Source organism: Pseudomonas brassicacearum (genome assembly GCF_918698105.1).
In the GTDB taxonomy this organism is placed as follows: domain Bacteria; phylum Pseudomonadota; class Gammaproteobacteria; order Pseudomonadales; family Pseudomonadaceae; genus Aquipseudomonas; species Aquipseudomonas brassicacearum_F.
Map to the genome: position 1 here is coordinate 171,885 of NZ_CAKKMI010000001.1, position 94,281 is coordinate 266,165.

At 60.7% G+C, this 94,281-nt stretch carries 65 protein-coding genes (1 of these 65 cut by a window edge); 32 read left to right on the top strand and 33 right to left on the bottom strand.

The window, feature by feature from the left end; all coding sequences use genetic code 11:
• Positions 1-2,010, bottom strand: partial view of an autotransporter outer membrane beta-barrel domain-containing protein gene (locus LQ215_RS00770; protein WP_230146959.1) — the 5' portion only. 126 nt of this gene lie to the left of the window's left edge; 2,010 of the gene's 2,136 nt are visible here — the first part of the coding sequence; the start codon lies at positions 2,008-2,010; its stop codon lies beyond the left edge, outside the window.
• Positions 2,011-2,685: 675 nt separating this feature from the next.
• Between LQ215_RS00770 and LQ215_RS00775 the strand changes: the two genes are divergently transcribed.
• The gene (locus tag LQ215_RS00775) at positions 2,686-3,006 is read left to right on the top strand and encodes a hypothetical protein (RefSeq protein ID WP_230146960.1); all 321 of its coding nucleotides are present in this window, start codon (positions 2,686-2,688) and stop codon (positions 3,004-3,006) included.
• Between the two features lie 771 nt (positions 3,007-3,777).
• Here LQ215_RS00775 and LQ215_RS00780 read toward each other — a convergent pair.
• The 3 genes from LQ215_RS00780 to LQ215_RS00790 all read right to left on the bottom strand — a co-directional run bounded on the left by LQ215_RS00780 (position 3,778) and on the right by LQ215_RS00790 (position 5,745).
• Positions 3,778-3,966: a nucleoid-structuring protein H-NS gene (locus tag LQ215_RS00780; protein ID WP_230147020.1), complete on the bottom strand. Its 189-nt coding sequence runs from the start codon at positions 3,964-3,966 to the stop codon at positions 3,778-3,780.
• Positions 3,967-4,093: 127 nt separating this feature from the next.
• Positions 4,094-4,927 carry an amino acid ABC transporter permease gene (locus LQ215_RS00785; RefSeq protein WP_230146961.1) on the bottom strand — a complete coding sequence of 278 codons (834 nt, stop codon included), beginning with the start codon at positions 4,925-4,927 and terminating at the stop codon, positions 4,094-4,096.
• Complete coding sequence (locus LQ215_RS00790) at positions 4,924-5,745, bottom strand: ABC transporter substrate-binding protein (RefSeq protein ID WP_230146962.1); 822 nt, start codon at positions 5,743-5,745, stop codon at positions 4,924-4,926. The genes LQ215_RS00785 and LQ215_RS00790 overlap by 4 nt, the downstream gene beginning before the upstream one ends.
• A 113-nt stretch (positions 5,746-5,858) precedes the next feature.
• Here LQ215_RS00790 and LQ215_RS00795 point away from each other — a divergent pair, with 113 nt between their 5' ends.
• Positions 5,859-6,758: a homocysteine S-methyltransferase family protein gene (locus LQ215_RS00795; protein ID WP_230146963.1), complete on the top strand. Its 900-nt coding sequence runs from the start codon at positions 5,859-5,861 to the stop codon at positions 6,756-6,758.
• Between the two features lie 177 nt (positions 6,759-6,935).
• Complete coding sequence (locus LQ215_RS00800; RefSeq protein WP_230146964.1) at positions 6,936-12,011, top strand: OTU domain-containing protein; 5,076 nt, start codon at positions 6,936-6,938, stop codon at positions 12,009-12,011.
• Between the two features lie 156 nt (positions 12,012-12,167).
• Here the strand turns inward: LQ215_RS00800 and LQ215_RS00805 are convergent, their stop codons facing one another.
• The 3 genes from LQ215_RS00805 to LQ215_RS00815 are packed head-to-tail and all read right to left on the bottom strand — an operon-like array spanning position 12,168 to position 13,940.
• Positions 12,168-12,839 (bottom strand): GNAT family N-acetyltransferase, encoded by a 672-nt coding sequence (locus tag LQ215_RS00805; protein ID WP_230146965.1) that lies wholly within the window; start codon positions 12,837-12,839, stop codon positions 12,168-12,170.
• A 10-nt stretch (positions 12,840-12,849) separates the two neighbouring features.
• Positions 12,850-13,296: a GNAT family N-acetyltransferase gene (locus LQ215_RS00810; RefSeq protein ID WP_230146966.1), complete on the bottom strand. Its 447-nt coding sequence runs from the start codon at positions 13,294-13,296 to the stop codon at positions 12,850-12,852.
• A gap of 2 nt (positions 13,297-13,298) precedes the next feature.
• Positions 13,299-13,940, bottom strand: coding sequence for an FMN-binding negative transcriptional regulator (locus LQ215_RS00815; RefSeq protein ID WP_230146967.1), 642 nt, complete (start codon positions 13,938-13,940; stop codon positions 13,299-13,301).
• A 100-nt stretch (positions 13,941-14,040) separates the two neighbouring features.
• Between LQ215_RS00815 and LQ215_RS00820 the strand changes: the two genes are divergently transcribed.
• Positions 14,041-15,585, top strand: a complete 1,545-nt coding sequence (locus LQ215_RS00820; RefSeq protein ID WP_230146968.1) for a PLP-dependent aminotransferase family protein — start codon at positions 14,041-14,043, stop codon at positions 15,583-15,585.
• Positions 15,586-15,612: 27 nt separating this feature from the next.
• On the opposite strand, the gene LQ215_RS00825 is transcribed toward LQ215_RS00820, so the two are convergent.
• The 8 genes from LQ215_RS00825 to LQ215_RS00860 form a co-directional block, all read right to left on the bottom strand.
• Positions 15,613-20,214 (bottom strand): dermonecrotic toxin domain-containing protein, encoded by a 4,602-nt coding sequence (locus tag LQ215_RS00825; protein ID WP_230146969.1) that lies wholly within the window; start codon positions 20,212-20,214, stop codon positions 15,613-15,615.
• A gap of 216 nt (positions 20,215-20,430) precedes the next feature.
• A complete protein-coding gene (locus LQ215_RS00830) occupies positions 20,431-21,531 on the bottom strand; it encodes a polyamine ABC transporter substrate-binding protein (RefSeq protein WP_230146970.1) in 1,101 nt (366 codons plus the stop codon).
• Positions 21,532-21,542: 11 nt separating this feature from the next.
• Positions 21,543-22,574, bottom strand: a complete 1,032-nt coding sequence (locus LQ215_RS00835) for a histone deacetylase family protein (protein ID WP_230146971.1) — start codon at positions 22,572-22,574, stop codon at positions 21,543-21,545.
• Positions 22,575-23,075: 501 nt separating this feature from the next.
• Entirely contained in the window at positions 23,076-25,256 is a 2,181-nt protein-coding gene (locus tag LQ215_RS00840; protein ID WP_230146972.1) for a lipase family protein, read from the bottom strand.
• 12 nt (positions 25,257-25,268) lie between these two features.
• A complete protein-coding gene (locus tag LQ215_RS00845; protein ID WP_230146973.1) occupies positions 25,269-26,003 on the bottom strand; it encodes a hypothetical protein in 735 nt (244 codons plus the stop codon).
• Between the two features lie 70 nt (positions 26,004-26,073).
• Positions 26,074-26,844: a hypothetical protein gene (locus tag LQ215_RS00850; RefSeq protein WP_230146974.1), complete on the bottom strand. Its 771-nt coding sequence runs from the start codon at positions 26,842-26,844 to the stop codon at positions 26,074-26,076.
• A complete protein-coding gene (locus LQ215_RS00855) occupies positions 26,841-27,695 on the bottom strand; it encodes a DUF4123 domain-containing protein (RefSeq protein WP_230146975.1) in 855 nt (284 codons plus the stop codon). The genes LQ215_RS00850 and LQ215_RS00855 overlap by 4 nt, the downstream gene beginning before the upstream one ends.
• On the bottom strand, positions 27,692-29,755 hold the full coding sequence (locus LQ215_RS00860) for a type VI secretion system tip protein VgrG (protein WP_230146976.1): 2,064 nt from the start codon (positions 29,753-29,755) through the stop codon (positions 27,692-27,694). The genes LQ215_RS00855 and LQ215_RS00860 overlap by 4 nt, the downstream gene beginning before the upstream one ends.
• Before the next feature lie 427 nt (positions 29,756-30,182).
• Here LQ215_RS00860 and tssA (LQ215_RS00865) point away from each other — a divergent pair, with 427 nt between their 5' ends.
• The 16 genes from tssA (LQ215_RS00865) to LQ215_RS00940 are packed head-to-tail and all read left to right on the top strand — an operon-like array spanning position 30,183 to position 49,956.
• Complete coding sequence (gene tssA / locus LQ215_RS00865) at positions 30,183-31,739, top strand: type VI secretion system protein TssA (protein WP_230146977.1); 1,557 nt, start codon at positions 30,183-30,185, stop codon at positions 31,737-31,739.
• A gap of 32 nt (positions 31,740-31,771) precedes the next feature.
• Positions 31,772-32,275: a type VI secretion system contractile sheath small subunit gene (gene tssB / locus LQ215_RS00870; RefSeq protein ID WP_230146978.1), complete on the top strand. Its 504-nt coding sequence runs from the start codon at positions 31,772-31,774 to the stop codon at positions 32,273-32,275.
• A 25-nt stretch (positions 32,276-32,300) separates the two neighbouring features.
• Complete coding sequence (tssC, locus tag LQ215_RS00875; RefSeq protein WP_230146979.1) at positions 32,301-33,776, top strand: type VI secretion system contractile sheath large subunit; 1,476 nt, start codon at positions 32,301-32,303, stop codon at positions 33,774-33,776.
• An 8-nt stretch (positions 33,777-33,784) separates the two neighbouring features.
• The gene (gene tssE, locus LQ215_RS00880) at positions 33,785-34,195 is read left to right on the top strand and encodes a type VI secretion system baseplate subunit TssE (RefSeq protein ID WP_230146980.1); all 411 of its coding nucleotides are present in this window, start codon (positions 33,785-33,787) and stop codon (positions 34,193-34,195) included.
• 6 nt (positions 34,196-34,201) lie between these two features.
• Positions 34,202-35,989 carry a type VI secretion system baseplate subunit TssF gene (gene tssF, locus LQ215_RS00885; protein ID WP_230146981.1) on the top strand — a complete coding sequence of 596 codons (1,788 nt, stop codon included), beginning with the start codon at positions 34,202-34,204 and terminating at the stop codon, positions 35,987-35,989.
• Positions 35,953-36,957 (top strand): type VI secretion system baseplate subunit TssG, encoded by a 1,005-nt coding sequence (tssG, locus tag LQ215_RS00890; RefSeq protein ID WP_230146982.1) that lies wholly within the window; start codon positions 35,953-35,955, stop codon positions 36,955-36,957. Before tssF (LQ215_RS00885) ends, tssG (LQ215_RS00890) begins: the two co-directional genes overlap by 37 nt.
• Positions 36,958-36,968: 11 nt before the next feature.
• Entirely contained in the window at positions 36,969-39,554 is a 2,586-nt protein-coding gene (tssH, locus tag LQ215_RS00895) for a type VI secretion system ATPase TssH (RefSeq protein ID WP_230146983.1), read from the top strand.
• Between the two features lie 10 nt (positions 39,555-39,564).
• Entirely contained in the window at positions 39,565-41,082 is a 1,518-nt protein-coding gene (locus LQ215_RS00900) for a sigma-54 interaction domain-containing protein (RefSeq protein ID WP_230146984.1), read from the top strand.
• A gap of 57 nt (positions 41,083-41,139) precedes the next feature.
• Positions 41,140-41,280 carry a type VI secretion protein gene (locus LQ215_RS00905; RefSeq protein ID WP_230146985.1) on the top strand — a complete coding sequence of 47 codons (141 nt, stop codon included), beginning with the start codon at positions 41,140-41,142 and terminating at the stop codon, positions 41,278-41,280.
• 19 nt (positions 41,281-41,299) lie between these two features.
• Positions 41,300-42,145, top strand: coding sequence for a type VI secretion system-associated FHA domain protein TagH (gene tagH, locus LQ215_RS00910; RefSeq protein ID WP_230146986.1), 846 nt, complete (start codon positions 41,300-41,302; stop codon positions 42,143-42,145).
• A 5-nt stretch (positions 42,146-42,150) separates the two neighbouring features.
• Positions 42,151-42,654: a type VI secretion system lipoprotein TssJ gene (gene tssJ, locus LQ215_RS00915; protein ID WP_230146987.1), complete on the top strand. Its 504-nt coding sequence runs from the start codon at positions 42,151-42,153 to the stop codon at positions 42,652-42,654.
• Positions 42,651-43,982 carry a type VI secretion system baseplate subunit TssK gene (tssK, locus tag LQ215_RS00920; protein ID WP_230146988.1) on the top strand — a complete coding sequence of 444 codons (1,332 nt, stop codon included), beginning with the start codon at positions 42,651-42,653 and terminating at the stop codon, positions 43,980-43,982. Before tssJ (LQ215_RS00915) ends, tssK (LQ215_RS00920) begins: the two co-directional genes overlap by 4 nt.
• A 5-nt stretch (positions 43,983-43,987) precedes the next feature.
• Positions 43,988-44,848 (top strand): type IVB secretion system protein IcmH/DotU, encoded by an 861-nt coding sequence (gene icmH / locus LQ215_RS00925; RefSeq protein WP_230146989.1) that lies wholly within the window; start codon positions 43,988-43,990, stop codon positions 44,846-44,848.
• 13 nt (positions 44,849-44,861) lie between these two features.
• Positions 44,862-48,305 (top strand): type VI secretion system membrane subunit TssM, encoded by a 3,444-nt coding sequence (tssM, locus tag LQ215_RS00930; RefSeq protein ID WP_230146990.1) that lies wholly within the window; start codon positions 44,862-44,864, stop codon positions 48,303-48,305.
• Positions 48,302-49,027 carry a PP2C family protein-serine/threonine phosphatase gene (locus LQ215_RS00935; RefSeq protein WP_230146991.1) on the top strand — a complete coding sequence of 242 codons (726 nt, stop codon included), beginning with the start codon at positions 48,302-48,304 and terminating at the stop codon, positions 49,025-49,027. The genes tssM (LQ215_RS00930) and LQ215_RS00935 overlap by 4 nt, the downstream gene beginning before the upstream one ends.
• 29 nt (positions 49,028-49,056) lie before the next feature.
• A complete protein-coding gene (locus tag LQ215_RS00940; protein ID WP_230147018.1) occupies positions 49,057-49,956 on the top strand; it encodes a serine/threonine-protein kinase in 900 nt (299 codons plus the stop codon).
• Between the two features lie 234 nt (positions 49,957-50,190).
• On the opposite strand, the gene LQ215_RS00945 is transcribed toward LQ215_RS00940, so the two are convergent.
• The 18 genes from LQ215_RS00945 to tssA (LQ215_RS01030) all read right to left on the bottom strand — a co-directional run bounded on the left by LQ215_RS00945 (position 50,191) and on the right by tssA (LQ215_RS01030) (position 76,388).
• On the bottom strand, positions 50,191-50,550 hold the full coding sequence (locus LQ215_RS00945; protein ID WP_230146992.1) for a DUF6124 family protein: 360 nt from the start codon (positions 50,548-50,550) through the stop codon (positions 50,191-50,193).
• A gap of 695 nt (positions 50,551-51,245) precedes the next feature.
• Complete coding sequence (locus LQ215_RS00950; protein WP_230146993.1) at positions 51,246-52,451, bottom strand: hypothetical protein; 1,206 nt, start codon at positions 52,449-52,451, stop codon at positions 51,246-51,248.
• Positions 52,452-52,726: 275 nt separating this feature from the next.
• Entirely contained in the window at positions 52,727-53,737 is a 1,011-nt protein-coding gene (locus LQ215_RS00955) for a hypothetical protein (RefSeq protein ID WP_230146994.1), read from the bottom strand.
• Between the two features lie 6 nt (positions 53,738-53,743).
• Entirely contained in the window at positions 53,744-58,138 is a 4,395-nt protein-coding gene (locus tag LQ215_RS00960; protein WP_230146995.1) for an RHS repeat-associated core domain-containing protein, read from the bottom strand.
• An 84-nt stretch (positions 58,139-58,222) separates the two neighbouring features.
• The gene (locus tag LQ215_RS00965; protein WP_003206947.1) at positions 58,223-58,501 is read right to left on the bottom strand and encodes a hypothetical protein; all 279 of its coding nucleotides are present in this window, start codon (positions 58,499-58,501) and stop codon (positions 58,223-58,225) included.
• A 1-nt stretch (position 58,502) separates the two neighbouring features.
• Complete coding sequence (locus tag LQ215_RS00970; RefSeq protein ID WP_230146996.1) at positions 58,503-62,942, bottom strand: RHS repeat-associated core domain-containing protein; 4,440 nt, start codon at positions 62,940-62,942, stop codon at positions 58,503-58,505.
• A gap of 12 nt (positions 62,943-62,954) precedes the next feature.
• Entirely contained in the window at positions 62,955-63,389 is a 435-nt protein-coding gene (locus tag LQ215_RS00975) for a DcrB-related protein (RefSeq protein ID WP_003206943.1), read from the bottom strand.
• Between the two features lie 18 nt (positions 63,390-63,407).
• Positions 63,408-65,345 carry a type VI secretion system Vgr family protein gene (locus tag LQ215_RS00980; protein ID WP_230146997.1) on the bottom strand — a complete coding sequence of 646 codons (1,938 nt, stop codon included), beginning with the start codon at positions 65,343-65,345 and terminating at the stop codon, positions 63,408-63,410.
• A 158-nt stretch (positions 65,346-65,503) separates the two neighbouring features.
• Positions 65,504-68,194 (bottom strand): type VI secretion system ATPase TssH, encoded by a 2,691-nt coding sequence (gene tssH / locus LQ215_RS00985; protein WP_230146998.1) that lies wholly within the window; start codon positions 68,192-68,194, stop codon positions 65,504-65,506.
• Entirely contained in the window at positions 68,187-69,239 is a 1,053-nt protein-coding gene (gene tssG / locus LQ215_RS00990) for a type VI secretion system baseplate subunit TssG (protein WP_230146999.1), read from the bottom strand. Before tssG (LQ215_RS00990) ends, tssH (LQ215_RS00985) begins: the two co-directional genes overlap by 8 nt.
• On the bottom strand, positions 69,203-71,062 hold the full coding sequence (tssF, locus tag LQ215_RS00995) for a type VI secretion system baseplate subunit TssF (RefSeq protein WP_230147000.1): 1,860 nt from the start codon (positions 71,060-71,062) through the stop codon (positions 69,203-69,205). The genes tssG (LQ215_RS00990) and tssF (LQ215_RS00995) overlap by 37 nt, the downstream gene beginning before the upstream one ends.
• Entirely contained in the window at positions 71,059-71,571 is a 513-nt protein-coding gene (tssE, locus tag LQ215_RS01000; protein WP_003206934.1) for a type VI secretion system baseplate subunit TssE, read from the bottom strand. Before tssE (LQ215_RS01000) ends, tssF (LQ215_RS00995) begins: the two co-directional genes overlap by 4 nt.
• Positions 71,565-72,014, bottom strand: coding sequence for a hypothetical protein (locus LQ215_RS01005; protein WP_003206930.1), 450 nt, complete (start codon positions 72,012-72,014; stop codon positions 71,565-71,567). Before LQ215_RS01005 ends, tssE (LQ215_RS01000) begins: the two co-directional genes overlap by 7 nt.
• On the bottom strand, positions 72,011-72,466 hold the full coding sequence (locus tag LQ215_RS01010) for a type VI secretion system amidase effector protein Tae4 (protein WP_230147001.1): 456 nt from the start codon (positions 72,464-72,466) through the stop codon (positions 72,011-72,013). The genes LQ215_RS01005 and LQ215_RS01010 overlap by 4 nt, the downstream gene beginning before the upstream one ends.
• Positions 72,467-72,547: 81 nt before the next feature.
• Positions 72,548-73,036: an Hcp family type VI secretion system effector gene (locus LQ215_RS01015; RefSeq protein WP_003206927.1), complete on the bottom strand. Its 489-nt coding sequence runs from the start codon at positions 73,034-73,036 to the stop codon at positions 72,548-72,550.
• 221 nt (positions 73,037-73,257) lie between these two features.
• A complete protein-coding gene (gene tssC / locus LQ215_RS01020) occupies positions 73,258-74,754 on the bottom strand; it encodes a type VI secretion system contractile sheath large subunit (RefSeq protein WP_003206925.1) in 1,497 nt (498 codons plus the stop codon).
• 2 nt (positions 74,755-74,756) lie between these two features.
• The gene (gene tssB / locus LQ215_RS01025) at positions 74,757-75,263 is read right to left on the bottom strand and encodes a type VI secretion system contractile sheath small subunit (protein ID WP_003206923.1); all 507 of its coding nucleotides are present in this window, start codon (positions 75,261-75,263) and stop codon (positions 74,757-74,759) included.
• Between the two features lie 81 nt (positions 75,264-75,344).
• Positions 75,345-76,388 (bottom strand): type VI secretion system protein TssA, encoded by a 1,044-nt coding sequence (gene tssA, locus LQ215_RS01030; protein ID WP_230147002.1) that lies wholly within the window; start codon positions 76,386-76,388, stop codon positions 75,345-75,347.
• A gap of 415 nt (positions 76,389-76,803) precedes the next feature.
• On the opposite strand from tssA (LQ215_RS01030), the gene tagH (LQ215_RS01035) reads away from it, so the two are divergent.
• The 12 genes from tagH (LQ215_RS01035) (at position 76,804) to tagQ (ending at position 94,161) form a co-directional block, all read left to right on the top strand.
• On the top strand, positions 76,804-78,300 hold the full coding sequence (tagH, locus tag LQ215_RS01035) for a type VI secretion system-associated FHA domain protein TagH (protein ID WP_230147003.1): 1,497 nt from the start codon (positions 76,804-76,806) through the stop codon (positions 78,298-78,300).
• A gap of 66 nt (positions 78,301-78,366) precedes the next feature.
• The gene (gene tssJ, locus LQ215_RS01040; protein ID WP_230147004.1) at positions 78,367-78,873 is read left to right on the top strand and encodes a type VI secretion system lipoprotein TssJ; all 507 of its coding nucleotides are present in this window, start codon (positions 78,367-78,369) and stop codon (positions 78,871-78,873) included.
• A gap of 15 nt (positions 78,874-78,888) precedes the next feature.
• Entirely contained in the window at positions 78,889-80,223 is a 1,335-nt protein-coding gene (gene tssK / locus LQ215_RS01045; protein ID WP_230147005.1) for a type VI secretion system baseplate subunit TssK, read from the top strand.
• A gap of 6 nt (positions 80,224-80,229) precedes the next feature.
• Positions 80,230-81,540 (top strand): DotU family type VI secretion system protein, encoded by a 1,311-nt coding sequence (locus tag LQ215_RS01050; RefSeq protein WP_013694571.1) that lies wholly within the window; start codon positions 80,230-80,232, stop codon positions 81,538-81,540.
• Positions 81,537-85,037 carry a type VI secretion system membrane subunit TssM gene (gene tssM, locus LQ215_RS01055; protein ID WP_230147006.1) on the top strand — a complete coding sequence of 1,167 codons (3,501 nt, stop codon included), beginning with the start codon at positions 81,537-81,539 and terminating at the stop codon, positions 85,035-85,037. The genes LQ215_RS01050 and tssM (LQ215_RS01055) overlap by 4 nt, the downstream gene beginning before the upstream one ends.
• Positions 85,034-85,687, top strand: a complete 654-nt coding sequence (gene tagF / locus LQ215_RS01060) for a type VI secretion system-associated protein TagF (RefSeq protein WP_230147007.1) — start codon at positions 85,034-85,036, stop codon at positions 85,685-85,687. The genes tssM (LQ215_RS01055) and tagF overlap by 4 nt, the downstream gene beginning before the upstream one ends.
• A complete protein-coding gene (locus LQ215_RS01065) occupies positions 85,688-86,419 on the top strand; it encodes a PP2C family protein-serine/threonine phosphatase (protein WP_046064486.1) in 732 nt (243 codons plus the stop codon).
• Positions 86,416-89,505, top strand: coding sequence for a serine/threonine-protein kinase (locus LQ215_RS01070; protein WP_290369060.1), 3,090 nt, complete (start codon positions 86,416-86,418; stop codon positions 89,503-89,505). Before LQ215_RS01065 ends, LQ215_RS01070 begins: the two co-directional genes overlap by 4 nt.
• A complete protein-coding gene (locus LQ215_RS01075; RefSeq protein WP_053189197.1) occupies positions 89,505-90,221 on the top strand; it encodes an ABC transporter ATP-binding protein in 717 nt (238 codons plus the stop codon). The genes LQ215_RS01070 and LQ215_RS01075 overlap by 1 nt, the downstream gene beginning before the upstream one ends.
• Positions 90,221-91,417 (top strand): ABC transporter permease, encoded by a 1,197-nt coding sequence (locus tag LQ215_RS01080; protein ID WP_230147008.1) that lies wholly within the window; start codon positions 90,221-90,223, stop codon positions 91,415-91,417. The genes LQ215_RS01075 and LQ215_RS01080 overlap by 1 nt, the downstream gene beginning before the upstream one ends.
• Complete coding sequence (locus LQ215_RS01085; RefSeq protein WP_230147009.1) at positions 91,410-93,137, top strand: formylglycine-generating enzyme family protein; 1,728 nt, start codon at positions 91,410-91,412, stop codon at positions 93,135-93,137. The genes LQ215_RS01080 and LQ215_RS01085 overlap by 8 nt, the downstream gene beginning before the upstream one ends.
• 85 nt (positions 93,138-93,222) lie before the next feature.
• The gene (tagQ, locus tag LQ215_RS01090) at positions 93,223-94,161 is read left to right on the top strand and encodes a type VI secretion system-associated lipoprotein TagQ (RefSeq protein WP_230147010.1); all 939 of its coding nucleotides are present in this window, start codon (positions 93,223-93,225) and stop codon (positions 94,159-94,161) included.
• The last annotated feature ends 120 nt before the right edge of the window (positions 94,162-94,281 follow it).

The following is a 94,281-nucleotide window of genomic DNA, read 5'->3' on the forward strand; positions in this document are numbered from 1 at the left end:
CAGGCTGTCACGGTCCAGCTCGACCCCTTCGATGATATAGGTATTGCCCCCGCGGACCAGACGTTGATGGGAACTGCCCCTGACGTTGCCATACAAGTGCTTCCAGCCGACATCCAGGCGCGGCGTCAAGCGCACGCCTTGGTCAAGCGCGAAGGTACGGGCGAGGCGCAGGCCGAGGTCGCTGCTGTAGTGTTCCTGTGCCTGGCCGTCGTACTGCAACGCGGCGTCCCCGCCTTTTTCTGTATAGGCATCGCGTTGGTAGCGTTGGTAGCCCACTTGGACGTAGGGCTCGATATCGAAATGAGCGATTTCCAGGTTGTAGCCGACCTGCCCGAAGACCTGCTGTGTCGTGGCATCGTAACGACCCTTGAGGCGATCCCTGAACCCGTTGAAGGCGACGTGGCGTTTGGTGCTGCCGTCATGATTGCCATGAACGACACCCAGGCGCAGCGCTAGCGGACCGTCCTGGCGCAAGGCGTAGGCGCCGACGAGCCAACTGTCGAGCGCTCCGTCGAATTGATAGCTGTCCAGCCGGGTCTGGGTCTTGCTGCCGATAATGCCCAGCCGCCAATTTGGGCTGACGGCCCAGTCGGTACCCAGCATCAAACCCTTTGTCGAGTGCTTGAGAGCAAAGTTTCCCAATTGCTTGGCGAGGCTGCCGCTGTTGCCGATGGCCTGGACCCAGACTTGGCCGTTGTCATTTTTACCGGTCGGGTGATTGCGGCTCATCGCTGAAAGCATTCCCGTGCTGATCGGTGCGACGCTGCTCAGGGTGGCGTTGCCGAGGTCGGCGGTGTCGTATCCGCCCAGTTGGTCGATGGCGTCGGCGGCGGTGGTCAGGTTGGTGCCGAGCAGGGCATTGATGGCGGCGTTGGGTTTGGGGACTGGTTGGGTGGCCGAGGATTGAGCCGCAGGTGTTGGTGCGACGCTGGCAATTTTGGGTGATTCGGTGAGTTTTGACGCTGGGCGAGTGGCTAGCGGCTCAACGGCCGGGGAAGGTGCTGGCGCTGAGGTGCTGCTAGGTTCTGGCGTCGATGGATCGGCTGACTGTGACTTCGGGAGAGCTCCTACAAATTCTTGGCCGTTGGGATTTACCGTGATTTTCTCAAGGGGCACCTGGTTGCGAGCGAGGACCAGTCCCACTTGTTTCTCCGTGTAGTCCGGTGTAGCCGTCATGAAAGCGAGTTCATTGATGACTTTCCCAAACTTGCCATCGATCTTGGCCGCTTTGATCACGACGTGCGTGCCGGCTTCAGTGGATTCGCCCGATACAGCGATGATTTTTAACGTCGCCTTACCCAAGGTGGCTGTGCCGCCAACCTCGATCGGAGCGCTGCCTTTCTTTGCGTCGATTCCATAAACCAACGTCGCGCTCTTGAGTAGCTTGAAATCATGTGTAACCGAAGGGGCGCCAACGTCTGGACCGACTTTCATCAAGCCCGTCACATCCAGCGCATCGACCGTTCCGTTGCCGCTGAACGTGGCGTTTCTCCCAACGAACACGGGCCCGGCCACTGTACCTTGGTTATCGAATATTCCGAGAACGTGCACCGCACCCGCAATCTGGCCGGTGTTGGTCAGCTTGGCCTTCGAGTCGACCAGGCTCGCACCGTTGAAAGCGACGCCGTTGGACCATTCGCCTTGCTTGAGATGCAGATCATTGACGTTACCTATTTGATTGATGACGCCTCCCTTGGCGACGTCCAATTGCAGGACATTAGTCCCGCCGCCGCCGTCAGTAAGCCCGAAAAGTTCACCTTGCTTGCTGACAATCACCAGGTCGTTGCTGTCGCCCATCGACAGGGGGGCTTCCTGAACTTCGGTGACCCTCTCGACCTTTGTATCCGGCGTCGCCGCGAACGCCTTGAGCCTCGCCTGCATCTTGGCGGTTGTTTCAACGGGGCGGGCTTCCCCGGCAACTGACTGAGCCATTGAAACCTCGGCACAGCCAAGCGCCAAGGTTATTGCCAGCGCGAGGTGTTGGGGCAGGAATACGTGTTGGGTAGGCATCGAATGTGACCTCTGATGAAAGAGGTTGCACTTTAAAAATTTCACCCTGTGGGGCGATGCCAGCCATCTCCTCGCCGTGGGAAAGATTCGGCGGATCAAATATGTAGGCTGGTCGTGCTGCGATCAGCGTGTTGGTTCGTTGGCTTTCATGGTTCGAGGCTTCGCCTTACAGCCCGCACGGATCTTTCTTTTTATCCAGCATTTGACGGGGCAATCACTGCCGGCGGATGTCTTGTTTAAACCGTTGGGATGAAGGCTTGAGGTTATCCGGCAGCGCTCAATCGCAAGCGCAACTGATCAACTGCTCGATACAGATTGGGCTCGCAATGGTAGGCTTCCGGCCGATCAAAATTGAGCTCTGTAAACCCGTTCTGTGTTTCGCGTAGGATGGTTCCGAGATACGAAAAAATCAGCGTTGTATCGTCAGGGCCTCGCCTATAGTTCTCTCGTCACCGACCAATCGGTGATCGATCTTAGCCGGTCGAACAAGAGTGCACGAGCGCCCCCAATGGCGGCGCTTTTTGCTGCCTGTGTTTTTACATTTATGGCGGCTGTGCGGGGGACATCTTCGGGTGTGCCGGATTCTCTTGTCCGGTCGGCTAACCCGCGTACAGCTGCCACCCACATTCGTTTAGCCGCGGACGGTGGTAGCTCCTAACTCAAGAGAGCAACCCGATGATCAAGTACCATCCCCTTCAAGCCAATACCAGCGTTGGCGCCACACTGTTTATCGACACGGAAGCCGGTGCCTCCGATCTTTTGGAAACTGCTTCGCATCGCATCAAAGCCGCTCGAGACTTGCTCAACAGCGTGTCCTGTCTATGCCTGAAAAACGCTGAGGGTTATGACCTGGAGCACTTCGCCAACGCCGCGCATCTGTTGTTGCAGGATGGTTGCGATGCGCTTGAAGTGTTGGGGTGGAGCATCGGTGGTTGTGATATCCAAGCTTCATCTGCTAGTGATTCGGCTGCGCCTCAGACAGATTTTCCTGCGTAGCCGTTGAGCTGGAGTGGGATTTTAAGGTTGTGTGTATATCCGTTGCTGCGGTAACGGCGGCTTATGGTTCCGCTCTTACAGCGGGTCACTTTTGAAAAGCGCAAAAGTAAGCAAAACGCTTTTGCCCCACCACTCGGTGCCTCGCCTAGGCTCGGCATGCCTGAACGAAGGCATTGCTCCGTGGGCCGCCGCGAAGGGCCATCCATGGCCCAGCGCGGCTAACCCGGCATCCATGCCGGGTTGCCCACTGCGCAACACCTTCGTTCAGCCATCGTGGTTAATGGGGCGCCCGAGATCAACGTCCACCGCGAGGCGGCCTTATAGCCGACCTGGTTCTTGATGAGACCGCGTGTCTCCTGTGGGAGCGAGCTTGCTCGCGAAGGCGGTGTCACAGTCGATGAAGATGTTGGATGCGCCGGCCTCTTCGCGAGCAGGCTCGCTCCCACAGGAGGTCTGTGTTGGATATGAATTTTGTGTCCGCTGAAGATTTGAATGTGGGAGCGAGCCTGCTCGCGAAGGCGGTGGTTCAGTCTCATGGATGTTGGGCTTGCCGGCCTCATCGCGAGCGAGCTCGCTCCCACAGTGGTTCTGTGTTGGATATGAATGTTGTGTCCGCTGAAGATTGAATGTGGGAGCGAGCTTGCTCGCGATGGCGGTGGTTCAGTCACATGGATGTTGGGCTTACTGGCCTCATCGCGAGCAGGCTTTGCTCCCACAGGACCTGCTCAAACAGATCTGATGGATGTACGGCCGGGAGAGCCAGGTCGGCTACTAGGCCGCCTCGCGGTGGACGTTGATCTCGGGCGCCCCGTTAACCACGCTGGCCGAACGCAGGCATTGCGCAGTGGGCATCCCGGCATGGATGCCGGGATAGCCGCGCTGGGCCATGGATGGCCCTTCGCGGCGGGCCCACGGAGCAATGCCGGAGTGAGGGCACACCGAGCCTAGGCGAGGTGCCAAGTGGTGGGGCAGAAGCGTTTTGCTTACTTTTGCGCTTCTCAAAAGTGAGCCGCCGTAAGGGCGGAACCCTAAGCCGCCGTTACCGCAGCAACGGATATACACACCAACCTTAAAACCCCACCCCAACTCAGCGGCTATTCAGATAAGCCTTCCCATAATGCCGCTCCATCCGCGCCTGAATCAGCTCCAGCGCAATGGACATCAACCAGTAAATAATCGCCGCCGTCGTCAGCATCTCAATATAGCGATAGCTGGAACGCCCATAAGACTGCGCCAGAAACATCACCTCCCAAACCCCCATCACCGAGATCAGCGAAGAATCCTTGAGCATGGAGATGAACTGGTTGGTGGTCGGCGGGATGATGGTGCGCATGGCCTGGGGCAGGGTGACGCGCCAGAAGATCACGGTTTCGCCCAGGCCCAGGGCGAGGGAAGCTTCGCGTTGACCGTTGGGCACGCCGAGGATGCCGGCGCGGAAGATCTCGCTCAGGTAGGCACCGTAGTTCAGCGACAGGGCGATGATCCCGGCGGCGACGGCGCCTGGGACCACGCCCAGTTGGGGCAGGCCCAGGTAGATCAACAGGATCTGGATCAGCAACGGCGTGCCGCGAAAAAATGACGCATAGAAGCTGGCGATACCGAACGCCACCGCGCTGCTGGACAGCCGCGCCAAGGCGGTGATGAAGCCCAGCAAGGACGAAGCGACGATCGAGCACAGGCACAGGAACAACGTCAGCACCGCCCCTTGCAAAAAGCCATTGGGCGCCAGATGCACACCCAGCAGGTTCGGCAGTTTGTCGAGGATGATGGAGAACTTCAGGTCGAAGCTCAGGAAGAAACTCGCGAACAGCACCAGCATGGCCGCCCAGGTCAGGTACAACCGGGTGCGAAAACCGAAGATTTTCTGCAGGCGTGACTCAGCCACCGGTGGCGGTGGCTGAGAGGGTGGAAAAGAAGTCATTGGGTAATGTCGGCGCCGATCCATTTTTGCGAGAGTTTGCTCAAGGTGCCGTCTTGTTTCAACTGGGCAAAGACTTCACGCACCTTGCTGTCCCACTGGGCGTCGCCCTTTTCGATGGCCACCGAGTTCGGCTCGGAGTAGAGCGCCTCGCCGGCCAGCTTGAAGCGCTTGTCTTCGGTCAGGCGCGGCTGTGCGGTCACCAGGTTGGTCAGCACCGCGTCCAGTCGCACCCCGGCGCCCAGGCCCAGGTCCTGGAACGCCACGTTGTCGGTGTCGTACGGGGCAATTTGCACGTCCTCGAATGGATAGCTCAGTTGAGTATCCTCGGCGCCTTCGATCACCAGGTTCTTGTTCAGGTAACTCTCATAGCTGGAGGCGCTGGTCAGCCCGACCTTCTTGCCGCTCAGGTCCTTGGCGCCGTGGATACGGTCGTCCTTGGCGTTGACCACGATCACCGCGGGCGAAGCGTAGTACTGCACGGGGAAATCGAACACTTCGGCGCGGGCCTTGCTCGGCGTCATGGAGCAGATGCAGATGTCATAGCGCCCGCTCCAGTGACCGGCCGCGATCACGTCCCAGGAAGGGGTTTCCAGGCGCAGCTTCACGCCCAATTTCTGCGCCACGGCTTTGGCGACGTCCACGTCAAAACCGTCGAGCTGGTTCTGATCATTCAGGAACGAGAAGGGTGGATAGCTTTCCATCAGCACGCCGACCAGTTCTTTTTTCTGTTCGATGCGATCCAGCGTGGCGCCGGCGAACGCTTGCGATGAGGCAGCCAGCAGAGTCAGGCCCAGGGCCAGCAGTGGTTGTAATTTCATGTGAGGGCCCTGATAGAAAAATAAGTTGTAGTTCACCGAATGGTGCGTATTAAATAGTTATAAGAACAACTCCGGTAGTGAGTATTTTTCATAAGCTTATGAGTGAATCGCATATGGGCTCAGCAACGACAGTCATTCTCGATGGCGGCATGGGCCGCGAACTGCAACGCCGGGGCGCGCCGTTCCGACAGCCTGAGTGGTCGGCCTTGGCCCTGAGCGAAGCGCCCCAAGCGGTAGAAGCCGTGCACGCGGCCTACATTGCCAGCGGCGCCAACGTGATCACCAGCAACAGCTATGCGGTGGTGCCGTTTCATATTGGCGAGGCGCGTTTCGCCGAAGAAGGCCAGGCCCTGGCGGCGCTGGCGGGCGAGTTGGCGCAGCGGGCAGTGCACGCTTCGGGTAAAGCGGTGCGGGTGGCCGGGTCGCTGCCACCCTTGTTCGGTTCCTATCGGCCGGATCTGTTCGATGCGTCCCGTGCCAGTGAGTTGCTCGCCCCCCTGGTGAACGGTCTGGCGCCCCATGTCGACTTGTGGCTGGCCGAAACCCAAAGCTCTACGGTCGAAGCGCGGGCGATTCACGCCGGATTGCCGAAGGATGGCAAGCCGTTCTGGCTGTCGTTCACCCTCAAAGACGAAGACACCGATGAAGTGCCACGCCTGCGTTCCGGCGAACCGGTGGCGGACGCCGCTGCGGTGGCGGCTGAGCTGGGCGTCGAGGTGCTGTTGTTCAACTGCAGCCAGCCAGAAGTGATCGGCGCGGCCATCGATGCCGCACGGGACACCTTCGCGCGCCTGGGCGTGAAGATCCACATCGGTGCCTACGCCAACGCCTTCCCGCCGCAACCGAAGGAAGCGACGGCCAACGATGGGCTCGATCCGCTGCGCGAAGACCTTGATCCGCCGGGCTATCTCCAGTGGGCGGCGGACTGGCAAAAACGCGGGGCCAGCCACCTGGGCGGCTGCTGCGGGATCGGGCCGGAGCATATCGCGGTGTTGGCACAACAGCTGGTCTGAACCTGAGGAAATCACCGTGGCCGGGGAGCAATTCCCTCGCCACCGGTCCCTGGGATTGGCTGACATTGCGGCTTACGCTTTTCTGCCAATCCTGTGGCCGCTGCAATACATATGTATGTCATTTGCGCTGGAAAGGCGCGATAGGGTCTGTGTCCTACTCACAACCGGACACCTGAAATGACTGTCTCTTCTGCAAATGAACCTGACGCCAAGTCCCATGTCGCCAATGTTTCTCTGAAACCCACCCGCCTGTTATTCAATGGGATCGAGTTTGAACATGAATTCGCCGATCAGGAATCAGGTCAATGGACCGCTATCGATGATGGGCAGATTCAGGTCGCTTATCCTGGAATGGATAGCCAGGGCGTTCAGCTCGGCGCCCATGAAAAAGAACAAATCAGACAACTGAGGCTTCTGGATACCAATCAGATGCAATTGGCGCGTCTGTTTGCCGGTCATCCGACGTTCGACACGGCGCTCAAGAATCTGCTGGTCAGCCGAATGAAGGTAAAGATTCCCGAGCGGGAATTTCGCACCTCACCGTTACCCGATATCGATCCTGATCATTGCTACGTAAACCATTTTGCCGTGGACGCGTTGGGTGGTCGTTCATTGACGTCGTCTCAGAGCTTTACTGAGGTTATGTTGGGTTGTTTGGCGACAGATGCGCCTGCCAATTACAAATCCGGGGACGTGGGTTTCTTCAGTCGTCCGGACTCGGTGGAGGAAGACGACAGTCTGTTCGTCAGCCCATTGGCTGCGAAAATTCCAGCCATCATGGAGTCGGTGTTCTATCTCGCCGAACCTACTACCAATGACCATTTGAAGCGTCAGCTGCGTGACGATCTGGTTGCCTTTGGCAATAGTAAAAACAGCGATGTGCTCGAGACACCCACACCCTCGACAAATGAAAAGGCCCTTGCCTATCTGTTGTCCCGGCGATACCTGCATTTCATGGATCTAAACAAGGCCGATCGCAATCCGGCGATCCCGCTGAGCCAAGATGCTCGAACCCAGCAGAATGAAGAAGACCGACTGCTGGATCTAATTACGACACATCCGTCGAAGGCGGACAGAAGCCGTTTGATGCGGGCGCCCATCCCCCATGTCTATTGCGTCATGCTCGACATGGGCACTGCGCCGCCACAGAAATGGCCTGCTGCAATGGTCATCAAACGAACGGATCGAAACTCATTGTTCTTGTATTCCCTGGAAGGGGGATTCCAACGCTTCCAATCTTTCCAGGACTTGGTCAATCAAGTAAGCCCAACCTTCGCGGGGCAAAAACGTGGGATCCGGGATATTTCTTCTGAAGTGTCCGGGTCAGTTTTTGACGTGGCGGCGGATGATCTGCTGCAGAGCCAACGTTCCGCCCTGGACACGGTGCTGAATGCACCGGGAAACGAGAAACTTACTTTGGCGGCTTTCGCGCTGAAGGTTGAAGATGCGCAGGCTTTGCCCAACTTGGCACTCGCCGGGCCGCTGGCCGTGCGCCAGGAAACCCTGGTGGAAAACAACCGCCCTGATTTCTACAAAACCGCAACCCGTTCGGAAAAAGCCAATTGTCGGCGCCTGGAGAAGCAGGTACTGGAGGCCGTCTATAAACTCAGCAGTCTTGATATCCAGACGTTGCGGCAGTTCACCCGCCAGAAGGTCAAACAATACCTGCAGCTCACCGTTCACCCCGGCATAAACCCCGATTCGGACACGACCCTGGTTACGCTTTCCTACGGCAAGAACGCCAACCCAAGGCAGTCCCGTACTCGCAGCCTGACCGAGCTGATGCTTGAAAATCTGCGCCCGCTTCAATATCCGAACGCCATGAGAGAAGTGACGGCCGTCTACCTTGCCGATTCAGATGGTCATCGTATTCGGCACCCGGCCAGTGGCTTCATGATCCTGTTGACGGGGGGGGAGATCGCCAAGATGGCGCGGGGCATCGACGCCGGTGGCAGTTATGAAGCTTACCTGCGGGAAAAAATGAATAAGCCTGAATACAAGACAGCCTGGCAGGCGGCGTATTTGGCCAACCTGAAACTCAAAGCGTACGAGGCTGAACTGGGGGGGCATAAGGTATTCAAGACCACTGTATTTGACAGCACTTTCAAACCGCCCATGTCCAGGAAGTTGCTTAGGCTCTGGCTGGACGCGATCATACAATCGCCTCTCCCACAGACACGTGCCCTCGTCCAGGGGCGACGGGTTTATGCGTATGGTCTATTGCTGGGGGGAAGCCTGGGAGCTGGCGGGCAGCATGGGACGATGGGCAATGCGTTCAGTGTCGATGGCGTCCTGATTTTTTCAGATCAGGACGGGCCGGATATCAAGGGAACCGTGGGTGCTTATTTTCCGGACAGCCCCGATGGGCAGGACCTGTATGAGTTCTCCAGCCTGAGCAATGGTATCGCCGGGCTTTTGCAGCAAGAACAGTGGCAGGGGTACTTCCGATCACGCATCAGTGCCACCGATCCTGAAGAAGTAAAGCGTGTATTGGGGCAACGGCGTGGTCAGCCCTTGATCCGGTGCATGTTGATCCCCAGCGATCTGCTTGAGTTCTTCCACAAAGCGCACCTCAACTTCCATAGGGCTTACGCCGATCACCGCTCCAACAGCAACCAGGATGTACAGCGCCAGGCATCGGCCAGGATTTTGATGGTGGCGATGGAAATATTCATGGACCTGGCCGGCATGCTCTTGGTGCCCGGTTTCCAGCTGCTCAGGAGTGCGCTCAAGACAGGCCTGTTGATCGTCAAGACCGGCGCGGTTCCAATGAACCTGACAACCCTGGTTTTCTTGCACAGGGTGGCAAATTATGGCGGACGGGGAATGGCGGGTGTGACGGTTCCGGTGCGCGGACAATCCTCCTTCCTGGCGGTGACCGCTCGACAAAGCCAGGACGAAGTGATCGCCGGGCTGCCCCTGGAGGAGGCGCTCTATCGACGTTACGCCGTGACGGATACCTCGGTGATAAAAGGCGTGACCGCAGATCCCCAGGGGTTTTATCGACCCAAGGTGAGTAATCATGTTTCGGGTGGCGTCGATCGACCGGTGTTCGTGCAACAACCCGATGGGACCGTGTTCCGCGTGCACGACCACACAAAGTTGAAGGCCACCGAGGCGACCCTTGTCGACCCGGCTACAGGACTGAGCATCCGTAGCAGCGGCGTAATGAGAAGTACCGTGGCGCGGATGCCCAATGGCGAGTGGCGCGCCGTAGGTTTTGGGCGAGGGGGTGGTGAGCGTCCTGCGAAACAACCTTCCGAGACAGACCCCTCGAAACCCAATGTCCCGGCCCCCTCGTCATCGGCTATTTCCGACTTGATTCGTACGTCCGGCGTTTGGAACACCCAGGTCATGGAACTGGTCCCGGGGTTCATCACTCGTCTTCCGATTTGGCCGCAGAATCGCGGCTTGCTGATTGTCGATGAGATAACCGCACACCAGAGTTGGTCGGTACGCTTTACACCGGGCCAGACTGAACGCATTTATCCCACGGCCCATCACCCGGATCAGGTGCGCACCGACATCGTCCTGAGGCGCTCGGCCCAGAACCATTACAACCTGGTTCTAGGAAATCGTGTCGTGCGAATTCCTGCCGACGGTGATTGTTTTTTCAATGCCATTGCCCGTGGACTGAATGAAGGTCAGTCGCAAGCGACTTTCTCGATGCAGGGGCTGCGCAACGCAGCGGCCGACTTTTTCGATCAGAATCCGGAGTTGAATCAATACCTGGTAGCCGAACCTACCCCTGTCCAACAAGCGCTCTTTGAAAATGGCCCCTGGCTGGACCACTTGTTGGACACGGGGACAATGGCCGATCTCACCCGGATCATCTATGGGGGGCCGAACCCGCATGGCTTGTTTGAACCGATGCGCAATTTTCTGGCGCTACAGTTAAACGTCTTCGGTCGCAGGACACTCCGTGCGGCGCGGGGAGGCGACCTGCCAATTGAGATCCTGCACGAAATCTCTCGTCATTTATCGCCCAGACCTCCACAACAACTGATGCCTAGCAGCACGCCGTATTACGATGTGGATGAGCAAACCCTACGGTATTTTTTTGCCGATACCCTGCTGGCGCCCATTGATGACTTCCATCTCGCCAGACTGCTGCGTGATGAATTCCTTCGTCTTTCTCAAGGGGTGATGCACATCATGCTCGAGTACGGGGTCAAGGCCGTGGACCTGGCAAATAATCATCCGAAGAACAAATTGGGCTACGTAATGTTCGATCAGGACACTCATGCTCATCTCTCCGCGAATGAGCTCGACACGGAGCTTGAGGGAGCCTACATGGTGGATCGCGATGATCTGGACAAGGTACAGCAGAGATACCAACGCGAAACGGGCCAGTTTGTCGATGACGATGACGAACTGATGGACCAGTTTATCTACTACCAAAGGGCTGAAAGCGTCCGCGATCTGCTGCTTGTATCCCTGCAGCGCTTTCCTGATTTGTTGAGGCGGGCACAGATTCTTATGCAATCCTCGGTGGTTTCATCCAACCTCGATGGCATGCTGCCGGTGAGTGTCGTGGCGAGGTGGTTGCGTGATCCGGCGCTTTCGGACAACCGACTGCGGATTATCGCTGAATATGCCGACACCCGTTATGCGGAAGTGGTGAGGCGATCCGATATCTATACCAATTGGATGCACCTGTTCGATGACACTAACCTGCAAAATATTCTTACGCATCAAGAGGCGCTGACACAGCTTTGGAAGTTCATGGGCCACGCGCAGCCCACCGCTGAGGAAGGTGATCACTCTGTTTGGGTGAAGTTATTCAGTGCCTCGGGGCAAACGCCTTCTAATTCCAGGATGAGCATCCTGTTCGATACCCCGGATCTATGGCGCTCGCTTCAAGCCTGGCCAAGCATTCACGTGGTGCAAATCTGGGACGATCTGGTCGGGCCGCATTTTAGCGATTCGGCTATTCAACTTACCCTCAGCCGCCCCGGCGTACTGCGTTCTGCGCTGGATTTTGTGGTGGCATTAAGAAGCAACCTCACAAGGGAAGAGGAGCAGGCAAATCGTATTGTCATGGAGGTGCTCACCCTCTCCCAAAGCCAAGCCCAACAGTATTTGTACCGCTTCGATTTTCCAACTGATCGGTTGGGGCATAGCCGTTCTGACTTCGTGTTGTATTTGGAAGATCATATGGCCGTGCCGGACTGGGCATGGCAGTACCTGAGGGAGGGAGTCACGCGCCAATCGCTCACATCGTTAGGCGAGATGAAACCGAAATCAGAGTAATCGGTGGGTGCAGGCAATGAGTTCATGGCCTGATTAATCGCCATCGCGAGCACGCTCGCTCCCCCAGTCAAATCTGTGATGACCACTTGACCAGGTCCACAACAGATCCCTGTGGGAGCGGGCGTGCTCGCGATGGCGGAGCGTCAGGTGCGATACCTATGCCCGACACTCCACCAACCCGCGCACTTGCCCACCCTCGCGCTGATTGTCCTCACTCAACCAGCGCTCGAAGCCCGCGGCGATCGCCGGCCACTCCGAGTCCAGTATCGAGTACCACGCGGTGTCGCGGTTCTGGCCCTTGACCACCATGTGCTGGCGAAACACCCCTTCGAACGTGAACCCCAGCCGCTCGGCTGCGTATTTGGAGCGGGCATTGCCGTTGTTGCACTTCCACTCCAGGCGGCGATAGCCCAGGGCGAAGGACTCCTTGGCCAGCAGATAGACCGCCTCGGTGCTTTTTGGCGAACGCTGCATCGGCGCGCCGAAGGTCACGTGGCCGATCTCGATGCGGCCCTGGGCCGGGACGATGGACATCAGGCTGAGAATCCCCTGCACCTCGCCGCTGGCGCGGTCGATCACGCTGAAGAAATACGGGTCGGTGTTGGCCGCATGGTTGTTCAGCCAGGCATCGAAAGCACCGCGATCCGAGAACGGACCATAGGGCAAGTAATCCCAGAGTTTTGGATCGGCACCGGGGCCTTCGAGGGCTTGCCAGAGGCCATCGGCATGGCGCGCCGGATCGAGTTTTTCCAGGCGGATGAAACGCCCTTCGAGCACCTGTGCAGAGGGCGCCGGGACACCTTTCCAATCGGCGAGTGAAGTCGACATGCTGCGCTCCTTAAAGGGCTTTGCGAAATTGAATGAAGCCTGGGCGTTCGGCGATGCGCTCGTAGAGCTGGATCGCCGTGGCGTTGGTTTCGTGGGTCAGCCAGTGCACCTTGCAGCAACCATCGGCCTTGGCCGTGGCGTAGACGAATTCGATGAGCTGGCGACCCACGCCAGTGCCACGGCTCTGTTCCGTTACCAGCAGGTCTTGCAGGTAGCAGGAGTTCTCGATGCTCCAGTTCGAACGGTGATAGATGAAGTGCACCAGGCCCACTGCCGTGTCGCCATCCCAGGCGAGGGCAGCATGGGTCGGTTCATGCTCATCGAGCAAGCGCTGCCAGGTGCTTTGGCTGACGGCGTCCGGCAACTCGGTCTTATAAAACCGTAGGTAGGCTTGCCACAGCGGCAGCCAGGCGGCGTGATCGTCGGCGCTGACGCGGCGGATTTCAGGTTGGCTCATGTTCACTCCTTGGACGATTGTTCAGGCATCAGGTGGGCGAGCGCCCGGTCTTGAGGGTCGGGGCTGGCGGCGAGGCCGTTGCGTACGCCGGCGGCATCCGCGGGGCTACGGTTCTGGCTGAGCTTGCGCTTGCCTTCCAGGCGCTGGATGGGCAGGGCGAAGCCAACGATGGCCTTGAGCATGCTGTCGATGTACTCGGGCGGTGCATCATCGATCTTCCACGGCTGTTCGCGAGCGTTTTCGTGACGGTCGGTGAGGGCGCCCACCAGGTTGCGCAGCCGATGAGCGTCGCTGAACACCTCGGCCCTGCCATAGGCGTGTACGGCCACGTAGTTCCAGGTCGGCACGACTTTGCCGTGTTCGGCCTTGCTCGGGTACAAGCCTGGGCTGACATAGGCATCGGCCCCGGCGAAGATCACCAGGGCTTCGGCACCGGCTTCCAGGTCGCGCCATTGTGGATTGGCCCGGGCCATGTGGCCGTAGAGGCTTCCGTTCGGCCCTTGTTGCGTGTCCAGCAACAGCGGCAAGTGACTGGCCTGCAAACCGTGTTCACCTTGGGTGACCAAGACGGCCAGGCGGCACTCGCCGATCATCTGGTGCAGTTCGGGCAGGTCTTGGACGGCAAAGGCTTTGGGGTTGTACATGATGATTTTCCTTGGCGAATGCGAGCATCCTAGGCAGGCTATTGGTCTGTTGTAAGAGCCACTTCCGGCCAATTCGATAGGTCCATTCGCGAGGGCTGTCATGCATCACGCCGCGCCGCCATTGTCGTTCAACCCCGCAGGCATCGAGCTGGATCGCCGCCAGGGGCTCAGCCGCCAGCTGTACCAGGCGTTGCGTGCCCGGGTGCTCGATGGGCGCCTGGCCAGCGGCACGCGCCTGCCGGCCAGCCGAGACCTGGCGGCGGCCTTGTCGATCTCGCGCAATAGCGTGGTGCGGGCCTACGACCAGCTCTACGCCGAGGGTTTCATCGAAGGGCGGGTCGGTGACGGCACCTATGTGGCGAAACTGTCCTCGACGACGTTGCCGCTGAAAAACATATCCACAAAAGTATCCACAGGGTTTTCAACAGGCTTACCCACAGCTTTATCCACAGATTGGCTCGATTTACCTGTGGTTCCATCCAGTAAAGTTATCCACAGCAGCGGGCTAAACCGCGTCGAAAAACACCATTTGGCCCAGCCGCCCAGTGGCCCGCCGCGGGCGTTCAGGGTGGGTGTACCGGCTTTCGATCTGTTCCCGTTTGACGTCTGGGCCAAGCTGAATGCGGCTTTCTGGCGCAAGCCGGATCTGCAGCAGTTGTGTTATGGCGATTCCCAAGGGGATGCGCGTTTGCGCGGGCTGATCGCAGCGTACTTGCGCAGCTCCCGGGGGCTGCACTGCACGGCTGAACAAATTGTGATCACCAGCGGCGCACAGCAGGGGATTAGCCTTTGTGCACAGCTGTTGGTGGACCCGGGCGATGTCGTGGCGGTGGAAAACCCCGGCTATCGCGCCGCCGGGCATGCGTTCGCCGTTGCCGGTGCCGACGTCAGAGGCGTGCCGGTCGATGGCGATGGCTTGGATTGCGCCGCGCTGGGTACGTTGAGCCACTGTCGGCTGGCCTATGTCACCCCGTCCCATCAATACCCGACCGGGGTGGTCATGAGCCTGCCACGACGGCTGGAGTTGTTGGCCTGGGCCGAGCGCAACGACGGTTGGATCGTCGAGGATGACTACGATGGCGAGTACCGCTACAGCGGCGCGCCGCTGGCGCCCTTGGCGGCGCTGGATCGCCAGGGGCGGGTGCTTTATGTCGGCACGTTCGGCAAAGTGGCGTTCCCGGCCCTGCGCCTGGGTTACCTGGTATTGCCGCCCGGCCTGGTCAACGCCTTCGCCCGACGGCGCGCCGTGGACGTACGCCACTCGGAAGTCAGCACCCAGGCCGTAATGGCCGAGTTCATGGCCGCGGGGCATTTCCAGCGGCATATCCGGCGTATGCGCAGGGCCGCCCTGGTTCGGCGTGATGCGTTGCTGGCGGGGTGGCCCAAGGCCGTTGTGGGGGTGGGGGCCATGCCCACGGTGGTAGCCGGGCTGCATGTCACGGTGCCTGTGGCGAGTATCGAGCGTGAGCATGAACTGATTGCTCAGGCGACGAGCGTCGGGGTCGAGATCAACGGCCTGAGCGGCTACTGGCTGCCCACCACACCATCGCAAGTGCGTGCCGGTCTGGTGTTGGGTTTTGCGGCGGTTGCGCCAGCGGCGATTGGCACCGCGCTGGCGAACCTGTCCAAGGCCTGGAAAGTCTGAGGGCTCGCAGCCGTATTTCAGTCCGTTTCAAGACCGTTCTTTTGAAAAAAACAGCTGCTGGGCCTGATCCACGGCGATTTCGCTGCGGTAATGATCGATCAACTGACGTTGGCTCAAGCCCCGGGTAGAAGGCTCGGTCATTCCAGCATTGATTTGCTCGACCGTTTTCAGGCGTGCCGAAAGGAACGTTCGGGCGGGCACCCAGTTGGTGGAGTAAAGAAAATCCGCGAACCAGAGCGGTTTGTCGGTCTTTTTGTCGGTGATCTCATAACGATCAAGATAACCCTGTATTGGCGTCTTGATCCGCTGTCGATTTATCCGCTTGGCGATGGAGATGCGATTTCGGTCTTTTAGCCAGGTCACGCCACTCATGGTAGGCGGGCTCTGCTTGATGATGTTCAGTACGGTCTCGAACTCCTGCGCGTACAGTGCCATCGATTCTTTCTTGAGCTGCAATCGCAGGGCATCGACCGAACGCTGTTCTTGCGGCGACAGTTCGATCGTTTCGTTTGTGGCAACGCTCTGTGCCTGATCGAGGGCTGCTTTGAGCGCGATGCCGACTTTCGCCATCCTGCTGGCATGTGCGTTCATGATCATGGCAATACCGGCAGGCGTTCGGTTGGGCTGCTTCAGGTCGCGTTCGATTTGCGCCTTGAATTCACCCAGGCCATCGATCAGGGCCTGGCCTTTGCGAATGCTCGTTTGCAGCGCAGGTATCGGCAACGGTGCGGTGTTGGGTGGTTCATGGGGGGCCCATTCGCCAGTTTCCTTGCGGTGGAACGTGATGATGATTTCGTCCGAGAACGGATTCTTCACATCCACCCAGTCCGTTTCTTCGCGCAGCCCGGATAACCGAGGCTCACCGCTGACGAAGCCCCAGAAGCGGGCCCTGATGAATTTTTTCCTGGTTCGTGGGCGTTGCTCATAGGGGGTGTCGGCCCTACGTCGGCCGCTTCGCTCATCGAGTGCCTGTGCCAGATGCCGCAATGCCCGTTTTTTACAGCTTTTGACCAGCTTGACCATGCGCTGGACTTGCTCAGGGTTGGCGCTGTCCTTGTATTCGCTGCCCATGTAATTGAGATGTTCTTCAATGGCGGCGAACTGTTCCGTCAGGCTGCCAATCGCGTCGATTTGCTCGTCCAGCCGGATTACGCTTCGCTCATCGATGGCGTCTCGCAGGCTTTGGAAAGCCACCGTGGCGTTGTCGACCAACTGGTTAATTTCCAACCAGCCCTCAGGCATCGTGTTGACGCTTTCCAGGGACAGGCAAAGATGGCGATACATCTCTAGCTGGATAAGCTGCAGATCGTCGCTTTTGTAGACAGGCATTTTTCCGCGGTGCTGCCGGACAAACTCAAAGCCTTCGCGCCCGAGCTCCTTGAGCTTGGAAAAACGCGTCTCCATATAGTCCAGGCGCTCGATCATGTCCCCAGCGGCGCTGATCATGTTGTTGGCCGCATCAACATGCTGCTGCTCAGATGTCTTGACCTTGGCTGTGATCATGCGCATGGCCTCGCTCAGGGCCGGGCTGAAGCGCTCTCGAAGTGCGTCCATTTCTGCGAAGGTGAAGTTGACTTGCGCGTTCAGGTAGCCAAGGCCGATCCGAGGATAGTCGGGTCTTGACTGGAAAACCGGCCATTCAAGCAGGGTCTTGAGTGCTTGCTCGTAGTTTTCCCGCTGTGACTCCAAGGTCGCTAAATAGGTCTCGCGCTTGATGTCCTTGGTTGAGCCCGAAGCCTGCTCCATTTCCTGCGCTTGCATGGTCAACAACTTCTGCGTCTGCGGTTTCTTTTCCTCGAACTGGTTGAGTTGGGCAAGCAGTTCAATGTTGCGGCGTTGTGCATGGGCGATAACCCTGCGCCTGACACCTTTTGATCCGCCACCGCGTAAACGCAAGCGGTTATCGACTACCCATTGGTCATGGACGTCATGGACCAGAGGTGGGCCGGTGCGCGTGCCACGGACAATGGAGACTTGGTCACCTTCTACGGACACCTCGAACCATTCTCCGGCCATCTTCGCGTACCAGTTTCCGTCTTTCTCATAGAGCCCCTTGAGTGCGCCCTCGGTTTCGGGCTCTGCGAGGTCGCTGGGCGTGTCGATGCGGAAGCTATCGAGGAGCTTGACGTCTTTGCTCGATTTGCCCATCAGGGCGCCGCTGGTATGGATGACCCCGTAATGCTCTTGCGCCAATGCGGGTTCGGTGAGTGGAACGAGGGTCTCGATAGTCAGTTTAGGCTTGGGCAGGGGCAGGCTTGGCTCAGGGGCAATTTCCGGGGCTTCTGTCGCCAGTTTGCGTTGGCCTGCCCTGCTGCGCCCGGCGGTGTAATTGATGATGCCTAACGACACGTTCAGCAGCAGATCAACGAAAGCTTCCCATTTGGTGTTCTGGTCTGAGGCCTCGTCGCTTTGCGTCAATTGTTCGAGGTCGTTGAAAATTTGCCAGAGCCAAGTGGCGGTGTTCGCCGTGGTGCCGAGGTAGGGCAGCGCCAAGTTGAGAATCAGCCAACCCGCTTGTTTGAACGTCGCCCACCGGCTTTCGCTATTGGAGACCGACTGATGGTCGGCAAGCGTGACCAAGGCGTTGGCATTGGCTTTGTATAACAGCGGCAGGAAATCGTTGCCCAGGGTTTCCTCGCTGAGACGGATGGGGCCACTGTTGACCATCGATGAGAGTGGGTCTACAAGGAATTCCACGACGGTCCAAGGGGACGGGAGCGCGCCGGGGAATACGTCACGGCTGTAGGTTTCCCGGACGCCGTCAGGCAGCCAGGCGAGTACTGACTGGCGCAAGGCGTCGGTTTGCCGGATCGCATACAACAAGTTGCTGAAAGAGGGGAACTGCCACAGCTGTGGTTCCAACAACGGACGATAAAGCAGGCAAGGACCGTCACCCAGCGTCTGTGGGCCGATCACGAACATATTGGCAACGATATCCTGCGAAACCCCCAACTGCAGCTCGGGCACGAAGGCCAGTTTGCGCAGCACGACAGCTTGCCCGTCCACTTTGCGGTCGGCTTCCTCAGGTTCCATCAGTGCGGCGACATAACGACAACCCCACTCATCGATATCGCCTATCCCGCGCAGTTTTCCCTCCAGCGCGAGCAGGGGCAGTTGTATGCGTAATTGCGAGATGTACAAGGTTTCGCGGCGGGCCGATTCTGCCGGGTCGTCCAGTAGTTTGCGCTTGATCAGCCCGGGGTAGACGCGACCGATATCGACTTGGGTGATGAGATTTTCAACGTAATCGACAGTCATCCAATCGGGCAACTCGGCCCCGTCGAGGGACCTGACGGTCTTGTTGCCCGATGGAACGGCAATCAGGTTTTGCAGGGCCAGTTCGACGAGGTTGAACCGAGTGGTGTCCAACTTGAAGGGCACGACGAAAGTCCCCCAGACAACCAGGCTCTCTATGCTTATTTCGATTTTTTCCGGATCCAGCGTCGAGGCGTCGGCGTGATCGGCGCGCATCTGCGTCTTCAAGGCATGCGCCGCGTATTCCTTGATGGGTGGAATACCGTCCAGGTAGGTTTTGCCAACCTGGGAGATGCTCAGCGCCGACAGGTTCTTCATGTATTGGGCAAACAGGATCTGGTCGGGTACCGGCGCTGTCTGTAGCCACTCGGGTAACCTGTCTTGAAACCAGCCCTCGCCAGGCCCGGTGCTCAGTCCGCTGGTGGAAGGTTCGTTTTCTGTGAGGGTCAGGTATTGCTCGGTAAGGGGAGAGCCGACGATCTTCGCTTGTACGGCGATGATCCCGCAGGCTTTGCTGTCGAAAATGTTGCCGCTGGGCTCATAGAGTTGCCACCGGATTGTCGTGGCCTGGCCCAAGGCGCCCAGATGAGCGGTAAGGGATTGTTCCAATGCCTGTAGGGACTCGAACTTCTCATAGCCGTTGACCAATGAATGGGCAAGGATGACTTCCTTGTTATCGATCGAACCGATCAGCACCACCACAGAATTCTCAATGATGCGGCTTACCTGGTCGTCGTCGACCCGGTAAAGGTCGATCAGATACGCGTGGCTGTCGTATTTGTCCTTGCGGTCTCGCAGGGAGGGGTAGAGAAACAACTGCCGGGCCATGTCGCATTCCGTCGCCGTCCAGCCCTGGACTTGCTTGACGTCCCAGAGCTTGCGCAACGTGCTGGAGAACTCATGCCAACGCGGACCATAACTACCGAATGGAGCATTCCAGTAAGCCAACTGCTGCTCCTGGTTGGCCGGCAACATGGCGGGGGCCAGTTCGTTGATCAAACATCCGATCTGGTCGATACGCACCGGCAAATGCACCTCGGGCACGGTAAGCGGCAGTTGGGTCAGATAGTGCAGGCCATCAACCAGCAACGTGGGTTTGTTTCGGTCCGATTGTAGGATGAGCAAGTCGCTGAGCGATTTATAGCGCGTGGGGAGTTCGATCAATTCGCCGTCGACAATGTCCCAGTCCGGTTCGCCGACGACGGTGGTGTAGGGGTCGATATCCAGGGTGGGATAAAGCTCCTTGAGCGCGTCCCGCAGGAGCGCGGCGGCGACTTCCGGGTAGCTGGGGCCCGCGAGCAATTGGTTGAGCAGAGCGCCCTTGATGCTGGTGTCGGACGAAGGGGGCGTGTCGGTAAGGTCTGTTGTCGTCATCTGAGTGTCCCTGTCTCGAGATACGTGAAAAACCCGAAGCCAGATGCTGCGGGCTTTTCATGCTAGAGAGGCCAGGAACGGGGCAGGTGGTAACTATGTATACGCTGGTGGTAGCAAAGCTTGCTCGCGATGAAGGCGCCTCGGTCTTTGGAAAACCGTAGCGCTTTATCGCGGGCAAGCCTTGCTCCCACAATGGCCTTTATTCCACAACGGCGTTTACTGGCCGGATTTGATCCGCGTCCAGGCCCGCGTGCGCGCGCGCTCGGCATCCCGGGGCAAGGGTTGCAGGGTGTAGAGCGTGGTCATGGCCGCGGCGGTCGGGTACAGGTTGGGATTGCCGCGGATCGCCGGGTCGACCATTTCGGTGGCGTCCTTGTTCGGGTTCGGATAACCGACAAAATCGCTGACCGGCGCGATCACCTGCGGTTGCAGCAGGTAATTGATGAAGGTGTAGGCGTCCTCCGGGTTCTTCGCGCCTTTGGGGATGGCGAGCATGTCGAACCAGATCGGCGCGCCTTCCTTGGGCAGGCGCATGTCCACGGTCACGCCGTTCTTGGCGTCCTTGGCGCGGTTGGCCGCCTGGGAGAAGCTGCCGGAGTAGCCCACCGCCACGCAGATCTCACCGTTGGCGATGTCGGCCATGTACTTGGACGAGTGGAAATAGGTGATGTACGGACGGATCTTCATCATCAGCGCTTCAGCCTTGGCATAGTCCGCCGGCTTCTTGCTGTTGGGGTCCAGGCCCAAGTGCTGCAAGGCCAGCGGCAGGATCTCCGACGGCGAATCGAGCAGCGCCACGCCGCACTGCTTGAGCTTGCTGATGTTCTCTTCCTTGAAAATCAGGTCCCAGCTGTCCACCGGCGCATTGTCGCCCAGGGCGGCCTTGACCTTGTCCGGATTGAAGCCGATCAGGATGGTGCCGTACATGTAGGGCACGGCGAACTTGTTGCCCGGGTCGTTGGCTTCGATCAGCTTCATCAGCTTGGGATCGAGGTGGTTCCAGTTCGGCAGCTTGCTGCGGTCCAGGGGCTGGAACACCCCGGCTTCGATCTGCTTGGCCAGGAACACGTTGGACGGCACCACCACGTCATAGCCGGAGTTGCCCGTCAGCAGCTTGGCCTCCAGGGCCTCGTTGGTGTCGAAGATGTCGTAGACCAGCTTGACCTGGCTGTTCTGCGCCTTGAAATCCTCCAAGGCCTTGGGCGTGATGTAGTCGAACCAGTTGTAGACGCGCAAGGTGCGCTCCTCGGCCTGGACAGCGCCGCAAAGCAGCGCGGCGCACACGGCTGGAGCCATTAAACGCTTGAGTCTGTTCATGCTGTTATTCCTCATGGGGCGCTTTGGAAACCTTCAAGAACGTTCACGGCATTGATGCCGATTTCTGCCACCGCGTAGCCGCCTTCCATCACGAACAGCGTTGGTTTGCCGAGCGCCGCGATGCGCTTGCCCATCGCCAGGTAGTCCGGGCTGTCGAGCTTGAATTGCGAGATGGGGTCGTCCTTGAAGGTGTCCACGCCCAGGGACACGACGATGACATCGGCGTCGTAACCCTGGATTTGCCCACAGGCCTGTTCCAGCGCCGCGCTCCAGGTGTCCCAGCCTGAGCCTGCCGGCAAAGGGTAGTTGAAGTTGAAGCCCTCACCGGCGCCCTCGCCATGCTCATCCGCATAACCCAGGAAAAACGGAAACTCCGCCTCCGGATGGCCGTGGATCGACGCGAACAACACGTCGCTGCGCTCATAGAAAATCGATTGAGTGCCGTTGCCGTGGTGGTAATCCACATCCAGGATCGCGACCTTCTTATGGCCCTGGTCGAGAAAGGCCTGGGCGGCGATGGCCGCGTTGTTGAGGTAGCAATAACCGCCCATCAAATCGCCAGCGGCGTGGTGTCCCGGCGGACGGCACAAGGCAAAGGCACTGCGCGCACCACGCTGGATGTCCGCCTGGGCGGTTAGGGCCACTTGCGCGGCGCTGTAGGCCGCTTGCCAAGTGCCGGCAGTAATCGGCGCGCCAGCGTCGAAACTGTAATAACCCAGTTGGCCGTGCAGGCTGGTGGGGATGACCGTGCGAAAGGTCCGCGCCGGCCAGGTGAAGGGCAACAAATCGCCGTCGCGTTGGTACTTGGCCCAGCGGTCCCAGGCGCCTTTGAAAAACTCCAGGTACGCCGCGCTGTGGATACGCTGGATCGGCCCCAGGCCAAAATCCTGCGGCGCCTCCACCGGCCCCAGCCCCTGCGTCTTGACCCGCTCCAACACATGATCGGCCCGGGACGGCATCTCGAAACAGGGCATCAATTGGCCGTCCATCAACTCGCAGCGGCCGTGGTGCAGGTGGTGATCGTCTGAGTAGATCGTCAGCATTTTTTTGTTCTCCGCAAGGCTGGTCGGTTTGAACACAGTCTTGCGGTGTGGGGCGTTTCAGAGAACGGCAGGAGAGGCCAAAAGGGGATCGAAATGGCCAAAAGGTTTGACCGTAAATCGCCCCTTGTTGGCGCGGGTGTGCGCGGGGTTGGGGCATGCAAGCCCCTGTGGGAGCGAGCCTGCTCGCGAGGCGGCGGCACGTTACACACCCATCTCAAAATACACTCGGTCCCCGTGGCGAGGGAGCTTGCTCCCGCTCGACGGCGCAGCCGTCGTAAACCGGCCGACGTGGTATTTGCGAAGAAATGCGTCAGCCTATTTTGGGGCGGCTTCGCCACCCAGCGGGAGCAAGCTCCCTCGCCACAGGCTGAGCTTCGTTGACCAACCCGAGGTGATCACAGAATGAGCGCCGACAACCAACCCCTGTGGGAGCGAGCCTGCTCGCGAAGGCGGCAGCACGGTACATACCTGACCTGAAGGCGTGGATGACGGCCGCATCGATCAAATGATGGAATCAAGATCCAACGTATACGGTTCACCAATGGCATACCCGTGACCACCACGGATCAATTCACTGTCGTCATCCAGGGCCGGCGCCATCGCCAGTTGCTCGGCCACTCGGTTTTCCGGGTGTGCCTGCCAGCGGGCCAGGGTGTATGCCAGTTGCTCGGGTTGTTCCGACAAGCTTCCGTAGACGTCTTTTTCGCTGACCGACGTGTTGCGCAGCGTGGCCAGGCGCGCGCGGGTGTTGTGCATCTTGTCGACCTCACGGATGAGCGCAATGTTGACGGAGCTTTCGCTACGCCCATTGGGCGCGCCCCGTCCCTCCAGGTAGCGCTCTTCATCGCGCAACTGTTGGGTAATCCGTGCCAGTGCATTGTCGATCCATTCATGTTCGCGTTTTGTCGCCAGTGCGCTTCCGCTGATGTGCGCTTCCTGCCAGCGGCGCAAAGTCGCCCAGCAAGCGGGTATGTAGCTGGGGACCATGAAGTGATCACCGGTCTGGATGAGTTGGGCCAGCAATGCCGCACGGTTCGGCAAGCCATATTTTTGCTCGAGGGCCACCTCGCAGGCGGCGTGTTGGGTGATGGTGTCGCACTGGGGCATCCACAGGATCGAAGACCGTTCTTTGCGATCGAATTCCACCGGCAGGAAGTGCCGCAAGATGCCGTGGTGTTCGTAGGGCTCGCCCGTCAAGTTGGTGATACCCGCCACGAACACGGAAAGGCCGACCGGTACGTTGGCGAATGTCAGGGCCAACCCTGGGCCATAAACACCGCTCTTGGTGTTCATCCAACTGCCGGGCACGCTGGGTATCGGGTCGTTGTGATTGACCATTCGGTAATGCACCAGGGCCTCGGCGTTTTTTGTGAAGGTGGCGTCGGCGGCGCGGGGTGCGCCGTAGGTGTAGAGCTGGATGGTGTAGTCGAAGCCCGCTCTGCGTCGCAGTATCTCCGAGAGCAACAGCGCCACGGCTCCTCCCAGGCTGTGACCGCAAATCAGCAGTTTTTGCCCCGCATGAAACCTATCCAGATAGCTCGTCACGAAGGCCGCGGTTTTTTGGGCCGCCCCATAGAACCCTCGATGCACCCGGCCGACACCTTCTTCAAACGGCACCTGAAGCGCGTCCGCGTCCCGCAGGAAGTCGGCGGATTGCTGGGTGCCACGTACTGCGATCAGAACCAGCTCGTCGTTGTGGGTGATGTAGGCCTGGGTATCCGTGCCTTCTTCCTTGTCGGTATCGTCGAGAAAATGGACTTTGGCGGGATGCTCCTGATGTACACCCAATTCCGGATCGTTGACTGCGTAGAGGGCCGGATCGAACGGTACGATCTCCAAGCGTTTGGAGTAGGGCACGTCTTCATACAGCGGGTAGTAGGGTTTTGGTTGTTCCGGATAGAACTCCCCGAGCTCATCGAACTTGGCCAATGCGTCCGCGAACCAGTTGCCCACGCTTGGTTGCTCGGTAAAGTTCAGCGGCGTTTTTATCGGAGCCTTGTCAGGTGTCTGGCCGAAGGGGCAATAGGTCAGGGTCGACATGAGCGCCAATTGGTACAAGTTGAGCGCGCAGAATTCGGGAGCGGTGGACAGCATGGGCCGCAAGGCGCGTAACGGACGAACTTCCAGGACTGTGTGTATTTGCGGCATCAGCGTTACGCCGAGTTTGCCATGCTCGCCCATCAGCCGCGCCGGCCCAGCCGGAAGCGGGTAATGGCGGTACACCTCTGGGGGCAAATGCGCGACGTGCTTGACCAGGTGCCGTACTTCCACTTGGAAGAAGTCGTCGGCGCAGGCTTGCGCGGGATTTTCCCGGGTGCGTGTGGCGTTCGGGTTCAGGTAGCGGGTTTGCTCGGCGCGGACTTGTAGTTCGGTGATTTGGAGGGGGTAGTGTGGTCGCTCCGCAACACGAACATAAACTTTTTCATGACCGTGATATTTCTCCTCGAAAAACAGCGCAATTGGCCCCGCAAAATGATTGATGATCTTCCCGGTGCCCGTGGCATCCAGGCTGTCACGGTATGTTTGTCCTTCGGAGTCAATAGCGACATAGGTCAACGCCGCATAAGGTTCGCCGGAACCGAACTCATCGACCAGCTGAAAACTAGTCCACTTTCCCCCCACAGGGCAGCTCAGGTTGCGATGGCTCAACCGTGACTCCAGTGCGTTTTTTAATGACGTCATGCGCCAGCCTCCTTATTCGATACAGCTTGGGTAAATGGTGCATTTTTGTCCGTCCGGCATCTGGAATCCGCTGAAGTCCTTGTAGTTACCAAAGCAGTACGCATCTTGATCTTCAAAGTTTTCCCCCATGCAGCGTTTCCAACCGTTCGGCACCTTCACCCAAGTGTCTCCAATGGCGGGTTTTTCCTCGTCCGCCAACTTGATCTTCATCCTCACGGTCTTACCCGGTAGCTGATCGAGGGTGTACGCTGAGAAAGGACGCCCACGCCCAAGCTCGCCCTGTGGATTGGTTTTTTTGCAGTCGAGGATTTTTACGATGCGTCGTTTGGGCCCAGCAGTACGGAACAACCACTGGCACTGACCATAAAAGACACCTTCATCCAATTCATTGAAAGCGCCCTTGTACTGCGGCTCCAACTCATCGCGTATGGCAACGACTGCGGAATCTCCGCTTATATCTCCCCAGTCGTTTCCATACGCCGAATTGATTTCCAGCTTGACGCGGTAGATCACCAACGGGCAGCCGCTGACCGTTCTGTATAAGACTATTTCTGAATTCGGCTGGTAACTTTTCCGCCATTCCAGGTTGTACCCGACCTCTGTATTTCTGCCGCCCGGTACGGTGCAGGTCTGCCCTTTGGCGGGCACGTACACCGCAACGGCTTGGTAGGCAAAGCCTGGCGGCAAATCAGCGGTAAAGATAAAAGTATTCGCTTGTTTGTTGGCGCAACCAACGATTAACGCCATGGAGCAACCCAAGCCTGCGTTACGCAACAGCGCATGTATTTTTGAGTGGGACGTAGTCACGGGATGGGCCTTATTCCGTACAACCTGGATAAATGGTGCATTGCCGGCCGTCTGGCATTCGAAAACCGCTGAAGTCCTTGTAGTTACCAAAGCAGTACGCATCTTGATCTTCAAAGTTTTCCCCCATGCAGCGTTTCCAACCGTTCGGCACCTTGACCCAGGTGTCTCCAATGGCGGGTCTTTCCTCGTCCGCCAACTTGATCTTCATCCTCACGGTCTTACCCGGTAGCTGATCGAGGGTGTACGCCGAGAAAGGACGCCCACGCCCAAGCTCGCCCTGTGGGTTGGTTTTTTTGCAGTCGAGGATTTTTACGATGCGTCGTTTGGACCCAGCAGTACGGAACAACCACTGGCATTGGCCATAGAAGGTACTTTCACCCGCTTCGCTGAACGTGCCTTTGTATTGCGCTTCCAGCTCATCGCGAATCACGACGTTGGCTGAGTCTTGACTGATATCCCCCCAATCCTTGCCATAGGCGGAGTTGATTTCGAGCTCAATGCGATTGATCACCAACGGGCAACCCATACGGGTTCGGCGAATAACGATTTCGGAATCGGGTTTGTATGCCTTGCGCCACTCCCTGTTGAACACTGGCGCCTTGTTATATCGGGTCTCGACGGTGCAGGTTTCCCCTGGGGCGGGCACGTAGTACACCGCCGCTTGGTAGGCAAAGTCAGGCGGTAAATCTGCCGTAAAGGTAAACGTGTTCGGCTGTGTGTTGGCGCAACCTGCCGTTATCGCCAGGCCGCTCAAACTTGCGATGCGCAAAGCCTGTTTCATAGCGGCGCGTCTCCTCGCCAAACCGCTGCCATAAGGCGCACCCGTTCAAAATGCTCGTCGGGGCTTTCATCTGATCGTACTTGCCAATACGGCGCCAGCGACTGGTCGGGTGCTTGCAAGTGCTGGGTCAGTAAAAACTCCAACTGCTCGGGCGCCTGCCAGTGCCAGGCCTCGGCCTGATCGAGCGTGACGCGCAACCACGCCACCGGGTCCTGTTGCTCGGCCAGTGTGGCGAAGGCCTGGACATGCTCGGCCAACAGGAAGCGACGGGCATTGAGCAGGCGTGTCTGCATCGCTTGCTGCGGGGTCACAGGCACCTGCAGCCAAAGAGGCGGATCGGGCACCGGGTATGTCCCAGGGGCCGGGTTATAGGTGCTTGCCCAGCGAGTGCCCTGCCAATAGCAGACACTGATCGCTGGCCCGAGGTAGGCCGGATAGGCTTCAGCGGGCAGGTGCTTGAGCGCGCGGGCCAGGACACGGTTGTCATGGAAGCGGTACAACGCCTGATGGGGGCGCTCTCCGATGATCAGCCGTTTACGCCAGTGCTCCACCAGCGTAGGCAGCTCGCCTATGGGAAGGCTGGCAAGCCACCCCCAGTGGCTGTCCGGTCGATCGAGCAATTCATTGATGTGTTCGTCGTCGGGCCGATCGAAGGTGAAGACAAAGGGGCCGGCGTCAGCGAGGTCAGCAACCAGCGTTTGGCCGTACACGCTCAGGTATTGGTCGGAACGACTGTTCTTGAGCAATGCCTGGCGAGTGTGGCGTTCATTTTCTGAGTCCAGGGCGAGACACAGGGCGTGGCCGAGGCGTTGCTGTTCGATCAACCATTGATGGGGGAGTGAGCGAGTCATGCGACGGCGCCTTCCGTTGGGCAGAGACCCTCGCGGCAGGCCTCGCAGATCGGACAGAAGTCCAATCCCGCTGCTTTGCTGGCCGTTATCAGAGCGCGTTGAGTGGGGGCGAGTACTGGGGCTGGAGCCGCCAAGGGATCGGTCAAGCCTGGCGTAAATGATGAGGCGGTGGCGCCGGCCATGGGGGCGCCACCGAGCTGGATTTCACTGCTGCTGTAGATGCCACTGTGGTCGATCAAGATGTGCTGGCCCCCGGCTTTCAAACTGAGGGATGCACCTGCTTCAAGGACCACATGAGCGCCGGCCTTGATATGTATTTGCTGCCCGGCCTCGACGGTCAGTGTCTGATCGACACGGGTATGGCGGTTGGCGACGCGCAGGTAGTCATCGCCTTCGACCTGGACCGTACGGTCGGCGGCGGTGGTCCGATGTTCCTCGGCGTGCAGGACGGTGATGCTGTTGCCCTTGATGGTCTCCCGCCGCTCGTTGCCGATCTCCAGCCGGCTGTCATTTTCGATCTTTTGTTCCATGTCACGCTGGGCCCGCAGATAGATCAGCTCCTGACCGGCGCGGTCTTCCAGGTGCAGCTCATTGAAGCCTTTGCTGCCCGGCGAGCTGCAAGAACGAAACACGGTGCGGGTCTTGTGCGCAGGCAACGGGTAGGGCACAGCGTTGGCGCTGTTGGTCAGGCATCCGCTGATCAGGGGCTTGTCGGGATCGCCTTCCATGAAGCTCACCAATACCTCCATGCCCACCCGCGGGATCGTCAGGCCCCCGTAGCTGTTGCCCGCCCAATTGGAGGCGACTCGCAACCAACAGCTGCTGTCATCGTCGAAGTGCCCCGCCCGATCCCAGAAAAACCTGACCTTGACCCGGCCATACGGGTCGCAGTGGATCTCTTCACCCTTGGGCCCTGTGACGATTGCCGTCTGGCTGCCCGATACGCGTGGTTTTGGGTAAACCCGCTGCGAACGAAAGATCGCATCCCAAGGCGTGGCAACGAAGTGATTGCGATAGCCCTGATTGAAGTGCTCTTCAGCCTTGCCAGTGTCGCTGGGGGTGATTTCCTCCAGCACCTGCGGTTGTTTGCCTTCGTGATGCACTTCGGTCAGGAGCCATAGATCATTCCATTCCTGGCGAGGGTGCCCGCTCAATGTCAGGAAGTGCCCCGTCCTCAGTGCCGGCTGATCACTTTTTCCTTCCGCCTGGCAGTAGTCGGCGCGATGGCGTTCCAATGCCCGCCGGCTCAATAACCTGCCGCGTGTTTCCTGGGTAAAGTCGCCCGGATAATCGTAGGCCTCCAGGTCGGGTTGGATCTTTTCGACGTCGGGCTGACAGCTGCTTTCCAGCAGGAATGTCGCCTTCTCGAAATCGTAATCACGGCGCGTGACGCGGCTGGTCCGGGTTTCCAGTCGCAGGCCAAATCGATGGATGACCGGTTCGTCGTCAACCATGCCGCTGCCGAGTTTATAAACGGTGCGGTGCTCAAGCCGGGGAAATACGGTCTGGTCATCACCAAATACCAGATGATGTCCCGACTCACTGTGCTGGAAGTGATAGTGCAGTCCTTCTTCGTGACACAGGCGTTCGATGAAGTGCAAGTCGGATTCGTGATACTGCACGCAGTAGTCACGTGGCGAATAACTTGCACTCAACTGGAAACGATGGGCATCGGCGAGAATGCCGTGCTCCTTGAGGATCGACGTAATGATCTGCGGAACACTGACGTGCTGGAAAATGCGCTGGTTGGTGCGGTGTTCCAAGTAAGCCAAGCGTGGAACAAGTTTTATCTTGTAATGCGTCAAGCGTTGGCCGATGTCGCCATGTACAACACGATAGATCAGCCCGTGAACGCCGCCTCCCTGTTTGTTGAATGCAAGAAATGCCTGCTGGTTTAGCAAATTTTCCAAATCCATATCGCGTTGTTCGCTGACGAGCTCGATATCGAACGAATAAGGCGTGCTGATGGCTTCGCGGCCTTCGAAGGACGTCACTTGGAGGTCATGTTCGAGGTCAGGAATGATGAGATGAAAGTTGCACAAATCAGGGGCGTGGAACATTCGCGGGTCCTTGGGCGTTGGCTTTGACTCCTGATCACATTGAAGCAGTCTTGATGAGGAAACGCGCAAAGACTCGTAAAAAAAGAAAGGGATGTAGGAGTTTCCTTAGCAGCAAGTAGGAAGTGTGAATGAAATAATTTGAAGTTATTTTCAGCGGGCTCGATGGGGAGTTCGAGCTTGACAAAAAAACTCAGCTTGGAATTTTTTGTGAAGGTAAATTTTTTGAAAAAAAAAGAAAAGTCCTACTTTTTTATTTTTATAACCTTGGCATTCTTCGCTGCGTTCCGCTGGTTGGGGCGGCGTGAGTATTTGGAGGGGTTGATTGTATTTGGCGAAACTTCCTACAAGTGAAACCGAATATTTACCTTGAATAACCATGTCGTCAAAACCGCCATGTAACAAACTGAATTTCTTAACAGGGTCGTGAATGTCTTATTCCGGAAAACTGTCCGCCCATTATCTGGCTCTCGCCACAACACCCATCTCCAAAGAGGGTTTTGCGGGTGCGGACGTGCGTTTTTCGAATGAATACGAGGCGTTGGAAAGCGAGCTGGGCAAAGCCCAGTCAATGCATGAAAACGGCCACGTCGACTGGCTGAAGATCCGTGAAGGAAGTGAAGCGCTGTTGCGTAACCAGTCGAAGGACTTGCGGGTGGCGGCCTGGCTGGTTTGGGCGCTGTATCAGCGTGAGTCTTTCCAAGGGTTGCTGGCAGGTCTCTGTCTTTTGCATCACTTGTGTAAAAACCATTGGACTGACATCCATCCGGCTAAAAATCGAACCCGCGCCGCCGCCATCAATTGGTTGGTGCCGCGCCTGGAGCAGGCGTTGGGCGATGACATTGCGATCAAGGAGCAGTTGTCGCTGTTCCGCCATCTGACAGAACAACTCGAAGGACTCGATACCGTTTGCACCGCCCACTTGGGTGATGACGCGCCTCTGCTGCTCCCGCTGTGTCGGCGCCTCAACACGATGATCCAGCGTGCCGCAGACAACCTGCCGCAGGCGGGTGCTATTGGAACGGTCGTGGCCCAAGTGAAGCAAGTTGCCACCCAATTGCTCACGCCTGGCGCTCCTATCGAAAGCGAAAAAGAAGCTTACAAGGCCCTGCGCGCCCAGCAGGAAAACGCGGGGTCGTTATGCATCTGGTGGTTCAAACAAAAAGCAACCGACGTTCGGGCCCTGCGCCTGAATCGTACTTTGACCTGGCTGACCATTGACACCATGCCCGAGCGCAACGCCGAGCAGATCACGCAGTTGCGTGGACTGCCTGCGGACAAACTCAAGGCTTATCAGGACCGTCTCCACCAGGATGATTACGCGAACCTGCTGCTGGAGATCGAGACCAGTCTGGCGAAGGCACCCTTCTGGCTCGATGGCCAGAGGCTTGCCTGGGAGTGCCTCCAAGGGTTGGACGCCGAGTTGGCCATGCATGAAGTGGAGGTCCATTTCGCGCTATTCATCCAGCGCCTGCCCGGCATTATCGAATTGCGCTGGCATGACGGTACGCCGTTCGCCGATCCGGCCACGCAGGCCTGGATCGCGTCCCAGGTCATGCCTCATCTGCAAAAAACCGGTGCGGCGCCCGATATCGATACCGCCCACAACGATGCGCCTTGGGAGCTGACGCTGGAAGAGGCCCAGTCGATCCTGCCCAAGGATGGCCTCAAACCCGCCGTCCAGTTACTCAGGCAAGGCATGCAAAACGCTCTTGGGGCACGCGAGTGTTTTCTCTGGCGGTTCGCGATGGCTCGCTTGTGCTTCTCGGCGAGGAAATACGAACTCGCCAAAGTCCAGCTGGAAGCCCTCGACCAAACGCTGCGACATGCAGGCTTGAATACTTGGGAGCCCACCCTGGAGTTGCAGGTACTGCATTTGTTGCATAGCTGCTGCGAGTTATTGCCTCAGAACCACGTTGTACGCGAGTGCAAGGAAGAGACCTATCGCAGGTTGTGTCACCTCGACCTGGAACGGGTCATTGAATAGGCCTCAGGGTCCAAAATTGTAAGGAGAAAGTCATGGCCAAAGACGGCTCGATCGCCCCCAAGGAGCGCATCAACGTCACCTTCAAGCCTGCCACCGGCGGTGCCCAGGAAGAAATTGAACTGCCGTTGAAACTATTGGCGATCGGTGATTACACCCACCGCAGGGATGAACGCAAGATCGAGGACCGCAAGCCGATTGGCATCGACAAGATGACCTTCGACGAAGTGTTGGCCAAGCAAGAGCTGAACCTGACCCTGAGCGTACCGAATCGTCTCCAGCAAGAGAGCGAAACTGAAGAGTTGGCTGTACAGCTGCGCGTGAATTCGATGAAGGATTTCAACCCGGCGAGCCTGGTCGAGCAGGTGCCGGAGCTCAGCAAACTGATGGAACTGCGCGACGCCCTGGTGGCGCTCAAGGGGCCATTGGGGAACGCGCCGGCATTTCGCAAGGCCATCGAAGGCGTACTCGGCAATGACGATTCCCGCCGCCGCGTACTGGATGAGCTGGGTCTGAACACCACAGCGAAGAACACTTGATTCTTTCAGCCAAGGAAGCCGAAACATGAGTACCCCTGCCGTAAAGCAGCAAAGCCAGGACAACGCTGATTACAGCATTCTTGAGAGCATCATCGCCCAGACTCGCCTGACCCCGGACGATGACGCCTATGACATTGCCAGGCGAGGCGTGTCTGCGTTCATCGAGGAGCTGCTCAAGCCGCAAAACAGCGGCGAGCCAGTCAAGAAAGCCATGGTTGACCGCATGATCGCCGAGATCGACGCCAAGCTCAGTCGCCAGGTGGACGAAATCCTCCATCACCCGCAATTCCAGGCCTTGGAGTCGGCATGGCGCGGTTTGCAGTTGCTGGTTGACCGCACCAACTTCCGCGAAAACATCAAGATAGAAATGCTCAACGTCTCCAAGGACGATTTGCTGGACGACTTCGAGGATTCGCCAGAAGTCATGCAATCAGGCCTGTACAAGCATATCTACACCGCTGAATACGGTCAGTTCGGTGGGCAGCCGGTGGGTGCGGTCATCGCCAACTACTTCATGTCGCCAAGCTCGCCGGACGTGAAGTTGATGCAGTACGTGTCCAGTGTCGCCTGCATGTCCCATGCGCCATTCATCGCCGCGGCCGGTCCGAAGTTCTTTGGCCTGGAAAGTTTCACGGGTCTGCCGGACCTCAAGGACCTGAAAGACCACTTCGAAGGTCCGCAGTTCGCCAAGTGGCAAAGCTTCCGTCAATCGGAAGATGCTCGCTATTTTGGTTTGACCGTACCGCGCTTTCTGTTGCGTACTCCCTACGATCCGCAAGAGAACCCGGTCAAGTCATTCGTCTACAAGGAAACCGTTGCCAACAACCACGAGCACTACCTGTGGGGCAACACGGCATATGCGTTCGGCACCAGGCTGACCGACAGCTTCGCCAAATTCCGCTGGTGCCCGAACATCGTCGGTCCTCAAAGCGGTGGCGCGGTTGAAGACCTGCCGTTGCACCACTTCGAAAGCATGGGTGAGATCGAAACCAAGATCCCGACCGAAGTACTGGTGTCCGACCGACGCGAATACGAATTGGCCGAGGAAGGCTTCATCTCCCTGACCATGCGCAAAGGCAGCGACAACGCCGCGTTCTTCTCCGCCAGTTCCGTGCAGAAGCCGAAGTTCTTTGGTAACGGCGCCGAGGACAAGCATGCCGAGCTGAACTACAAGCTGGGTACCCAGTTGCCCTACATGATGATCGTCAATCGACTGGCTCACTATTTGAAGGTTCTGCAGCGCGAGCAATTGGGGTCATGGAAGGAGCGCACGGACCTTGAGCGTGAACTCAACAACTGGATCCGCCAGTACGTGGCCGACCAGGAGAACCCGAGCGCCGAAGTGCGTGGCCGCCGTCCGCTGCGAGCAGCGAAAATCGTTGTCAGCGACGTTGAAGGTGAGCCAGGTTGGTATCGCATAGGCCTGAACGTACGGCCTCACTTCAAGTACATGGGCGCCGATTTCACGCTGTCGTTGGTTGGCAAGCTGGACAAGGCGTAGGCGCGCTCATGATGTATGGCAGCCTTTTCGAGCGCCTGGCCGGTGATTCAGACAAGCGCGCGGGTTTGAGTCGTGAGATGTGTGTCGTGACATCGGTGGCTGCGCATCTGGCCAAGATGCTCAGCACCCGGGCGGGTAGCGTGCAGACGCTATCCGATTATGGGCTACCGGATCTCAACGACATGCGCTTGAGCCTGCACGACGCAGGGAGCCAGGCCCGCAAGGCGATCGAGGCGTTCATCAAGGCCTACGAGCCACGCCTCAGGAATGTCTGTGTCGTTTCAATACCCAGTCATGCCGATCCGCTTCGCCTGTCCTTCAGCATCGACGCTTTGCTGGATGTGGAGGGGGTCAGGCGGCAGGTCAGCTTTTGCGCCTGCCTGGACGCCAGCGGTCAGGTCAAGGTCAGACAAGGATAGCCATACATGTCGTTCAATCATTACTACCAGAGCGAGCTGACGGCACTGCGCCAACTGGGTCGACGTTTCGCCGAGCGCAACCCGGCGTTGGCCCCCTTTCTGGGGCAGCCCGGACGGGACCCGGATGTGGAGCGGCTGCTGGAGGGGTTTGCATTCCTGACTGGCCGGCTGCGCCAGAAGCTCGATGACCAATTGCCGGAGCTGAGCCATTCGCTGATGCAGTTGCTGTGGCCGAACTACATGCGGCCGCTGCCGGCCTTCAGCATCTTGCAGTTCGATCCGCTGCAGCGGTCCGGCCCCGCACTGCGGGTGGAACGTGATACACCAGTCGAAAGCAAACCCGTGCAGCAGGTGCGTTGCCGTTTCCTGACGTGCTACCCAACCGAGGTGCTGGCGCTTGATCTGACCAGGTTGAGTTACTCAGTAAAAGGGGAAGGGTCACTGTTGAGCCTGCGCCTGGAAATGTGTTGCGACGGACATCTGGGTGAACTGCAACTGAGCCAATTGCGTCTGCACTTGACCGGCGAGCGTTACATCAGCCAGATGCTCTATCTCAGCCTTTTGCACAATCTTGAAGGTATCGAGCTGATCCCGCTGGACGCTGCCGGCGGGGCCCTGAGGGCTGCGGATGGCAGCCCCATGATGTTCAGGATCCCAGCTGATCGTGTCCAGCCGGTAGGGTTTGCCGAAGAAGAAGCGCTGATCCCGTATCCGCTGAATACCTTTCGCGGTTATCGCTACCTGCAGGAATATTTCGCTTTCCAGGACAAGTTCCTGTTCGTCGACGTCAATGGCCTGGACGTGATAAAGACTGCGCCCCCCAGCAGCGTCGAACAGATGCGGGGCCTGGAGCTGCGCTTCGATATTGGCAAAAGCGGTATCCAGCGGATGCGGCCGACACTGGATAACATAAAGCTGTACTGCACGCCGATCGTCAATCTGTTCAAGCATGACGCCCAGCCAATCCGCCTGGACAGCAAACAGGACGAATACCTGTTGCTGCCGGCCGATCATGACCAGGAGCACTGCGGCGTGTTCTCGGTCGAAAGCGTCACTGGCTGGAACCCCGGTGGCCTGGGTTATCAGGCCTATGTGCCGTTCGAATCCTTCGAGCACGATTCAAGCTTCGATGTGCCCCACAGCCGACCCTACTACAGCGTTCGCCAGCGTCCTTCATTGCTGCACGGTGGCCTGGACACCTGCCTGAGCTTCGGGGTCCGGCACACTCATCCCCATGAAACCCTGTCGATCGAGTTGATGTGCACCAACCAGAACCTGCCGCGCCAGCTCAAGCCGGGTGACATCGACCAGCCCGGTGAAAAAAGCCCCGAGTCGCTGAGTTTCCGCAACATCGGGCCGGTCACTTCGAGCTTCGCTCCCCCGCTCAATCGCGATGTCCTCTGGAAGCTGATCAGCAACATGTCACTCAACTACCTGTCACTGGCGGACGTCAATGCGCTCAAGGTGATTCTCGAAACCTATGATTTTCCGCGCTACTACGACGAGCAGACAGAGAAGGTCAGCAAGCGTTTGCTGGATGGGCTCAAGTCGATCAGGCACCAGCATGTCGACCGCCTGCATCGAGGCTTGCCGGTTCGTGGCTTGCGCACCGAACTGACCATCGACCCCCAGGGCTACATCGGCGAGGGCGACCTGTTCGTCTTTGCTTCGGTCCTCAACGAATTCTTCGCGCTTTATGCCAGCCTCAATTCGTACCACGAACTGCGGGTGAACAGCACACAAGGAGAGGTCTATCAATGGACACCCCGCATGGGCCAGCAGCCGCTTCTATAAGCGTGCTGACGCGAGGGATACGCGAGTACTCGCTATTTCAGGCCGTGTTGTTGGTCATTGATCGGCTGCGCGAGGCTCACCCAGACCTGGATGATGAGGCGCTGTATGACCGGCTGGAGTTCCAGGCCAACCCAAGCTTGGGGTTCCCCGCCAGCGACATCGATCGTGTGGAGTTTTTCGAAGAACACGGCCAGATGCGGGCGCGCCTGGGCATGAATCTGATCAGCCTGGTTGGGGCAGGGTCGCCGCTACCGGCGTTCTATGGTGAGCAGGCCCTGGGGGAGGAGGATGGCAATCCGACGCGTGATTTCCTCGACGTCTTCCACCACCGTCTTCAGCGGCTGATGCTGCCGATCTGGCGCAAGTATCGTTACTGCGCAAGTTTTCAGAGAGGTGCACAAGACCCGTTTTCCGAGCAGTTGTTTGCGCTGATCGGCCTGGGTGGCGAGGACATTCGAAAGGCCAGTCAACTGAACTGGAAGCGTCTGCTGCCGTATCTGGGCCTACTGAGTCTTCGTGCTCATTCGGCGGCGCTGATCGAGGCCGTGCTGCGTTATTACTTCAAGCACGCCGAACTGAACCTTGAACAGTGCATCGAGCGGCGTGTGGTCATCCTTGGCGAACAACGCAATCGCCTGGGGAACGCCAATAGCCTGTTGAGCCAAGACCTGGTGCTGGGTGAACAGGTGCGCGACCGCAGCGGCAAGTTCCGGATCCATATCAGCGAACTGGACTGGCAGCGGTTTCACGAATTCCTGCCCATCGGCATCGGTTACCAGCCGTTGTGCTCGCTGGTGCGATTCACCCTGCGTGATCCCCTCGAATATGACATTCGCCTGGTCCTGCGCCGGCAGGACATTCGTGAGCTGCGCATCGGGGAACAGAACATCTGCCGCTTGGGATGGACCAGTTGGTTGGGACACGAGCGCGCCGATGGCGTGGTGACCCTCGGCAGCAAAATTCATTAGGAATGCATGACATGATCAACGTAGACCTTCAGCAACTGATTCAGGCGTTGGACGCCGAAACCAGAAGCGATCTGGAGCGCTCGGCCGAGCAATGCGTCGCCCGTGGCGCAGATAAAGTCCAGGTGGAAGACTTGATGCTGGGCTTGCTGGAACGTCCGCAGGGGCTTCTCGCGCGAGCCTTGCAAGATGCCCAGGTAAGCGCAGGCGAACTGAGCGCTGCGCTGCAACCACGGATGGAACACAGTGCTTCGCGCAACCCGGTATTCGCCCCAGAACTTGTGCAATGGTTGCAGGATGCACTGCTGGTGGCCAATCTCGAGCTGGGCTGCAGCCAGGTCGGACATGCCGCGTTGATCCTGGCGTTGCTGCGCAACCCGCTTCGCTATGCAGGGAGTGCTTACCAGGCGCTGCTCAGCCGACTGAATGTCGATCGGTTGAAAGATTTCGCCTTGTCGCAACAGACCCAATCGGTCGCCGATCACTCCGCCAAGCCGGGCGATTCCCTGCTGGCGCGCTTTACCCATGACCTGACCCGACAGGCTCGTGAGGGTCAACTCGACCCGGTGCTTTGTCGCGACGGTGAAATCAGGCAGATGATCGATATTCTCGTTCGTCGCCGCAAAAACAATCCAATCGTGGTCGGTGAAGCCGGGGTGGGCAAGACCGCCATCGTCGAGGGGCTGGCGTTGCGCATCGCCGCCGGAGAAGTACCTTCAGCGCTCGAAGGCGTCGAGCTGCTTTCTCTGGATATGGGCCTCCTGCAGGCCGGCGCCAGCATAAAAGGTGAATTCGAACGACGTCTAAAAGGGGTGATCGACGAGGTCAAGACTTCGCCAAAATCCATCATCCTGTTCATCGATGAGGCTCACACCTTGATTGGCGCGGGTGGCAACGCCGGGGGCACCGATGCGGCCAACCTGCTCAAGCCGGCCTTGGCCCGGGGCGAGCTACGTACTATCGCGGCCACCACTTGGACCGAGTACAAAAAATATTTTGAAAAAGACCCGGCACTGGCCCGTCGTTTCCAACCGGTGCAATTGCACGAGCCGACGGTCAGTGAGGCCGTGACCATCCTGCGCGGCCTGGCTCGGGTCTACGAGAACAGTCACGGTATTTACTTGCGTGACGATGCGGTGGTCGCGGCGGCCCAATTGTCGGCCCGCTACCTGGCGGGTCGTCAGTTGCCAGACAAGGCTGTGGATGTGCTGGACACCGCCTGCGCCCGTGTGCGCATCAGCCTGGCCGCTGCGCCGCAAAGCCTGGAGCGATTGCGCGGTGAGTTGGCCGAAGGCGAGCGCCAGCGCCAAGCGCTGCGTCGTGATGCGCAGGCCGGCTTATCGATTGATCTTCAGGCGCTGGAAGCGCTGGAGGTACGCCTGGAGGCCACCGAAGACGAGCGCCGAGCGCTGGAAATCCAATGGACCGAGCAACGCATTCTTGCGGAACGCCTGTTGTCGCTTCGTCAGCAATTGGCCCGCGCACGGGAAGCCGCGGTGGATCAATCCCTCAGTATCGATGCCCTGGAAGCGGCGTTGCATGAAACACACGGCACGTTGGTGGCTGCGCAAGTCCAGGAGCGCCTGGTCAGCTTCGAAGTTTGCCCGCGACTGGTAGCCGAAGTCATCAGTGCCTGGACCGGCCTGCCGCTGGCGCAACTGGCGCGAGAGCATAATTTGAAAGTCGCCAGTTTCGCGACGGACCTGCGTGCTCGTATTCGTGGTCAGGAGCCGGCTGTACAGGCGCTTGATCGCGCGATGCGTGCTGCCGCTGCGGGCCTGAACAAACCCGATGCCCCGGTGGGCGTGTTTCTTCTGGTAGGGCCCAGTGGCGTTGGCAAGACTGAAACGGCGCATGCCCTGGCCGACCTGCTCTATGGCGGCGATCGTTTTATCACCACGCTCAACATGACCGAGTTCCAGGAGAGACATACGGTATCCCGGCTGATCGGCGCACCGCCGGGCTACATCGGTTTTGGCGAAGGTGGCATGCTCACCGAAGCTGTGCGGCAAAAGCCCTATTCAGTGGTATTGCTCGATGAGGTCGAAAAAGCCGACCCGGATGTGCTGAATCTGTTCTACCAGATATTCGACAAGGGCTTGGCCAACGACGGAGAAGGGCGGGAAATTGATTTTCGCAACACCCTGATCCTGATGACGTCGAACCTGGGCAGCGAACGCATCGACGAGTTGTGCGAAAACGGCGCAAAACCAAGTGCTGAACGCCTCGAAGAATCCATTCGACCCCTACTCAGTCAACATTTCAAACCCGCGCTCTTGGCCCGCATGTGCGTGGTGCCGTACTACCCGGTCAGCGGACCGGTGTTACGTGAACTGGTGGAAGTCAAACTCGACCGCCTGGGCGAGCGGCTGCGCCGTCGGCAATTGGGCTTCAGTTATTGCGAACACCTGGTGAACCACCTGGCCGAGCGCTGCAGTCGTAATGACCGTGGCGCGCGACTGATCGACCAACTGCTTGACCGGCACCTGATGCCGCTGGTTGCCGACCGGTTGCTCGCCGCCATGGCCGGTGGCGAACAGCTACGGCATGTACACGCCGTGTTCAACGGCGACGCCAGTCTCGCGTGTGAGTTCTCCTGAGGTGGGCGCCATGTTCAAGAAACTCTCGCAACCGTTGGATTACGCCGAAGCGCTTCTGGCGCAGTTTTCCGACCTTTCGCGCTTGGCGGACGCTGCTGAGCTGATGGGTAAGTTCATCCAGGGCGTCGCGCGGCTCAGTGGCTGTGAACTGGTGCAGCTGTACCTGCTCGATGCCACTCGCACCCGCCTGGAAATGAACACCGAGTGCCTGGAAGGCCAGTTGCAATTTCGTGATCCGCAAAGCCTGCCCTCCGACTACCACGCTGAGCAATTGTTGCAATTTTCCCTGTGCCAGAACCGTGTGGTATGCCTCGGCGCGTTAAGCGACAGCGTGCACGAAACCGGTTTTCTGCCGCCGCAGGCCACACCCTGGCAGTCGCTGCTTTGCGTTCCCCTGGGCGATCCGCAGGATGGGGGCAGGGGCTTGTTGCTATGCGCCAGCAATCAGCACCTCGACCTGCATGGGATCGCTGAGTCCCTGGGACATCTTGGGACCTTCGCACTTGGCCAGATGCAGCTGTTACAGCGCCTGCGCGGTCCCGTCGACGAGTCGGCGCCTGATACCACAAACCTGCCAAGCGCCATCAGTTACGGCTTGATTGGTAAGAGCATGGCCATGCGCAAGACCTGCTCATTGCTCAGTAAAGTACTGCACAGCCCCTATACCGTCCTGCTGCGGGGTGAGACCGGTACCGGCAAGGAGGTGGTGGCCCGGGTCCTCCATGATTACGGCCCGCGTCGATCCAAGGCGTTTGTCGTGCAGAACTGTGCCGCGGTTCCCGAGAACTTGTTGGAGAGTGAACTTTTCGGCTATCGCAAGGGCGCGTTCACCGGGGCCGACCGGGACCGTGCCGGACTGTTTGACGCGGCCAACGGCGGCACGCTGTTGCTCGATGAAATTGGCGATATGCCGTTATCCCTGCAAGCCAAGTTGTTGCGAGTGTTGCAGGAAGGTGAAATCCGGCCGTTGGGATCCAACGTCACTCATCATGTCGACGTGCGCATCATTGCCGCCACTCACCGTGACCTGAAGCAACTGATGGAGGAGGGCAAGTTCCGCGAAGACCTGTATTACCGCCTCGCACAATTCCCGATCCAGTTACCGGCGTTGCGCCAGCGCGACGGCGACATCATTGAGCTGGCGCGGCATTTTGCCGACAAGGCTTGCGCACTCCTGCAGCGTGATCCGGTGCGCTGGTCAGATGCAGCGCTCGATCACCTGGCTGCCTACGACTTCCCGGGCAACGTTCGTGAACTCAAGAGCATCGTAGAAAGGGCCGTACTTTTGTGCGAGGGCGGCGAGCTGCTTGTCGAGCATTTTGCGCTACACATCCAGACCCCAGCCGAGCGGGGCCGCGTGAGCCTGCGTGAGCGGATGGAGCAGATCGAACGTGGCCTGTTGATCGATGGCCTGCGCGAGAGTTCGGGCAACAAGGCGCGTGCCGCCCGTGAACTTGGCTTGCCGCTACGCACGCTGGTCTATCGCCTTGCGCGACTGAACGTTCAGCGTAGTGATTTCAATGATTGATCCTTGCCTTTTTCGTAGCCATTCCAGCTCGACCCTTTCATTTCTGGAGACATTTCGATGCCTGTTTTCCCCTGCCGAGCCGTCCTGCTGACGCTTCTCGTGTCATTTGCCCTCGGCGGTTGTAGTGGCAACTACAAATTCAACGACAGCGGTTATCGCCCCCTGGGTGATCCACAGGCGGTCAATCGCGGTAAGTGATCCAAGGAGCCTTTAATAGATGGATCTTGTTTTCGAAATGCTGAACGCCAACCAGTTCGTCCCTGTACGGCTGTGTCACAAGACCTTCGGGCCGGCCGGCGGAGTGATTGGGCGGGGCGAGGGTTGCCACTGGATGATCCCTGACCGCGACCGCCTGCTGTCCAAGCGTCACGCGCAGGTCAGCTTCCGTGAGGGCGCGTTTTTCCTGACCGACATCAGTGGCAACGGTACGACCCACCGCGAAAGCGGTGCGCGCCTGCCCAAGGGCAAGCCGGTACGGATACAGGACGGAGACACCTACATCATGGGCGAATTCGAGGTCCTGGCACAGTTGGTCGGCGGGTCGTCGAACAGCATGGCCGAAGCCGGTCGTTCGATGCCGGTCGACAGTCTCATTCCGGACGATGCCTTTCTGGAACTCGACCCGCTGAAAGCGCTGGACCAACAGGAGCGGGTCTCGCTGGACATCGATGAGTTGATAAATCCCACTGCCGTACCGCCAGACGCCCTTGGGCGCCCGGATTATGCGCGTATCGACATGGAAAGCCTGCTGTTGCCGGAGTTGGTCGAAGAGCGCGTTGAACCAAGGCCTGCGCCCATCCCGCCCGCCGATGCTATTGATCACCCGCGCGAAAATTTTTGGGAGCGCTTCACTATTGCCTTGGGCATGGATCTCGGAAGCCTTGATAACGAGGCCCGCGAAACCCTGGCGATCAACGCCGCGCTGTTGCTCAAGCAAAGCATCCATGGCTTGCAGCAGAGCTTGCGCACTCGCCCTGAGTTGAAAGGCGAACCGCGCCTGGCCCAGACCTATGAAGAACAGGTTCGTCTGGTTGCCAGCCTGCAAATCGATCACCACGGATGACGTCCATGTCGCACTGCACGATGCACCTATTCAAGACTTTGACGGCGCTGGCCATGATCCTGCTGTTGGGCGGTTGCACCACGCTGTCGCCCTTTTCGACGATGACCAAGCTCAACCTCACCCTGACGGCCAATGATCAGCTCAACCCCGATCTCAATGGGCGGCCATCACCAGTAGTGGTGCGGTTGTTTGAACTCAGGCATCCGGTAGCCTTTGAAAACTCGGATTTCTTTAGCCTCTATGAGCGCGCGAGGGAAACACTGGCCCCCGATCTGGTTTCCAGCGAAGAGCTGGAGCTGCGCCCAGGTGAAACCGTCGAGCTCAGGCTCGGTATCACTGGGGATGGCCGTTACGTCGGCATACTCGCGGCCTACCGAGACCTGCCACACGCCCGCTGGCGCTACACACTGCCAGTGGCGGCGACGCAGTTGACCGAAGCGAACCTGACCCTCGACCAGGATGGGATCGCCAACGCGCTTGAAAGCCAGGCCAAGGTGGATGACCGATGAATCACGATAAAGTCATCTGGCAAGAAGGCATGTTGTTGCGTCCGCAACATCTGCAACACAACGATCGTTACTTCGACCACCAGTTGAAGGTTCGTACCCGGTTGCTGGGCAGTTATGCCTGGGGATTCCTGGCGCTGGAAATCGATCTGCAATTTCTCAACATGGGCCAACTGGTGGTCAGCCAGGCCAGTGGGGTCCTGCCGGACGGCAGTCTGTTCGAGCTCGGAGGCAACACCGAGCCGTTGGCACTGGAAGTACCGTCCAATACCAGCAATACGCCGATCTACCTCGCGCTGCCATTGGTGACCGGCAACCACATCGAGTCCCGTCGTCCGGAGCAATCTGACGTGCTGGCGCGATACACCATCTACGACGCGCAGGTGACCGACTCCAACGCCGGAGATTCGGGCGGGAGCCAGATCAGTTGCGGTCGACCGGACTTGCGCCTGCTGTTGGGCGAGCAGCAGAGCGACCATGCGTTTGTGAAGCTCAAGCTCTGTGAGGTGCTCGATACCACGGCCGATGGGGTGATCAGGCTCGATCCGGACTTTGTGCCGACCTTCATCCAGGCCCGCTCATCCCATTATCTGCTGTCGTGTCTCAAGGAGATCATCGGCATGCTTGCCCATCGGGGTGAAAGCCTTGCCGAGCGGATCCGTTTCAATGGCAAGGCAGGTGGTGCGCAAGTCGGCGATTTCATGATGCTGCAACTGATCAACCGTAGCGAACTGTTATTGCGTCATCATCTGGACGTGGAGCAAGTACATCCCGAAACGCTCTACCGAACGCTACTGGCCCTGTTGGGTGAACTGGCGACGTTCTCCAGTGACAGCAAGCGCCCACCACTGACCAACCGCTACCAGCACAGCGACCAGGGCGCATGTTTTCGAAGCCTGATGCAAGCGATCCGCCAGGTGCTGTCGATGGTGCTCGAGCAGCATGCTATCGAGCTGCCATTGCAGACGCGCCAATATGGAATCACCGTCTCGCCGATGCAGGACCTCACCCTGCTGGATACGGCTTCATTCGTATTGGCGGCGAGTGCCAACTGTGACAGCGAAGAGCTGCGCCATCGACTGCCTTCGAATCTCAAGGTTGGCTCGGTGGAGCGCATCCGCCAGTTGGTCAACCTGCATCTGCCCGGTATCAAGATCAGGCCTCTGCCCGTGGCTCCGCGGCAGATCGCATTCCATGCCAACAAAACCTATTTCATCCTGGAGCCCAGCTCCGAAGACCTGGCACAACTGAAGCGCTCGGCAGGCTTTGCGTTCCATGTATGCGGTGATTTCGCCGAGCTTGAACTGAACTTTTGGGCCATCAGGAATTGAACGAAATGGATAAGGAAAATTCCCAGGACGAAACAACCGTCCTGCTCGACCACCATGGACAACGTCCTGCTTCCGGGCCCTTGACCGACGCGGCTGCGCCGCCGCGTTTCGAACAGCTGCAAGAGCGAATGATCTACGCCGCGCACCTGCCGCGGTCCGAGGCCTTCAATGTCAGCCTTAATCCGCTGGTTGCGGCGGCGTCCGGGTTGTTGTCGCAAATGGTGCAACTCAAGCACGGTCGTGAACGCGAGGATCTGCAAGCCCTTAAAGGGGAACTGAGGCGAGGCCTGGAGCAGTTCGAAGCCTGTGCCTTGCAGAGCGGGGTTGAAAACAGTCAGTTGATCGCGGCGCGCTACGTGCTCTGCTCAGCAATCGACGAGGCGATCGTCACTACACCGTGGGGCCATGGAGGTGGATGGTCACAGATAAGCCTGCTCAGCACTTTCCACAACGAAACCTTCGGCGGCGAGAAGGTTTTTCAATTGATTGAGCGCTTGTCGAAAAACCCCATCAAGCACCTGTCGATGCTTGAATTGTTGTACCTGTGCCTGTCCCTGGGCTTCGAGGGCAAGTATCGGGTGCAGACCCGTGGGATGCTCGAGCTCGAAAGCCTGCGCGACGCCCTGTACCGGCTGATTTGCCAGACACGCGGCGACACCCCTCGTGAACTGTCGCCCCACTGGGAAGGCTTCGAAGGCGCGCGACGCAGCCCGGTGCGCATTGTCCCGGCCTGGACGGTGGCGTTATTTACGCTGGTCTGCCTGGGGGTGATGTACTCAAGTTTCGCCTGGGTCTTGGACGAGCAACGTCGAAGCGTATTGCAACCTTATCAATCAGAGCCGTTAGCTGCTCAGCCGCTGCCGTAGACAGGGACGTGTCATGAAATTGCTTTTCAGGAAAGCCGGCGCCTGGGTGCGCCAGACGTGGATTTGGACGCTGTTGGCGGTGCTTTGTATCGCGTTGCTGGTGTGGTTCGCCGGGCCACTCCTGGCCGTCAATGACTACAAGTTCTGGGCAAGCCCGACGGCGCGGTTGCTGACCGTCAGCGTGCTTCTGCTGGGCTGGGGCCTGGCCATGGTTTTCGTCAATGGGCGCGCCGGCTCAAGCGCGAACCTCCAGCAAAACGGCCCCGAGCAGGCTCGGGCCCTGCATCAGGCCAGGATTGATGATGAGCAGTGCGAAGTGCGCTCGCGCTTCAAGCAGGCATTATCCACGCTAAGGTCCTCGAGCCTTTATCCCGGCCGCAGCGAACGCTGGCGCAACGATCTGCCGTGGTATCTGCTGATCGGCCCGCCTGCCAGCGGCAAGACCAGTCTGCTGGATTGCTCGGGCCTGGAGTTCCCTCTCGACAGGCCTGAGCGCAGGCCAATTGGCGACACCTCGGGTACTCGTTATTGCGATTGGTATTTTGCCGAGCACGCCGTGCTGGTCGACACTGCCGGGCGCTACCTGACCCAAACGGACAGTGAGGTCGACAGCAGCGCCTGGGCCGTATTGCTTGAACGGCTGCGCAAGCGTCGCCGCAGTCGTCCGTTGAGCGGTGTACTGGTGACGGTACCGACCGAGGTCCTGTTGCTGGGCAGCGAGGACGAAGTGACCACGCTGGCCCGCCAGATTCGTGGCCGCTTGCAGGAACTGCAAAGACGACTGCACATCGATGTCCCGATTTACCTGATCCTGAGCAAAGCGGACGGCGTACCGGGTTTCAATGAGTTCTTTGATTCGTTGACTGGCGAAGAAAACGACCAGGTATTGGGTGCGAGTTTCAGTCGGGACCAGCGTGGCAGTGACGTGGCTGTGCTACGTGCCGAGTTCGAGGCGCTGCTGCATCGCCTCAACAGCCAGGTGATCATGCGCATGCATCAGGAGCGCGACCCTCTGCGTCGTAGCTGCATGCTTGATTTCCCTCACCAACTGGGACAACTCAGCACCGGCCTGTGTCTGCTGGTCGAGCAGGCGTTTACCGGCAGCGTCGGTACGTTGCGGGGTTTCTACCTGACCTGCGCATCATCGCCAGGCCGAACCAATACCGCGCCTGGTGGGCGCTCGCGGTTCATTCATCACTTGATCAGCCGGGTGATTTTTCCGGAAGCCGATCTGACCGATCTCGTGCAGCACGAGCGCCGTCGTCTCCATTGGGGACAGCGAGCCTTGTATTTCGGGGCGCTGACGGTCATTGGCGCTTGTGGGCTGTTGTGGGCGAATGGTTTTTCAGCCAACCACGAACGTCTGGACAACTTGCGTACGCTGGCGCAACGCTGGGATCAGCAGCAATCGGCCAAGGTGACAGGGGATGACTGGACCGCGATGCTCGAGTCCCTGGATGTCCGTTTCGAGGCCACCCAGGTTTTCCCACCCGACAGGGCGGTGCCTTTGCATGAACGCGTCGGCCTGTACCAGGGCGACGCGAGCAACCCTGTGGTGAACGACGCCTACGAACGTGAATTACAGGCGCAATTGCTGCCGCAGGTTGCCCAGAGACTGGAAGCGCATGTCCGCAACAATTGGCATGACCGTGAGCAACTGCTCAACAGCCTGCGCGCGTACTTGATGCTGGGCCTGCAAGAGCGCCGCGATATTGCCTGGCTCAAGGAATGGCTGGCCAACGAAGGGTCGCTTCGTTACCCCGGCAACGCGGCGCTACAGGACGGCCTGAATGCGCACTTCGCGCGCCTGTTGGAGCTGCCCTTCGTCCATGCGCTCAACGAGCCGTTGGTGGCCCAGGCCCGGGAAGCCTTGCGCCGTGAGTCCCTGGCGGCTGTCGTGTACAGAATGCTGCATGAACAGGCCAGCCATCTGCCGCAATACCGCCTCAGCCAACACCTGGGCTCGCAAGGTGGGTTGCTGGTCGGCACCGATCGTGTGATTCCCGGTTTCTATACCCGCCAGGGTTACGAACGCTACTTTTCGGTTCAAGGCACGGCCCTGGTCACCGAATTGCTGCGGGACAACTGGGTGCTGGGTGAAGGTGAGGGCCTCAGCGGCATGGACATGCGTCGCTTGATGGTCGAACTCGAACAGCTGTATTTTCGTGATTATGCCGACCACTGGAGCGAAGCAGTCGGCCAGGTTGCCCTGCAAACCATCAGCAATGCGGGTCAGGGCGCCGAGCAGCTCGCGGGGCTGACCTCGGCTCACTCGCCGATTCTGCGAATGCTGGTGCAAGTGCGCGAACACACTCGCATCCAGGCTGTTGCCGAGCAAATCGACGACCTGACGCAAGCGCCAGGGAACGGTGGACATGCCGTTACAAAACTCGCCGCGGTGGCTGGGAAAGCCGCTGTGTCCTTGACCGAAAATCTGCCGGACACCGCGCAGAAATCCTTGCGGCGGCGTTTCGAACCGCTGCATCGCCTGCTGGACCCGGACAATGGTCCGACGGCTGACCTGGTCCAGGCCTTACAGGCCCTTGATGAGGTGCAACTGCAACTGGCGAACCTGGCCCGGGCCAGTGCACCGGAACAAGCAGCGTTCGAGCTGGCCAGGCACCGAATGGGCGGTCAGCGCGATGCGTTGAGTCACCTGCGCAGTGCGTCCGCCCGTCTACCGCGTCCGGTCAATGCGTGGTTCAACGTGCTGGCCGAGGACAGCTGGCGTTTGGTGCTCAACGACTCGTACCGCTACCTCAACCAGCGTTATCAGAGCGAGCTGTACAGCTTTTACGGCAAGGCAATCAACAAGCGATATCCGTTCAGTGCCCACAGTGCCAGCGACGTCGCACTCAATGACTTCCGAGAGTTCTTCAAGGACCAGGGCATCGTCGATCGATTCTTCGACAATTACCTGCAACCCTTCGTCAGCGGTCCTGCGGGACACTACCGCCTGCGCAGCATCGACGGTCAGAGCTTGCCGATGTCCCGGGTCTATCTCGATCAGATGGCAACCGCGCACACCATTCGCCGGAGCTTTTTCGCCGAAAACCCGACCGAGCCAAAAGTGCAGTTCAAACTTGAGCCGTACACCCTGGACCCGACGGTAAGCCGGGCTGAATTCCGTTTCGGTGACCAAATGCTTGAATACCGCCACGGTCCGATCCTGCCGGTAGCGTTTACCTGGCCAAGCGACGCGCAGAATGGCCGAACCGCCCTGGTGCTGGACAAAATGGTTGGGCGAGGCGTGGGCATCGAGAAAAATACCGGTCCGTGGTCGCTGTTTCGGTTGTTCGACCTGATGCAGAGTGAATACCTGACCGGGCGCGATGTCCGCGTATTGAAGGCGGACCTGGGTGGCCTGCGCGCCAACTATCTGCTGACGAGCCAACGCACGCCGAACCCTTTCGACATGAGCGTGCTGCGCACATTTCGCCTGCCGGTGCAGCTTTGATGGAGGCTGGCCCCTGGTACAGCGCCGCGCGCACGGACCCTGGCAAGACCCGGCCACGTAATGAGGATGCTTTTCTCGACTGCCCACAACAGGGAGTGTGGGCGGTGGCCGACGGGATGGGTGGCCACTGGGGGGGTGAGATTGCCAGCCAGTTGATCGTTGCCAACCTGACGGAACTGCCGCTGTACCGGGACTTGGCTGAACGTTCGAAAGCGGTGCGCCAATGCCTGCGCTGGACCAACCGGCGACTGAGCCAGGAGCTTACTGTCACCGACGATCATCCCGGTATTATCGGCAGCACGGTAGTGGCACTGTTGTTGGAAGGAAACCGCGGGGTCTGCATCTGGGCGGGCGACAGCCGTTGTTATCTGTGGCGCGGTCGGCGACTGTACCAACTGACCAAGGACCATTCACTGCAACAGCAATTGATCGACACGCAACACATCAGTCGCGATGAAGCCTGCGCCCATCCTGCAGCCAAGGCATTGACCCGTGCGGTCGGTGCAGCCCCAGAGTTGACGCTGGAGGTGTTGGAGCTGGACGTTCACCCGGGCGATACATTCTTGCTATGCAGTGACGGCTTGTACCAAGGCCTCGGCGCGCAAGCTCTCGGCAGTGCCTTGGACCTGGCTCCGCCACGTGTGGCGTTGGAGCATCTTTTTGACGACGCTCTGCGTGGCCCTGCGCGGGATAACCTGACGGCCGTGGTGGTCCGACCGTGAATGAAGAGGGTAGCCATCCGGCGTATTCCATCTTCGCCAACGCAGTGCCTGCTGTGACATCCAGCCAGCGTTGCTTCAGCGAAACACCGCACATACTCGCAGGTCGCTATCGCCTTGAACGCTTGCTTGGGGCGGGCGGTATGGGGGTGGTCTATCGCGCGCAGGATCTGCTGCACGAACAATTCGCTGATCCCGATCCGTACCTTGCCGTGAAGATGCTCAGCGAGGCATTCGACGCGTCCCCCGATGCGAGTGCGCTGCTCTACAGCGAGTTCGCCCTGACGCGGCGATTGCACCACCCGAATATTTTGCATCCCTTCACCTTCGAAGTGGATGCAGCCCAACGACGGGCCTTCATCACCATGGAGCTGATGCGTGGCCTGACCTTGGACAAACTGCTTTGCGAACGGCCCCTCGGGTTGCCTTGGCTCGAACTCAAGGCTATCGCCGTGCCGCTGCTCGATGCCCTGGCGTACGCCCACGGTCGTGGGGTACTGCATGGCGACGTGAAGCCCAGCAACATCATGTTGAGCGAAGAAGGCCTGCGCCTGTTCGATTTCGGTTTGGGCCGGGCCGAGGAAGGGCCTTCGCAGCACCTGCCGAACCTGAACCGTGAGCGCCTCAACGCCTGGACGCCGGGTTACGCGGCGCCTGAACTGCTTGAAGGTGAGCCCCTGTCAGCGGGTGCCGATGTCTACGCTGTGGCTTGCGTGCTGTATGAACTGGCGAGCGGCCAACACCCGTTCCAACGCTTACCCGCCACCCAGGCTCGCGATGCCCGGTTGGAACGCGTGCTCAAGGCCCCGCGCAACCTACCCAGGCGTTGCTGGCCCGCGCTGCGGATGGCACTGGCGTTTGAGCCGGGGCAGCGGCGTATGGGGGCGGCTCGGTTGCGTGATGCTTTGGGGGGCGTCTCGTCCTGGTGGTGACATCCCCCTGTTGGAGCTTGCTCGCGAAGGCGGCAGTACATACACATCTAAATCCGCCTCTTTCTCGATTGAAGATGTCGGCGATCCGTGGCGAGGGAGCTTGCTCCCGCTCGGCGGCGCAGCCGTCGTAAATCGGCTGATGCGGTTTGTCTGTAGGAATGCGCCCGCCGTTTTGGGGCGGCTTCGCCACCCAGCGGGAGCAAGCTCCCTCGCCACGGGGTGGTGGTGTAGCGGCTAGCGCGGGTCGACGTTATCCAGCACACGGCTGGCCAGCATCGAACTCAGTTCGATCAGTTGCTGGATGCCGAGGGCGATGTGGCGTCGGGGGCCTTCGAGGTCGAAGGCCAGGTTGCTGATCATCGCGTCGGCCGATGCCAGGTTTTCGCTGAGGTTGGCGAGCAGGCATTCGTTGTCGGCGTTTTTTGCCACGGTGAAAAGCTGGTCCGGTTTGGATGCATCTTCGGATTTTTCCGGTTTCGGTAGCAGGTAGTGATCCAAGACGCGCTTTTCTGCTTCGTCTTGTTTTTTCGTTTTGGATTTAGTGGACGCAGAGGTGCGATCTGCTTCGGGGGGATTCGGTGTAATTTTGAACATGGTGCAGCTCCTTTCGTAAGAGGAACCATCACCGTCTGCCGCCAAGCAGATGGGGTGACGGATTACACAAGGTTGGCGGACCGGAACGAAAGGAACCCGGCATCCCCGAAGGGATCCTTGCGCAACCCGCCATAACATGGGAATGCCAATGCCAGATGCATCGCAATCCTATTGAGGGGCTGTTGCGCCTTTCGAGTATTGGGCCGCCAAGCCCGACCACTGATGGGCAGTGGCAGGGAAACGATAGAACCCACGGGCAAGGCGCACAAGCGGGCGGATTCTGGCGTAGTTGTAGGCAATGGCGCAAGGATTCGTAGCTTGGTGGAAGCGTTGCGCAGGGAGAATAAACAAGCCTTTGTAATGCTCTGGATTGGAGGCGAGGGAGCTTGCTCTCTCTCGATGGTGTAGCGGTTTTTCTGTAGGAATGCGCCGGCCTTTTTGGGGCTGCTGCGCAGCCCAGCGGGGCGGTGCGACGTTTCGCTAAATCCCCTCGTCACAGGTTGGTGGTGTAGCGGTTAGCGCGGGTCGACGTTATCCGGCACTCGGTTCGCCAGCTGTGAACTCCCATTTTCTGAATAGCTAAGCGTAATCAATAAATAAGCGTCAAGAGAGTTCGGTCTCCGACGCCTCATTTTTGTGCCCTGTCTTTTGTCTATCCATGTGCACCGGTAAATATCGAAAGGTGCGCAATTTTTTTATTCCGTTATCAACTCTATCTTTTTGCTATATATCGTTGTGCCGGCCTCAATGCTGTCAATCCTTTTCAGCTGGGTCTCAGCTTGTTTTGCTGCTTCTTCCTTTTTTTTCGCACTGGCTCCGCTTTGTAAAACTGCCTGTGCTTGTTCCAGCTTTGATTTTGCATCGCTCAGCAAAAACTCTCGGGCTTTTGCTTTGGTATTCAATACCTCGATGCACCAAGCCGAGAATTTTATCTGGCCTTCATTCGGATCCGGCAACAAAAGAGCCGACATGCACAGTTGCTGTTCATCATCGGCAAGCACAATTTTGTTAACAATCCCTTCGACCGTTGTTGCTACTTGTTGAAGGTGAGCATCTGATCGTTGGCTGCCCATGCCCGTGGTCTCTATTCTTACCTTGGTTTCGCCATCCACCAGCACGCCTTTTGTTTCGGCTATTGCGCTGTCGATAACGGTTCTATCGTCTTTCAGGTTTTTAATTTTTTCCGCCAAGCCCGATGCGGTTTGATCCATTTCCGACGTATCAGCATTGGCATCCGCTTTTTTTGCATCACTGATTTTTTTGTCTACGGCCGTCTTCTCTGCTTCTAGCGCAGAAATTCTATCGCTGACCTTCTCTCTTTCGGCTCTTTGCTCGGAAAGTGATTTTGTCGCTTCAGCCCGGCCACTTGTCGTGAGGGCTATCGGAGGGGCTTTGACTGTTCCGGTCAGTTGTTCAATTGCCAAGAGGGCGACGGTGTTTTTTTGGAAGCGTCTCATGAGGAGGTCGTATTGAGGGGCGCTTATCGAGCCAGACATGTAGCTTTCACACAAGCGGTAGCCGAAATCACGTAGCAACTGAATGCTTTGCGTGCGTATGCCGGTGAATGCCGCCCCGTCCTGCATGGCGAAAGCCAATTCACCGCTTGCCTTACCTGGATACCCCCCTTTTGCCGCCAACTCATAAGCAAGGGAGGCCATTGCGTCGGGGCTTGGTTCTGCACACACAACCGTCTCTTTCTTTATCTGCTCTTCCCGCACGTACTTTCCGGTCGGGTCGTATTTTTTGGTTATGGTCTCATTGGGGGCGACCAGTATGGCTCTCTGTCGAATATCAACCATGGGGCTTTCCCCACGAGAAATATCAAATGTCCGATAGATACTGTTCAGGTTGGCGCAGCCGGCGATAAACATAATGATGAAAGCTAATAAGGTCCCCTTCATGGCGCATGGCTCCCTTTGCTCGGCGATGATGGCACTTTGGTATAGCTCATGGAATCAATGTTCGCGACCGAGCTGAGCAAAGAATTTTTGGGAGGCCCATCCGTGACGTCTTTTTCTAACAAGCGGGGCCGCTGCGCAGCCCAGCGGGAGCAAGCTCCCTCGCCACGGGATTTGCGCTTAACTTGCGCCTGGTCATTTGTTCGCATGCGTCAGGTCGGACTGCTTGCTTACAGATATTGATTTAGTCGCGGGAGCGCAGATGCATCGTTAGGTATCTACTGGCTGTACAAGATGTTGTAGAACGAGGCTTGCTCATCCTCGATCAAGGACAGATCGTGCCCCGTGGGGACTTTTTCGAACATCGCTTTGTTAACCGCCATCCGACGCATGATGATCACCTCCAGCAATTGACCGAACAGCGCTTCATCACGGACGTAATTTTTCAGCTTTAGAATTTCGCGAGGCTTGTCTTTCAGGACGTGAAAGGCGTAATTCATCACAACCATGTTGGAGACGAACAGGTTCTCCGTTGACTGAAGCGGATTGACCGCATCGATCAAAGCATCAAATATTTTTGGCCTGTCCTGAGCATAGGTGGGCAAAAAAACGTCGGGGTACATAAGCTCGCTGTGACGATCATTGATCGCGAAGCGGTAACGGGTATCGTCGGGCTCGGTGAGTAACATGACTGTGCTTGTTTGAAACGTTTTCAGCGTACTGAGCAGTTCATGCTCTTTCCTGCTGTCGGCTTTGATCGCTTTGTAGACCAGATCAATCACATCCAGAAAAGCCACGGTCCCCAGCCCATCGGTCGCCATCATCAACTGATTGCCCTCGATGCTGAACCGACGATACGCCTCGTCATCAATGCTCAATTCGAAGAGGAGGAACCTGAGCATGTAGTTCCGAAGGCGCGCATCCGCATCCAGGGCGCTGTTCTTCAAGCTGATCAGCTGGATCAGGTAGAAGAAAATGAAGTATTCCTTGTTGGTTCGTTGACGATTGTCGATTTCAAGCAGGTAGCCAAAGCGCGACAGGACCAGGAGGAGGCAGTAGCAGTCTGGCTCTGTGAAACCGTTTTTCAACATGGCTTTTTCGAAAGCGCTGGCGGAAAACAAATCCCGCCAGCGGCTAACGCTGAAGGGAGCGCCATTGTGTTTTCTCGCGACGACGGACAGCAGGGCAGGCTCGTCTTCTTCGTAAAAAACAGCACCCAACGCCTTCGGATACGGCCGGACGTTCAGGAAATTTTCAAGCTTGTATGAGAGAAGATCGAATATGTCCATCTGGCTTTATCCGCAGGTCTTCCATTTTCCGTTCGGGCCTTTCTTCTCGACACGAAAGGACGTAATGGTTTTATTGAATTTATCCAATAATCGGAAACCGATGCCTCTGGCCTTGGGCTCATTCGTCTTGGACAGCACGCCATCTTTCAGGCCCGTCTCTTTATAGTCAACGGTAGAGATGTCCTTGTGGTTATTGAGCATGCTGACCCCTTCGTTATTGACGGTGGCCACTACCCGATACTTTTCATTGCCTGGGTTGAATCCAGGGTTACTGTCCTGGTTGACCCAGACCGCTTTCTCTCCTCGGATATTCGGAACCAAGCCGCCTTTGCCTCCATTGGCAGCCTTGGATGAGACCGTTTCGCTCTCGCCCATGTAGCGGATAATCTCATTCTCTTTGAGCCCCAGCGGGTCGATCCAGGTAAATGGATTCGGTGCGTAGCGATAAAGATTCAGGCTTGCGGCCAGGCCCAACGGGTCGGGCGTGGTGAAGCGGCCTATGTCGGGATCATAGAAGCGGAAGGTGTTGTAGTGCAGGCCTGTTTCCCGGTCCAGGTATTGCCCTTGAAAGCGCAGGTTCTGTTCTTCGATGTAGTACGGCTCACGGACTTCATCGGTGGTGTTGCCCCATACCTGGTAGTGAGCGTGCCATAGCGGATGGCCGTCACTTTCCGTCAAGGTTTGTGGCAGACCATTGGGGTCGTTGTGGTAATAGCGGATGCGTTGATGCTCACCGATGCCGTCGACCCGGGCCAAAGGCTCGTGACTGTCGCCAATGTAGAGGTACAGGCTGGTCAGGCTATTTTTATGTTCCTTGAGTAATTGCAGGCCATCCCAGTCGAAACGCGTGCGGGCGATGAGACGGCCGTTGTTGTCATGTTCGGTTTTCTCGATCCTTCGGCCCAACGGGTCGTAGCGCATCCTGACGATGTTTTCACCGTCGGGTTTTTGCGTTCGAACTTCAACCAGCCGATGATCCGAGTCGTAACTGAAACGCTGCAGGCCATGGCGCCCACTGCGCTTTTCAATCATTCGGCCAAAACCATCGTAGCGATAGTGTTTATCCTGATAGCGCTTGAGTTGGTTGTGCGTAACCCGTCCACCTGTACCGGGTGAACTGTCGAGGAGATTGGCGGCGGCATCGAAGGAAAATGTTTCATTCTGGCCTTGTCGAGTGCCTTGGCTTGCCAGGATCCGACCCGTCACATCGTAGTGCAGCAATTGGCGTTGTTGACCTTTTGGCTGCCGTTCAAGGCGCCCCACCAGGTGGTCGCCAGGATCAAACTCAAAATGGGTTTGATCTGCGGCAGGCATCAACGACGACTGGGTGTGCCGACGTTGGCGGCTGCGTAAGCGCCCGCTACGGTCATACTCACTCCGTGTGCTGATTTGGCCTTGGGTGCGCAGCACCTCTCGATGCAGCCGGTCGCGTTCGAAGTCGCTGATGACGTGGCCGTCGAGGTTGATTTGGTGCAGATGACCACTGCCGTAGTACAGGCGATTGACCCAACGGCCGTCGGGTAGGTGGCTCTGGATCAGGTTGCCGAGTTCGTCGTAATGATGCTTCAGAACGCCTGCTGAACTCTGCTCCTCAGTCAGATAACCCAGCGCGTCATAAGCAAAGCCCAGTCGTTGTTCGTTGCCGTCGTTATCGATGACGGTGGCTTCGATTAACTGATTCAACGGGCTATAGCTGTACCGGGACTGTCCATCAGGTGTAATTCGGGTGGTCAGCCGGCCAATGGCATCACGTTCCAGATGATGAACAATGGTCTTTTCGCTGGGCTGATGATCACCTCGCGGCGCTGCGACGGTTTCGACTCGTTTTACGTTGTTGAGGGCGTCGTATGTGTAGCCTTTGGCGCTGCCGTCCAGGTCCTGCTGCTCGATCAACCGATCCCCGATATCCCAGGCAAACCGGTAGCTCTCGCCATTCTCGTTGGTCAGCGCTTGCAGCCGGCCGAAGCTGTCATACGCAAACTGCACCTGCCGGCCTTGGGCGTCGGTGCGTTGGCGGACCTGGCCGCGGCGGTTGTGTTGGTAGAGCGTGGTGTGCCCGGCCGGGTCGGTGTAGCCGGTGAGTTGGCCGGCGGTGTCGCGCTGGTAGTGTTCGGTGCGGCCGTCCGGCAACTGGCTGCTGAGCAAGCGCCCTTGGGCGTCGTAGCTGAATTGGGTGCGCTCGCCGAGGGCGTCGGTGATGGTTTGCAGGTAACCGCGCGCGTCGTAGCTGAAGCGCGTCGGGTAACCCGAGCAATCGACGTGTTCCACCAATTGGCCGAACGGGTTCCAGCGCAGCTTTTTGCTTTTGCCGGTGGCGTCGATGATTTCCACGACCTGGCCGTGGGCGTCGTGGCGGTAGCGGGTGACATGGCCCAGCGGGTCGGTTTCCGCGGTGCAGTTGCCGCGTTGATCGTAGCGGTATTTCCAGCTGTGGCCGGCGGCGTTGGTGTCCACCAGCGGCAGGGCCCAGTGTTCGAGCCAGACGGTGGATTCGCTGCGGCCCAACGGGTCGGTTTCGCTGATCAGGTTGCCGGCGTCGTCATAGCTGAATGTGTACTGGCCGCCCTGTGGATCGGTGGCGCTGAGCAACTGGCGCTCGTCGTTCCATTCGAACAGCCACGTCTGGCCGAGGTTGTCGCTGAACTGGGTGATCTGGTGCTGGCTGTTCCAGTGTCGGATGCTGACGCGTTGCAGGCTGTCGCTGATGCGGGTGATGCCGGCCTTGAGGTCATAGTCGAACTGGTAGGCGTCGCCTTCGTCGGTCCAGTGCCGGACCACGCGCCATTCCTGGTCGTCGATCAGGGCCCATTCGTAGAAGCAGTGCAGGCCGGTCGGCAACTGGTGCTCGACCATTCGTTGCCCGGCGTCGTAGCGAAAGTGCCGTTGCACCTGGCCGGTGGCGTCGCGCACTTCGGCGAGGGTGTTGGCCGCGTCGTAGGCATAGCTGACCAGCACCTCCCGCGTTTGGTCGGGGTAGAGGCGTTCGATGTGGGTGACGCGTTCGCCTGCGCGGATCAGTTCGACTTGCACCAGGTCGAAGGTGTCGCGCAGTCGCACCAGGCGTCCGGCGTCGTCGTAGTCGAGGTGGATGCGGTTGTCGTTGCGGTCGCCCAGTTGGCTCAGGCGCAAGTGGGATGGGTTGGCTGGCGAAGGTTCGAACAAACGGTACAGGCCGTCTTCGCTTTCGATCAGCAATTGCCCGTTCACATGGCGGCGCACGGCCAGGCCTTCGCCGGCGCTGAACACCGCGCCGCCCAACGGGATGGAACCCATGTCGATGGGGCGGCCCTGTTCGTCGGTGTAGACCAGGGTGTCGCCGCCGTCGGGGTGGGGCTGGATTTGCACCTGGACTTCGTAGGCGACGCTCCAGCCGGTGCCGAACAAACTGTTTTGGCGTTCGTCACGGCTGTTGTACACGCGCTGCCAGTCGATGGGTAGGATGCCGGGCAGGACGAAATCCAGATCCTCGTCACCGCCCAATACTTTGGCCCCGGTGGCGGCATGCACCGGGTTCGACGAGCCCATGGCGGCGTTGGCGGCCGCGTTCGCCGCGCTGCTGGCGGCCATGGACACCGCGCCGCCCACCAGCATGCACGGCAGTTTGCTGAAGAATTTGCCCTTGCCGCCCTTGAGCATCAGCAGCGCGGTGACCGCCAGGCCCACGCCCGGGGTCTTGCCGCTGCGGATCTCGCGCACCACCACCGAGCCGCCGCCAATGGTCACGTCAGGGGAAATCAGCCCGGCCGACACCACCGTCGCGTCGCAGGTGCTGCGGTCGCCGCTGCGCACGGCGGGCTGGCCGTTGATGGTGACCTTGTCCGAACCTTCGGCCATGAACTGCGGTGGCATGGGTGGGTGCTTGGTGCAGATCACCAGGTCTTCCGGCCGGGTCTCGGTACCGGGGGCGGGCGAGGCGACCGTGGGGCGCCACATCTGCGAGAAGAAATTCCCGGCCATGTCCAGGTAGCTGGGTTCTTCTTCAGGCTCCGGGGCTTCAAGCTCGGTGCCGGCGGGCGCGACATGGGAAACAACAGCGCCGGCGGCGCGGGCCGAGGGGATGTTGTTGGTGAAGGTGTCCTTGGAGCCGGTGAGGATGTTGGCCTGCACCGTGGGCGGAAAGAGGGCGTTGCCGATGCCCTCGCATAAATTGCTCAGGCCTTTGTCGGCCCCGGTCTTGCTCATGGCCAGGCCGACGATGGTACCCACCACCAGGCCGAGGACGAAGCAGCCCAGGCCGCCAGTGACGACGGTGATGCCCGTGGCCGCGACCACGGCGGCGGTCGCCAGGGCGGTGATCGCGATGTTGGCCGCCACCTCCAATACGCCGCCAAGGATGTCGGCCATCATCGAGGTGTGGTTGAGTGCATCGCCCAGGCGGGCGGCCCAGAGCGCGTCAGACATGCAGGTTGCTCAGGCGGGTAGGGGGGCTGGGGAATGTGGGTTCAAGCAATTTGATGCCTTCCATTGCATCTGTGTCCTTGTGGGTTATGGCATGCTCATCAGGGCCATTCTCAGGCGCTTGATCAGTTTCGGGGTCTTGAGGCAATCGGCCGGGCGTTTGTTGCCCAGGGCGGGCACGGTCTGTTCCAGCCACCAGAACCCTTCCTTGAGCCCTCTTTTTCCGTAGAGCACGACGGCCATGTCGAGGTTGTCATCCATGGCCTTGGCCAGCGCGCGTGCGTTGTCGTCGAGGTAGTCCTCTTCGTACAACCGCACGAAATGCTGCCAATCGGCATCGCCGACGTATTCGTCTTCCAGTCCCATTTTAAAAACCTGCAAAGGAAATCAAGTTGCTGCCGGTCGGGTTTCGCGCCGACGGCGCCAGGATCCCATCATAACCATTAGCCTTGGCCCAGGCGCCGATTTGATGGGTCTGGGTGTACTTGTCGCCGGTAATGCTCTTGAGGGAGACCCCCAATTGTTTGCGCACATCGGCCCGGGTCAGGTCCAAGACGTTGTTGAGCTGCACTTTCTTGCTGACCAGCACCCGTGTGGACAGGTCCACGCCCCAGTGATTGACTTCGCCCATGGCTGTCTTGCGTGAGTTGGCGCCATAGACACCGCCCAGGCCGGGGGCGGTGTAACGGTGCCTGGAGGCGACGTTCCACTTGTGCGCCGTCCAAGTCGTGCTGATCCGCCCCGGCTCTTCAAAGCGATACACCGTTCGGTTGACCTTGCGACCCTTGGGCGGCGTCGAGCATTTCATCAGCCCGAAGGGGTCGATCCAACTCACCGGGTTCGGCGCGTACTGGTAGAGGTTCAGCCCACCGGCTAAGCCGATCGGGTCCGGTGTGGTGAAGCGGCCGATGTCCGGGTCGTAGAAACGCAGGGTGTTGTAGTGCAGCCCGGTTTCGCGGTCCAGGTATTGGCCCTGGAAGCGCAGGTTCTGCTCTTCGATGTAATACGGTTCGCGCAGCTCTTCGGCGGTGTTGCCCCACACTTGGTAACGGGCTCGCCAGAGTGTGTGGCCGTCGGCTTCCGAGAGCTGTTCGGGCAGGCCGTTGAGGTCGTTGTGGTAATAACGGACCTTCTGTTGCTCGCCCAGGCCGTCGACCCTCGCCAGGGGGTCGTGGCTGTCGTCGGCGTAGATGTAGAGGCTGGTCTGGCTGTCGCGGTGTTCCTGCAAAAGTTGCAGCGCATCCCAGGTGAAACGGGTGCGGTTGAGCAGCGTGGCGTGGCGGTCGTACTCGGCTTTTTCGATACGTCGACCCAACGGGTCATAGGTCATTTTTACGACGGAGCCGTTATCGTTGCGCACTTCCACCAGGCGTTGTTCAGCATCGTAGCGAAAACGCTGGACGCCACGGCGGGCGCTGCGTTTTTCCACCATGCGACCGAAACCGTCATAGCGGTAGCGCTTGTCCTTGTAGGTCAACAAGCGGTTATGCGCGACCTGGCCTGTGCCCAGACCGTCCAGCAGGTTGGCGGCCGGGTCATAGGCGAAGCTTTCACGCTGGCCTTGAAGGTTGTCCTGGCTGGCGAGAATGCGGCCGGTGGCGTCATAGTGCAGCAATTGGCGATGGGACGCTTCGGGCTGGCTGTCGAAGCGCTCCACCCGCTGATCGCTGGCGTCATAACCAAACAGTGATTGCGCCACGGGCGGCAGCAGCGTGGACTGACCCTGTTGCCGCCGCTGACGGGCCCGCAGGCGGCCACTGCGGTCGTATTCGCTGCGGGTGCTCTGGCGCCCCTGGGTGCGCAGCACTTCGCGGTGCAGGCGGTCGCGTTCGAAATCACTGATGACCTGGCCGTCGAGGTTGATCTGGTGCAGGTGACCGCTGCCGTAGTGCAGGCGGTTCAGCCAACGACCGTCGGGAAGCAGCGTCTGGGTCAGGTTGCCCAGTTCGTCATAGCGATGTTCGAGGTTCCCCGCCCAGCCTTGCTCGGTAATCAATTGCCCCAGGGCGTCGTAACGCAAGCCCAGGCTTTGTACTTCACCGGTCTGGCTGGTGAAGGTGATCGCGTTGACCTGGTCGAGCGCGTCATAGCGGTACTCGGTGCGCCCGTCTGCGGTGACTTTCGCCACCAGTCGCCCCATCGCATCGCGCTCCAGCTCATGAATGATGGGGGCTTGGGGCGAGAGGTCCAGGTCGGTGCTGCCGGGCACCGCGAGCGCTTCCACGCGGGTGACGTTGTCCAGCGGGTCGTAGGCGTAGCGCTTGAGGCTGCCGTCCAGGCTGTGTTGGGCGGTCAAGCGGTCGGCGGCGTCCCAGGCAAACCGGTAGCGCTCACCGTTTTCGTTGGTCAGGGCCAGCAGGCGCCCGTAGTTGTCGTAGCTCAGCTCAACCCGGCGGCCATGGGCGTCGGTGCGCACCCGCAGTTGACCGCTTAGGGTGTGTTGGAAATTTGTCGTGTGTCCAGCCGGGTCGCTATAGCCGATCAACTGTCCGCTTGCGTCACGCTGATAGTGCTCGGTACGCCCGTCCGGCAGTTGCTTGCTCAGCAGCCGACCCTGGTCGTCGTAGCTGAAAAGCGTCCGCTCTCCCAGTGCGTCGGTGCTGCTGAGCAACAGCCCGCGCTCGCAATAGCTCAACCGTGTGGTGTAACCGGAACAATCGGTGTGTTCGCTCAGTTGCCCAAGGGCCGTCCAGCGCATGGTCTTGCTTTTGCCGGTGGCGTCGATGACCTCCACCACTTGGCCGTGGGCGTCGTGGCGATAGCGGGTGACGTGGCCCAGCGGGTCGGTTTCGCGAATGCGGTTGCCCCGCGCGTCATAGCGGTACTGCCAGGTATTTCCCGCGGCATCGGTTTCAGCCAGGGGCAGGGCCCAGTGTTCGAGCCACAGGGTTGACTCGCTGCGCCCCAGCGGGTCGCGGGTTTCGCAGAGGTTCCCGGCTTCGTCATAGCTGAACTGATGTTGTCCGCCGTTGGGATCGGTCGCCCCCAGCAACTGGCTTTCGTCGTTCCACTGGAAGGTCCAGGTGCGATCCAACGGGTCGGTGGTTTCGGTGATCTGATAGCGGGTATCCCAGCGACGGGTGCTGATGCGCTGCAAGCCGTCGGTGATGCGCGTGGTCCCGGCGGCCAGGTCGTAATCGAAGGTGTAGGCGTCGCCCGCGTCGGTCCAGTGGCGAACCACGCGCCATTCCAGGTTTTCAACCAACGCCCATTCATAGAAACAGCGAAGCCCGGTAGGCAGTTGGTGTTCCACCATTCGCCGCCCGGCGTCGTAGGCGTAGCGACGTTTTACCTGGTCGTTGGACTGACGGACCTGCGCTAGATCGCCCTGGCCGTCGTAGCCATAGTGCATCAGCACTTCCCGGCGTTGATCGGCATAGAGGCGGTCGATCCGGCTGACCCGTTGTGGCCAGCGCTCGTCATACGCCAGTGCGATGCGGGTCAGGTCGAAGGTGTCACGCAGTTGCGCCAGGCGTCCGTTGTCGTCGTAGTCCAGGTAGATACGGTTGTCGTTGCGGTCACCCAGTTGGTTCAGGCGTAGCAGCGCTGCATTGGCTGGCGTGGGTTCGAACAAGCGGTACAGTCCGTCCGCGCTCTCTACCAGCAGCTCGCCGTTGGCATGCCGTCGCACGCTGAGGCCTTCACCGGCACTGAACACGGCGCCGCCCAACGGGATGGAACCCATGTCGATGCGTCGGCCCTGTTCGTCGCTATAAACCAGGGTTTCGCCGCCGTCTGGATGGGGCAGGATTTCGACGCGCACCTCATAGGGCACGCTCCAACCGGCACCGAACAACCCGTCGCGGCGTTCGTCGCGGCTGTTGTAGAAGCGTTGCCAGTCGATCGGCAAGATGCCGGGCAGGACGAAGTCCATCTCCTCGACATCGCCCAACACTTTGGCCCCGGTGGCGGCGTGCACGGGGTTCGAGGAGCCCATCGCGGCGTTGGCCGCGGCGCCCATCGCGCTACTGACCGCCATCGACGCCGCACCGCCGACCAACATGCACGGCAGGTTACTGAGGAATTTACCCTTGCCGCCCTTTAGCATCAGCAGCGCCGTGACCGCCAGCCCGACGCCCGGGGTCTTGCCGCTGCGGATCTCGCGCACCACCACCGAACCGCCGCCAATGGTCACGTCAGGGGAAATCAGTCCGGCCGACACCACGGTCGCATCGCAGGTGCTGCGGTCGCCGCTGCGCACCGCGGGCTGACCGTTGATGGTGACTTTGTCCGAGCCTTCGGCCAGGAATTGCGGCGGCATCGGCGGGTGTTTCATGCAGATGATCATGTCCAGCGGCTTGGGCACGGCACCGGGCGCGGGCACGGCGACGGTGGGACGCCACATCTGTGAGAAGAAATTCTCGGCCATGTCCAGGTAGCTGGGTTCGGCTTCGGGTGCTTCAAGTTCGGTGCCGGCCGGCGCGACATGGGACTCGATCGCTCCGGCGGCGCGGGCGGCAGGGATGTTGTTGGTCAAGGTGTCGGTGGAGCCGGTGAGGATGTTGGCCTGCACCGTGGGCGGGAAGAGGGCGTTGCCGATGCCCTCGCATATGTCGCTTAGCCCCTTGTCGGCCCCGGTCTTGCTCATGGCGAGGCCGACCACGGCGCCCACCACCGCGCCGAGTAGGAAGCAACCCAAGCCGCCAGTGGCAACGGTAATGCCCGTGGCCGCCACCACGGCAGCCGTCGCTACCGCGGTGATCGCAATGTTCGCGGCTACTTCCAGGACGCCGCCGAGGATATCGGCCATCATCGAGGTGTGGTTCAGCGCGTCGCCTAGCCGAGCGGCCCAGAGTGCGTCAGACATGCAAGGTGCTCATCAAGCCAGAACGTCGAACAGCAGCGAACCCTTGATCGTTGCCCAATGTGCCGCTTCGGCATCGCCCAGTTTCTCGGCTTTCACGTAGCTCAGGGCAAGCATTTTGCGGGTGCCGGGCAGTACCAGGGCCAACTGGAACTGGAAGACCTTTTCATTGCCCTTGTTGAACTGGCTGCGCAATTCGATGGCTTCGACTTCCTGGTTGGCGCCCACGCGCACGGTGGCGCCCGGTTGGCAGCGCAGGTCCTGGACCTGTTTTTCCAGGCGCTTGAGCTGGTCGTCGAGGTTGCTTTGCAGGGTCTCGCCCTCGGTCAGCAAACTGCGGCTGACGATCAAGGACGTGCCCAGCTCGGGGAACTTGAGGATGTTGATTGTCGCGTCCAGCAATTCGCTGGGCGGCAGCTGGAACTGGAATTCATTGAGGCGGTAAGTCATGGCGCAAAAATCTCGAGGTTAGCCCTTGGGTGCAGGGAACGCGGCTTGGATGTTGGCATCGATGCTGCCCTTGACGCCCTGGCCGTCCGGCGTGGCTCCGGGGCCGCCGCCGTTGTTCAGGTGCAGCACGCCGCCGGTGTTGAACTCGGCATCGCCGCTGGCGTAGAAGCTGATCTGTACGCCGGTCAGGTTGATCTGGCCGCTGGCGTTGAGCTCCAGGATGCTTTCACCGCACACCAGGCGCAGGTTTTCGCCCACTTCAATCACGTAGCTCTGGCTGATGCTGTCGGTCTTGCGCTGGCCGACGGAGAGGATGTCCTCCTGCTTGACGATGCGCAGGCGGTTGTTGCCGATGGTCACCGTCTCGTTGTGGCCGATGCTCTTGTTGCGGTCATGGCCCACCGAGTGGCTTTCATCCACCTCGACCACGATGTCCTGGTTACGCTCGGCGTGGATGTACAGTTGCTCGGCGCCTTTCTTGTCTTCCATGCGGATTTCGTTGAAATTCGCCGGCGTGCCGCCCTTGCTCGAACGGCTTTTCATCCCGCTCTGGGTGGCATTGGCGGGCAAGTCATAGGGCACGGTCTGTTCGGCATTGTAGACGCGACCGGTGATGATCGGCCGATCCGGGTCGCCTTCGAGGAAACTGACGATCACTTCCTGGCCAATGCGCGGGATCTGCATCGAGCCCCAGTTTTTCCCGGCCCATGCCTGCGACACGCGAATCCAGCACGAGCTGTTTTCGTTGGACTGGTCGTGCCGATCCCAATAGAAGTGCACCTTCACTCGGCCGAACTGATCGGTCCAGATTTCCTCGCCCTTGGGACCCACCACTAAGGCAGTCTGCGGGCCCTTGACGATAGGGCGATGGGTGATGGGCAGCGGCCGATAGCTTTGCTGGGCGTCGATGCAGGTCAGGCTGCTTTCGAACTGTGCTGTCGGCGCGCCGCCGCCGGTTTCGCCGCTTTCCTGGGAGAGGTAGTAGCGGGCGCCGACGATCAGGTATTCGCGGTTCTGGTCCTGGCGGCTGAAGCCGGTGAGGCTGAACAGGTGCCCCGAACCCAAGCCGCGGGCGTTGCCGGCCAGTTCGACCTGTTCGTGCTGGGTCTGCAAGGCTTCGATGCGGGTGCGGGCGTAGTGTTCGCCGTCCTGGCTCTGCACGTAGGTGCCAGGGTAGTCGTACAGGGGATAGTCGCCGGCAGTGTGTGGGCGGGGCATGGCCGAGCGTACGTCGATGCGTGCGCTGGGGCGTTGGAAGTCGTAGTCGTTGAGCTCCAGCGAGCCGGGCTGGACTTCCTGGGCCAGGTGCCAGTCGTGTATGTGGTCACGCTCGCGCTGCTGCTCGTTCTTGGGATAGTAGGGCACCGAGCCGTAGCCGGGCGCCGTGGTGTGGGCTCCATAAGCGTCGGCCAGCACCAGCACATGTCGACCTTGCTCATGGCGGAAGAAGTAGTAGATCCCTTCCTGCTCCATCAGGCGGCTGACGAAGTCGAAACTGGTCTCGCGATACTGCACGCAGTATTCCCACTCGCGATAAGGCCGGCTCAGGGCGTCTTCGAAATCGGAAAAGCCCAAGTCGCGGAACACCTGCTTGATGATCTGCGGAATGGTCAGGTTCTGGAAAATCCGGCAATCGGAGGTGCGGGTCAGCAGCCATAGCCACGGGCGCAAGGTGGCCTGGTAGCTGGCGAACTGGCCTTGGTCGACGTTCTGGCTGAAACGGGCGACGATGCCATGGAAGTAGCGCTCACCACCGCCATCGAGTTGCAGGCTCACGCACATGGGCTTGCCGAGCAGCTGATTCAAGTCGATGGCGTTGTCCAGCGAATGCAGCTGCAACTCGTAGTTGAACAGCCGCCCCAGTTCTTCGCCGCCGCCCATGTCCTTGAGCAGCAGTACCTCAGGTCCCAGGGGGCTGGTGATCTTGGCCAGGCGTGAGGCTTGGTTGAATAACATCGAAGGTCTCGTGCAGGTTGTAGTAACTGGCGGAACCGAATACCACTGTGGGAGCGAGCTTGCTCGCGAAGGCGGTGTGTCAGGTGACATCAATGGCACTGACAAATTGCATTCGCGAGCAAGCTCGCTCCCACAGGGTTGTGCGGTGTTCCTTCGGGTCAGGCCGCGTCGCTGAAATCGTACTGCAATTCGTTATCCACGGCGCTGATCCGCACCCCGGCCAAGGCCTTGCCTTCGAGCATGCGGGTCAGGAACTCGCGGCTCATGTCCGGCAGCAGGCTGTTGGTCAGGATGGTGTCGATCATGCGCCCGCCGCTTTCGGTTTCGGTGCAACGCGAGACGATCAAATCGATCACCGCGTCGTCGTAGTCGAAGGCGACTTTGTGGGTGCTTTCCACGCGCTTCTTGATGCGGTTGAGTTGCAGGCGGGTGATGGCCTTGAGCATCTCGTCGCTGAGCGGGTAGTACGGGATCGTCACCAGGCGGCCCAGCAAGGCCGGTGGGAAAATCTCCAGCAGCGGTTGGCGCAGGGCCTTGGCGATTTCTTCCGGCTCGGGCACGTTCTGCGGGTCCTTGCAGACCTGGGCGATCAACTCGGTGCCGGCGTTGGTGGTCAGCAGGATCAAGGTGTTCTTGAAGTCGATCACCCGGCCTTCGCCGTCCTCCATCACGCCTTTGTCGAACACCTGGAAGAAGATCTCATGCACGTCCGGGTGGGCCTTTTCCACCTCGTCCAGCAGCACCACGCTGTACGGTTTGCGCCGCACGGCTTCGGTCAGCACGCCGCCTTCGCCATAGCCGATGTAGCCCGGTGGCGCGCCCTTGAGGGTCGACACGGTGTGGGCTTCCTGGAACTCGCTCATGTTGATGGTGATGACGTTCTGCTCGCCGCCGTACATGGCTTCGGCCAGGGCCAGGGCGGTTTCGGTCTTGCCTACGCCGGAGGTGCCGGCGAGCATGAACACACCAATGGGCTTGCTCGGGTTGTCGAGGCCGGCGCGGGAGGTCTGGATGCGCTTGGCGATCATTTGCAAGGCATGGTCCTGGCCGATGATGCGTTTCTTCAAGTGCTGGTCGAGGTTGAGCACGGTCTCGAGTTCGTTGCGGGCCATGCGGCCCACCGGGATACCGGTCCAGTCGGCGACCACCGAGGCCACGGCCTGGTAATCCACGGTCGGCAGGATCAGCGGGGTTTCGCCTTGCAGGGCGGTCAGGCGCTGTTGCAGGTCCACCAGTTTTTCGCGCAGGGCGTGGCTTTCGTTGTTGGAAGCTTCGCTGTTGTCTTCGCTGTCCACCACGCCAACGCGTTCGCGCAGGGTGGCGCGGGTGGCGAGCAGTTCGTCCACCAGGGTTTTCTCTTCGGCCCAGCGGCCTTCCAGCTCGGCCAGGCGTTCGCGCTCGGCGCTCAGCAGGGTTTCGCTCTGGGTCTGACGAGTGCCGATGACCACGCCAATCGCGTGTTCACGGGCGATGATTTGCAGCTCGGTTTCCAGCGCTTCGATGCGCCGACGGCTGTCGTCCACTTCGGCCGGCACGGCGTGCAGGCTGATGGCGACGCGGGCGCAGGCGGTGTCCAGCAGGCTCACGGATTTGTCCGGCAGCTGGCGCGCGGGAATGTAGCGGTGGGACAGCTTGACCGAGGCTTCCAGGGCTTCGTCGAGGATCTGCACCTGATGGTGCTTTTCCATGGTCGAAGCCACGCCGCGCATCATCAGCAGGGCCTTGTCTTCCGACGGCTCGGCCACTTGCACTACTTGGAAACGGCGGGTCAGGGCCGGGTCTTTTTCGATGTGCTTCTTGTACTCGGCCCAGGTCGTGGCGGCCACGGTGCGCAAGGTGCCGCGGGCCAGGGCCGGCTTGAGCAGGTTGGCTGCGTCGCCCGTGCCGGCGGCGCCACCGGCACCCACCAGGGTGTGGGCTTCGTCGATGAACAGGATGATCGGCTTGGGCGAGGCCTGGACGTCTTCGATGACCTGGCGCAGGCGCTGTTCGAACTCGCCTTTCATGCTCGCGCCGGCCTGCAACAGGCCCACGTCGAGGCTGCGCAGTTCCACGTCCTTGAGGGCCGGCGGTACGTCGCCGGCGACGATGCGCAGGGCAAAGCCTTCGACCACGGCGGTCTTGCCCACGCCGGCTTCACCGGTGAGGATCGGGTTGTTCTGCCGGCGGCGCATGAGGATGTCCACCAGTTGGCGGATCTCTTCGTCACGGCCGACGATGGGGTCAAGCTTGCCGCTGCGGGCCTGCTCGGTGAGGTCGACGGTGAAGCGCTTGAGGGCTTCCTGCTTGCCCATGGCGGCCGGGGCCATGGCGCCGCTGGCTTCGCCCGGCACGGCGCCGGCATTGAAGCCGTCGCTGGCGGTCAGGGCGTTTTCCGGCGAGTCGCCAACGTATTCGTCAAAGCGCTCGCTCAGGGCTTCGACCTTGACCTTGTCGAACTCCGACGACAGGCCCAGCAGCGCGTGGCGCAGGCTCGGCGTCTTGAGGATGCCCAGCACCAGGTAACCGGTGCGCACCTGGCTTTCGCCGAACATCAGGCTGCCGTAGACCCAGCCGCGTTCCACGGCCTCTTCTACGTGGGAGGACAGGTCGGTGATGGACGTCGAGCCCCGTGGCAGGCGGTCCAGGGCTTCGGTCAGGTCGCGGGCCAGGCGCGCCGGCTCGATGTTGAACTGGCGAATGATGCGGTGCAGGTCCGAGTCCTGCAGTTGCAGTAACTGGTGAAACCAGTGGGCCAGTTCCACATAAGGGTTACCGCGCAACTTGCAGAACACGGTGGCGGCTTCGATGGCTTTGTAGGCCACGCTGTTGAGTTTGCCGAACAACGCGGCGCGACTGATTTCACCCATGCTCATGGCTCCTTGAGGTCTGTGAGGTGTTGGCCTGTTCGGCGTAATGCCGGGCCAGTATTAAATCGTTGGCATCTGTTTCGGGGCGGCCCAGCCAGGTGTTGAAACCCAGGCGGAAACGCCCATTGAGTTGCAATGCCGGGACTTCGGGCTGCTCCAGGACCAGGTTCAGGTCCCAGTCCAGTTCATGGCCCAGGTATTCGGCGACCCAGGCCACCAGCTCGTTGAACGGTTGGCTGCCGGGCAACATGCCCATGTAGTCAACGAGCTTGAGTGGCCCCAGGCGAATGCGGAATTTGTGCTGGCGATCCCAGACGAAGCGGCCCAGGCAGAAGTCCACGCCCAATTGGTGAGCGCTGACCCCGACGCGGCTGCGCTCGGGCAGTTCGAGCCATTGGCCGACGTATTCTTCGATCTCCACCGGCAGGCCGAAGTACTCGCTAAGGATCGCTTTCAAACCGTCGGGGTAACGGGTTTGCGCCGACAGGTGGCCGCTGTAGTGCAGCTTCGCCGTGTCGGGAATCAACCCCTGGTTGAGCAGGCTCGGCATGCCCCGGCCGCTGAGTGCCGCCAGGCGCGCCGACCAATAGTCATCGTCCGGGCGATCGTGGCTGACCGTCGGCCGCGCTTCGGCCCAGGCCCGATAAAACAGGCTGAGCAGGCGATGGTGGAACACATCGAGGAAGCGCTTGCTGGTGCTGTCGGCGTTGTTGCGCTGGCGTTCGCGCACGTATTCGGTGATGTGCAGCGGCATCGGGCCGTTGGGGCCGCCGAGGCCGAAGAAAAATTGCTCCAGGCGTGCCGGCGCACCGTCGCTGCCCGGTTGCACCGAGGCGAGGGTGGCCGGGGCGAAGGTGCATTCGGCCTGTTGCCCGAGGCGCAGCGGGTCGTCGGCCAGGCGCAGGGAATGGCCCAGGCGCGGCAGCTCGGGGGATTCGCACTCGATGCGCCGCAACGCCTGGAAGAAATCGTATTCCCAGGGTTCCTGGTGCATCGCCTCCAGGGTACTCACAGGGTCGGACGACGTCCGGGCTTGGCTTTCCATCGCATGATCTCGCCGCGTTCGGTGGTACGGATCACCGTCTCGGTAAAACTGTTGATCGACACGTAGCGTGCCAGGAAGCGCTCGAACACCGCGCCGAGCAGGAACACCCCGGTGCCGCGAAACGCGTTTTCATCGAATTCCAGGGTGATCTCCAGGCCCCGACCAAACACGATCGGGCCGGGCATCGGCAAGCGCCGGGTGCAGGCCTTGCTGCTGACTTCGCGCAGGCCTTCGATCTGCAATTGCAGCGCCGCGTCATTGCTGTCGCCGTACAGGCGCAGCAGTTCACGCAGGGCGGCGGCGCCTTGGCCTTGTTCGCTCAGCGACAAGTAGTTCAGCGACAACTGGCTGATCAGCCGCCAGGCCTTGGCGTCGTGGGCATGGCTGGCCCGTGGGCGACTGGGGCCTGCCACGCAGCGCACCGCGCCAACCGGGGCACTGTCGGCCAGGGTGAAGTCGGTCTTGCCGTTGCCCACGCTCATGAACAGCGGCAGGTCACGGTTGGTGCACAGCGCGGTCACGCCCAGTTGGCGCAGGTCGTGGCGATAGGGCGCTTGCTGGCTGTCCACCAGGCTGACGAAGGTTTCGCTGCCGATGTAGGTCGAGCGCGGGCCGTTGCGCCGCTGGTCGCTGGACAGCACGCGCGGTTCGCGCCGCACCGTGTAGTAGGCCTGGTCGCGGCCATAGCGAGACGGATCGCGCACCGCGTAGAACGGCAGGAACGGTTGCTCCGGCCCGGTGCCGTGGCCGGTGAGGCCGCTCAGCGAGTGCACTTCGAAATCCATCGGTCGGGTACGGTCGGCGATCACGTGGTGTTCGTTGACCCGATCCGACAGGTGAATGCGATCCAGCCGTTTGGGGAACAGGTTGATGGCCGGGGTGCAGAACGGCAGGAACTGCGAAGCGCCGACGCTGCCTTCCAGGCTCGGATCGTGACGGTCGAACAGCACGATCAGCTCCAGCTCCTGGCCGTCGCAACGCTTGACCGCCCGGCTCAGTTGGGTGAAGTCGACGAACAGGAAACGGTGGGGCAGGGCGAAGTATTCCTGCAACAGGCGATAGCCCTGGAAGGCACGCGGTACCACCGGCAGCGCGGCGTCGGCATCGTCGAAGCCGCGCGAGCGCAACGCATCCTGCGGCAGTCGCTCCACCCAGTCGCCACCGGGCTTGCGGGCGAACACCGCGCAGGCATTGCCCAGCAGTTGTTCGTAGAGGCGGAAGGGCTGTTCGTCGGCGCCACTCAAGTACAGCGGCAGGTTGTCCAGGGCCAGGCTGTTGAACGGCAGTTCGGCGCCGGTGCGCAGTGTGATGCGCAGCCCGGCCTTGGCTTTCGGTTCGCTGGCGGCCAGGCGCCCGAGCACGGCGGAGGGGTTGCCGAAGTATTCGGCCTGGCTGACCTGCAACGGCCACAACGTCACCGCGTGGGCGGTGCGGTACTCGCAGCAGGTCTGGGTTTCACGCCCCAGGGCGGCCCGCAGGACCGTATCGCGCGGCAGCGGGAAACCACTGCTCAGCGAGCCTTCGTCCGGGTCGGCCTGCAGTTGCACCACGGTCATCGACGGCGTCGGCGCCAGGTAATGCGGGTAGGCGATTTCCAGCAGGTTGTGGGTGAAGGTCGGGTACTCGGCGTCGAGCTTGAGCTGCACCCGCGCCGTCAGGTAGGCGAAGCCTTCCAGCAGGCGCTCGACATACGGGTCGGCGCAGTCCATGCCGGACAAGCTCAGCCGACTGGCGATCTTGGGGTATTCCTTGGCGAACTCCGCCGCGCTTTCGCGCACATGGTGCAGTTCCTGGTTGTACAGCTCCAGCAGGCGTGGGTTCATGAGCGTCTCCGCTGGTCGGCGTTGACCACGCGCACATGCCCGGTTTCCAGGTCCAGGTCGGTTTGCAGCATCAGGCGCAGCGGCACCGGCTGGGCCCAGAGATCGCCTTCGATCTCGAAACTCAACGCATTGTGGTTCATCTCGGCCGTCGCTCGGGCGCGCACCCGCAGGGTGTGGCGCAGGATGCGCGGTTCGAAGGTGGCAATGGCCTGGTGGATCAAGGTTTCCAGGGCCGAGACATCGACGTTCGACGCGCTGTTGCCGGCCAGTGCCGGCAGGCCGAAATTCACCACCGAGGTGCCCGCCGGGGTATGCAGCGTGGCATCGGCGCTGAGCAATGACGTAGTGTTGAGCAGCCACGCCAGGTCACGCAGCACCGAGGCTTTTAATTGGGTCAGGGAGAGCACGCGCTTGTCGGCGCTTTCCTTGGGGTTGGTCGGATCGTCGTCGGTCAACCGGTCCAATAGGGAGGGTTGGAGGCGATCGCGGGTGGCAATTTCGGTTACCAAGTGAAAAGGCCCGTGTAATTCTTCTGGTCACCTGTGCCGCGCATGCAACTGGCGTTGCGCGCGATAACCGAGGGCTCGAGCTGCCCATTGATCTGGCGCACGGCGCGGTACTCGGAGCGACATTCCTGATTGTTATGGGGGCCAGCAGATACATGGACAACGATGACAATAGGCACCTTACCGAAGGTCTCGACGTGGGGTTTGCCTTGTCGATCGACCGTGAACTGGCAGGGCCAAGCCAAGTCGAGTGGCATCAGCGTCTGGTCGGGCTTGCGCAGCGCGCAGCGCGCCTGGTCGTTTTCCAGCCTCAACGTTTGCCCGCCCATCGAGACGACCTGCTCCACCGCTACGGAGGCCGTTGTCGACGGGGATTGCTGTTGGGCACAGGCGGTCAGGCTGGTCAACAGGCAGACCACCCATATCGCGCAGTGAGTCTTGATCATACGAGCTCCCAGAACCAGATCGCTCGGGATCGATACGCCGGATCGTCATACCCGAGGGTTAGGCCACGGTTCCAGAGGTCGATATGATCGCCGGTGCGACCTTCCGAGGCCTCTCCCACTTGCTGGAAACAATCCTTGAAGAAAATCAGGCCAGTCTTGCCTTGCAGCTTGCGCCGGTCCGCGGCAGTTCCGCCGAGGATCAACGGACGACCCAGATGATGTTTCCACAGCCAATTTGCCAATGACTCGGCCCCTCGTGCATGCCCATGGACGCACTTGGGTTCGGTGTAGGTGGACTTGTTGACTTTGACGGTCAGCTCGGTATTGAGCGTGATGCTCATGCGAATCGCGCATTGGTTTGCCCAAGGACCGTCGCAAGGTTTCGCGTCGGGATAGGTCACCAGCAAATCGGAATAGGCTTTCCACAAATTGATAAACGAAGGCTTGGCCATGGCTCAGACACCGGAAGGGAAAGGATTGGTTGCGAGCAAGCACCAAACACCCCCGGCGCCTGGCACCGGGGGCGTGTTCGATTACACCTTGACGTTCTGACGGATGTTCCAGCCGAACTTGACCGGACCGCCTTCCTTGGTGCCGTCGGCTTTCTGTGGCTGGTAGTCCACCAGCACCTTGGCGAAGTTCAGGGTGACGTTTTCGGTCAGGCGATCATCGCCGCCCGAGCCGCCGGTGCTCAGGGAAGTGACCAGCACTTCTTCCAGGTTGATGATCATGTACTCGACCTGGCTTTCACCGCCGGCCTTGCGCACGGTCAGCTTGACCTTGTCGATGTGCTTGCCGCTGGCGCAGTGCATCATCAGGTTCGGCGACGCCTTGTCGACGTACTTGGTCAGGGACAGGTCCTGGACGTTGACCTTGCCCGCACCACCGCCGCTGCCCACGTGCATGTTGCCGGACTGGGACATGCCCCAGCTCCAGTTCAGGACATCGATCTCGTCCTTGTGGGCCTTGTCCATGGACTCGCCCTTGATGTCGCCAATCTTGATGAAAATATCAACAGCCATTTTTTCTCCCTGTGTGGTTTCTAACCACATTGTTTGGTTGACGCTGACCTTGCGAAATTACGTGTGCCGAACGGTTCCGATGATCTCCAAGCCACTGAAGATCCCCTGTGGGAGCGAGCTTGCTCGCGATAGCGGAGTGTCAGACATACGCATGACAACTGATCCACCGCCATCGCGAGCAAGCTCGCTCCCACATTGGCCTTGCACCGTTCAGTAAATCTTTATGCGCCCTTGGCCGACGGCAGTTTCGATACCAGGCGCAGCGACACGGTCAGCCCTTCGAGCTGGTAGTGCGGGCGCAGGTAGAACTTGGAGTTGTAGTACCCCGGGTTGCCTTCGACTTCTTCGACGATCACTTCGGCTGCAGCCAACGGGTGCTGGGCCTTGGTGGTCTCGGTGGAGTGCGCCGGGTCACCGTCGACGTAGTTGAGGATCCAGTCCTGCAACCAGCGCTGCATCTCGTCCTTCTCTTTGAAGGAACCGATCTTGTCGCGCACGATGCACTTGAGGTAGTGGGCGAAACGGCAAGTGGCGAACAGGTACGGCAGGCGCGCGGCCAGGTTGGCGTTGGCGGTAGCGTCCGGGTCGTCGTATTCGGCCGGTTTCTGCAGCGACTGGGCGCCGATGAACGCGGCGAAGTCGGTGTTTTTCTTGTGCAGCAGCGGCATGAAACCGTTCTTCGCCAGTTCTGCTTCACGGCGGTCCGAGATGGCGATTTCGGTTGGGCACTTCATGTCCACGCCACCGTCGTCGGTCGGGAAGGTGTGGGCTGGCAGGTTTTCCACTTCGCCGCCGGACTCCACGCCACGGATGCGCGAGCACCAGCCGAAGTGTTTGAACGAACGGTTGATGTTCACCGCCATCGCGTAAGCGGCGTTGGCCCAGGTGTACTTGGAGCTGTCGGCACCGTCGGTGTTTTCTTCGAAGGCGAAGGCTTCCACCGGGTCGGTCTTGGCGCCGTACGGCAGGCGCGCCAGGAAGCGGGGCATGGTCAGGCCGATGTAGCGCGAGTCTTCCGATTCACGCAGCGAGCGCCAGCCGGCGTATTCCGGGGTGGTGAAGATCTTGGTCAGGTCGCGCGGGTTCGACAGTTCCTGCCACGAGCCCATGCCCATCACGGTCGGCGATGCCGCGGCGATGAACGGCGAGTGCATGGCCGCGCAGACTTTCGACAGTTCGCCCAGCAGCTCGACATCCGGTGGCGACTGGTCGAAGTAGTAGTCGCCCACCAGGCAGCCGTAAGGCTCGCCGCCGAACTGGCCGTATTCTTCTTCGTACATCTTCTTGAAGATCGGGCTCTGGTCCCACGCGGTGCCCTTGAATTTCTTCAGGGTCTTGTGCAGGTCGGTCTTGGAGATGTTGAGCACGCGGATCTTGAGCTGCTCATCGGACTCGGTGTTGTTGACCAGGTAGTGCAGGCCACGCCAGGCGCTTTCCAGTTGCTGGAAGTCGGGGTGGTGGATGACCTGGTTGACCTGGGCGGTGAGCTTGGCGTCGATGGCGGCGATGATCGATTCGATCGACTTGATGGCGTCGTTGGACACCAGGTCGGTCTGCGCCAGGGCCTGTTCGGCCAGGGTGCGTACGGCCGTTTCGACGGCTTCGCGGGCGCGCTCGGTCTTGGGCTTGAATTCTTGCAGCAGCAGGGACGCGAACTCGCTGGTTTCTTCGGTTGCGCCCAGGTTTTGCACGCCTTCGCGAGCTGTATTGTCAGTCATGATCATTGGTCCTGTGCTGGCTTCGGCGCGCTCGCCAGGGCCTGCAACAGCGCTGGGTCCTTGATCGCCTTCATGATGATTTCTTCGGCACCGGTCTTGCCGTCCATGTAGGTCAGCAGGTTGGCCAACTGGGTGCGCGCTTCGAGCAGCTTGTTCAGCGAGTCGACCTTGCGGGCCACGGCCGCCGGGCTGAAGTCGTCCATGCTTTCGAACGTCAGGTCCAGGCTCAGGTTGCCTTCGCCGGTCAGTTCGTTAGGCACATGGAACGCCACGCGCGGCTGCATGGCCTTGAGGCGCGAGTCGAAGTTATCGACGTCGATCTCGAGGAACTTGCGATCAGCCACCGCTGCCAGAGGCTCGGCGGGCTTGCCGGCGAGGTCGGCCATCACGCCCATGACGAAGGGCAACTGGACCTTTTTCTCGGCGCCGTAGAGCTCGACGTCGTACTCGATCTGCACTCGAGGCGCGCGGTTGCGCGCGATGAATTTCTGAGAACTTTGCTTCGCCACGTTGCTGCTCCTGGTCGCTTGAGCGACGGTGTTGGCGTCATCGGCGGTACCGATGACGTGACTGCGTGATCCGCTCGCTTTTTATTCGCTGTCTGGGCCGCGCAGGTTTTCAAATTGACTCATGCCGTCGGGAATCAGGTTGCGCACGATGGCCGCGAAGTCGGCGTGCACCAGATTCTTGGCCCGGTTCAACAGCACCGGCAGCGGGCTGGAGGGCTCATGACGGGTGTAGTAAGCGAGAATCCGGTCCAGGCTGCGCAGCACGTCGTCGCGGTTGTTGATGTCGCCGCTGACGGTGCTGGTGCTGTTATTGGTGTTGCGCGGTGTGCTGGGTGCGCTGGCATATTCCGTTGGCGCGGCGCTGTCGTCGCTGACGGGATCGGACAGGGCGCTGTCGCCGCTCTGCGGGGCGAACTGGCCGAGAATCTGCAGGGCCATCTTCAGCGGTTGCTTCAGCGGGCCAAGGTCCACGCCCTGGGCGGATCCCACTTGGTCGCTGACCTGTTGTTCGATGGCTTCGGCGGCGCTGCGGGCTTCCAGCAGGGCGGCACGGGTGATTTCCAACTGCTCGGGGTCGCTGTCGAGCAGGGCCCCGGCGAGCTGTTCGGCGCCGAGGTTTTCATCCGGGAAACTTTGCAGGCCGCTGGCGTTGGCGGCGGCGCGCAGGCTGACGGCACCAAAGGTCCGCGAGCGGGCCAGGATGCTCTCGCGCAGCAAGCGAATGGTGATGTCGGACGTCAGGCCGGCGAGGGCATTGATGCGCACAGTGGGGTCGTTGTCGTCCTCGGCGTCCAGGCGCGGATGCAACTCGGCCCAGTACTGCTTGAGCAGTTCGCTGATCAGCGTCAGCACACGGGCCATGCCCGGCAAGCCTTCGAGGGCCAGGGAGCTTTGCAACAGGAAATGGGTGATGCGCAGGTCTTTGCTGCGTTGCAGCAAGTCCAGGCTCTGCTGCTGGATGCTGCGCCACTCAGGCGGCTCGGCAGGCAGGATCGAATCGCCCATGCTGCGTTCGGGCTGGCCCCGGGAGTCGCGCTCCAGGCGCAAGAAATCCGCGTCATATTCCAGATCTTCACCACACGGCGAAGTCGCGGAAACGGCGGCGAGCAACAAAGGCACATCCACTTGGATCGATCTCCCTATCACCCGCTGAAGAAAGTCGGGCAGTTCACACGCAAGTTTCGGATGAAACTCACATGTTCCTTGACGGTAATGGCCCTTTAGATTTGCACTGATCTTAAAGTGCCATCATGTATATTCAAGAAGTTGTGCATTTTTGGTGTAGTACTTATCGCTTGTCAAGGTAAGCTATTTCACCAATGTATCCCCTCTGTAACAGTTGTGATGGGCTTAACAGCCTGCCCGACCCACCGGTCGAAGCGGCAACTGACGTGGGGTTTTTGTCACGCAAGCCGGTTATGATCAGCAATCATGCTGGCAAAAAGCCGTTTCACGGTTGTTGGCAAAGGTTGCCGGCGGGGTAGTCAGGGCCTGGACCCTCACTCCCGCCCGCGCGCGAAGTATTCAGCAAGGAGGCAAGATGCCGCTGTGTTTGACTATCACTAGTTATCACAAGATCACCCCAGGCCAGTGTTCTGAAAAGTCCATGGATCAGGGGGTGATGGCAATTGGCCGTAATTCCGATAATGACTGGGTATTGCCGGACCCTGAGCGCCTGGTTTCCGGAAAACATTGCGTTATCCAATACAAAGACGGGCGTTATTATTTAACTGATAACAGTACTAATGGTGTGGAATTGGTCAAGGCCGGTGTTCGCCTGCGCAAGGGCAACAGCGAACCCCTGCAAGACGGCGAAGTGATCCGCATCGGTGATTATGAAATCCAGGCGCGCGTCGATTTCAGCCTGCCAGTCACCGACAGCAACCCGTTTGCCGAATCGCCCAGCAGTTTCGAGGCCTTGATGGGGCGCCAGGGCGCCGCCGTGCATACGCCGTCGCCGCTTCATACGCCATCGCCGATTCAAGTGGCTGCGCCTGCGCATTTCCAGGGCGGGTCGGCCATGGACACCCTGCCGGACCTGTTCGATTTCTTGACCCCTGCCAGTGTTCCGCCGGCCACCCAGCCTGACCATGTGCCGGCCGAGCAACACGATTTCCGCCCGCCGACGCCGATTCCCCGGCCGAGCCCGCCGCCTGTGGTCGAACCCGTGATACCGCCGTCTGCCTCGGTGATTCCGGACGACTGGGACCCGTTCAGCGACAAGCCCGCGCCAGTGGCCCCGCTGCCTGTGCCGCTACCACCTGTGATTGAGCCGGTCGCGACGCCTGTTGCGCAGGCTCCGCTCGCCGACATCTTTGCTGAAATCATTGCACCGCCGCCGCCGGCGGCCGTGCCTGAAGCGTCGGTCACCCGCGTCGAGCCTCCGGTCGCACCTCCAGTTGCTCCAGTTGCTCCAGTTGCTCCAGTTACCCCGATCGAATCCAACCAACCCGACTTGCTGCAAGCCTTCCTGCGCGGTGCCGGGCTCGATCAGTTGCGCCTGGACAAGGCCAACGCCGAAGCACAGATGGAGAGCATCGGGCGCAGTTACCGGTTGATGGTCGAAGGCCTGATCGATGTCTTGCGCGCCCGCAGCAGCCTCAAGGGTGAATTCCGTATCCAGCAGACGATGATCCAGCCGGTGGAAAACAACCCGCTGAAATTCGCCCCCAACGTCGATGAAGCCCTGTTGTTGCTGCTGCGCCACGGCAACCAGGCGTTCATGGCCCCGGACGCGGCGGTGCGTGACAGTTTCGATGACTTGCGGGCCCACCAACTGGCGGTGATGGCCGGTGTGGAAGCGGCCATCAAGCATTTGCTGACGCGCTTCGAACCGGCGCAACTGGAAGAGCGCATGGCCAAGCCCGGTGGGCTCTCGGGTATTTTCAGCGGCTCGCGACAGGCCCAGTACTGGCAGCAATTCACCGAGCTCTACAGCAATATTTCCCGGGAAGCCCAAGAGGATTTCCAGGACCTGTTCGGTCGCGAGTTCAGCCGCGCCTACGAAGAACACAGTACGCGACAGCGACGCCGCTAAGCGGCGCCGTCCCATAACAAGATCGATCAACACAACGGATAGCTCAAACGTCATTGAGGACGCAGGATGATTCCCAGGTTTTTACTCGCAGTCGCCACCGCGCTTCTGCTGACGGCGTGCGCCAAGGATGCGGCCAACCCCCAGCCCGAAGAAGCTGAGGCCGACACCGCCGCCATCGAGCTGCACTTTCACGCCATTGCCGGCCTCAACCCCGGCGCCACCGGCCAGCCGGCCCCGGTCCGGGTGCGCATTTTCGAACTGAAAAATGCCGCGACCTTCGGCCGTGCCGATTATTTCGCCCTCGCCGAACGGGCCCAGGCCACGCTGGGCGCCGACCTGATCGACCAGGACGAGGTGCTGGTCCAGCCCGGCCAGCAACTGAGCCTGCAACGCGACCTCGACCCGGCCACGCGGCACATCGGAATACTGGTGGGCTATCGCGAGCTGGACCAGTCGTTGTGGCGCACGGTGATGAATGTCCCGGCGCGCGAATACACCGAATACCAGATCAGCCTCGATGTGCGCGCCGTGCGCAGCGCCGTCGTCGTCCCCCCATCCAGCCCTGCCCAATAAGCAATCGGAGCCCCCATGTCCTGGAACAATCGCGTGGTCTGGTCGGAAGGCATGTTCATTGGAACGCAGCACTTCCAACAGCATGACCGTTACCTGGAAAACCTCATCGACGCACGCAGCCGCCCGTTGTCGGCCGGCGCCTGGGGTTTTTCCGAATTGCTGATCGACCAGGGCCTGCTGGCCCAGGGCAAGCTGGCGATCATCTCGGCGCGGGGCCTGTTGCCGGACGGTACGCCGTTCAATATTCCCCAGGATGACTTGGCACCAAGCCCGCTGAACGTCGACGACAACCTGCGCGATGGCCTGGTGTACCTGGCCTTGCCGCTCAAGCGCGCCGGCGCCCGGGACACCGTGGATGAAGGCGAAGACCTCGGCGCTGCGCGTTATGTGAGCCAGGTGTGCGAAGTGCGCGACGACAACGCACCGTTCGAAAACCGCGCACCGGTGGCCCTCGGCTCGCGGGCCCTGCGGTTGTTGACTGAACAGGATGGCATCGGCGACTACGCCGCCATCGGCGTGGTGCGGATCAAGGAAAAACGCGCCGACCGTGCCTTGGTGCTCGACGAGGCCTACATCCCGCCGCTGCTGGATGTCATCGCTTCCAAACCGTTGGCGGCGTTCCGCAGCGAACTGCTGGGCCTGCTGCATCAACGCGGCGAAGCCCTGGCCGGGCGGGTGGTGGCGTCGGGTGCCGGTGGCGCCTCGGAAATTGCCGATTTCATGCTGTTGCAACTGGTCAACCGCGCCCAGCCGCTGATCCAGCACCTGAGCCAGTTGAGCCCGCTGCATCCCGAGCGTTTCTACAGCGAGCTGGTGAGCCTGGCCGGGGAGTTCTCCACCTTCACCGCGTCCGGGCGACGACCGCAGCAATACCCGCCTTACCAGCACGATGACCTGGCGCTCAGCTACGCGCCGGTCATGCAGGCCCTGCGCGAAGCCCTGTCGATGCTGATCGACAGCAGGGCGACGCCGATTCCGATTGTCGAGAAAGCCTACGGCATCCACGTGGCGATGCTGGCCGACAAGACCCTGCTCGACAGCGCCAGTTTCATCCTGGTGGTGCGCGCCGACGTGCCGGCCGAGACCCTGCGCGGTCGCTTCGGCCAGCAGAGCAAGGTCGGTTCGGTGGAGCACATCCGCGACCTGGTCAACCTGCAACTGCCGGGCATCGGCCTGCTGCCGTTGCCGGTGGCGCCACGGCAGCTGCCTTACCACGCCGGCTCCACTTACTACGAGCTCGACCGGGGCAGCGATCATTGGCAGCAGTTGAGCAACTCCGGCGGCTTTGCGTTCCACATCGCCGGCCAGTTCCCAGGGCTGAACCTGGCCTTCTGGGCGATCCGAGGATAAACCGCGATGAGTAACGACGATCGTACCCAGTTCATGCCGACGCCCGGTGGCCGTGGTGGAGATCCCTTCCGCCCGGACGCGGGTCGGCCACAGCCGACGCCTGCGCCCGCACCGCTGTCGATGCCGGCCGCGCCGGTCCTGACCGGCAAGGCCGAGGGGCTCAACCCGCTGGAGAGCGCCGCCGGCCCGCTGCTGGCGCTGCTGACGCGCCTGCGCAACACCATTGCCCACCCGGCGCCGGCCAGTCTGCGCGCGCAACTGCTGGCCTACCTGCGCCAGTTCGAAGAGCGTGCCGAGGCCGCCGGCGTGGTGCGCAACGATGTGTTGCTGGCCCGCTACGCCTTGTGCACCGCGCTGGACGAAGCGGTGTTGAGCACGCCGTGGGGCGGCACCAGCGATTGGGGCAAGCAAAGCCTGCTGATCACCGTGCACAACGAAGCCTGGGGCGGCGAGAAGGTGTTCCAGTTGCTGGAGCATTGCCTGCAAAGCCCGCGCGAGCGCCTGTATCTGCTGGAGCTTTTGTACCTGTGCATGTGCCTGGGTTTCGAAGGGCGCTACCGGGTGATGAACGACGGTCGCAGCCAACTGGAAGCGTTGCGTGAGCGCACCGCCGCCGTCATCCGCAGCGCCCGTGGCGACTACGAGCGCGAGCTGTCGCCGCACTGGCGCGGTGTCACCGTGGCCCGTGATCGACTGGCGCAATTCATGCCGCCATGGATCGCCGTGGCCATCGGCGCCGCCCTGTTGCTGGCGCTGCTGTTCGGCCTGCGCATGAAGCTGGCCTCCGATGCCGAGCCGGTGTTCAAGAACATTCATTTCCTCGGTGAAATCCCGGTGCAGACCATCGACCGCCCCGTGGTGCAACCGAAGGTGATCGAGCGACCACGCCTGGCCGGCTTCCTCGCCGATGAAATCCGCGCCAACCGCATTGCCGTGGAGGACGCCGTCGACCGCTCGGTGGTGACCATCCGCGGCGATGAGCTGTTTGCCTCGGGCAGCGCCAGCATCAAGGACGACTTCCAGCCGCTGATGCTGCGCATCGCCGATGCGGTGCGCAAGGTCAAGGGCCAGGTCCTGGTCACTGGGCACAGCGACAATCGGCCGATCGCCACCCTCCGGTTCCCGTCCAACTGGGCGTTGTCCGAAGCGCGGGCGCAATCGGTGCTGCAAATTCTCTCGGCCAAGACCGGCCAGCCCGAGCGCTTCAGCGCCGAAGGCCGCAGCGACACCGAGCCGTTGGCATCCAACGCCACCACAGAGGGGCGTGCGCGCAACCGTCGGGTTGAAATCACAGTATTGGCGGAGGGGGTCGAGTGAAGGCGTTTTTCAGTTTTATGACCCGCTGGGTCATCCCATTGCTGGGGCTGATCGCCCTGAGCCTGATCATCTGGTTCGTGGGCCCGCTGCTCGATTGGCTGGTGCCCGAAGGCCGGCGCTGGGCGTTGATCATCCTGGTGTTCGCGGTATGGATCGCCTACCGGGTGTTTCGCATTATCCAGGCGCGCCGTCAGGCCGCCGAAGTGATGCGCAGCCTGGCCGCGCAAACCCCACCGGACCCGACCAGCATCGCCACCGCCGAGGAGCTCGAAACCCTGCGCCAGCGCATGGACGAAGCCTTGGCCCTGCTCAAGAAAGCCAAGCTGGGCGGTGACGAGCGCCGTAATCTCTACGAGCTGCCGTGGTACGTGATCATCGGCCCGCCGGGTTCGGGCAAGACCACCGCGCTGGTCAACTCCGGGCTGCATTTCCCGCTGGCCGCGCAACTGGGCGCCGGTGCGGTACGTGGTGTCGGCGGCACGCGCAATTGCGATTGGTGGTTCACCGACCAGGCGGTCCTGCTCGACACCGCCGGCCGCTACACCACCCAGGACAGCGACGCGACCATCGACAAGGCCGCCTGGCTGGGCTTCTTGGGCCTGTTGAAAAAGCAACGGGCCCGACGCCCGATTGATGGCGCGTTCATCGCCATCAGCCTGTCCGACCTGCTGCTGGGCAGCGACGCCGAGCGCGCCGCCCATGCCGCCGCAATCCGGCTGCGGATCCAGGAGCTCTACACCCAACTGGGCGTGCGCTTCCCGATCTACCTGATGCTGACCAAGCTCGACCTCGTGCCTGGCTTCATGGAGTATTTCGATACCCTGAGCAAGGAAGAGCGCGCCCAGGTCTGGGGCATGACCTTCGCCCTGGACGATGGCAAGAGCAGCGACAGCCCGCTGGCGCACCTGCAAAGCGAATTCACCGGCCTTGAGCAGCGCCTCAACGACCGCTTGGTGGAACGCCTGCAACAAGAGCGCGACCCGGCGCGGCGCGATCTGATCTACGGCTTCCCGCAGCAGTTCGGCGCCTTGAAAGATTGCCTGCAAAGCTTCCTCGAAGGCGTGTTCAAACCCAACGCCTTTGAAGAGCGCGTGTTGCTGCGCGGCGTGTATTTCACCAGCGGCACCCAGGAAGGCAGCCCGATCGACCGCCTGATCGGCTCCATGGCCCAGAGCATGAACCTGGACCGTCAGCACCTGGCGCGCCAGACCGGCACCGGGCGCAGCTACTTCATCGAAAAACTCTTCACCGCCGTGGCCTTCGCCGAGCGCGGGCTGGTGGGCGTCGATCCGAAAGTCGAGCGGCGGCGCAAGTGGATCGCCCGCGGCGTTCTGGCCTCCACCGTGGTGCTGGTGTTGGTGGTCAGCACGTTGTGGTGGGTCAGCTACCGCGCCAACCAGGCCTACATCGCCCAGGTCGACCAGAAGGTCGCGCCGTTGGGGCAAACCGTGCAGAACCTCAGCCCGGCACAACGCGACGTCCTCGCCGTGTTGCCGTTGCTCAACGCTGTGAAACACCTGGCTGACGACGCCCCGAGCTGGGCCGAAGGCCTGGGCTTGTACCAGGGCGACATGCTCGAAGCCGAGTCCGGCAGCGTCTACCGCAAGCTGCTGATCGCGGTGTTCGCGCCACGCTTGCTGACGCGCATCGAAGAGCAGCTGCACAGCGGCGGCAATTCGGATTTCCTCTACGAAGGCTTGAAGGCCTACCTGATGCTCGCCGACACCGAGCATTACGATGCCGACTTCATCAAGGCCTGGATCGCCCTGGATTGGGACCGCAGCCTGCCGCGGGACTTGCCGGCCGAGCAGCGCCAGGCCCTGACCGCGCATTTGCAGGCGTTGTTCGAGCGGCGTCCGCCCCTGGCGCGCCTCGACCCACGCCTGGTCGAAGACCTGCGCCGCCAGTTGCAGCAATTGCCGGTGGCCCAGCGGGTCTATGACCGGATCAAGCGGCAGAAGCTGCCTGAAGGCATCCCGGACTTTCGCATCAACGAAGCCGCCGGGCGTGACGCGGCGCTGGTGTTCAGCCGCAAGAGCGGCAAGCCATTGGGCGAGCCGCTGAGCGGGTTCTTCACCGTCAAGGGCTACCGCCAGGGCTTCTTGCTCACCAGCCTGAGCCAGACCGGCACCCTGGCCGAAGAGCAATGGGTGCTGGGCTTTGAGCAGGCCGATCAGCAGAACGTCGCCAGCCTGGCCGCCGACGTGCGTCGCCTGTACTTCCAGGACTACCTGCGCCAATGGGATGCCTTGCTGGCCGACATCGACTTCGTGCCGATCACCAGCGTCGCCCAGGCCGCCGATGTGCTGCGGGTGATTTCCGGCCCGACCTCGCCGTTGAAAAAACTGTTGGTGGCGGTGGCGAAGGAAACCGACCTGCAACAGGATGAACGCCTGCTGGCCGCCCAAGGTGCGCCGGTGGAAGGCGGTGTGGACAAGCTCAAGGAACGCCTGGGCAGCTTGCTCGGCCAAGAACAGGCGACGCCAAACGCGCCGGCGCAAAGCGATGACCCGATCACCGCGCACTTCGCCGAGCTCAACAGCATCGTCAGCAAAAGCGAAGGCGAGCCGGCGGCCATCGATGGCTTGCTGGCCGACATGAACGCTTTGTACGTGCAGGTCAGCGCCATGGTCGGTGCCAGCGGCGACGCCTTGCTCGGCGAAGCCAAGAACCAGGCCTCGGCCGCCGCTACGCGCGTCAGCCTCAATGCCGAACGCCAGCCGCCGCTGGTGCAGGGCCTGGTCAAGTCGGTGGTCAACTCCACCACCAACAGCATGATGGGCGGGGTGCGCAACCAACTCAACGCCGCCTGGACCAGCGAAGTGGTGAACATCTATCGCCAGTCCCTGGCCGGGCGCTATCCGATGTCGCCAGGCAGTGCACGGGACGCGACCCTGGACGACTTCGGCCAGTTCTTCGGCGTCGGCGGGGTGATGGACAACTACTTCCGCAAGTACCTGCAACCCTACGTCGACACTTCGACTCCGACCTGGCGTTGGCAGCCGGGCGCGGCGCAGAAACTCGGCATCGCCCCCGGCGTGCTGCAGACCTTCCAGCGCGCGGCGACCATCCGCGATGCGTTCTTCCGTTCCGGTGGCACGCAGCCGATGGTGCGTTTCGAGCTCAAGCCGGTGGCGATGGACTCGACCATCACCCAGTTCCTGCTCGACCTCGACGGCCAACAGTTGAGCTACGACCACGGCCCAAGCCGCCCGACCGCCATGCAGTGGCCGAACCCGGGCAGCATCGGCGTGGTGCGGATCTCGATCATGCCGCCGTCGTCCAGCGGTCGCTCCGGCATCACCCTGGACGGGCCGTGGGCCTGGTTCCGGCTGCTGGAGCAATCGGACCTGACCGCCGGCAACTCGCCGGATCGCTTCAACCTGCGGCTGCGGGTCGATGGCGCCAGCGCCTCTTATGAGCTGCGGGCCAACAGCGCCTTCAACCCATTCAAGAGCCGGGTGCTCAGCGGCTTCAGCCTGCCGGAGCGGCTATGAGTACAGCGGGCTTTTATGGAAAGTTGGCCAGCCGCGGCGATTTCGTCAGCCGTGGCTTGCCCCAGAGTTTTATCGGCCCGTGGGATTCGTGGCTGGCGGCGGGTTTGCTCGCCAGCCAGACCAGCCTCGGCGAGCGCTGGCTGGATGCCTATCTGGTCAGCCCGCTGTGGCGCTTCATGGTCGCGCCGGGTGTGTGTGGTCCGGACGCCGCGGTCGGGGTGGTGATGCCGAGCATCGACCGGGTCGGTCGTTATTTCCCGCTGACCGTCGCGATGCTGCTGGAGCCCGACGCGGACCCGGCGTCGGTGGTGGGCGGTGCGGACGAGTGGTTTGAACGGGTCGAGAACCTGTTGCTGAGCACGTTGAGCGTGGAGGCCAGTTTCGAGACGTTCAACGAACAGCTGGAGACCCTGGGCAGCCCGATGGTCCTGCCGCGCACGCCGAGCAGCCGCTTTGCCAGCCTGCATCGTTTCGATGCCACCGACCCGCAGCGGCGCATGAGCGCCCTGGCCGAGGCGGCCTGCGAAGGCGCGAGCCTGTGGTGGGGCCAGGGATCGGAACGCATTGCCCCAGGTTTGATGCGCTGCCAGGGACTGCCGGCGGCGGCTGATTTTGCGCAATTTTTGCTCGGCCAAGAAGGTGTTGTGTAGATGCGTCCAAGTGCCGGAAAAGCAATCAAGTCTGCAAGCAAGAGCCATGTCGGAATGGTCCGCCAGGTCAACGAGGACGCCTGCCTGGACCTGCCGGAAAATGGCCTGTGGGTGGTGGCCGACGGCATGGGCGGGCACGCGGCGGGCGACTACGTCAGCAGCCTGATCGTCGACAGCCTGCGCAGCATTGCCGTCGGGCGTTCGCTGGACGAATACGTCGCGGCGCTGCAAAGCGACCTGTTGCGGGTCAACGCCGCCGTGCGTGAAGAAACCGCCAACCGTGGCGTGACGATGATGGGCAGCACCGTGGTGGTGTTGGCCGCTCGTGACCTGCGCGGCATGTGCCTGTGGGCCGGTGACAGCCGGTTGTATCGCCTGCGCGACGGCGTGCTCGAAGGCATCTCCCGCGACCACAGTTACGTCCAGGATCTGCAGGACAGCGGCCTGCTCAGCGAAGCCGAAGCGCGGGTACATCCGCGGGCCAACATCGTCACCCGGGCCATTGGCGTCGAGGCGCAACTGAACCTGGCGCTGACCGAGCTGCTGCTGGTGCCCGGCGACAGTTACCTGTTGTGCAGCGACGGGCTGACCAAGACCGTCGAGGACGATGAAATCCGCGAAGTATTGAGCCACGACGAGCCCGGCGAAATCGCCAGCAGCCTGGTGTCCCTGGGCCTGATGCGCGGCGCGCCGGACAACATCACTGTGGTGGTCGTGAAGGTGCCGTCATGAGCTTGACCCTGAACATTGTCATCCCCGGCTACGACATCGAAGGGCCGATCGGCGAAGGCGCGATGGCCAGCGTGTACCTGGCGACCCAGCGTTCGCTGGAACGCAAGGTGGCGTTGAAAGTCATGGCTGCCGCGCTGGCCGCCGACCCGACCTTCTGCGAGCGTTTCCTGCGCGAAGGCAAGACCCTGGCGCGCCTGTCGCACCCGCACACCGTCACCATCCACGACATCGGCAACGTCGGTGAGCTGTATTACATGGCGATGGAATACCTGCCCAACGGCACGCTCAAGGAACGCATCGCCGCGGGCCTGACGCCGGAGCAGGGCCTGACCTACATCCGCCAGATCGCCTCGGCCCTGGGTTATGCCCATGGGCTGGGCCTGGTCCACCGTGACGTCAAGCCGGCCAACATCCTGTTCCGCGCCGATGGCACGGCGGTGCTTTCGGACTTCGGCATCGCCAAATCCCTGGACGACCGCACCCAGTTCACCCAGGCCGGTTTCGCCGTCGGCACGCCCAGCTACATGAGCCCGGAACAGGCCCGTGGCCAAGACATCGACGGCCGCGCCGACCTGTATGCCCTGGGCGTGGTGCTCTACGAAATCCTCGTCGGCAAGCTGCCGTACACCGGCAACGACGCACTGTCCACGGCCCTGGCGCACCTGACCGAACCCTTGCCGGAACTGCCGGTACACCACGGCCGTTACCAGGACGTGTTGCGCAAGCTGCTGGCGAAGGATCCGGCAGAGCGTTTCCCGGATGCGGCGGCGTTGCTGCGGGCGTTGGATAACCTGCCAGACGAATCGGCGGAAGCGACGCTGATCCGGCCGTTGTCGTTGCAACTGCCGACCACAGCGCCTGCGGTGGATGACTTGGCGGGTTTGACGCCCATGTCCATCGACATTCCCAGCGGCCCGGCTTATTCAGCACCACCGCCACAATCGCAGCCCAAACCCGTTGCGCCGCCAGTAAAACCGCCGGTTCAATCCTCGGTGTCGGAGCAGCGCAAGGGGCCGGTGTTCGCCCTGGCCGCCGTTGCGGTCGCCGTGGCGCTGGCGTTGGGTGGCGCGGGTTATTGGTGGTTGGCCGGTGATGACGGCAAAGACGTGAAGACGCCAGTGGCCACGACCACCTCGGTCAAGCCACCGGAAGTGAAGCCGCCGAAGACCCCCGAGGTGCCGGCGGTCAAACCACCCGCTGCCCAGCCACCCGTGGCGACCGAGGCCGATGGCGGCCAGCGTCCGCTGTTGATGGCCGGCAAGAAAACCCTGTTTCAGCGCGTGCTCAGCAAACCGGGGGCTAAGCTCGCCGAGGCGCCGGGCGCCGTGCCGGGCAAGGCGCTGCCGGCGTTTTCCGTGTTGTACGTGTATCAGCGCAAGGACGTGGATGGCAGCGCCTGGGTGCGGGTCGGTGCGGCCACTGACGGGCGCAGCGACGGCTGGTTGCCCGCCGCCCAGGTCAGCGACTGGAAGCAAAGCCTGGTGCTCAAGTTCACCGAGCGTTCCGGCCGTGCGCCGGTGATGTTCCTGCGTCAGCCTGGCCAAGTGGAAAAGCTCCTGGCCAACCCATCGGCCGCCAAGAACGTGTTGCTCAAGGCCCAGCAGAGCCCGCAGGAGGATCAGCAAGTGCTGGCCCTGGAACCGGCCGCCAGTGCGGTGCCGCAGAGCCAGTTCTACCTGTTGCCGATCTTCGATTCCCGCGAGAGCCTGGATGAAAACGGTCAACCGGTGCAGTTGCTGAACGTGGCGTCGATCGATCCGGGCAACACCCCCAAGGCGTCCGGCAACACGCCGATCACCACTGCCAACGCCGACGCGTTCCGCACCGCCGTGGTGCTGGTGGTGGACACCACCGTGTCGATGCAGCCCTACATCGACCAGGTGCGCGACGTGGTCCACGAACTGCAAACCCGCATTGCCGAGCGTGGCGAGTTGGACAGCGTCAGCTTCGGCATGGTGGGTTTCCGCAGCAGCATCAAGAAAACCCCGGGCCTGGAGTACACCGCCAAGACCTTGATCACCCTGGAGCAGGGCCGCGACCCGCAACGTTTCATGGAACTGGCGCGACAGGTCAAGGCCTCGACGGTGTCGAGCCATTCGTTCAACGAAGATGCGTTTGCCGGGGTCATGGAAGCCGTCGAAGGCATGGACTGGTCCGGTTACGGCGGGCGTTTGATCCTGTTGGTCACCGACGCCGGCGCCCTGCGCAAGAACGATCCCTTTGCCGCCACGCAAATGAATGAGGCCGAAGTGCGCCAGGCCGCGCTGGGCAAGCAGATCAAGATCTACGCTTTGCACCTGCTCAGCGACGCCGGCAAGAAAACCCACGCCGGCGCCCAGAGCCAGTACCGCACCCTGACCGCCGACGCCAACCCGCAGATCGGCGACTTGTACATCCCGGTGCCGGGCGCCGACGTGCGCAAGTTCGGCGAGCGTGTCGACGAGATCGGCTCGGTCTTCGCCGACCTGGTGCATCAGGTGCGCAGCAACAAGGCGCAAAGCGTGCCGCTGTTGAGCGCCGCGCCGAGCCTGGCCGACAAATCAGCGGCGGTCGGCTACGCGATGCACATGGACTTTTTGGGACGCAAATCCGCCAGCCAGGCGCCGCAACTGGTCAGCGCCTGGACCGCCGACCGCGACCTGACCAACCCGGCGCTGCCGGCGTTCCAGGTCTGCGTGATGCTGACCAAGCTGCAACTCAACGACCTGCAGCAGTCGCTGAAGCTGATCGTCGACGCGGCCCGCAAGACCCAGAGCTCGCCCAAGGATTTCTTCCAGGAAATCGCCAGCGCCAGTGCCTACATGAGCCGCGACCCCTCGGCCTTGCGCAAGGGCGGCAACCTGGCCAACGGCGGGATTCTCGGCGAGTACCTCGAAGGGCTGCCGTACCGCAGCAAGTCGCTGAACATGACCCAGGATTTGTGGCTGTCCTTGAGCGTGGCCGAGCAAGAAGATTTCATCGACGAGCTGGACTCGAAAATCCGCCTCTACGAAACCTTCCACAACGACCTCGCCAACTGGGTGCGCTTCGGCGACGCCGAGCCGGGCGATGCCTTGTACCGCGTTCCGTTGTCGACGCTGCCGTGATGCTGACCCTGAACGCTGTGCACAAAAGCCGGGGCGCCGGCAGCCAGCGCTACAGCCTGGTGATTCCACGGCTGCATTTGCGCGGCGGCGAACAACTGGCGGTGGTCGGTCCCAGTGGCTGTGGCAAGAGCACCTTGCTGGACTTGCTGGCGCTGGTGTTGGCACCGGATCAGGCCGGGCAGTTCGACTTCACCCCCGCCGACACGCCGCTGGACATCGCCAAATTGTGGCGTGCGTCGCAACAGGGCACCTTGGCTGAGCTGCGCAGCCGTTACCTGGGTTATGTTCTGCAAACCGGCGGCCTGTTGGGCTTCCTGGATGTGCGCGGCAACATCGCGTTGTCGCGCAAATTGCTGGGCTTGAAGGATGACGCAAGCGTGACGCGCCTGGCTGGGCAGTTGGACATTGCCGATCAACTGGACAAGAAACCGGCGGACTTGTCCGTCGGCCAACGTCAGCGGGTCAGCTGTGCCCGGGCGTTGGCCCATGGGCCGCGCCTGTTGCTGGCCGACGAACCGACCGCCGCCCTCGACCCGCTCAACGCCGAGCGCGTCATGCAGTTGCTGGTGGCCCAGGCGCGCGAGCACGGCGTGTGCTGTGTGGTCGCCACCCACGACGAGGCGCTGGCCCGCGCCAGCGGTTTGCAGGTGCGGCGCATCAGTTGCCGTCGCGATGTCGACGGCGGTGTCACCGCCACCCTTGGGGAGGCTTGCTGATGCGCGGCGCGCTGGTGGCTTCCCTGGCCTGGCAGGATTACCGCAACGATGCCTGGCTGTCGGCCTGCTCGGTGTTGGCTTTGATGGCCGTGGTGGCGCCGTTGCTGGTGCTGTTCGGCCTGAAGTTCGGCCTGGTCAGCAGCCTCACCGAACGCTTGCAGAACGACCCGGCGACCCGGGAAATCATCCCCTTGGGCGGTGGTCGTTTCAGTGCCGAATTCGTCGAACAATTGAGCCTGCGCGGCGACGTGGCCTTTGCTTTGCCGCGCACCCGGCAGATCGCCGCTACGGCGGATTTGAGCGACGATGCTTCGGTCGTCACGGTCGAGATGATTCCCACCGCGGCCAGCGATCCCTTGTTCGATCATTTGCCGGTGCCGCAAGGCTTGGATCAAGTGGTGCTCAGCCAGACCGCCGCGGAAAAGCTCGGCGCCAAGGCCGGCGATTGGTTGCAGGCCAGTTTCGGCCGGCAGGTGGCCGGTCGCAGTGAGGCGCAGCGCACCCGTGTGCAGGTGCTGCACGTGCTGCCCTTGGAAGCCTTCGCTCGGGACGGCTTGTTTGCGCCGCTGGCGTTGCTGGAGGCGGCGGAGGATTACCGTGACGGCCGAGCCGTGTCCGCGTTCGGTTGGCCCGGCGATGCTGTGGGCGCGAGCGAGCAACGGGTCTACCCGGCGTTTCGCCTGTACGCTCGCAGCCTCGGCGACGTCGAGCCGCTGCGCCAGTACTTCGCCGGGCAAAACCTGCTGGTTTCGACTCAGGCCCAGACCATCGCCCAAGTGCAATCGTTGAGTCGCAATCTGTCGATCGTGTTCTGGATCATCGCCGGGTTGGCGTTGGCCGGGGCATTCGCGGCGATTTTTGCCGGTGCCCTGGCAGCGGTCGAGCGTAAGCGCCGGGAGCTGTCGGTGTTGCGCCTGCTGGGGGTTTCCACCGCGGCGCTGTTGCTGTTCGTGGTGTTGCAGGCGCTCTACAGCGCCACCTTTGCGGCCCTGTTGAGTGCCGGCCTGTACGGCCTGGCGCAGTCGGGCCTGAATTATTTATTTGCGCAGATGCCCGGCGAGTACGCCAGCCATCTGCTGGTGCGTCATTACGCGTTGGCCCTGGTGGCCGTGCTCGGCGTCAGTGCCGTCGCGGCGGCCTGTGGTGGCTGGCGGGTGGCGCGCATCCAGGCGTGTGAAGGAATTCGCGATGTATAAGTTATTGGGCGCCGCCGTGGCGCTGAGCCTCGCCGGTTTGGTCTGGGCGGATGAGAGCACGGACAAGCTGGACAACCCCAAGCCATTGCCCGACGACGTCAGCCTGCCGCTGCCGTGCGAAGGCCAGATGGTGTTCCGCTACGTCTACATCCTCGCCCAAGGCACCCTGGACGACCGTGAGATCAGCCTTGGTTACCCGTTCAGCGAAGGCGAGGCGGGCTATCAACAGTCGTTCATTTCCGGCTACCGGCGCGACTTCATCAACGGCCAGTTCACCCTCAAGGACCTGCCCAAGGACTGGAACAAGACCATCACGCCGTTGATGCCCAAGACCGACGCCAAGACGCCGCTCAAGCCGATGCTGTACTTCATCGGCAAGTACGAGGTCACGGCCCGGCAATACGCCCAGGTCATGGCCCAGGCGCAATCGCTGGCCAGCGGTGAAGCGGCGCCGGCCTGCGAAGCCTTGCAAGCCGAATTGCCCCAAGGCGTGGCCGGGCGTTTGCCCAAGGTGAAACTGTCGAAGTTCGAGGCTGAGCGTTTCTCGGCGGTGTACAGCGCCTGGCTGATGAAATACCACAAGGACTTGCTGCCGGTGAGCGGCCGTGGCACCTCCGCCGAAGATGGCGGGCTGGGTTTTGTGCGTTTGCCGACGGAAGTCGAGTGGGAATTCGCCGCCCGTGGCGGCCAGGCGGTGAGCCGTCAGGACCTGGAAGGGCGCCTGTTCCCGCGGCGCCTGGAAGGCAGTGAAAGCGACGGGCCGCTGGCCGATTGGGCGGTGTTCAACCAGGTCGCTGGTGGCACCGGTCAGGCGGCACGGCTGTTGCCCATCGGCACCAAGCTGCCGAACCCTATCGGTTTGTTTGACGTGGTGGGCAACGCCGCCGAGATGGTCCAGGAATCCTTCCAGTTGGTGCACGCCGGTCGCCGCCAGGGCGCCTATGGCGGCTTCGTGGTCAAGGGCGGCAACTACCTGGAAGGCGAGGGCACGCTGTTCACCGGCATGCGCCGCGAATACCCGCTGTTCGCCGCCGACGGCACCGAGCAAAGCAACGAAACCACCGGTTTCCGCGTGGCCGTCGGTGCGTTGTCGGCGCCGCGTTCGCGCTACAAGGAATTGTTCGCCCAATGGCAGAAAGAAGGGCGGCTCGCGTCGCTGACCGATGCCATCGACGATGCCGACGACCCGACCAAGCGCCTGGACAGCATCATCGCCGCCAGCGTCGATCCGCGCCTGCAAGCCGAACTGGGCCTGGTCAACGAAGAGCTCAAGCGCAACGTCTCGCTCATCGCCCAGCAGCGCGAGGAAGCGGCGGGCAACCTGATTCAGTCGTCGGCCTTGGTGGCCGAGACCGTCAACAACTACAACATTCGCCTGACCAATCTGCAGAACAGTCGGCAAGCCGCGCTGGATGCCAAGGATGAGGCCAGCGCCACGCTGTTCGCCACGGCCATCGATAACGGTCGCAGCGCGCTCGAGGGCGCGGTGGCGATTTATATCGACAACCTGGCGACCGGCACGCGCTACACCGATGCCGTGATCCAGGCGCAGTTCCAGCGCATCAAGGAAGAATTGGAGCGCAAACCGGTACTGGGTAAGAGCCTGGTGGCGCGTGCAACGTTATTCGTTCGTCATGTCGGGGACTATCGTCAGCAAAAACGAGCCGACCCGGCGGCGATATTGAAGGAATTGCTCGCATCGAGCGCTCAGCGGTCTTGAGTGTTCGTTGTCAGCGAGCTTGGAAGGGACTCAGGCGGCGATAGCGCCGCGCTGAGCGGGTCAATACTTAAATGAGAACACAACTATGCTTTTCTCCCGTAAACCATTTGCTTCGGTTTCCAAGCGTCACTTGCTGATGGTCGCTGTCGGCTTCAGCACCGTACTGACCGGCTGCGCCACGTCGCCGACCTCCAAGGTCGCCTCGAGCACCAAGGTCGAGTACTACCCGAACTGCTACGAGCCGGTGCAGCACCTGCGCTCCACCGAAGGCAACATGACCAAGTCGGTGGTCACCGGCGCGGCCGTCGGCGCAGTCGGCGGTGCACTGCTGGGCGCCCTGACCGCCGATAAGGAAGACCGTGGCCGCAACGCCGCCATTGGTGCCGCGGGCGGCGCCCTGGCCGGTGGTGCAGCCGGTTACTACACCGAGCGCCAGAAGCAGATCGCCGATGACAACCAGCGCATCGCGTCCTACGCCGCTGACGTCAACAAAAGCGTCTCCGACATCGACCGCAGCACCGCCTACGCCAAGACCTCGCAGCAGTGCTACCAGAACGCGTTCAGCAAACTGGTTGCCGACCGCAAGGCCAAGACTGTCAACGACACTGAAGGCCGCAAGCGCCTGGCAGAAATCGTTTCCGGCCTGAAAGAGTCGAATGATCTGATCGTTGCGGTCAACGGCAAGGCGTCCGAAGACCTGAACAACTACACCCAGGCTTACGAGAAAGACCTGCAGCAAGTGGGTGTGCAGCGTACTGACGTGGTGACCGTGGCCACCGCCGATACCACGCCGGTTGTGGCGCAGACCAGCACCAAGACCAAGAAGAAAGTGACGCCGGCGAAGAAGAAAGAACTGCCAGTCGTGCCGAAAGAAGCGGTGACCACCGAGAAAACCCTGCAGACCGCCAAGGCCAAGCAGGATGAAAGCAAGCAGGTCGCTAGCGCGGGTACCACTCAGGTCAACAGCATGTGCAAAAACCCGGACCTGGGCGACTGGGCACCGGTGCCTTGCCCGAATGTTTGATTGAGTGAGGGCGGCTGGTCACTGATCAGCCGTCAAAACCCAAAACCCTGTGGGAGCGAGCTTGCTCGCGATGGCGTCGGTTCAGTTGGCATTCATGTCGACTGACACCCCGCCATCGCG

What these genes read in the sequence shown, in the direction of transcription:
- LQ215_RS00775 (WP_230146960.1), top strand. Translation starts at nt 2,686, where the DNA reads ATGATCAAGTACCATCCCCTTCAAGCCAATACCAGCGTTGGCGCCACA.
- LQ215_RS00785 (WP_230146961.1), bottom strand. Translation starts at nt 4,927, where the DNA reads ATGACTTCTTTTCCACCCTCTCAGCCACCGCCACCGGTGGCTGAGTCA.
- LQ215_RS00790 (WP_230146962.1), bottom strand. Translation starts at nt 5,745, where the DNA reads ATGAAATTACAACCACTGCTGGCCCTGGGCCTGACTCTGCTGGCTGCC.
- LQ215_RS00795 (WP_230146963.1), top strand. Translation starts at nt 5,859, where the DNA reads ATGGGCTCAGCAACGACAGTCATTCTCGATGGCGGCATGGGCCGCGAA.
- LQ215_RS00800 (WP_230146964.1), top strand. Translation starts at nt 6,936, where the DNA reads ATGACTGTCTCTTCTGCAAATGAACCTGACGCCAAGTCCCATGTCGCC.
- LQ215_RS00805 (WP_230146965.1), bottom strand. Translation starts at nt 12,839, where the DNA reads ATGTCGACTTCACTCGCCGATTGGAAAGGTGTCCCGGCGCCCTCTGCA.
- LQ215_RS00810 (WP_230146966.1), bottom strand. Translation starts at nt 13,296, where the DNA reads ATGAGCCAACCTGAAATCCGCCGCGTCAGCGCCGACGATCACGCCGCC.
- LQ215_RS00815 (WP_230146967.1), bottom strand. Translation starts at nt 13,940, where the DNA reads ATGTACAACCCCAAAGCCTTTGCCGTCCAAGACCTGCCCGAACTGCAC.
- LQ215_RS00820 (WP_230146968.1), top strand. Translation starts at nt 14,041, where the DNA reads ATGCATCACGCCGCGCCGCCATTGTCGTTCAACCCCGCAGGCATCGAG.
- LQ215_RS00825 (WP_230146969.1), bottom strand. Translation starts at nt 20,214, where the DNA reads ATGACGACAACAGACCTTACCGACACGCCCCCTTCGTCCGACACCAGC.
- LQ215_RS00830 (WP_230146970.1), bottom strand. Translation starts at nt 21,531, where the DNA reads ATGAACAGACTCAAGCGTTTAATGGCTCCAGCCGTGTGCGCCGCGCTG.
- LQ215_RS00835 (WP_230146971.1), bottom strand. Translation starts at nt 22,574, where the DNA reads ATGCTGACGATCTACTCAGACGATCACCACCTGCACCACGGCCGCTGC.
- LQ215_RS00840 (WP_230146972.1), bottom strand. Translation starts at nt 25,256, where the DNA reads ATGACGTCATTAAAAAACGCACTGGAGTCACGGTTGAGCCATCGCAAC.
- LQ215_RS00845 (WP_230146973.1), bottom strand. Translation starts at nt 26,003, where the DNA reads ATGGCGTTAATCGTTGGTTGCGCCAACAAACAAGCGAATACTTTTATC.
- LQ215_RS00850 (WP_230146974.1), bottom strand. Translation starts at nt 26,844, where the DNA reads ATGAAACAGGCTTTGCGCATCGCAAGTTTGAGCGGCCTGGCGATAACG.
- LQ215_RS00855 (WP_230146975.1), bottom strand. Translation starts at nt 27,695, where the DNA reads ATGACTCGCTCACTCCCCCATCAATGGTTGATCGAACAGCAACGCCTC.
- LQ215_RS00860 (WP_230146976.1), bottom strand. Translation starts at nt 29,755, where the DNA reads ATGTTCCACGCCCCTGATTTGTGCAACTTTCATCTCATCATTCCTGAC.
- tssA (WP_230146977.1), top strand. Translation starts at nt 30,183, where the DNA reads ATGTCTTATTCCGGAAAACTGTCCGCCCATTATCTGGCTCTCGCCACA.
- tssB (WP_230146978.1), top strand. Translation starts at nt 31,772, where the DNA reads ATGGCCAAAGACGGCTCGATCGCCCCCAAGGAGCGCATCAACGTCACC.
- tssC (WP_230146979.1), top strand. Translation starts at nt 32,301, where the DNA reads ATGAGTACCCCTGCCGTAAAGCAGCAAAGCCAGGACAACGCTGATTAC.
- tssE (WP_230146980.1), top strand. Translation starts at nt 33,785, where the DNA reads ATGATGTATGGCAGCCTTTTCGAGCGCCTGGCCGGTGATTCAGACAAG.
- tssF (WP_230146981.1), top strand. Translation starts at nt 34,202, where the DNA reads ATGTCGTTCAATCATTACTACCAGAGCGAGCTGACGGCACTGCGCCAA.
- tssG (WP_230146982.1), top strand. Translation starts at nt 35,953, where the DNA reads ATGGACACCCCGCATGGGCCAGCAGCCGCTTCTATAAGCGTGCTGACG.
- tssH (WP_230146983.1), top strand. Translation starts at nt 36,969, where the DNA reads ATGATCAACGTAGACCTTCAGCAACTGATTCAGGCGTTGGACGCCGAA.
- LQ215_RS00900 (WP_230146984.1), top strand. Translation starts at nt 39,565, where the DNA reads ATGTTCAAGAAACTCTCGCAACCGTTGGATTACGCCGAAGCGCTTCTG.
- LQ215_RS00905 (WP_230146985.1), top strand. Translation starts at nt 41,140, where the DNA reads ATGCCTGTTTTCCCCTGCCGAGCCGTCCTGCTGACGCTTCTCGTGTCA.
- tagH (WP_230146986.1), top strand. Translation starts at nt 41,300, where the DNA reads ATGGATCTTGTTTTCGAAATGCTGAACGCCAACCAGTTCGTCCCTGTA.
- tssJ (WP_230146987.1), top strand. Translation starts at nt 42,151, where the DNA reads ATGTCGCACTGCACGATGCACCTATTCAAGACTTTGACGGCGCTGGCC.
- tssK (WP_230146988.1), top strand. Translation starts at nt 42,651, where the DNA reads ATGAATCACGATAAAGTCATCTGGCAAGAAGGCATGTTGTTGCGTCCG.
- icmH (WP_230146989.1), top strand. Translation starts at nt 43,988, where the DNA reads ATGGATAAGGAAAATTCCCAGGACGAAACAACCGTCCTGCTCGACCAC.
- tssM (WP_230146990.1), top strand. Translation starts at nt 44,862, where the DNA reads ATGAAATTGCTTTTCAGGAAAGCCGGCGCCTGGGTGCGCCAGACGTGG.
- LQ215_RS00945 (WP_230146992.1), bottom strand. Translation starts at nt 50,550, where the DNA reads ATGTTCAAAATTACACCGAATCCCCCCGAAGCAGATCGCACCTCTGCG.
- LQ215_RS00950 (WP_230146993.1), bottom strand. Translation starts at nt 52,451, where the DNA reads ATGAAGGGGACCTTATTAGCTTTCATCATTATGTTTATCGCCGGCTGC.
- LQ215_RS00955 (WP_230146994.1), bottom strand. Translation starts at nt 53,737, where the DNA reads ATGGACATATTCGATCTTCTCTCATACAAGCTTGAAAATTTCCTGAAC.
- LQ215_RS00960 (WP_230146995.1), bottom strand. Translation starts at nt 58,138, where the DNA reads ATGTCTGACGCGCTCTGGGCCGCCCGCCTGGGCGATGCACTCAACCAC.
- LQ215_RS00965 (WP_003206947.1), bottom strand. Translation starts at nt 58,501, where the DNA reads ATGGGACTGGAAGACGAATACGTCGGCGATGCCGATTGGCAGCATTTC.
- LQ215_RS00970 (WP_230146996.1), bottom strand. Translation starts at nt 62,942, where the DNA reads ATGTCTGACGCACTCTGGGCCGCTCGGCTAGGCGACGCGCTGAACCAC.
- LQ215_RS00975 (WP_003206943.1), bottom strand. Translation starts at nt 63,389, where the DNA reads ATGACTTACCGCCTCAATGAATTCCAGTTCCAGCTGCCGCCCAGCGAA.
- LQ215_RS00980 (WP_230146997.1), bottom strand. Translation starts at nt 65,345, where the DNA reads ATGTTATTCAACCAAGCCTCACGCCTGGCCAAGATCACCAGCCCCCTG.
- tssH (WP_230146998.1), bottom strand. Translation starts at nt 68,194, where the DNA reads ATGGGTGAAATCAGTCGCGCCGCGTTGTTCGGCAAACTCAACAGCGTG.
- tssG (WP_230146999.1), bottom strand. Translation starts at nt 69,239, where the DNA reads ATGGAAAGCCAAGCCCGGACGTCGTCCGACCCTGTGAGTACCCTGGAG.
- tssF (WP_230147000.1), bottom strand. Translation starts at nt 71,062, where the DNA reads ATGAACCCACGCCTGCTGGAGCTGTACAACCAGGAACTGCACCATGTG.
- LQ215_RS01005 (WP_003206930.1), bottom strand. Translation starts at nt 72,014, where the DNA reads ATGATCAAGACTCACTGCGCGATATGGGTGGTCTGCCTGTTGACCAGC.
- LQ215_RS01010 (WP_230147001.1), bottom strand. Translation starts at nt 72,466, where the DNA reads ATGGCCAAGCCTTCGTTTATCAATTTGTGGAAAGCCTATTCCGATTTG.
- LQ215_RS01015 (WP_003206927.1), bottom strand. Translation starts at nt 73,036, where the DNA reads ATGGCTGTTGATATTTTCATCAAGATTGGCGACATCAAGGGCGAGTCC.
- tssC (WP_003206925.1), bottom strand. Translation starts at nt 74,754, where the DNA reads ATGACTGACAATACAGCTCGCGAAGGCGTGCAAAACCTGGGCGCAACC.
- tagH (WP_230147003.1), top strand. Translation starts at nt 76,804, where the DNA reads ATGCCGCTGTGTTTGACTATCACTAGTTATCACAAGATCACCCCAGGC.
- tssJ (WP_230147004.1), top strand. Translation starts at nt 78,367, where the DNA reads ATGATTCCCAGGTTTTTACTCGCAGTCGCCACCGCGCTTCTGCTGACG.
- tssK (WP_230147005.1), top strand. Translation starts at nt 78,889, where the DNA reads ATGTCCTGGAACAATCGCGTGGTCTGGTCGGAAGGCATGTTCATTGGA.
- LQ215_RS01050 (WP_013694571.1), top strand. Translation starts at nt 80,230, where the DNA reads ATGAGTAACGACGATCGTACCCAGTTCATGCCGACGCCCGGTGGCCGT.
- tagF (WP_230147007.1), top strand. Translation starts at nt 85,034, where the DNA reads ATGAGTACAGCGGGCTTTTATGGAAAGTTGGCCAGCCGCGGCGATTTC.
- LQ215_RS01065 (WP_046064486.1), top strand. Translation starts at nt 85,688, where the DNA reads ATGCGTCCAAGTGCCGGAAAAGCAATCAAGTCTGCAAGCAAGAGCCAT.
- LQ215_RS01070 (WP_290369060.1), top strand. Translation starts at nt 86,416, where the DNA reads ATGAGCTTGACCCTGAACATTGTCATCCCCGGCTACGACATCGAAGGG.
- LQ215_RS01075 (WP_053189197.1), top strand. Translation starts at nt 89,505, where the DNA reads ATGCTGACCCTGAACGCTGTGCACAAAAGCCGGGGCGCCGGCAGCCAG.
- LQ215_RS01080 (WP_230147008.1), top strand. Translation starts at nt 90,221, where the DNA reads ATGCGCGGCGCGCTGGTGGCTTCCCTGGCCTGGCAGGATTACCGCAAC.
- LQ215_RS01085 (WP_230147009.1), top strand. Translation starts at nt 91,410, where the DNA reads ATGTATAAGTTATTGGGCGCCGCCGTGGCGCTGAGCCTCGCCGGTTTG.
- tagQ (WP_230147010.1), top strand. Translation starts at nt 93,223, where the DNA reads ATGCTTTTCTCCCGTAAACCATTTGCTTCGGTTTCCAAGCGTCACTTG.